Here is a 90,284-nt window from a genome sequence, read left to right as displayed (position 1 = left end):
CACGATCTGTATGTTGCTTTTTCCACTTTTGATCAAAATGTTGTTTGCCAAGTTGTTTGGCTTCTACTGCATTGGGGGCAACAACGAGTACATAACGATGCAACTCCCCAAATTCACGTGTGTCATAGCCACCTAAATTTATGAGCCACAATTTTTCATCTGTGACTTGAGGCTGAGCATCACTAAACTGTATTTGGTATTTTTTCCCCGCACTTTCAACACCATTTAGCCGTGCCCAAGCATCTATATGTAAGCCTTTTTGTTCACCAAACCATGCATGTTTAAGTTGCGGGTAACTGTCTTCTAAACTGTCAGCGACAGCAAACACAACATCATGGACTTCGGTATTGGCACGTGCATGACGACCACCAAGCATGACCATAAATAGGTTGGGCATTTTCTTTCCTCTATTCAATAGTTTCACTTACATCACAAAATGATTCATCATTTACGAGGCAGAAAACATACTTTTTCTGCAAAAGTATTCAACTAAATGATACACGCCAAACTCATCAGCAACTGTTCGAGTCAGGCTAAAATTAAATAAATCATGTTTCTGCGAGGTATAAATCACATGATGATATTCGACGAGTTTTGCTGATGAATCATATTTTGGTTACTTTTTTAAAAGTAACGTGACGAACTCCTACAATGACATAAATAAACGGTAAGACTCCACCATGATGCAAATAATAATTGATTGTTTAATTACATGATAATGCTATGCAAAGTAAGATATTTCCTACGCGAACCCATAACAATTCATCACTTAAAATGAGGGCGTACATTTATAAATTTTCCCTCTTTTAAGTGAGCTAAGCGATTTTCATTAAAGTAAATAAAAATCGTGCTGAGCTTTCACCCAACACGATTCTTTAAATCTAATATTTAAAGCTTCCCCTCAATAGGAAGGCTTTAAAGAAGTCATTACATCTCAACCATTTCCACGCCATCAATACGTGCCACAGTCATCAAATCTTTATCCCCACGACCAGAAACCGTCGCAATGATAATTTGATCCTTAGACATGGTTGGCGCAAGTTTAGTGACATAAGCCATCGCATGAGAACTTTCCAAGGCAGGAATAATTCCTTCAATATGAGTCAAATCACGGAAACCTTGTAAAGCTTCATTGTCATTGATTGGCACATATTCAACACGATGCATATCTTTCAGGAAACTATGTTCAGGACCCACACCTGGATAATCCAAACCTGCTGAAATTGAATGCGTTTCAATGATTTGACCTTGTTCATCCGACATCAAATAAGTACGGTTACCATGTAAAACACCGACATGACCAGCATTCAATGGTGCAGAGTGTTTACCTGTTTCAATGCCATAACCCGCAGCTTCAACGCCGTACATTTTCACATCAGCATCGTTTAAGAATGGGTAGAACAAGCCCATTGCATTTGAACCGCCACCTACACATGCCACTAAAGCATCAGGTAAACGCCCTGCTTGCTCTTGAATTTGTTTACGCGCTTCACGGCCAATAATTGACTGGAAGTCACGAACTAACTGTGGATATGGGTGTGGGCCTGCAACCGTACCAATCACATAATAGGTTGAGTCGACATTGGTCACCCAGTCACGCATCGCTTCGTTCATCGCATCTTTCAATGTTTTTGAGCCACTTTCGACAGGCACAACAGTTGCACCAAGTAAACGCATACGGTAGACATTCATGGCTTGACGCTTTACGTCCTCTGCACCCATGAATACCACACACTCCAGACCTAAACGCGCAGCGATGGTTGCCGTTGCGACACCATGTTGACCTGCACCCGTTTCAGCAATAATGCGTTTTTTACCTGACAGTTTTGCCAGTAAAGCCTGACCAATGGTGTTGTTCACTTTATGCGAACCTGTATGATTGAGGTCTTCACGTTTTAAGTAAATTTGCGCACCACCCAACTCTTTCGACCATCGCTCAGCATAATATAAAGGACTAGGACGACCTACATAGTAGGCGAGGTCACGGTCGAATTCTGCCAGAAACTGCTCATCATCCTTCATACGGAAATAGAGCTTTTCTAAGTCTTCTAATGCTGCCATTAGAGTTTCTGACACAAAACGTCCGCCATGGATACCGAAATGCCCACGTTCATCTGGGTATTGGGTATAGTCAATCACATTACTTTGCTGATCCACGATGGACTCCTTGCATGAAGTTTTCTATAAGTTGTTGGTCTTTTATACCTTTAGCGGATTCGACGCCTCCGCTGACATCTACAGCATAAGCCCCAGTCGTCTTTATAGCGTCTTCAACATTAGCTGGGGTTAAGCCACCCGCTAAAATTAAAGGAATATCAAGCGTAGGGAATTGTGACCAGTCAAAACTGTGTCCTGTTCCCCCTTTGAGTTCAGGATGCCATGCATCTAAGAGCACTGCACTTGCCCCTGCTTGTTGGAAACGTTGAACTTCTGCCACCACATCCAATTCAGGTTTGACTTGAATCGCTTTATACCAGCGTCTTCCTACTTGTGTCGCAATCACCTGACAGTCTTCTGGTGCTTCATCACCATGAAACTGGATGATATCCAGTGCCACTTGTTTTAACACATCCGCAATATCATCCGCCGTAGCATTCACAAAAAGTCCAACAGTTTGCACATAGGCAGGCACATGTTGAATCAATTCTTTAGCTTGAGCTGCACTGACATGGCGTGGACTAGGCGGGAAAAATACAAAACCAATTGCATCAGCCCCGGCTTTGACCACAGCTTGAATATCTTGGCTACGAGTAATTCCACAAATTTTGGCACGGGTTCGCATAGATTATGACTCTGGCTCAACCCTATTTATAGCTGATCTATAAATAACAGGGCGAATCATTGTAATGCAATTTTTTCGCCTTGCGTAAAGTTCATCCTGAAAAATCTTTACATAGATTGTTTAATTCGCATACAAACCTTATACTTCGCCCAAATGCAATAAGTCTGAGCACTATGCTTTAGGGAAGTTGGTGAGAGTCCAACACTGCCCCCGCAACGGTAAAACGAAACGTATATCTTTATAAGTGTTTGCACTTACATCACTGCACTCGTGTGGGAAGATGGATATACCAATATTGTTCGCAATATTTATATTTAAGTCCGGAGACCTGCTTATTGCGCCATTTAACTCAATCATTCACGGGGGGTGAATGTATGGAGCCAGCATGCCAAATTTATTTCAGCCTACAGCTTTAGTGGGCGCAATCGCTATTGCGATGGGTTTCTCCGCAACAGCATCTGCACAAGACAATACGAATGTTGTTAATGCTTCTTTAGACACACTCGTTGTAACTGCAACACGTTCTGAAGAAAAGATTAAAGACGTTCCTGCCCGTATTGCTGTGATTTCAAAAAGTGACATCGAAAAAAATCCAGCTCTCAATTTATCTGATTTAATCCAACAAGACCCTTCTGTTTATGTGAAACAAAGTGGCGGTATGGGACAAATTTCTGAAATTGGATTGCGTGGAACAAAAGCTGTCCATACTTTAGTTTTAAAAGATGGCGCGCGTTTAAATAGTCAAAATGAACTTGGTCCACTTTATCCTGCTTTTTTAGATACTTCAGATGTTCAACAAATTGAAATCTTGAAAGGCCCCGCTTCCGTCCAATATGGTAGTGATGCAATCGGTGGTGTCGTTCAACTTATTTCAAAAAAACCTGTGAAGTCTGGTGCAGAATTAACTGGTATCTATGGTGAAAACAATACATATAAAACCATCGCAAAAGCAGATTTAGTCACAGATCAAGGTTTCTATGCTCAAGTAGGTGGCCAACGCTTAGAAAGTGACGGCACTCGTATTTTTGAAAGCCAGGATAAAAGTGATAAGGCCAGCTATGACCAAAAAGGCTATAATGCAAAAGTTGGATATTTCCGCGAAAATCAAATTGATGCTTCTGCTTCGATTAGTGAAAATAAAGGAACAAGTATTTTCAGTAATGACTACATTACCAATACAGCTCCTCGTAATTTTGTAAATCGTGTTATTAATGCGAAAGTTGATTACAACATTCTGCAAAATCTAATTTTAGGTGCACATTTTGCAAACGTTCAAGACAAGCAAGATGTTCCATCATATTTCACACAGTACAACACTGAAAACAACCAAAGTGATTTAAACCTAAAATGGAAATTCACACCAAATCAAAATATTTTAGTTGGTGCAACTTATAATGACGCCAACTACAAAACAAGTTCAATCAAAAACCAAGATCAAAGCGTTAATAGCACTGGTTATTATCTACAACACCAATTTAAAAATGACCTGTTCGATACCCAAGTTGGTCTGCGTGTAGAAGACAATGAGCTTTTTGGAAGCCACACAGTAGGTCAAGGTGCTGTTCGTTATCATTTCCTGCCTAATGCAAGTGTTTATGCCAATATTGGCAGTGCATTCCGTGCTCCGACCCTGAATGAACTCTATTCACAGTGGGGCGGTAATGAGAATTTAGCACCAGAAGAAAGCATCTCTTATGAACTCGGTTTAGATTACGGTATTACCAACAATTTAATCGCAAACCTTTCTGTTTATCGTACTAATGTTGATAATCTAATTGTCTATAGCAATAGCATGAATCAAAATGTTGATGAGGCACACTTCACAGGTGGTGAGGCTGCACTAAAATGGAAAAAAGATGATTTATTCCTAACAACTGGGTACGCATATGTTAAAACAGAAAATGAGGCAACTGGTTTAGAGATTGCTTATCGACCTAAACAGACATTCACATTAACCACTGGATTAGAAAATCCAGTCTATGGCATCAGTACGTCATTAATTGCACGTTCGCACTCAAATGCAAGTAATAGCGCAAATAGTGTAAAAGTTCCAGGTTATGCAACCGTCGACTTCAATGCTTATTGGAATATTAACCCAACGGTTAAAGTCTTTACTAACATTCAGAACATTGGCGATGTGCAATATCGAGAAGTCTATAAAGCTGCAAGCTCTTGGGACAACTCACCAGAAGATTGGTACATCAATGGCGGTCGTTTTGCCTCAGCAGGAGTCACTTTCCGTTATTAATTTAGCGTAAAGACTCAAAAAAACAATTTAAAACAGCGCAGTTTATGGATAATGTTTTGACCGACATTATCCTTTTTTTCATTCTTTAGGCAGGACAAATTATGGGCCACCGTTTAAGTAAAATTTATACCCGTACTGGCGACTCAGGCACCACAGGTCTGGGCGATGGATCACGTGTCACTAAAGATGACCTAAGAATTACCGCACTGGGTGATGTGGATGAACTCAACTCAACAATTGGCGTACTTCGTGCCCAAATTAGTGCAAGCCAAATCACAGACAAAGCAACATGGGATAAAAGCTTAAGCCTCATCCAGCACTGGCTTTTCGACTTAGGCGGTGAAGTGTGTATTCCCAACTATCATTTGCTCCAACCAGTTTGTATTGAGTTTCTTGAACAAGAAATTGACCGTATGAATGAAGACTTACCAATGCTGAAAGAATTTATTCTCCCTTCAGGTTCTTTAGCATGTAGCTATGCACACCAAGCGCGAGCGGTATGTCGCCGAGCTGAACGTAGCTTAATGTCGGTACACACGCGTGATCAAAATATTCAAAGCACCGCGCTACAGTTGCTCAACCGTTTATCAGACTGGCTTTTTGTTGCATCCCGTGCCTTACAACGAGCTGAAGGTGGCTCAGAAGTGCTTTGGCAAAAAAATATCAATGAAACCATTTAAACCGTTCTAAGTTTTTAGAGCAAAATGGATTCCTTATGAGTCTTTTAGATAAGTTCACTGGAAGGCTTTCTAAGATTACTTTTCTTTCGGGAAAAGTAATCAAAACCATTTACCCATCGTAAAACTCTTCGGACTGCATTGCTTATTGCCAATATCGCAGAGGCATTACACTCAAACTCAATCCGACCTCTAACTATTACACACGGCATTGACGTATATCTGATATTTCCACCTTAGAATCTATCCCCCAATCCGATGCTTTAGCGCTACAATCAATCAAAAGACGTATAAATCAGGTTCAATATGAGAATCATCGGACATCGTGGTGCACGTGGCGAAGCCCCAGAAAATACCCTCGGCGGTTTTCAATATATTCATGATCTAGGCATCCGTGCGGTCGAATTTGATGTTCGTCAGCTCAAAGACCATGAGCTGATCATTATGCATGATGACAACATGCTCCGGACCACAGGTATCGACCAAGCACTCTACCCATTAAACAGCACAGAACTTGATACCTATAATCAAGCACATATTTGGTTAGACTGGGAAAAGCAAGGCACTCCAACTCTGCAACAAGCACTCCAGATTATGCAGAACTTCGAACATCTTGAGGTTGAAGTCAAAGCTGTAGCAACACAAGTAGAAGCGGAGCGACTGACACAACATCTCACACAGCAACTGAGAGACTTTGAGCAGAGTGCAGTCATCACCAGTTTTGATCTTAAAATCCTACAAGCACTCCAAGATCTACATTCCCCACTGAAACGGGGCTTATTAATTGAAGAAAATATTCAACATCTTGCAATTGAACAAGCGCACAAATACGGCTGTTGCCAAATCGGCTGGATGAACCAACTGGCAACCGATGACCTGTTAAAAGCCACACAACAAGCGAATTTGGCGATTAGTGTTTGGACAGTAAATGACATCGAGCGCGCTAAACATTTACGTGACTGTGGCATTGATGGATTAATTACCGATTTTCCTAAAATGATGCTACAACATTTGGCAGATGTTCATTGAACAAGCCAAAAATTGACTTGAATTTTACATGCGCAGTGGGACCTAAAATGTTCACTTTTCCTATTGATCGCTCTACTACTATAGTGCCTAAAAATGCTTCGATAATTTCGATATCTAAACATTCTTATTCTGTTACTGTTTAGTACAATACATCTGTACAATAATGCTAGTGAATCACGGTTCGCTCATGCTAATATGCTGTAGCTTAATCCATGCAAAAAGTAATGGATTGACCTTCCATTTATACCTCCCAAGGTTTCAGGAGTGCTGTTGGAGATGAATGCTCCCCTACCCAAAGCCCCATTTAACTGGGTTGCAATTTTTGCATTGGTTTTTCTTCCCATTGTGGCTGTCATTGCAATTCCGTTATATGCCTACCATCATGATTTCAGCTTAGCCGCTTGGATCAGTATGTTTGTATTACTGGGTGTTAGTAGTTTAGGTATTACCGCTGGCTATCACCGTCTATGGGCACACCGTGCTTATGAAGCAAGCTTGCCTTTAAAAATCATTTTGATGATTATGGGTACATTTGCAGTACAAAACAGTATTTTATATTGGGGTTCAGGTCACCGTACCCACCACCGCCATGTCGATGATATCGAGAAAGATCCATACTCGATTAACAATGGTTTTTGGTATGCACACATGGGTTGGATGCTTCGTGACTATCCATCAGCAGAACCTGACTTTAAAAATGCACCCGATTTACTCAATGATAAATTGGTGATGTTCCAACACAAATACTATGTGCCCTTAGTGATCATCGTCCACACGGGTATTTTATTACCAATTGGTTGGGCCGTAGGTGACTTATGGGGCGTGTTATTGTTGGGCGGATTAATGCGTTTAATCCTCAGCCACCACGTTACGTTCTTCATTAACTCTTTATGTCATATGTGGGGCAAACGTCCATATACAGATGAAAATACCGCACGTGACAACTTCTGGTTAGCTATTGCGACTTGGGGTGAGGGTTATCATAACTACCACCACATTTTCCAATATGACTACCGTAATGGTGTGAAATGGTGGCAATATGACCCAACCAAATGGTTGATTTGGTCATGCTCAAAACTGGGTTTAGCTAAAAACTTACGTCGTATTCCGAGCTTTAATATCAAAAAAGCTGAACTTGCGATGAAGTTTAAGTATGCTGAGCAAGACTTAGAAGTTCATGGTCTGAATGTCAGTGATGACATCAGCTCAGCAAAAGCTCGTATTGCACAAGAGTATGATGCGTTCACTCAGACCTTAAATGACTGGGCAAAATTGAAAGAACAAGAAATTCAAGCCAAGAAAACGGCTGTGGCTGAAAAAATTCATCAAATGGATGAAAAGCTTAAAATTGAATTTCAATTGGTTGAACAGCGTTTAGGTCATCATCGTCAAACCTTAACCACGCTGATGCGTAGCATTAAAAAAGCGCCTGTTTCACAATAATTGATTTCTAATAATTGTTTCAAAAGAAAGCTCCGCAAGGGGCTTTTTTTAGCAGTTCATAAAGGATAACAACATGGATATTAAGAACATCCCATTCGGTATCACCAACTGGGCCGAGATACCCACCACACGCCATACAGGTGATCAAGGTTATGCCCTATGGCGTACTCAGCAATTTGACGCGATTCGCGTGCGTATGGTGGAGTATTCGGAGAACTATTTGGCCGACCATTGGTGTTCTAAAGGACATATCCTGTTGTGCTTAGAAGGCGAACTCCACACCGAACTCGATGATGGTCGTAGCTTTACCCTTACGGCTGGCATGAGTTACCAAGTTGCGGATCAAGCTGAAGCCCATCGCTCATCCACCTCAAAGGGTGCCAGGCTATTTATAGTTGACTAAAACAGTTGGATATATGTCTTAACACTAAAACTTTGCTATATTGATGGGATCATGGCTTATCCCTTGTGATCTTTCACTATGCAGTTCAACTCACGCTATTCGCTCCTTCCTTCAAAGCTTTATCACCATCAACAGCCTCTTCCACTAAAAGGGGCAAAAGCAGGTCATTTCAATGCAGCCTTAGCAGAACAGTTGCAATGGTCTGAAGCTGACAAACAGTCTTGGGTAGAGATTTGTAGCGGACAGAAAACCTTTAGTGAATTTGAACCTTTGGCAATGGTCTATGCTGGACATCAATTTGGTCAGTGGGCGGGACAGCTCGGTGATGGTCGGGGTTTATTGATCGCGCAAATTCTTGATCAACATGGTCAAACCATTGACCTGCATTTAAAGGGTGCAGGTTCTACCCCTTACTCACGTATGGGAGATGGTCGTGCGGTACTTCGCTCCGTCATTCGTGAGTACTTGGCTGGACATGCACTGAATAGTTTAGGCGTAGCATCAAGTAACGCTGTCGGCTTTACCTCGTCGGCTCAAGGGGTACAGCGGGAGAAATTGGAACTCGGTGCAATGATGTTACGTACATCAGACTGCCATATTCGCTTGGGACATTTTGAGTGGATCAATCAGTATCAACCTGATTTACTTGGCGAATTTACGCAAAAATGCATCGCATGGCATTACCCCGAATGTTTAGAAGCAGAACAACCTATTTTGGCATTTGCAACCCAAGTGATTCAACGGACTGCGGTTATGATTGCCAAATGGCAACTGGTCGGCTTCGCACACGGAGTGATGAATACCGATAATTTAAACATTACGGGTTCAACCCTCGATTTTGGCCCCTATGGTTTTATGGAACGCTTCCGCCCGAATTGGATTAACAATCACTCCGACTACCAAGGCCGCTATACCTATCAGCAACAACCGAGCATTGGACACTGGAACTTATGGACATGGCTGAATAACCTCATTCCGCTTTGTCCGCAAAACTATGACAAAGAACAATGGAAGCAAGACCTTGCCGATTGCCTAGAGCACTATGAACCCACGTTCTTGGAGCACTACAAACTGGGTTTAAGTCAGAAAATGGGCTTACCTCATTTCCACAACGAGAGTTTTGACTGTGCCATGACCTTCTTACGGATTCTACAAACCGAACAGCTCGACTACACACAAAGCTTTACTCGTTTGCAGAATAAACAATATGAAATGATTAAAGATGACTGCCTTGACCGCCGTCAGTTTGAAAGTTTCCTCGCGCAATATGAACAGATTCGTGCCAATCAAGACACTGTAGCACTCGATGCAGCCATGCAACAAGCCAACCCTGTTTATATCCTACGCAATCACATGGCGCAAAAAGCGATTGAACTGGCTGAACGGAATGATTTCTCAGAAGTCGAACGCTTATTTGACCTCCTCAGCCACCCGTTTGAGCGGAATGTAGCCCTAGAGAAAGTTGAGGATGTAGCACCTTTATCAACAGATGTTCCAGAGGTGATGGTGAGTTGTTCCTCTTAAGCGTTTGGCTTAAACTGTGGATAAATTAAACAATATCCACAGGGCTTCGCCCATTGAGTGATGATCACCATGTCCTTACACCTTATTGCTGCAAAAGCTGCACTTGCCCTGCCAGAAGTGACATGTACTCAGCCCTTTGGTGAAGGTTGTGATGTCTATAAAGTCATGGATAAAATGTTTTTGCTCAATTCATCTTTAAAGAGTATGGCTTTAAGTAACTTAAAAGTCACGCCTGACCACAGCGCGATGCTACGTGATATTTATCCATATATTCATGCAGGTTGGCATATGAATAAAAAACATTGGATTTCAATTTATGAGGATGAAGACTTAGATTCAGATTTAGTTATTGATCTAGTACAGAGTTCTTATGAGCTCGTGGTATCCAAACTGAATAAACGACAAAGACAGCGAATCGCTGCACTTCAAGCCATCACCTAAATATGTATTGAATAAACAGAATTTAATTACTCCTTTTACATTTTCTAAAGCTCAACCCTATCACTGCATCAAGCAGATACATAGGTTTGAACGCATATTGTCTCTGCTGCACAGCTTTACTACATTTTCTAGTATTGCCCACTTTGGAAGCAAAATTCGAAACGAAAAATGAAATGAGACATTTATAGATCATAAAAAAAGCCCGACATCCTGTCGGGCTTTTTTCGTATCACTTAGCTAGGTATAACTCCTGTCGTACCTCACATCCTCGTGCTGAACTTATTATTTTTGTTTTATGTTTTGGAACTTCCTGTTCTCTATGACTGCATCATATAAAACATTTTAGGGCTGACCTAGACGCAATCCGCTTGAATAGTTGTAAGCCAAAACGTACATAAAAAATGATCTAAATGGGACTTACCCCCAAAATTATCCGCAGAAATTGTGGATAGTTTTCAGTATGGCCGCAGCTGAACCTTACTCATTCAATTTAGTTTTTGAGTACTTTAAAAGCAACTTAATAACCCACTGCTTCAATCTGTTGGAAATACAACCACTCTTTTCTCAATTTTGCCTATTTAATTATCTATACATATCAATCCGAAAAAACTGAGTATAAGCATCGCTCACTCGCCACTCAAGTTAATCCAAAAGCTATGGTGAACCTCATACGAAGACCCTCTGAAATTGAATGAAATCTAGGTCATTTAGCTGCTCAGTTGCTTATTTGAATGTATTGTTGGAGAGTTGGGCCCGCATTTTTACCGCCAAGCCATGAATGACACACATGACTCGTGGAATGCATCGCTGATTTGAATACAGACTCATCGACTTTGTCTAAAACAAACGTAAAAGTAAAAAGACACACTAAAACATTATTCAAAATGCTTAAATTTAGTAATCAATCAGAATCCTAAACGATCAAAAGCCCAATAAAAAAGGACTCATATTGAGTCCTTTTCAACATCGTTACCTACGCTTTAGCTTTTCTTCGGCTTCAATGTTTTAAATAAAACAAAGAGCACGAGGATCCAGACAGGAAGCATTAATACTGAAAGCATAAAGCCTTGATTCCACATGATATATAAAATCATCAGCATAAAGGCTAAAACAAAATAATTGCTAAACGGTGCAAACAATGCTGGAAACTTAGTTTGAATGCCCTGTTTTTTCATACTCTGTCTAAATTTAAGATGGATCAAACTAATCATCATCCAATTCAGCACCGCAGCACTGACCACAATATAAATCAGATAACTGAGTGCTTTTTCAGGCAAAAAGTAATTCAACAGTACGCAACCGAAAATCAATAATGCTGAAAATAAAACCGCCGCAATTGGTGTCCCTTGTCGATTCACCTGCTTAAAAACTTGTGGAGCATTGCCCTGTTCTGCCAGACCTAATAGCATGCGACTATTGGCATACATGCCACTATTAGAAACAGAAACCGATGCAGTCAGAATAATAAAATTGAGTAAATGCGCAGCCCAATCAATGCCCATTTGCTTAAAAATAAGCACAAATGGACTTTTATCTAGCCCACCCAAATCCAATTGATTCCAAGGCACCAGAGACAAAAGAATCGCCAGCGAGCAAATATAGAACAGGAAAACCCGAATCACCGTTTGATTGACGGCTTTTGGAATGTTCTTTTCAGGATCTTCGGTTTCCGCAGCCGCCATACTAATCAGCTCAATGCCGCCAAAGGCAAACATCATAAAGGCCAACATATAAAACAAGCCTTCAAAGCCATGTGGGAAAAACCCGCCATGTACCCATAAGTTCGTGATGGAGGCAGTGGAACCGACATCAGCCGTCAATAACAGATAAACCCCGAAGATGATCATGGCAATAATCGCCACAACCTTAATTATCGACAGCCAGAACTCAGACTCCGCATATAGTTTGACATTGGCAAGATTGGCCAGTGTGATCACCACAAAAAACACCAGCACCGAGACCCACGCAGGAATATGTGGCCACCAGTAATTCACATACTTGCCAATCGCGGTCAGCTCAGTCATCACCACCAAGATATACAGTACCCAGTAGTTCCAGCCTGTTAAAAAGCCTGAAAACCGCCCCCAATACTTAAAGGCAAAGTAGCTGAATGAGCCCGTCACTGGCTCATGTACAATCATTTCACCGAGCTGACGCATAATTAAAAATGCAATCAAACCGCCAATCATATAACCCAAAATAATGGATGGGCCAGCAGATTCAATAATATGTGCTGAACCTAAGAACAAACCTGTACCAATTGCGCCACCCATGGCGATCAATTGAATATGGCGGTTCTTTAAACGGCGCTGAAGTTTAGGCGTCTCGCTGCTCAAAACACATGCTCATCTGATAAAAAAATGAATTGTACCGCTTGCACAGGCGATCAACCAGTCTTGCCCTTTAAAATCGCCGATTGTCCCGTCTCGCTTTAGCAATTTCGCATTCAAACTGACTGTCATTTTTGCTTACTCCCTCCCCTGAATGCATAAAAAAGCGGATAAGCCTAAGACTTATCCGCTTTTTTATTGTTTAGACAACTGAATTAATCTTCAGGATATTCAAAACGGTAACCTACACCATATACTGCCTGAACCCATTCATGACGGTTGCCTGTTTCAGCTGCATCCGAAATCTTACGACGTAAGTTCTTAATATGACTATCAATCACACGGTCAGCCACTTCAAAGCTGTCTGGATTAATATGATCCAGCAACTGTGCACGTGAATAGACTTGCCCCACATGCTCTAAAAACAACTCCAGTAAACGAAACTCGGTCGGTGTTAAGTTTAAAGGCTTTTGTTGATACCAAATGCGTTGCTGCGCTTTATCCATACGGAATAAAGACTGATCTTCAGGCTCAGCCTTGCGCTCTAAACGGCGTAACACGGCTTGGACACGCGCCACTAATTCTTTCGGGCTAAATGGTTTACACACATAGTCGTCTGCCCCCATGTTCAAGCCAAGCACGCGGTCAATTTCTTCGGTACGTGCGGTAACCATAATGATCGGTAAATCCGACTGTTCGCGGACTTTACGGCAAATGGTTAAACCATCCATACGCGGCACCATCAAGTCTAAAATCATGAGACTCGGTTTACGCTGCGTAAAGCTATCAAATGCGTCCTGACCATCGTGAAACATACTGACTTCAAAGCCCGCTGCTTCAAGATAATCGCGGACCAATTGTGCAAGTTCTACTTCATCTTCAACCAGCATAATATGTTTCATACATACTTCCTTTTGTGTTTCATTTTTTTGGGAACGTTAACTTGCAACGTAAACCACCCAAAGGCGAATGATCAAAGCTCAATTCGCCACCTAAAGCTTGCGCCAGTTTAGCAGATAAAGCCAAACCTAAACCCGTACCACCTGTGCTCCGCGTCCGCGAGTCATCTACACGGTAAAAACGCTCACCGAGTCGTGCCAACTGTTCGTCACTTAAACCATAAGGGCTGTCATCAACGTAGACTGTCCAATCTGTTGCAGATTGTTCAGTATGAATACGAACCTGTCCACCGGCTTCAGTATAACGAATACTATTGCCCAACAAATTGACCATGATTTGCTTAAAGCGGTCAATATCAAGTTGTAACTCAGCCCCCTCACCTTCAACACTGATGCTTAAATGAGCTTGTTCAAATTTGGGCTTAAAGTTTTCCACTTCTTGCTCAATCACCGCCCATGGATTTACGCTTGCAAAATAACAGTTTAATTGCTGCGCTTCAGCTTGTGCTAAGTCTGCCAAATCATGAGTCAGCTTTTTCAAACTGGTCACTTGACGTAACATCGAGGCAAAATGCTCAGGCGTTGGTTTTCGGATACCGTCTTGCATCGCTTCAATCTGCGCTTGTAACACTGCCAACGGTGTTTTCAACTCATGCGAAGTATCCGACACCCATTGACGACGTGAAATTTCATGCTGATCTAAAATCACCGCCAATTGGTTGAGCTCATTGGATAAATCACCCAGCTCATCGTTTCGATTCACTTTAACTTGATGCTGAAAATTACCTTTCGTCAGTTCACGTGTACCATTTAAAAGTCGCTGAATCGGTTGTTTAAAATACGTTGCCAATAATAATGAAACAATCAAACTGGCAAAAACAGTTAAACCATAAGCCAATAATAAATAACGTTTCTGATTGCTAAAAAAGTTAATACTCAGTGCATCATCTTGATCAAGCACGGGTTTTAGGCCCAAATACCCGACTATTTTTTCATCCACAATTATGGGGCGATATGAAACTTGGTCTGAAGATGGCTCACCAACAACGAATTGTTGTTTGGCGTCATATAAAGATAAACGTGAGCTCAAACCTAAACGGTCTGGCATTGAGATAAATTGCTTTTTCTGATTTTCCTTTGGTGGTGCTTTGCCGTCTTTGCGTTCAGGGGGGCGAAATGCATTTTCATTCGACCTCAATGGAAATTTAAGCCCTTCAAAAGGTTGATATTCTGACGGTAAATTAAGCTCTAACCATTTCAATTCATCTTGATCAAGTAATGGTTTTCCTTGATCAGCTTTAGCCAAAGTTGGCGGGAGATTCGCAAAAGTATGTTCTTCAAAATAACGCTGCTGTAACGCAATATCATATTGCCGTCTTAACCACCAATGCGAGAGCCGGTCATAATCGTCAGGATCCGCTTTACCTTCAATCTGTAAAATCTGTGCTTGAATGGCATTGCCCCAATCATGATAAGTGCTATACACACCTGCCAAGTTGTCAATCAAATGATCAAGCTTTTGCATTTCCACATCTGCAACGTATTTAGCAAAACTCTTTTGCATCGTCCAATGTAACACGCCCAAACTCACCGTGGTAATCACCAACGTGGTCAGCAAGACGGTCAGGAATAAGCGTAAGGCAATCGGTACGCGACGAATTTTCAAAACACATATCTCAGTTTTTTCTTCTCATTTCGTATTGTATAGAACACTGTGCTAAAAAACTCTCCATTGTTTCTACATCATTATTACTTAATCTTTAATCATCAAAAATCACCTGCTCTTTATTGGGGAATTACACATGAATAAGATGACAAAAATTGCTTTAGCCACTGCCAGTATTTTATCTGTAGGCGCATTGACTGCCTGTCAATCAACCCAGCCTCCAAAAGATATGGACCAACCTCAACGCATGCATGGTCATGACAAGAACGACCGTCGAATGTCCCCTGAACAACGCGAGCAATTTAAAGAAATGCGCGCTGAACATAAACAAGTCATGCAAGACATGAAAAAAGCCTGCGATGGCAAGGCAGTAGGTACAGCGGTACAAATTAAAGCAGGTGAACAAAACTTAGATGGTACCTGCGCCATTTCATTTAAACCAAACCGTGATGAAATGAAACGTGGCGAACGTCCACCAATGGAAGATGATCATGCTGGACAGGCACCTATGCAAGGTGATCGTGGTGAGTTCCGTGGCATGCATATGCAACACGGTGAGCCATTAACCGATGCAAAACGTGCTGAACTGACCAAACAATATGCTCAGCGTTTAGCTGAACGTCAAGCGCGCCAAGAAGCTATGGCTAAAGCTTGCCAAGGCCAATCAGATGGTAAATCTGTTCAAATAAAAGTTGGTACGCAGACCGTGGATGGTAAATGTATGGTTCACTTCCAACCAAAACCACCCGTTCCAGCTCCAAATCAAGCATCTTAAAAAGATAGTTTCAGTTCAAAGGCGCATTCTGCGCCTTTTTTCTTGGACATAACTTTTTACGCTTTTTGACTATTTATGTCATGCTAGAACAGCCAAAACTGTTTACACTCAACCCACTTAGCGATTTTAAATAATATTTGTTTGACTTTACAGTCACCAAGAAAAGCCCCTGAAACGCTTGTACCAAATTAGAAGATGTTGCACGATTGAACCATTCCAACACGTGTCAATGAAGACACGTTTTTATGTTTATTAGGATTATAAGCTGGTTAAACCAGTATTGAGGAAAACGAGATGCCACAATACAAAGCGCCCTTACGTGATATGCAATTCGTACTGCATGAGTTACTCAACGCAGAAGAACATTATTCTAAACTGCCTGCATTTCAGGAAACCGTAAGCCGTGAATTGATTGACCAATACTTAGACGCAGCTGCAGATTTCTGTGAAAACGAATTATCTCCAATCAACCAAAGCGGTGACCGTGAAGGTTGTACATGGAACGATGGCGTTGTTACCACACCAACAGGCTTTAAAGAAGCGTATCAGAAATATATCGAATTAGGCTTCCCATCTCTTTCTGCTGAAGAGCAATATGGCGGTCAAGGTCTACCAGTTTCTTTAGGTAACGTGATTTCTGAAATGGTCGGTACTGCGAACTGGGCTTGGGGTATGTACCCTGGTCTTTCTCATGGTGCAGTACGTACTTTAGAACACCACGGTTCAGCTGAGCAAAAAGATGCGTACTTACCAAACCTTGTTTCAGGTGTTTGGACAGGTACCATGTGCTTAACTGAATCCCATGCAGGTTCTGACTTGGGTATTATCCGTACCAAGGCTGAACCACAGGCAGATGGTAGCTATGCAATCACAGGCGAGAAAATCTTTATCTCTGCAGGTGAGCACGACATGGCGGAGAACATTGTTCACATCGTCCTTGCTCGTCTTCCTGGTGCGCCTAAAGGTACCAAAGGTATTTCGTTATTCATCGTACCGAAGTTCAATCTAAATGCAGACGGTTCTGTCGGTGAACGTAACGCAGTACGTTGTGGTTCAATCGAACACAAAATGGGGATCCATGGTAACTCAACTTGCGTGATCAACTTTGATAACGCAAAAGGCTTCCTGATTGGACCTGAAAACCGTGGCTTAAACTGCATGTTTACCTTCATGAACACTGCTCGTATTGGTACAGCAGTTCAAGGTTTATCGGCATCTGAAGGTTCATTCCAAGGTGCGCTTGCTTATGCAAAAGACCGTTTAGCAATGCGTTCACTGACTGGCCCTAAAGCCCCAGAAAAAGAAGCAGACCCTATCATTGTTCACCCTGCTGTACGTAACATGCTTTTAACACAAAAAGCATTTGCTGAAGGTGGTCGTGCACTGGTTTACTTATTGTCTCTACATGCAGACGTGGTTGAGCAAGGTGCGACAGAAGAAGAGCGTAAATACTCTGACAACATCTTGTCTCTACTGACTCCAATTGCAAAAGCATTCTTAACTGAAACAGGTTCAGAGTCTGCAAAACACGGTGTTCAAGTGTTTGGTGGTCACGGCTTTATTTCAGAGCATGGCATGGAACAAATCGTTCGTGATACACGTATTGCGTGTCTATACGAAGGAACAACAGAAATCCAAGCATTAGACTTATTAGGTCGTAAAGTTTTGGGTACTCAAGGTGCAATGTTGAAAGACTTCACTAAGATTGTTCACAAATTCTGCGAAGCGAACAAAGACAATGCTGCAATGCAAGAATTTGTTGAACCACTTGCTGCGCTGAACAAAGAGTGGGGTGACCTCACAATGCAAATTGGTATGAAAGCAATGCAAAACCCAAATGAAGTGGGTGCTGCAGCAGTCGATTACCTCTACTTCTCTGGTTATGTCACCCTTGCTTACCTATGGGCACGTATGGCACTTGTGGCTCAAGAAACACTTGCTGCTGGGACAACTGAAGTTGACTTCTATAACGCAAAAGTTACTACAGCTCGCTTCTACTTCAAGAAGATTCTTCCACGTGTTCGCTCACACGTTGACGTGATTGCTGGTGGTGTAGAACCGTTACTCGCATTAGATGCAGAACATTTTGCATTCTAAGCTGAATATCTCAATTGATATTTGAAATGTTGTACTCTTGAGTACAGAAATAGAGAAAGGACGGTCATAGCTTTGACGGTCCTTTTTCTTTATAAATAGAGCGTTATTTCGCTTGGGTCATCTGACAACATCCACCGTTGTCCATTAAGCTGTCCTAAGTCTACAGAGATTCAAACAATAAACAGGTGAACGAACATGCCAATTTATAATGCCCCACTTGCGGATATGAAGTTTATCCTCAATGACGTTTTCAATGCTGAACAGTTCTGGCAGTCTAATGAAAATCTTGCTCATGTAGACAGCGCAACGGCTGAAGCGATCCTCGAAGAAATGGCTAAATTTGCGCAGAACGTTACCCTGCCTTTAAACCGTACAGGTGATGAAGAAGGTGCAACTTATAGCAATGGTGCAGTCACCACACCTGCTGGTTTTAAAGAAGCATTTAAGCAATATGCTGAAGGCGGTTGGATTGGCTTAGCAGCTGATGAAGAATGGGGCGGTCAAGGCATGCCTAAAATGCTGACCGTTCTTGCAGATGAAATGCTGTTCGCAACCAACCCATCATTCATGCTCTATCCGCTACTTTCTGTTGGTGCTGGTATGGCACTGAACAGCTATGCCTCTCAAGAGCAAAAAGAAACGTATTTACCTAAAATTTACTCAGGTGAATGGTCTGGAACAATGTGCTTAACGGAGCCACATGCAGGTACAGATCTAGGCATTATCAAAACTAAAGCTGAACGTAACGAAGACGGCACCTATAACATTACAGGGACTAAAATCTTTATTACTGGCGGTGACCACGACTTAGCTGAAAACATCATTCACTTGGTTCTAGCGAAAACACCAGATGCACCTGCGGGTTCACGTGGTATTTCATTATTCATCGTACCTAAATTCTTGGTGAATGCAGATGGTTCTGTCGGTGAACGTAATGCAGCAGGCCCAGGTTCAATTGAACATAAAATGGGGATCAAAGCGTCTGCGACTTGTGTGATGAACTTTGACGGTGCCAAGGGTTTCTTGGTCGGTAAAGAAAATGAAGGCCTTGCGGCGATGTTCGTGATGATGAACTACGAACGTTTGTCGATGGGTATCCAAGGTTTAGGTGCATCTGAATTTGCTTACCAAAATGCTGCACAGTACGCAACAGACCGCCTACAAGGTCGTAGTGCATCAGGTATTCAATCACCTGCTAAGCCTGCAGACAGCATTCTTGTGCATGGTGACGTTCGTCGTATGTTGCTAAATGCACGTGCGAACAACGAAGCATCGCGTGCCTTTGCTGTCTATGTCGGTCAACAACTTGATATCACCAAGTTCTCAACAGACCCTGAAGCTGTGAAAGCAGCCAATGACCGTGTGGCACTGCTAACTCCAATTGCAAAAGCCTATTTAACCGATACTGCTTTTAATGCAGTGATTGATTCACAAATGGTCTTCGGTGGTCATGGTTATATTCGTGAATGGGGCATGGAGCAATGTGTACGTGACTTACGTATTGCACAAATCTACGAAGGTACGAATGGCGTTCAGTCTCAAGATTTAATTGGTCGTAAAACCATTAAATGTGGTGGTGCATTTATCGCAGACTACATTTCTGAAATCCGTGACTTTGCTAACAGCTTAGACGCTGACCTAAACTTCATTAAAGATGCAACACTCGATGCAGCAACTGAAGTAGAAGAAGTAACCAAGTATATTCTTGAACGTGCTGCTGAAAGTGCAGAGTTTCCAAATGCTGCAGCAGTGGATTACTTGCATGCAGTCGGCTTACTTAGCTTTGCTTATATGTTTGCAAAAATTGCCAATGCGGCCAAAGCCAAAGATGGTGATTTCTATCAAAACAAATTGGCGCTTGCGGCTTACTTTACACAGCGTATTTTGCCTGAAATCGACTTACGTATTGCAAAAGTAAAAGCCGGTGCAGAAGTTATCATGAACTTCTCTGAAGACTACTTCACCAACCAAGCTTAATTAGTTTAAACACCATAAAAAACGCCTGACCAGTCAGGCGTTTTTTTTAACGTCAGCTTTTTATAATCAACTTCTCGTCATTTGCATGAAATTTGCATATGATTCAATATAATATCCGCAAAGTATGAGGAGGCTAGCATGACCAACCGTGATCCTAAAATAGAGAAAATTGAAACCCTCCTCGATAAACTAGGCAATACTGCAGTAGAAAGTTTTCACTATGTGGCTTTATTTATTATTGGCTGTATGGTGATTTGGTCGGCTGGTCATACTGTTTATGAGATCCTAACCGTTAAACAGTACGCCTCGATTGATGATATTTTACTGTTATTCATCTACTTAGAGCTGGGTGCAATGGTCGGTATATACTTTAAAACCAACCACATGCCTGTTCGTTTCTTAATTTATATTGCGATCACTGCCCTCACTCGGCTACTCATTTCGGACATCCAACACGACCACAAAGCCGATATGGATTTAGTCATTATCACAGGCTCAATATTAATTATGGCTCTTGCCATTCTGGTGGTTCGTTATGCGTCATGGAATTATCCTTCGGTGATTCGGGATAAACATGCCGACAAACCCTTAGCTGAAGGCAAAACACCACGTCCACAAGATGATGAACTCGCTTAATTTTTATTGACCACTAAAAAACCCTCCGTCTAAACAACGGAGGGTTTTCTGTATCAATCAAAGATTCATTTATTTTGAATCTGGCTCTAAAGCGTAGCGTCCATTTTCAAAAATCCAGTGCATGCCTTCAGGTGGGTCTGGCAGTCCTAAACGTCGCCAATCGGTAATCAATACATAATCACGGCTTTCAATGCTGGAATCGCCATCCCCATACACATAGCTATTGGTTTCCTGACTATAAGTTGAATAACTAGGTGCTCGATAAATAATACTCACACCTGGTCGCATCGGATACCCGCCATGAGGAGGATGGTGCGGAGGTGGTCTGTGCTGAGGAGGCTCAATTGGAGGCGGTGATGTAGGTCGCGTGGTTAAACCCTGATAAGGCCCCGCATAAGTTGGAAAACGTTGCGTTTGCGAAGTCAGCGGTTTTCCATAATAACGCGTCACTGGTTGAGCAAAACTCAGTGCAGGAAATAAGCTGAGTAAACTTATTCCATAGATTATTTTTAAATATTTCATCATCTTCCTCCACTGAGGTTAATATTATTATTTTAAACCAATTTAATGGATAAAAAATGTACAAACTGTCGATTTTAGATCATTGCTGGTTATCGTCGCTATAAGGTGACAAACTGGATTTCTTTGAAAATCAAAAATCACAGGAGTTTTCAGTTTATACTTAGCCTTAGTTTATAATTGTATTGGATGATCACGCCGTGGCTGAATTAAGTTTTGATCGACTCTATGAATATTTTTGCAAAGTTCCCAGTATTCAAAAAAATCTGATTGATGCTTATGGTACAGATGGAAAAAGTGCGTGGTGGTTTAAGTTCCAAATTGATGTAGATCATCCTTTGGCATGGCAAACCGTGCAAGAACTTGGGCATGTGTTGAACTATATTTCTAAAAATGAGCGCCTCCCGACACAGTTTTTACCTGTCTCGCCTCCACCGTACATGAATGGTGAAGCCAAGCAATTCTTAGCATGGGTCATTCAGTGTAACCACGCTGACTTTCCACCCGATGTCATTTGTGACTGGTTAGAAGCACGTCTGCCAAGTCCAGTAGAAGATGCTGAAAAATGGAAAATCAAAACCGATCTACATGAACTCGATAAGATGACCGATAAAGATTTGGATCAAATTATCCCGCCCAATCCTGAGCAATAAAATCTTAAAAATTAAATCTCCCTCAATCCCTCTTTAAAAAGAGGGATTTTTCATCTTGCACAATAGGAGAAGTACCGCTTTTCATGAAACGGCAAGAAATGGAAAAAGGAATTCGAAATTAAAACGTCGACAAACCACTCCACTCCATAAAGCGGTATAGCCCATATTTGAGTTTTGACTCATCTTTATATTGCTCATAGCCCACACTCATTTGACGACCATTTAAGTTCGACCATGCCCCATCAAAATATTGCTGAGCATCTGTAAACACCGCTGCTTTAGATTGACCAATCACACGTAAATTAGTCTCCAAGTTATAATTTTTCAAATTACGTGCAGTAAAATTCGCTGAACCCAAAATAAGCTCTGCTTCTTGCGCATGGCGTTTTAAAACCATTTTGCTATGACACTGTTCTCCTTGAGTATTACACCAACGCACTGTAATACCGGCATCGTTAAGCTCAGACGCAACTTGGCGGTTGGGGATTCCATTCTTTTGACGACCAAATGCATCTTTATTGGGGTCGAGTAAAATCCGAAGTTTAACGCCACGGTTCTGTGCATCTTTTAAAGCATTGATAATTTGACGCTCAGACAAATAGAACATCGCCAAATCAATCTGATCATTGGCTTTTGCACTATTCAACAAGTTGAGTGTTGCATCTAGAATTGCTTTTTCAGTCAGCACTTGAACTTGAGGCTGGGATGGACTGGCTTCAAACTCCCCCATAATCACCATCGGTACATCGCCCTGAGACATGTGAGCCACAGTTTGCTCTGTTTTCAAGACATCAATTGCGGTATTGCCTGTCACCAACAGCGCCACATTGGAATGTCGCGAACTGCCATCATGCGGATTCGCAGATGTCACCAATGTCTTCCAACCTTGTGCGGTATCGACCACTAAAGTTTTGCGATGATTGGCTTTAAAATTAAATAGGTTTAAATAGCTGCGTAGCGTAATTTTCCCATCCCCAAACGGATTGTCTAACCAACCACCATCGGGATTATTGCCTGCATTTTGACAACAGATATACCAAAAACCTGACCAAACAGGGTTAGAAGCACGGAGCGGACGTAAATCAGTTTCGATCACATCCACACCCGCCTGACGCAGTTTACGGTAATGCTCAGGTAAGAGCCCGCCATAGACTGAGTTAATCGGGTCAGTGATGACTTTGATTTCAATATTCGGATGCAAGCTACGCTTGACAATCAATGCATCGGTCAACTGACGAGTCAACGCCCGTTGTGATACTTGAGATGTGCCCACTTCATCATTAAACAAGAACATATCCAGCACAATCGTGGTTTGTGCATCTTCAATCAACTTAAACACTTCGTTGAAAATATGGTGATCTTGTTGCTGTTTACCTTGTGCATCAATATAGGTTTGATCTGCAATAAATTTGACATCGGCATGACGTAACTTGCCAGTATAGTCCAACCCATCAGGCAGTGGTTTAACAGTATGATAAACCGCTGAGCTTAAGTAAGTTAGAGCCAGCAAGCCCACCACGACACCAACGTAACGAGTCGCAGTCCAGTTGAGCTTTTGATGTAATTTTCGAAAGATACGCATAACAAAAAACCTAGTCCAATATGCTCAGACTAGGTTTTATTGTTTGATTTTTCAAGAGGATTTCTGTTGTCGATGTTTTGGCAACCTCTCCACAAAGGAGAGGAAGCACCTCTTCTTTACGGAAAAGGTTGGGTTGAAGCTTGAAGTAGCATTTTAGAAACTAAAGTCGAGCCCAACTGTGAAGTTACGCCCCACTTGTGGAATGGTCGATAGGAATGAAGCATGCGAATAAACCGTCTCATCCAAGAGGTTATTGGCTTTGAAATACACACGATAATCATTGCCCTGCATATATTGACCATTATACGCCAAGCCAAGATTTACCATGTTATAGCCCGCAGTTTCCGTTTCATAGCTTGCAATTCGATCTTGCTCAAATACATGGTAATACTCTGCCGTACCCGACCACGTATCACTAAAGTTTGCATTCACTTTGGTGCCTAAACGACCAGCAGGCACTCGCGGAGCATTTTCATTGTCAATTTTGCCACGTACATAGTCACCAAACACGCTCATCTTATACACATCATTGATGGCATAAGACGCTTCTGCTTCAGTCCCATAAAAACGCGCTTTGTCTTGGGTGTAGTCTACTAGACGGAAGTTTTCATAACGGTCAGTGGTTTGTGCATAAATATAGTTGTCATACCAGTTGTGGTAGACATGCACGTGATAATCAACTTTATCCGTGTCGTAATGGAAACCTAACTCCAAGTTATTGGATTTTTCAACATCGAGATTTTCATTACCACGTTCATAGGTATTGGTCGCTAGGTGGTTACCATCAGCATAAAGCTCTTGCGCTAAAGGTAAACGCTCTTGATGAGATCCAACCAAAGATAGTTTATAGTTGGGTGCAAACATCCAATTCACAGCACCCGAATAAGATACGCCATAATCATCATAGTCTTTTCGATCAGACTCAATATCAATGGTCTGCTGATCGACACGCGCACCGAATTCAAAATGGAAGTCTTTCCACTGCTTATGTTCTAAACCAAATACGCTCCATTTTTGCGTCTTGGTTGGGTCTAAAATGGACTCTTCACCAGTGATATCTAATTTTTGTTGATTGTACTGTACGCCAACCACACCTTCCCAATCTGCAATTGACTGATGCACCAACTCTAAACGCGCATCATAACCCTTACTTTTAAAGGTGGTTGCAACACTATCGCCTTCAATTTCATCATGTTGATAGTCAGTATAACTGGCATGCGCACGTAGTTTATCGAACCCTACAAACGGATTTAAGACTTCTGTACGAAAATCATAACGTTCTGACTTTAAGTCAACCCAAGGCCCTGCCTCGTGTTCTTCATGATCATGGTCATGCCCATCCGCACCACAATGTAAATGGTCATCGTGCGGATGACAGCTTTCATATTCATGATTATGCCCCGGTAGACCATATTGATCTTGACGATTGGTATAGGCGATACCCGCAAAACCGCGCTCCCCAATCCATGAACCCCCTATACTGACAGTTTCACCTTTGGCAAAGGTATTTCCAACACGGCGTTCTTTTTCGAGTTCACCCTCATGCTCATGGTAGTAGTTCGGGGCAATATAGTCATTTGCTTCACGCTTTGAACCCTCAACCCGTAGAGCAAACTGACTTCCCAACGCAACAGTCGCCCCAGCACTTGCCAATTTTTCGTCGCTACCCGTGTTGTAACGTAACCCTGCCATACCTTCGATACCCTTTTCAGGCATGCTTGTTGGAATTTTTTGGTCGGTCACATTAACCAAACCACCCACGGTGCCTGCACTATACAATAGGGTTGAAGGACCACGAATGATTTCAACTTGTTTCGCCAAAATCGGATCAACCGTCACGGCATGGTCCGGCGATAAAGCCGAGACATCAGCGGTTTCTGAGGCGTGTTGTAAGACCTTCACTCGTGGGCCATCTTGACCACGAATCACTGGTCGGCTTGAACCTGAACCATATTGATTTGAATACACCCCCAACTCATCTGCCAAAGCATCTCCAATGGTCGGTGCACGTTCTTTTAATGTTTTTTGCTCAATCACCTGATCGGCGACTGCAAAGTCTGCCGCTGTTTGTACCAAAGGATGGGCTTGACTGGTCAACGTTTCTAGTTGTGTTGTTGCTTCCTCTGCAAAAACCCCTGGTGCGACGACAGTAAAAATAGAAAGCGTAATCAAATTTTTATGAAAAGACATGGAACTGACTCAAGTTACAAGTTTTGAATATTGTTATAATATAACATTCCATTTTTATTGCAATAAAAAACATTTCTATTTTAAAAAGCAGTTAAACTGAATCATAAATTTTAAGTCTATGTAATTTAAGACATAACAATGCCCTTTACCATTTCACATGCTGTTCTCGCACCTCCCTTAGCCAAACTCAGTGGTGACCGATTGCCAGTTGCGGCGATTGCCATTGGTTGCATGACTCCCGATTTGTATCGACTGTTTACGCAGACCAGTTCAAATATCACCCACTATTGGACGTCACTGATTCACCCTGATCTTTGGATTGGACTCAGTTTTTGTATTTTATGGTATGTGCTATTACGGCCCTGTTTTTATCGTTTTGTGGGCATTCAGCATGAGCTTAGGCTCAACAGTGCAATGCGTATTTTTAAATTTTTAACAGGCACCATTCTGGCAGTACTTCTCGGTACGGCCACGCATTTATTCTGGGATGGACTCACTCATGCTGACTTCCGAACCTTATTTTTTCAGGACTTTTTAAGCCAGAATGTTGCTCTGCTAGGACACCCATTCCCACTACACCGTATTTTACAAATTGGGACATCGGCGTTGGCTCTGCCTTTGTTGGCATGGATGAGTTGGCGTTATTACCAAACATACCAGCAGCATTTTCCTGTCAGTTTAAAAATCAGGCGCTTTGCCATTGGGCTGTTCATATTCAGCCTTTTGGGTGGTCTAGTGAGTGTTTGGGACTATGCGCGTTATATCCCTACGCAAGTTTGGCAGTCAGACCTATATTATTTTACTGGGCGGAGTATCAATGAATTTAGCCAAGTCGCTTTACTGATATTGATCTTTGGCTGCATTCTGTTTTTATTTTTAGATCGTGATCACCGTTTAGGCTAAGTTTGCAGCAAGACTGGCAAGCAATTTTATACCTTTTTTAAGCTATACCTTGAGACTAGGTGTCCAAAGAGGCATAATCCTACCTTTATTTCTGGCGGTACGCTGTTTACGTATTCGCTACCTTTAGCCATATAGTTGGATTTTTAACGCCATGATGCGAACTCATTACTGCGGTTCTTTAACCGAAGCTCAAATTGATGAAACAGTAACCCTCTGCGGTTGGGTACACCGTCGCCGTGACCACGGTGGTGTCATCTTCCTTGATATGCGTGACCGTGACGGTCTTGTGCAAGTGGTTATTGACCCTGACACTCCTGAAGCATTCGCAACTGCGGACAAAGTACGTTCAGAATTCGTATTAAAAATTACAGGCCGTGTGCGTCGCCGTTATGCAGGCACAGAAAATGCCAATATGGTGAGCGGTCAAATCGAAGTTTTGGGCAAAGAAATCGAAGTTCTTGCGGCATCTGAAACACCTCCATTCCCATTGAATGATGACAACACCAATATTTCTGAAGAAATTCGTTTAAAATACCGTTTCTTGGACATCCGTCGTCCTGAAATGTTAGATCGTTTACGTTTCCGTTCTAAACTAACCAACCTCATTCGTAACTATTTCGAAGACAATGGTTTCTTAGACGTTGAAACCCCGATTTTAACCCGTGCAACACCTGAAGGTGCACGTGACTACTTAGTGCCAAGCCGTGTATCTAACGGTAGCTTCTATGCACTTCCACAGTCACCACAATTATTCAAACAATTGTTAATGGTGGGTGGTATTGACCGTTACTACCAGATCGCAAAATGTTTCCGTGATGAAGACTTACGTGCAGACCGTCAGCCTGAATTCACCCAAATCGACGTTGAAACATCGTTCATGAGTGACGATGACATCATGGATTTAATGGAAACGTTGACGGTTAAGATGTTCAAAGAACTGCTTGATGTTCAATTCGATAAATTCCCACGCATGACCTATACAGATGCTATGCGTGACTATGCATCGGACAAACCAGACCTACGTATTCCGTTGAAATTGGTTGACGTTGCAGACCTGATGCAAGAAGTTGAATTTAAAGTATTCGCAGGTCCTGCTAAAGATCCTAAAGGCCGTATCGTTGCATTACGTGTTCCGGGTGCAGGTTCTTTACCACGTAGCCAAATTGATGAATACACGAAATTTGTCGGCATCTACGGTGCGAAAGGTTTAGCCTACATTAAAGTAAACGAGCTTGAAAAAGGCATCGAAGGTTTACAATCTCCAATCGTGAAATTCATCGAGCCGATCGTGCTTGATTTATTGAAACGTGTAGGTGCAGAAAATGGCGATATCGTGTTCTTCGGTGCAGACAAAGCTAAAGTTGTCAACGATGCCATGGGTGCTTTACGTATTAAAGTCGGTCATGACTTGAAGATGTCAACTTGCGAGTGGGCACCGCTTTGGGTGGTTGACTTCCCAATGTTTGAAGAAACCGATGATGGCAAATGGACCTCTGTTCACCACCCATTCACACTGCCTAAATCAAGCGTTGAAGATGTGAAGAACAACCCAGGTGCTGCGCTTTCTGTGGCTTATGACATGGTGTTAAACGGTACTGAAATTGGTGGTGGTTCACTACGTATTCATAACCTAGAAATGCAAAAAGCAATCTTTGAAGCTTTGGGCATTGGTGAAGAAGAAGCCGAAGAGAAATTCAGTTTCTTACTCAACGCATTACGTTACGGTGCTCCTCCGCATGGTGGTTTGGCATTCGGTCTAGACCGTTTAGTCATGCTCATGACAGGTGGTGCTTCTATTCGTGATGTGATTGCATTCCCGAAAACAAAAACTGCTGAATGTCCATTAACGCAAGCGCCTGCACCAGTTGAATCAAACCAACTACGTGATTTGGGTATTCGTTTACGTGAAAAACCAAAAGCTGAAGAAACTAAATAATCTTTAGATTATGATTAAAAAAACCCTGCCATGTGCAGGGTTTTTTATTTAAGACAAGGCAGTCTCCTCCCCCCCTAGATCCGATTTTTCGCTTCAAATTTTCCAAAATTTCCTTTGAACTTTTGATCTATCGCACTTACAGTGGGTCACGATAGTCTATATTTTATTGCAGCAGTTCTGGCACTAAAGCATTCTGTTGATTTATTCATTTATTTTGTTCTTAAGACGCTCATCTTTTTTTGATTTTATCTATCTTAGATTTTTAAGTTTCTTTGCAAAATTTTCTCTCATCACATCTTTTGCATAAGATCTCTGAGTTTAAATATGGCTATGTATTATTTACTTAAAAGCATTTCAATTTTGCCATTACCCTTTCTACAATACATCGCTCGCGGAATTGCACACCTTCTTTATTATAGTGATTCTTCAATCAAACGTATTACTAGCATCAATCTGCAATTGGCCTACCCTAAACTCGCCCCAACAACACTCCAAAAACGCGTTCATCTCAGCATTCAAAGCCAATGTCAGACCTATATTGAATTTTTAAAATGCTGGGGCATGTCACCCCAATACAGTCTAAATTTACTCAAAAATATTCACGGAGAATCTGTCCTCACAGAGGCTTTAGCCAATAAAAAAGGCGTGATTGTGGTTGTTCCGCATTTCGGCTGTTGGGAACTGTTAAATGCATGGTTAAACGTCTATACACAACCCATGATCATGTATAAACCCTATAAAACGAAGGGAGTGAACCGCTATATTTTAGAAGCACGCCAGAAGTTTAATGCGACTCTTGTGCCTACTGATGAAACAGGGATCCGCAGTATCTTCAAACACTTAAAACAAGGTGGCCTCACCGTAATCTTACCCGATCATCTGCCAAAACCGAGTGGCGGTATTTATTCATATTTTTTCCAACAACATACATTATCCGCAACTCTTGTCTCAAAAATGGCAGCCAAAACGCAATGTAATGTGATTGGATTAAGTTGTATTCGTAATACGGATGCAACGGGTTTTAATGTGTACTGTACTAAGTTATCTCAAGAGATTTTATCGAAAGACCTACAGCAGTCTGTGGACTGTTTAAACCTTGCCATGCAAGACATGATTAACCAAGCACCTGAACAATACATTTGGTCCTATAGACGTTTTAGAAATTGTGCAGGCAAGATCAATGCGTATAAAAAGTTGCCACCCGTATAAATGCTATAGAGCAAAACATGATTCAGACAGGACGATAAGATAAAATCAAAATTATTTAGTTTAGGCTTGATTGGCATACTTTTATTTATTTGAGATCAATTCTCAGCAATGGCATAATAGCGTCCTGTTTTATATCAGTTGTGAGCAAGCAAATGGCTATGCGTCCTGAAGTCCGTCGTCGCGGTATTGTGCTAATTGTTTTTGCTATCGCGCAATGGTTGTTCATGCGTTACATACTAGACAATCAATTGTTTAATTTAACAACCTATAATCGGATTGTCTTTTTCTGTGTAAGTAGTCTTGCGGGTGCTTTTGTGATTTTTGTCGGCCTAATTTATATGGTCTTGAAAGGCAATGCGGATAAACCAGAGTAATCATATTACGACTCTAAATACACTTTTTGTTGATGATCAAGCTAGCAATTATGTATAGCAACAGTGCCGCTAAGGCGGTACCTATTGCTTTTTTTGCAGCATAAAAAACATGTATTCGCAAACCAAAAAAACTTTAATTTACCTGTAGATCTTGGTTTAATTAAATCACCTATTACCCAATCATGGCTGATTATGCTTATTACACATAAACTGATCACAAGAAAATACTCCCAAGCATGATCTTATTTAGTCAGATTCTCAGTTAAATTTAGAGTACAGCCTAGAGAAATATCCAATAAATATAAACTGTTTTAGGAAGCGTTGCCCCCTTAGCCGTCGTATAAATAGGCCTAAAAATAGATTGAGACCCGTATGAGACAGACATCATGACCAACAAAATAATCTTAGTGATGCCCAGCCATAGTAATTTTGCGACAGCTATTCAGAAAAATTTAGAATTCCATAACTTTGAAGTCAAATTCATTAATAGCTCACCTGAAAATATCCAAAAAATTAAACTTTCACGATGGATGAATATCTACACGCTTTTCCGAAAATTATTCTTGGCTGATTTTTCATATAAGGATAAAGCAAAAGATGCCATCAAACAGCGAATCATTGCCGAAGAAATTTCCAAGGCTTTACAGAATAATACCTTTGATTATGTACTCGTCATACGTCCAGACTTAATTGATAATCAACATTTAGAATTATTAAAAGCAGGTTCAAATCACCATTTTATTGGCTACCAATGGAATGGCATAGAACGCTTCCCTAAAACATTATTATCTGTTGATTTATTTGACCATTTTTTTGTATTTGACCCAGAAGATTTATCAAATCCAAACTACAGTAGTTACAAATTTCAAGGTTGTACCAATTTCTATTTTGATGTGTACCCTCCAAAACCCAACTTACACACAGGTACTGTTGCCTACTTTGTAGGTCTACATTTTGACGACCGCTCTCAACCAATTGATCATTGTGCAAAAGCGCTTATTGAGCATGGTATTACTTTAGATTTCAATATTAAATTTCGCCATGGTGATCAAGCAGATGCGCAAACGCAATATCACACTTCAGAAATAAAATTTATCAACCAAAATATTGACTATGAGGATAACCTTCAACATATTAATCAAGCAGATATATTGGTAGATGTAGTCAATCCAGTGCATAAAGGATTATCTTTCCGCACCTTTGAAGCACTGTATTATCAAAAAAAATTAATCACCAACAATGCGCAAATACGCAATTATGATTTTTACCATCCCAACAACATTCTGATTTGGGATGGCAAAAATTTAGATACATTGAAAGACTTTTTAGACAGTCCTTATGTCGCTGTAGATCCACAAATTCTTGAGAAATACAGCTTTGGCAACTGGATCAGGTATATTTTAAAAAAGGCTCCCTACCAGCAGATCCAACTCCCTCTACAGCAGCCCTCAACACCATTTACATGAGGTCTTGAAGTTCAAGCTGTATATCAATTCCCAATTGCTTTGCCCGTGCGTTAACAACCGCGTGACGCGTCAAAATTTTTCGTGTGCTTTTTGCTAAAGTGGTTGAGCGCATAAACCAACGGTAGAACGCATTTCTACGCTGATATTTTTGCACCCAACGCATGTCTCTACTCGCCTGTAATTGTTCGATAATCGGTTCAACCGTATCCCCGTATGCTTTACGTGATGTGTCAAAAATAAAGTTATACTCGGGCGGTAGCTTTTTGAGTGTAACGCGTTTTTCTTCGACCCATGCATCCAGTAATTCCTGCAATACAACCTGATCCCAACGATCAGGCTCAGCCAACTGTCTTTTTTCCCATTCATCAACCAATAGACGTGCATTTGGGGTATCGTTGATAAACAGCGTGGCACTAATTAAACGATTATTATGAATATAGTGCACCGCAATATCTTCTGTGATTGATTCAAAATAAGGTCGAATATCTTCGAGAATAATCGCATCGGCATCTATATACAAAATCGGCCCTTGTAGCTCATGCCGAACTTTTGCAATATAACATGGTTTAAAAGCAATAATTTTTTGCCAATCATCTTTGGAAAAGCTTTGAAAATGTACATCTATACCAAATTTATTTGCCGAGCATTTTAAAATATTCGCATGCTTCGTATATAACTTATCGTTCGTATGGAAACCAAAAACTGTTAACATTACCGATCCTGTAAAACCTGAAAAACACTCAAGGCTATTTTATATTTAATTACAAATACTTAAATCTATAAATCATCGAACACTTATACTTAAAATTTAACGTATAAATGCAAAAATTACAGAGAAAGTACTTCTATTCTCACTCAAAATATTCCGCCAAAATCATAAAATACAATGATGACCAAACTCAATCTAAGGAAGATCTCTAACTCATATCCAATATATTAGTTGAACCCACCAAACTCATCAATTTAAAGCGACCAATTACATCATATATCTCTAGCGGCACCGCATTCAGCAAGACACTATTTGCAAAAAACTACTACGCAGAACTAGCTTTTAGCACTTATAATCCTATTATAGTTATAGCGATGACTTTGTATTAAAATCTAATTATATAAAACGGTGTGTAAGATGACTCAAACAATTCAAGTATTTGTAGGTTGTGATCCCAATAATTGTGACTTAGAACAAATGATGGTTCTTGAATATAGTCTTCGTAAGCACACTTCGCATCCGGTAAATATTACTTGGATGCAACTGAGTCATGACACAAATAGTCCTTGGTACACCAATCAGGAGACTGGTGAGGGATGGCGTACTGAAAAATGGGCTACTCCTTTTTCTGGTTTCCGTTGGGCCATTCCTGAATCGTGTAACTTCGAAGGTCGCGCAATTTACATGGATGCCGACGTCATTGTACTTTGTGATATTGCAGAGCTTTGGTCTCATTCAATGCAGGACGATGCCATTGTTATCGCTAAGGGCGGCAAAAGCTCAGCACGTCTATGTACTTGTGTATGGGATTGCGAAAAAGCCAAACAATATCTTCCTGCATTGAAAGACATTCAAGCCAATCCAGATGCACATAAGAATTTAATGCGCCTTCTAAAAGAAAAACCAAATCTCGTACAACCTTATCAAGATTCTTACAATAATATTGATGGCGAAGGGATGTCGATTGAACAGATCAAAATTCTACATTACTCAGATATGGGCACGCAGTTCAGTCATAAGTATTCATTACCTCGTCTTGAAGCAACAGGCCAAAAGCACTGGTTTGATGGTGAAATCATGCCTCACCCTAGGACAGATTTAATAGCACTTTTTGATCAATATTATGACGAAGCGCTAGCTGCTGGATACAAACCAGAACAATATATGATTGAACCTTTTGGCGCTTTTACCAAAGCAACTCAAGCCAACTATCACGGCAATAAAATTACACGCCCAGGGCAGAAAGAATCTTGGTTCACTCAAAAGCTCAATAAATTAAAGTCTAAACTCAGTGGCAACAAATTTAGACTAGATGACTAAAGCTTAAAGTGACTGCTTTAGTCACAACTTAGCCTATTTTTTAAAATGTTCAACCTGAATGATTTGTTTATGATTCCTAAAAAGCTACAGACCTTACAATTATTTTTTTCAAACTTGTGTTTTAGAAATATTTATAAAGTCGTTTACAAACTGAGTCATTCAAATCAATACAAACATAATCGCCGTTTTTGGCCGTATTATCAGGTTGAACGTGATACTGAAAATGGTTTACAAAAACTTTTTTTCAAACAGAAGTTGGTCGTCGATAATACACAAGCTGTTTGTACAGAAAACAAACTATGCATGATGATTGCAACTGGGCCATCAGTCCAACAAATCCCTCCCGAAGCTTTTACCCGCTCCGATATAGATTATGTTGGATTAAATGGCGCAATTTCGATGCCTAATGTTGTGTTTAAGCATTATGTCATTATTGACCATAATTTCGTTGAGAGCCGTTTTGATTTAGTGTTGAAAGTTCTCAATAGCAATTGTACGTTTTACACTACACCACGTTGCTTAGATCTGATTTTACGAAAAGTTTTATTTCAGGATATCCAATGTAACATTAGAGTTGTAGAACCTATTACTCGCGGTGAAATTGAACCAATCTTACAGCCTAAAAAAGCTGTCGACATGCAAAAAAATTATTTCTATACCAACAATCAATTGGGTTTTTCAACTCAAATATATACCGCGATCTTTGATTATTTTACTGTAGCCTACGTTGCACTACAGATTATTCACTCACTCCGCTATCAAGAGATTTACTTAGCTGGGTTAGACATGAATAATTTTACCCAACCCCGTTTCTATGAGAGTGCTGAAAATAAACAACCAACGCTTTTAGACAGATCATTGGATTTCACATTACCAGCCTTCGACTTAGCAGCACAGTTCTTTAAGGCTCAAGGAATTACCGTATATAACCTTTCTGAACATAGCGCTGTGGAAGCATTTCCAAAAATAAATGCAAAGGACTTATTTAAATCCCAATAAAATGCATCCGATTCAAGGTTATTTTTTCGAGTGCTGACTAAAAATCTAAGAGTGAGTGCTTGAAATATTGTCCTCGCACAAAATGCTTATCCAATATCTGACGCTCTTTCCCCGCAAGTTTTATGAGATTCGGATACTCATCTGGTGACTCATGAATAGCTAAATCAATGAGGGTCTTTTCTTTAACCCATTTATTTTTAACTTGATAGAAAAACGCATTTTTATCACAATTGATTAATACCATACTCGGTGCTAAATCTCGCATCACCTTCTGACACGCAACATAAGCCACAAGATACTCTAACCGACCAATACGCTGAAAATAGTCTTGAGAATTATCATAGTTGGCTTGGATATATTGGATATATTGCTTTGGTCCGAGATCAATCGCCTTAAAAAGTTCATCAAACCATAATTGATAAAATGGATTCTTTTCTACACTCGCCAGTAACCAATTTTCAATCACGGGAAAATCAGCCAGCGTCGTATTTTTTTTCCGATAATAGGCAAAGCTTTGTGTTCCTGTTTGCTGGATGAGCTTTTCAATCCAATCTAATTTTTTATAAACAATAATACTTGCATCCAACCAAATCCCACCATAATGATAAATCAAGTCAAAACGGATTAAATCTGCGCGTTGCTGGGATGTTGCTTTTTGCAAAATAGGTGAGGTTAGGTCAAAACTAATAAAATCTGCGACATTATTTGGATTTAACAGATTCACAGTATAGTCAGGATGTAATTTCTGAATATGATCAATACAATGCCGAACCAAAGCTGGCATGTTCCCTTCCCAATAGATCCATATCTTTTTAGGTAATTGAACGCTTTGATTCTCTGGCTTAGCCTGTAAAACGATCTGATCTGCATAGTTATCTATGGCATCACATTTATTTCGTTGTTTTAAATTAAGCAGCGTATAAAACTTTAAAATATAAAATAACTTTTTAAAAATTTTCATTTTAGTCGATCATTTAGCCTTGTATCAAAACACCTTAGGACAATTACAAATACTTATGCTTCACCGCATAAAATTTGTCACGCCACATTCGTTTTTGCTTTTTAACCCCATAAGAAAAACTTCGACCTTCTTTTTCTTTACGAGAAATTCCTTCTGCAGCTACAGTCCCCAAAATATCACTGTCCAGACCCGCTGGTTTGACCAATGCAGGCCATACTCCTAAACCTTTCCCATTTTTACTGAGCCAAGTTTGAAAGAAAATATCAACAGGCATGGTCATTGATTTTCCTGCATGTATAAATGCTTCAGCACCTTTGCGTGACCAAACTAAACCGAGACCGCGAATAGGGAAATAAAAAGCGTGCCATAAGCTCATACCATCAATATTCGTAACATCTTTGCTTAGTTTTTTCTTTTTTGCTGCAATATTGATCAAATACCAATCTAATTCTTTATGCTGATTTAGATAGGTAAGTACGCCATCAAGCTTGTCTTTAAACTCTTGATTAATCTTCATATCATCTTCAAGCACAACTAAATAATCAGCATCTGTCGTTAGAAACTTCTCCGCGCAACCGTAGTGACTCAAATAACACCCCAACTCTGAATTCATCAAACTACGACCCAGTGCTTGATTCGCACCATGATCATCATAGTTTGTAAACTCAGTGAGTGCTTTGCCTCGACCATCGACCGCAGAAAAGCGCTCAAAAGGCCAATTAACTTGATCCAACTGCTGTGTTGCTCGCTCAAGTCGTTCCTGACTGCCGTCCAAATTAATTAAATAAGTAACAACTTTCATCATGAACCTTTAAACCAAAACGGAATGGGGTAAATAGCCTGCTAATTTTTCTTGCATTGCATCACTGATCTGCTTTGCAGCATCGCTACTCAACTGATCCAAACTTTGAATACAACCATATTTAATTTCGGGATTTTGAAGCGCTTGTATAAAACTATTCAAACTGTCCTGATTTTTAAGATACGCTAGTTCAAGATCAGGCTTCAACTCCGCCTGCTGTTTTTGAATCTTAATATGGTTCATCAGTGAAATTGGATTCAGCTGCTCTACACTTCGAAATTTAAACTTAATCTGTGTTTCTAAACGCTGCGGATGCGCAAGCAAATAGTCCTTTAATGCATCACGATCTACAATATGAGGATAATGATGAATTTCAAAGAACTTATTGAAGCCTAAAATATCCGCACCAAGCATCTGCGCAATCATATGCTTAGGCTGTATAGGTTGACCCAATTGACGACTCATAAACTGGCGATATTTCAGCTTGGCTTTAAGCGCAAAGCTACTTTGCCAGTGACCATAGACCACCAAATGATCATCTTTTAAGAAGTCTTCAATTTTTGCTGGCGAATTAAAAAAGAAATCATCATTCAGGTAGATAAAATAATCCGACAACCCCTCAATATTCCAAAGCATCGTTTCAATAGAACGTGTATTGAATGTGGGCAAGTGCTGTTCAAAACCTTTGAAAATTTCGCGGTGATCGACCACCCGAATTTTATCCTTAGCACATAGGCCCTGCGCGACAAACTCATCAATAAATTCAGGACGTTGATTGTCCGCCACAACATAAATATTACGACAAAAAGGAACATATTTTAAAATTGAAGCAATGTTGTAATAAATTTCATTATTGCTGGCGAAACGCGTATCACTGATCGCATCAGAGGCATCTTCACCCGTCAAATATTTATGGCGCTTTTTTTTCAGTTCAATGTCATTACCATCTACCCAGGCAATCACAACATCAATATTTTGCATTCGCTTGATCACTTCAAAACATGAGTCTACTTAGTGGCAATTATTGCCACGCATCCTTAATCCACTGCGATGGCAATACATAGCGATACCATTTCCCACCGCCACCATGAATCGCGTCAGGTGGATTGATCTCACCATGGAAAATAATGATTTTAACGCCTTCAGGTTTCACAGGCGGCTTGAAATACGCCAAAGGAATCTTTTGTAGGCAGTGATATTTATAGCTCTTACACCAACTATCTGGCCAGTAAGACAACTTTTTCTCTTGATCGACATACCATGACAAATAGGCTTGCTCATTACGAAACTTCTGACGAATTTCATTAAAATGTTCACGGAAATAAGGCATTAATCCCGGGAAAGCGCCCAATTTAAAACGGTAAACCGAGCTATTACCTGTAATACGCCACGGGCGTTTCCAATCATGAATAATCAGAAAATCCCCTGGGTGGGTAAAGAAACTGTCAATATTGTCAACAATCACCACATCCAAATCTAGAAATAATGCATTCCCCTTTAAACCATACAAATCTGGTTCAAATGTAGACAGCTTATTCCACCCTCGTTCAGGACTCCCCGGTGGTAATGCCAATGGTGGAATCGGAAAACATTCAACTGCAGGGTCAATTCCTTCAGAACGATCTGTTAGGCAGACCATTTTGAAATCAACCGTGGTATGACGTTTCACCATATTATATAAACGATTGACGTACTCGGCCCCATATTTGGTGCCCCATTTCATGCACAACACAACATTTTGTTCTGCTTGGGTATCAGCCTGTTTTAACAGCGCATCGTTCACGTTTTCCTGCATGTTCTATCATCCACCAGCATTCTGTTTCATATCATAACATCTCTGACAAGAAGTTAGTGTATGGCTTTTTCAAAGCCTTCATAATACTCAAAATAGTTTGTGCTATGATACGAAGTCGCTTTTTACAAATCAGAAATGGTTTGAATCCAAGCTCCCATATGAAGAATATAGAATCAGGTTGATATGAAAATAGCAGTTGCAGGCACCGGTTACGTCGGCCTTTCTAATGCCATGATCTTCTCACAACATCATGAAGTTATTGCACTGGATATCATCGACACAAAAGTCGACATGTTGAATAAAAAAATATCTCCGATTCAGGACGCAGATATATCGACATTTTTAAGCGAGAAACCGCTTAATTTTCGTGCTACAACTGACAAATATGAGGCTTATCGAGGCGCTGATTTTGTCATTATTGCGACACCTACCGACTACGACACAAAAACCAACTATTTCAATACTCAAAGTGTCGAAAGCGTAATCCAAGATGTAGTTGGAATTAATCCTCAAGCAACCATGGTTATTAAATCCACGGTGCCCGTAGGATTTACTCAGAAAGTAAAAGCACAATACAACACCGAGAACATTATTTTTTCTCCAGAGTTTTTACGTGAAGGTAAGGCTTTACATGACAATCTTTATCCTTCACGTATTATTGTCGGTGAAAAATCAGAACGTGCTCAATTGTTTGCAGACATGTTGATTGAAGGTGCCATTAAAAAAGATAGTCCAGTATTATTTACAGACTCTACAGAAGCTGAAGCAATTAAATTATTTGCCAACACTTACCTTGCAATGCGCGTCGCTTATTTTAATGAACTCGATACCTATGCCCAGTCCTTCGGTCTGGATACCCGTCAAATTATTGAAGGCGTATGTTTAGATCAACGTATTGGCAACCATTACAATAACCCATCCTTTGGCTATGGTGGCTATTGTCTACCTAAGGACACCAAGCAACTTCTTGCCAATTACAATCAAGTGCCAAGCAACCTAATTCAAGCGATTGTCGATTCCAACAGTACACGTAAAGACTTTATTGCAGATTCCATTATTGCCAAAAACCCAAACACTGTTGGCATCTACCGTTTAGTGATGAAAAGTGGCTCAGATAACTTTAGGGCTTCAGCTATCCAAGGCATTATGAAACGCATTAAAGCCAAAGGGATTAATGTGATTGTCTATGAACCAACTTTAAATGAAGAAGAATTCTTTAAATCAAAAGTAGTCAATAATTTAGATCAATTTAAGCAGCAAAGTGATGTCATCATTGCCAATCGCAAGTCTCAGGACTTAAGTGATGTTGAAGATAAAATTTATACTCGTGATATTTTTGGAGGTGATGAATGAAAGTTTTAGTCACAGGTGCAGCAGGTTTTATTGGTTTTCATGTTGCTAAAAAGTTGCTTGAACGTGGTGATAGCGTTGTCGGCTTTGACAACATGAATGATTATTATGATCCTACGCTCAAACAAGCACGTGTTGATTTATTAAATCAAACAGCCACCCAAAATGCAGGACAATTCGAGTTCATTCTAGCCAATCTTGCCGATAAAATAGCAGTTGATCAATGCTTTCAACAGCATCAGTTTGATCGCGTCATTCACTTGGCCGCACAAGCAGGCGTGCGCTACTCACTTGAAAACCCAATGAGTTATGTCGAAAGCAATATTATTGGCTTTACCAATATTATTGAAGCATGCCGTTATGCGAAAACACCGCATCTCACTTATGCCAGCACAAGTAGCGTCTACGGTGCCAATACCACCATGCCATTTAGTGAAAAACATGGGGTCAACCATCCTGTGCAATTTTACGCTGCCACCAAACGTGCGAATGAGTTAATGGCTCATAGTTATAGTCATTTATTCCAACTGCCAACCACTGGCTTACGTTTCTTTACGGTCTATGGCCCGTGGGGTCGCCCAGACATGGCTTTATTCAAATTCACTAAAAATATCATTGAAAACAAGCCAATTCCTGTGTTCAATCATGGTAACCATACCCGTGATTTTACGTTTATTGCAGATATTGTCGAAGGTGTGATTCGCTCAAGCGATCAAATTGCACAAGCCAATCCAAACTGGGATAGCAACCATCCAGATCCATCGACCAGCAATGCGCCTTTCCGTATCTTTAATATCGGCAATAATAATCCTGTTAAATTGATTGAATATATTCATGCAATTGAAAAAGCATTAGATAAAGAAGCCATTTTGGACTTATTACCTTTACAAGCAGGCGATGTACCCGACACTTTTGCTGACAGTACAGCCTTGGAACAAAGTGTAGGCTATAAGCCTTCAGTTTCAGTTGAAGACGGCGTCCAACAGTTTGTACAGTGGTATCGAAATTTCTACCAAGTTTAAAGGCGAATGTGGTCATTAAGCTGTACAAAATAAAACCCCTAATTTTTTATGATTAGGGGTTTTATTTTCCATGATATTTAAATCGACAATCTTAGATATAATCAATTTTAATTGTCAGATTTTTTAATCATTAAAGAGCATCTGCACAGTATTCAAATAATATCCTATTTCAGAATATCGAATAATCAAATATTTTTTTAAATTAATCCAATAATACTCTGTAGGCCACATTAAGAGCGCCATAAGGCTCCCAGTTTGATATCCCACTCAGCAGGAGAAATAACCATACGCCCTGCGTTTGGTGTTAATGTAATTTCGCTAAACAGTATTGCATCTTGCGACAATAAAAAATCTATTCGGCTATAGCCATATTCCAAACAAAGTTTTTCAGATAACTCCATCATCTTCTTCATCCTGCAAGGCTCAATAACTGGTTGCGGTGTATTTTCTTTCAAGTCAACGGTGAACGGCTGTAATGACCAAGAAGTATCATAAATATTTGAATATTCAGTACCATCATGCCCACGAACATCAACCTCAACATACATCGGTTGCCCTTCAAAACAGTGAACTCGGCAGGTCGTAATAGTCGCAAGTGTTTCAGCATCACGATATAAATCAACATAATGCTCCGCCAAAATAAGTGGCGAAATATTTTTATAGTGCCACTCGCGTTTGCGGTAGTACATATTCATCTTTAAACTATTTTTGAGCTTAATTTCTGTCCGATTAAAATCAAATGAATCTTTATCATGACAAATCGTAGCACTTCCACTATCGTGCGTGCATTTTAAAACAAACCTGTTTGGAAATTGATCAAAATCAATATCATTAAAATCACAATATGTCCCAATCAATGGAACCATATATTCTTCACCAATTCGATCTATCACCAGCTCTCTGACAGCGAATTTATCTGCTAATTTAGTGTGTAGTGCGCTTCTTTCAAAAATCATTCGTGCAGTCACTTTCTTATTAAAACTTTCTGGTTGATTAAAATTTGGAGTATATCCCAATTTATTAATAAACCTTTTTGTTAGATATTTTTCATCCGAAACAAACATCGTTCTAATTACTTTTGCTTGATATATAAGATTGTTAATCATTGGTTAAATTTTAAATACATCTCATTTTTACCAAATGATAACAAATTTATTCAATTGTGTATGCTTTGTGAATATTATATTTTTTCAGAAACTAATAGATAATGTTGTATTGATCATTTTAAAATCAAAATTAGTCAATAAAAATAAAATAGAGAAAATAAAAAAGGGCTCCGAAGAGCCCTTTTCACATCAAATTACTTATTTTACATAAGTCAACCAATGTGCATATTTCGGATCTTTACCTTTAACCGCATTAAAGAATGTGGTTTGAATTTGTTCAGTAATTGGGCCACGCGTACCTGAACCGATTTCACGGTCATCATATTCACGAATTGGCGTCACTTCAGCAGCCGTTCCTGTAAAGAATGCTTCATCTGCAATATAGAACTCATCACGGGTAATACGACGCTCAACCACGTCATATCCTAAATCTTTTGCAATGGTAATAATGGTTTGACGGGTAATACCATCCAGTGCACCACCTGCGATGTCTGGCGTATGTAACACACCATCTTTGACCAAGAATACGTTTTCACCAGAACCTTGACATACATAACCTTGTGGGTCGAGCAACATTGCTTCGTCATAACCAGAATGTGCCACTTCTTGGTGAGCCAAAATCGACAAAGTGTAATTACCTGACGCTTTTGCTTTACACATCGTCACGTTTGGATGATGGTGAGTAAACGATGAAGTTTTCACACGAATACCTTTCGCCATCGCTTCATCACCGAGGTAGGCACCCCAACTCCACGCAGCAACAACAGCATGAATAGTATTATCTGTGGCAGCAATACCCAGCTTTTCCGAACCAATAAAGATAATTGGACGCAAGTAACAAGATGCTAATTTATTTTCACGAACCACATCAATTTGAGCTTGCTCTAGTGCTGCTTGATCAAATGGAACTTTCATTTGATAAATTTTTGCAGAGTTCAATAAACGCTTAGTGTGTTCTTTTAAACGGAAAATAGCCGTGCCATTCGGTGTTTCATAGGCACGGACACCTTCAAACACACCCATGCTATAATGCAAGGTATGTGTTAAGACGTGAGTTTTCGCTTCACGCCAGTCAACCAATTGTCCATCTTGCCAAATAAAACCATCACGATCAGCCAAATTCATGACACACACTCCAAATTTATATACACAGTCATGTTACCCAATGCTCACAATTGAGCTTGGATCAATTAATCTTTGCCATAATTTGCAAACGATCACTCGGGTATCGCGCCAGTCCGCAGCATTTACTTGCATGGATTGATTCGCAAGGGCTAAGCGGTGGCTCTCGGCTCGTTCACTGAGATAAGCTTGAATCAATGCGGTCGCATCGTCGCTGGATAAGCAACTGGCTTTTGCGGCGTCTTCAAGGATTCGTACATTGTCGGAATAATGGGCAAGATCTGGATGAGACCCACTCCACGCCAACACAGCATACTGTGCCATAAATTCGATATCGACGATACCACCTGCGTCTTGTTTTAAATGAAAAATTCCATCTTTTTGTTGTTCTTTAGAAGAACCCAAATGGTCTTTCATTTTCTGACGCATGTTCAACACTTCTGCACGTACATTTTCTTCATCACGCGGTTGCGTCAAAATTTGGCAACGCAGTGCTTCAAACTTATCACGTAGGCTGGCCTCACCTGCAATCGAACGAGCACGCACCAATGCTTGATGCTCCCACATCCATGCACTTTTCAATTGATATTGCTCAAAAGCCTTTAAACTCGTCACCAATACCCCAGCTTCCCCTGATGGACGTAAGCGGGTATCAATTTCATAAACCCGACCATCAAGCGTTTGAGTCGTCATTAGTGACATAAATTTCTGAGCTACCCGCATGGCAAATTCAAATCCACTGATGGCCTTTAACCCATCAGTATCAGCCTGCTCATCCATATAATGAATAAAGACCAAATCTAAGTCTGAGCCATAACCCAGCTCAATCCCGCCAACTTTACCGTAGCCCACGACTGCAAATGCCAAATGATCAATCGAACAACGTTGACCGTCCGTATCAAGCGGATAACCATGTTTCTTTGCGGTGATTTGGTAAGCCAAATTCAAAGTTGTACTGACCGAAACCTCTGCAATATCCGTCAAAGCATCAGATACTTTCATCAATGGGCTTTCTGCCAAGACATCGCTAGCCGCGACTGCCAACACATTGGATTTTTTGAATAGGCGCAGTACACGCATCAAGTCTTCAACATCATCCAGCTCAATGCGGAGTAACTGTTGACGTAGCGAATCTTCCAAATCTTGACGGCGAGGCAGCTCAAAATCCATTGACAAGAATTCATCCAACAAAACTGGATAGTGGGTTAATTCTTCACAAATCCATGGGCTCACCGTTGCCATTTTGACTAAGCGTTGTAAAGCCCCTTTACTCTCAATCAACATGACCAAATATACGGTGCGTCGCATCACTGACTCCACCAAGGGCATGAGACGTAGCAATGCGGCTTGTGGTTTATCTGACTGTAAAATCGCTTCAATCAAATGTGGCCAAAACATCTTTAAACGTTGTACCGCTTTGGCAGGCAATTTTTTTAACGCATGACCATGCCAAAACTCGTGTATAAGATTTTTCGCCCCCTCATCCAAGACTTCATTTAAACGCGTCTCAAGTTGACTAAAACTTTCCACAAAAGGGTCATGTTCTTTTTCTTTAATTAAATGCTCAAACTGGTAAATGACTTTGGCGCGCTTTTGGTTTAAATACTCAATAAATGTATCCCAACTTGCGAAGCCCAAAGTATCAATCATACGCTGACGCAGTTCAGGTTCTGTTGGTAAAGACTGGGTTTGTTGATCATTCAAGGCTTGAATCGCATGCTCTACACGGCGCAAAAACAAATAAGCATCTTCTAGCTCATTGACTGCTTGCCCATCCAGTAGACCCACTTCACCCAAATGATGCAAGCTGACTAAACATTGACGGTCTTGTAACTCTAATTTTGCCCCGCCATAAATTAATTGGAACACTTGTACAATAAATTCGACTTCACGAATACCGCCCGCACCTAACTTAATATCGTCTTCAATATTACGGCGTAGCACCTCACGCTCAATCATGGCTTTCATTTCGCGCATGGCTTCAAAAGCAGTGTAATCGACATACTTACGGAATACGAAAGGACGAGTCATGCCCAATAACGCATTCCCCTCTTTTCCACCCGTAACAATTCGCGCCTTGATCCACGCATAGCGCTCCCACTCGCGCCCATGCTGACTTAAATATTTTTCCAGAGCGGCATGACTAATCGCCAGTGCTGAACCGTCACCCCAAGGACGCAAACGCATATCTACACGGAAAACAAAACCATCCGCAGTGATGTGGTCCAGCAAATAAATCAGCTTCTGTCCCCACAAAATACAAAACTGTTGTACATCAATACACTTGCGCCCATCTGTTTCACCCTGCTCGTCAAAGGCAAAAATCAGATCAATATCACTGGACAAATTCAGCTCTTGTGCACCGAGTTTCCCCATCGCAACCACGATTAAATCTTGAAGTTTATGGTTATAGCCTACAGGTTGCCCATATTTAGCAATCAAGGGTACTAATGCAAATTCTTTAGCAACGCATATCGCCGCATCAGCAAAATCAGAGAGCTCGCGCGTCAAGGTCATCACATCAATCAACTGATTGGCATCTTGCCAAATCCAACGAAACATGAGGCGTGCCCGTAAAACACGGAGTGCGCGCATCCATGTATTTTCATCACTTATATCTTGTAAAGTCTGCTGAACTACAGCAAAAATTTGTTCGGTCGTCAGTGGCTGAGAAAATTGATCAATAGCATAATCTTTTTCGATATCAATATGATGTATAGATAGGACTTGTTCAGCATATTGACTTGCGCGCAATGTCTTTTGCAATTGCTCAGCATTCATGATCGACCCTTTCACATTATTTTGGTTATTTATAACAGCAGATCATGATATTAAGCGAATTATTTTTATAAAGAAAACATGATTATTCAATAAATTCTTGTTGGGGCGAAACCAAAGACAAAGCTTGGTGTGCGCTGTTTGAACGCGGTAAGCTGACGATGAAGGTTGACCCAACGCCCTCTTTAGACGTTACAGAAATTTCGCCTTTATTTAAGTCAACGAAACGTTTGCAGAGTACTAATCCTAGACCCGTGCCTTTTTCCCCCGCTGTACCTTTAAAGCTAATCGTCAACTTCGGTTCAAATAATGATTCAATTTGCCCATGCGTCATGCCTAAACCTGTGTCTTGAATATAAATATCAATAAAGTCATCGCGCTGTTTGGCATCAATCGTTACCACACCATTGCCATGCATATGGGTGAATTTGAGTGCATTTGAGACCAAGTTCTGAATGACAGAAGTCACCATATTGATATCGGCAAAAATTCTTAAATCATCAGGGACACGGTCGATCAGTTGAATATTTTTATTGACCGCTAGACCATTTAGTACATCAAAGACAATTTGTGAAGACTGTTTAAGTTTATAATGAATCGGATGGTAGAAAGAACGCCCTCCCTCCGCCATAGCCCAATTCAGCAAACTTTCTAACAAGCTATAAGTCGATTGGGCAGTATCATGTAAATAGTCTGCAATACTTTGTATACCCAACTCATCCAAACTCTCACGCTCATCTGCCAAAACTTCTGAGAAACCGATTAAACCATGAAATGGTGCCCTTAAATCATGTGCAATAATTTGAAAGAATTTGGTTTTACTGACATTCATTGCAACTTGCTGCTCATATAACTCCTTAAGTTCTGCATTTTCCATACGCAAATACAGAATATTAAGAAAACTCATTGCAAGCTCTTTCACACTGTCAATCGCATCTCGATCAAAAGCATCCTGTTGCTCATCAAACAAAATCAACTGACCAATCGACTTTGCATCCTCTTTTAAGTCTATTGCGACCATTCGATGATGCACAAAGCCCAAATCGGAGAGAGATTGCGACATTTTTTTATAATTTGGATGTTGTACATCTATAAAGAAATGGTCATCAAAATAAACTGAAAAATTGCTTTCAGCGGGTCGATGAACAGCATTAAAGGAATTTTGAGCAACATACCAAATATAAGGCTCATCTATAAATGTTAAAATCGCTGTTCTTGCTCGCAAAATTTTTCTTGCAAACTTAAGGAAGCTTTGAATTTTGTTATCTTGAGTATTTACACCCAATAATAAAGATAAGTGACAAGCACTTAATTGTTCTGTATCAGACCCAATTTCCAGTAATTGAATACCCATTTCTGCCTCATCTTTTGTGATTTTATCGGCACAAACCCATTATTTATTCTATGTATTAGCAAACTTTCACTATTAAAACAATATAAAAATACAACAATACGATGATGGCATTTAACAAAAAAATCAACTATGGCGAGACTTTATCTTTGGATTTATTTTACTATTTGAAAAAACATGATTTATCTGTACTTTTATAACTTCAAGTCATCAACAGCCTCAGCCATAAATTTCGGGCAATAAAAAACCCCAAGACTGAATATGCTTGGGGTTTTTAATATCTTGGTCCCGAGGGTCGGACTCGAACCGACACGTCATCTCTGACAGCGGATTTTGAGTCCGCCGCGTCTACCAATTTCACCACCTCGGGAAGGTGTTGATGCGTATATTAAACTTTTTGAAAAACTTGTCAACGTAAGTTGATGACAATTGTCTATTTTTAAGTCACATGTGCTTTTTTAGCTTTATATTTGTGCAATATCAGCGTTCATGTCCAAAAAAGCATATACTAGCGCCAATTTTATATCCTCTATTTTGACGCTGCTTTTCCATCATGCAACTTTCTGATTTTAATTTTGACCTCCCCGATGAACTCATTGCTCGTTATCCTTTAAACACGCGCAGTGCTTCTCGTCTTTTACACCTCGATGCACAAGGTCGATACCACGACCACCAATTTACCGATATTCTCGAATTACTCAATGAAGGCGATTTATTGGTGCTCAATGACACCAAAGTGATGAAAGCACGTCTCAAAGGTAAGCGTGCTAGTGGTGGTGCAGTCGAAGTTCTGGTCGAACGCATGCAAGATGCATTTATTGCACACTGTCACATAAAAGCCAGCAACACACCCAAAGCGGGAGCTGAACTTTTTATTGGCCCAGATGCTGTTAAAGTCACGGTGCTAGGTCGTCATGAAAATTTATTTATTGTGGAGTTTTCGCAGCCAATTCTCAATGTTTTGGATTTATACGGCCAACTACCCATTCCGCCGTACTTTAACCGCGAAGCCGAAGCGATTGATACCGAGCGCTATCAAACAGTATTTAATGATCCAACCAAGTTAGCCAGTGTCGCGGCACCGACCGCAAGTCTACACTTCGATCAAAAACTGTTAGATCAGCTTGCAGCTAAAGGCATTCAAAAAACGTTTGTCACTTTACACGTGGGTGCAGGCACCTTTCTGCCTGTACGTACCGATGACATTGCCAATCACATTATGCATAGTGAATGGTGTGATGTTCCTGAGCATTCAGTTGAGCTTATTCGTCAAACCAAAGCGCGTGGTAATAAAGTCATTTCTATCGGAACGACAGCGACACGTGCGGTTGAAAGTGCAGCGCAGGCACATGATGGTGAACTGAAAGCTTGGACTGGAGATACCCAAATTTTTATCTACCCAGGTTATGAGTTCAAAGTGGTGGATCGTCTTATCACCAACTTCCATCTGCCTGAATCGACTCTCTTGATGTTGGTTTCAGCGCTGTCAAATCGTGATAATATTTTGATGGCTTATCAACATGCAGTTGCAAACCAGTACCGCTTCTTTAGTTATGGCGATGCCATGTTAGTCGACCAACTTCAACCCAAATAAGAAGAACCATGCCTCTCGATACGATCAAACATTCTATTCATATTCGACGTAAAAAGAATCAGGTCGTGTTTGATAATATCGACAGGCTTTGGGACATTGCTCGGAGTGCGGACACTGCCCAAGAAATCTTGGATCGGTTGCATCCATGGAAAGCACCGATTACCCTTAAATTTGAAAATGTGTTGCCCATTCTACTGGGAATAATCGGCATTTTTTTTATTGTGCCTGTGTTTTTTGCAGGACAACATATTTGGACATTATTTAGCTTTTTATTTGGCTTAGCTTGCTTGCTTTGGGCCTATTTAAGCTATGAACAGGATGATGCCCTTGAGGAAGTCATAGACCACCTCGAAAAGCAAATTATTCATAAAAAATATCAGCTCAATGAGTTCGCACCACCGCAGTACATTGGTGTTCCGCTACAACCTGCGTATTTTATCCCACAACTCAAACAATTGTTTCCGATCTTTAACCAAGGAACCATCAGTAATGATATTCCCTACTATGCCAGCACGATTTGGCAGGATGAGGACGGACAACAACATCAGGTCTTATTATTTCAATATCACTTTGTCGATGAAATTCGGGTGCGAGACAAAGATGGCAATGAAATGAAAGTCAAAGAAGTGCACAAAGACTTCTGGGGATGTTTTGTGTTTGATGTACCGACTCAAGGGATTGCCATCACAGCATACAATAAAAAATTTTATTATCCTTATAGCTTTCCGTGGCATAGCAGTGACATTCAAATCAACCAAAGGCTCAAATTTTTTGGTGCCGACCAAATGCACATGGCTAAACTGCTATCACCTGCTTTTGTATTACGTGTCGCTGACTTCTTCCAATCACGTGAAGGTGATTTACTCTTTCATCCTGAAAAAAATATTTTGTGCTATATCAGCCCGCAAGACCTGTTTGAAATATCCAGTAAAGCAAAAAAAATCAATGACATTTCGACATTGCGTGGACACTTACGTACTTTTAAATTACCTTATCTAGAGCGTTTAGAATCCGATCTAACGCAATTTTTAAAATAATGATATTTTGCCGTTAGAGGGTCGTATGGGGCTATTGATTTTCTTCTTGATTATTATTGCAATCGTGTTTGGCGTGATTGTCATTCGTAATAATATTGTCAGACACCACAATGCAACCATTCGCGCATGGTCAGATGTAGCTACTTATGAACGTCAAAAGATCAAAATTTTGGATGGGCTAGAACCTTTAGTCGAACAATATTCCAGTTTTGAAAAAGGCACCTTGGAAAAAGTCACTGAACTCCGTCAGAACATTCTTAACCTGAACTTGAACAATACGGATGTCAATCAATTACAGCGTATTGAAGCTTTAAACCAAGAACTAATGCGTAGCCTTAATGTCGTGGTCGAAAATTATCCTGAGCTCAAAGCCAATGATATTTATCTCAAAATGATGAATGAAATTGAGGAACAAAACGAAAATGTCAGTGCTGCGATCAGCATCTTTAACCGCAATGTCGAGCTGTTTAACAATCATATTCAAATTTTTCCAAACAACATTGTTAACACCATGACTGTCGGCAAAAAAGCGGTCCGTCCGTTCCGCGACTCAGTTGCGCTACAAAATTTTGATTACCGCCCAAACTTTAATTAGCAGGGTGATTACACCGATATTTGCTTAAAGGCACTTTAAATGAGTGCCTTTTTTAACTTCTACGCTGACTGCACTGCTGACAACCACCACTTGATACAATCTATCTCCACCCCGACAACACATTCAAATTAAAACCGTTGTCACCGCATACTATTTCGTACAGAAAAGCTTTGCTTTAAAAGTGTTACAACACTGGTGTTTATTTGCATAATCAAGGAAAATAGCCTCCTTTTAGCGGCGAACTGTTTTTTCGCTCTTGCACTGCAAGTCAAGCGGTGCTTTGCTCTTGTTTAGGATTTTTTATGAAGTTTGAAAAATTAGGTCAGTCGGGTCGCGCCCGTCGTGGTCGTTTAACTTTAGAGCATGGTGTGGTGGAAACCCCTGTGTTCATGCCTGTCGGTACTTATGGTACAGTCAAAGGCATGCTCCCACGTGACATTGAAGACATCAAAGCGCAAATTATTTTAGGCAACACCTTCCACCTTTACCTGCGCCCTGGCCTTGAAGTGATTAAAGAACACGGCGGTCTGCATCAATTTATGAAGTGGGATAAACCCATTTTGACCGATTCAGGCGGCTTCCAAGTTTTCAGCCTCGGTGCAATGCGTAAAATTAAAGAAGACGGTGTGACTTTCCGCTCTCCAATTGATGGCTCTAAAGTGTTTTTGTCTCCTGAAATCTCAATGGACATCCAACACACACTGAACTCAGACATCGTAATGATTTTTGACGAGTGCACCCCATATCCTGCAACGCATGAAGAAGCACAAAAGTCGCTACAACTGTCATTGCGTTGGGCAAAGCGTTGTAAGACTCAACATCATGATGTGCTTGAAAATAAAAATGCGCTGTTTGGTATCATTCAAGGTGGCATGTATGAAGACTTACGTGATGAGTCATTAAAAGGCTTACTTGAAGTTGGTTTTGACGGCTATGCCATTGGTGGCCTATCTGTCGGTGAACCAAAAGAAGAAATGATCAAAGTACTGGATTATCTTCCTGCGAAAATGCCAGCAGACAAACCGCGCTACCTGATGGGTGTCGGTAAACCTGAAGACATCGTGGAAGGCATCCGCCGTGGTGTCGACATGTTTGACTGTGTCATGCCTACCCGTAATGCCCGAAATGGACATTATTTTGTGACCGACGGTTTAGTCCGTATCCGTAACAGTAAATACCGTCATGATCAAAGTCCGCTAGATCCACACTGTGACTGTTATACCTGTACCAACTTTACCCGTGCTTATTTATTCCATTTGGAAAAATGTGGTGAGATGCTAGGTTCAATGCTGGGTACTATTCACAACTTACGTTATTACCAACGTTTCACTCAAGACATTCGTGACGCCTTGGATAATGATCGCTTTGATGCCTTTGTTGAAGATTTTTATGCACGTCGTGGTTTAGAAGTTCCACCTTGCCCCCAAGATTAATTGTTGTGAGCATTTGCGCTTGGTAAAAAGACAAGGTAAATTGCAGAACAAGTCTATTTATGATCAATTCGTTGATCACCGTTTTTTTAGTTTAGGAATTTGAAATGAGCCTTTTTATTTCTACAGCTCACGCAGCGGGTGAAGCTGCACAACAACCAAGTATGGTCGCAAACTTGTTGATGATTGCTGTTTTTATTGCCATCTTCTACTTTTTAATTTGGCGCCCTCAAGCTAAACGTGCAAAAGAGCACCGTTCTTTGGTTGAAAGTCTTGGTGTAGGCAGTGAAGTTGTTTTTGCTGGTGGCCTCATGGGTAAAATCACTAAACTCGAAGGCGACTTCGCTGTGGTTGAACTGAGCCGTGGTGTAGACGTAAAAATCCAACGCGCAAGTGTGATTTCAGTTCTTCCTGAAGGCACATTAAATAACCTTTAATCAAAAAAATTAGTCGTGCATCCGCACGACTTTTTTCATTTTAAGAAGAAAACGAATGCGTTACCCAGCATGGAAATATCTACTGATTATCGTGGTTTTGATTATCAGTACATTATATGCCCTGCCTAGTTTGTATCCGGATGAACCTGCGGTTCAAATTTCTGGTGCCAAAGCTGGTACCCAAATTGACCAAAGCATCGTACAAAAAGCAGAGCAGATTTTAAAATCTGAAAGTATCTCAAGCCATGACAACAGCTTTAGTAATAATGCTGCACTGTTACGACTTGACTCTAGCGAAGCACAATTAAAAGCCAAAGAGGCGCTACGTCGTGGGCTTGGTGATGACTATGTTGTCGCACTAAACTTGGCACCAACAACACCAGAGTGGCTACAAAAAATTGGTGCAAAACCAATGAAGCTCGGTCTGGATTTACGTGGTGGTGTTCACTTCTTGTTAGAAGTGGATATGGATAAAGCAATTTCTCAGCGCATGGAAACCTCTGCGACAGACTTACGTCGACAGTTCCGTGACAACAAGATTAAATTTAACAGTCTTGGATTAAACAACAACACGATTACCATTCAGTTTGCGAACAACGATGATCGTACGACTGCTCAAGACTACTTACGTAGCAATGGTAATGAGTTTAATCAGCAAGCGGTCGCAACTGCGACAGGTTCAACCTTACGTTTAACCTATACCGACGTTCGTCGCCAAGAAATTCAGTCTTATGCGGTAAACCAGAACTTAACCACCTTACGTAACCGTATTAATGAGTTAGGTGTGGCAGAAGCCTTGGTACAAACCCAAGGCAATAACCGCATCGTGGTTGAACTCCCGGGTGTACAAGACACAGCCGAAGCAAAACGTGTTTTAGGGCGTACTGCAAACCTAGAGTTCCGTTTGGTCTCTGACCAGAATGATCAAGTCATTGACCAATATACTGGCAAGAGTAATGGGCAACCGCTTCCACCAGGCACTGAACTTTTTGCCTATCAGTCTTTGGACAGCGGACGTGAATTACTGTTAAACCGCAACCGTATTTTAACGGGTGAACGCGTTCAAAATGCATCAAGTGGCTTTAGCCAAGACACGGGCGGTGCCGAGGTAAACATTACCTTAGACACAGCTGGTGGCAAACTGATGTCCGATGCAACCCGTAATGCGGTAGGTAAGCGTATGGCCGTGTTGTTCATTGAAAATAAACAACGTATTAGCTATATCACCGATCCTGCGACTGGTGCTCAAACCGAAGTCCGTACACCTTATGCAGAGTCTGTCGTGATTAACGCTGCAACCATTCAAGCGGTACTCGGCTCTCAATTCCGCATCACGGGTATAGATTCACCTCAAGAAGCGTCTGAACTTGCACTAATGCTACGTGCTGGTGCACTTGCTGCGCCAATGTACTTTGTTGAAGAACGTGTCGTTGGTCCAAGCCTCGGTCAAGAAAACATTGATAAAGGTGTTTTATCAACGCAAATCGGTTTCTTACTGGTCGCGATTTGGATGGTGGTCTTCTTCCGTCTATTTGGTTTAATTGCAAACTTTGCTTTGGTCTTCAACTTAGCCATGATTTTAACCGTCATGTCCTGGATTGGCGCTTCTCTTACCCTACCGGGTATTGCAGGTATCGTGATTACCATTGGTATGGCCGTCGATGCCAACGTCCTCATCTGTGAGCGAATACGTGAAGAAATGAAATGGGGAGCATCGCCCAAACAAGCTATTGTGGCGGGTTATGATCGTGCCTATAACACCATTCTCGACTCAAACTTAACCACATTCTTGGTTGCGTTTATCTTATTTGCTATCGGCACAGGCCCAATTAAAGGCTTCGCTGTAACCTTAATGATCGGTATTGTCTGCTCAATGTTTACTGCAATCACAGTAACACGTGCAATTGTACAGCTCATCTATGGCAAAAAACGAAACTTGAAAAAGTTGAGCATATAAGGAGATCGACGATGACTGATGTGACTCAACAAACTTCAAAAAAATACGGCCGTCCTGATGACGATCGCGTGATTAATTTTATGAAGATTGCGCTGCCTGCAGCCGTTCTTTCTATTATTTTAACGATTGGCAGCCTATTTTTCATTTTCACCAAGGGTCTTAACTTAGGTTTGGACTTTACTGGTGGTATTTCAGCCGAATTGAACTATAGTAAGGCAGTAAAGTCAGCCGATGTCTCTGCTGCACTAACCAAAGCTGGCTTTCATGATCCCGTGGTACAAACCATTGGTTCGGATCGTGACTTAATTGTACGTATGCCTGTACAAGAAGATACAGCAGCAGAAGACTTAACCAAAACCATTACCCAAGCGGTACAGCTTCCAGGTAACTCGGCTTCTGTCAACAAAGTTGATGTCGTCGGTGGGCAAGTGGGTAATGAGCTCTATATTCGCTCAGCAGGTGCTGTGGGTTTAGCTCTATTACTGATGCTGGTTTATGTCACCATTCGCTTTGAGTTCAAACTGGCAATGGGTGCAGTACTATCATTGTTCCATGACGTTGTAGTAACCATCGGTATTTTTGCCATGATGCAATGGCCGTTTGACTTAACGGTTTTAGCTGCTGTTTTGGCCCTGATTGGCTTCTCGCTGAATGACAACATTGTTGTATCGGATCGTATTCGTGAAAACTTCCGTAAGATTCGTGGTGCAACGCCTTTAGAAATCGTTAACATTGCATTGACTGAAACATTACGTCGTACCATTCACACCTCAATGACTTTATTACTGGTGGTGATCTCGATGATGTTACTCGGTGGTGATGGTCTGAAATGGTTCTCTGTAGCGATGTTTGTCGGGGTTTTTGTGGGTACCTATTCTTCAATCTATATCGGTACAGCCTTTGCCTTATGGCGTGGTCTAAACCGTCAAGACTTTATTGTACAAGTGAAGCCTGAGTTTGAAGAAGAAAATGAAATTCCATAAACTCATATAGCTACGTTAAAAGAAAAGCCTCTCAATCGAGAGGCTTTTTTATATCGGTATGAAGCTGTTGTATCAACTCAATCTGAGGCAACGCATAGCCACGGCAGGACTGCTCTGCCCGCCATGCCACAGTCAACATCACATCTCCCAACTCAAAATTTTGATAGGCGAAACTACCAATGAGCGGATGATTACACATGCCACCATTATGCATTGGATGTGCTTGGGTATTCAGTTCATTTAAGTTTAAACGAATACCCAAACCTGATGCTTTAAGCACCGCTTCTTTGGTGGTCCAAACTTTAAACCAGTAGGATTTTTCCTGCTCAACCTGTTGCCATAGCTCAAGTTCATCGACATGAAAAGCATGTTGGGCCAAAGCGCCAAAACGTACTTTGCGACTTAACTCTTCAACATCCACGCCCAAATCAGCCACTTTTTCACTCATGGCTAAAGCATAGTAATTTTGACTGTGACTATGATTGAAATGAAAAGAAGGCTGACCAACCCAATAGGGTTTGCCTGTCTCGCTCAGTGCAATGGCATGATCATCGACGATCATCTGTCGTTGTTCAGATAAGGATTGATTGCGATATTGATAAATGGCTTGTTTTCGCTGCGCAATTTGCTCGACACGTGACAGATTGTAATCCACCTGTACAATGTCCTTAATCTTTTTCAGCTCAACACGTATTGTCCTTGCCACGTTGCCTTCCTATCATCATTTCATGCATCATAAAATAAAAAAGCCCAAAGATCACTTTGGGCTTTTCAGCATCAGAACCTTAATGCCTGATTAACGTTTGAATTTCTTCTCTGCTTTCTTAAACTTCTGAACATAACGACGCTTACGCGCTGCTGTACGCTCATCCACTTGCGACTTACGTCCTTCAAATGGGTTTTCAGAGGTTTTAAACTCAATACGCACTGGCGTACCCTCAAGCTTATACACTTTACGGAATACGTTTTCCAAATAACGACGGTAGTCATGTGGAGTTTTGTCGACTTTGTTGCCGTGAATCACGATGGTTGGTGGATTTTGTCCACCCATATGTGCATAACGCATCTTGATACGACGACCTTGTACCATAGGTGGTTGATGCGCATCGGTTGCATCATTTAAAATTTGTGTAATTTTCGCAGGCGAGACTTTCAAATGCGATGAGTCATAAGCACGGTGAATTGATGGATACATTTCACCAACACCCGTACCATGCAAAGCAGAAATCAGGTGGATCTTCGCCCAAGGAATAAAGTCAAAACGGCGCTCTACATCCAACTTACATTGCTTACGATCATACTCGGACATATTGTCCCATTTGTTAATCGCAATCACCATCGCTCGGCCTGCTTCAAGCGCATAGCCAATTAAGTGTAAGTCTTGTTCTACAATACCTTCACGCGCATCAACCACTATGACCACCACATGGGCATCTTTCATGGCTTGTAAGGTTTTCACGATTGAGAATTTCTCAATCATTTCATCAACCTTACCTTTACGACGAACACCTGCTGTGTCAATTAAGGTGTACTGACGGCCATCACGCTCAAACGGAATATAGATTGAATCACGGGTGGTTCCCGGTTGGTCAAATGCCACCACACGCTCTTCACCCAATAAACGGTTGACTAACGTTGATTTACCCACATTCGGACGACCAATAATCGCTAAGCGTAAACCTGTGTGCTTATCATGCTCATCTGGGTTTTCATCTTCAGGCACATCATGTAGAACCTCTTCCAGCATTTGCTGAACACCGCGACCATGGCTTGCTGCCACTTGCAGAGGTTCACCCATACCGAGTTTGTAAAACTCAACCAAAGCTGCTTCAGCGTGTACACCATCGACTTTATTGGCAACCAAGAAAACTTTTTTACCTAATGTACGCAGTTCGCGAGCAATTTGTTCATCTGAGGCTAACAAACCTGCGCGAGCATCGACCACAAAAACAATAATATCAGCCTCATTAATGGCTGTTTTAGACTGTTCTGCCATGTAAGAGTCGATACCCCCTTCATTTTCGCCGATACCGCCTGTATCAACCACAATGAAAGACTTATTTTGATATACAGCGTCACCATATTTACGGTCACGCGTCAGGCCAGCAAAGTCAGCAACAAGCGCGTCACGACTCTTGGTGATCTGATTGAATAGCGTTGATTTTCCGACGTTCGGACGGCCAATGAGCGCAATTACGGGTTTCATAGATTAACCTTTATTCAAGATCAGCCAGTAAGACTGGTCTGAACATCAGAAACTGGAAGAAAAATAAGGTGAAAAACCTGAATAAAAACTCGGGGTCTTGTCTAAACAAATACCCCGAGGAAATTTAAAAATACGAATTTCGACTAGTTTAACATAAGTCGAACAGAATTAACGATTCTGCCAAATGCTTAATGCACCCTTTCGTGTTGCAACATAAAGTTGATCATCAATCACACGTAAAGTACGCACTTCACCAGAAGTCTTAGCACGACCAATCAATTCACCTGTTGCAGGGTTAATCATGTGCAATACACCATCTAGATCACCCACAATCAGGTCTTGACCTAACATCACAGGATTACTCAATTGGCGATTCAGCAGACTGTCATTTTCCCACAGTTTTTGACCCGTCGTAATTTCATAAGCCACTAATTTACCATCGGCCTGTGCAACAAACACGCCATTGCCAACCACTTCAGGGCGTTGTGTACTACTCGAATCTTCACTCCATACCACTTGCTGTGAAGCCAAATCCGTCATAGTGACTTGACCTTGATAACTGGTGGTAATCAAATACTGACCTGCAACTACTGGGTCACCGTCGATATCATTTAAACGCTGAATATCCGAACGACCATCCGACACAGCTACACGACGCTGCATTCGTGGCACACCCGTAACTACATCTAAAGCATAAACATAGGCATTTGCAGTAGAAATGAGTACTGTGCGCGAATCAACAGGCACTGGTGCCGCATTACCACGAAGGCTAAGTTGAACATTTGGTAAGTTATAGGTCCACACTTGTTGACCTGTCGCCAAATCATGTGCAAAAACGGTTCCATCATTACTGACAGAAATCACACGCCCCGCTTGAACCAACGATGGCGCAAGTAGTGCCCCTGTTAATTGTGCTGTCCATTTTTGCTCGCCTGTCGCTTGGTCTAAAGCAAACAATTGGCCTTTAGCATTACCCACAATGACATAACCATCAGCCGCTTCCACACCTGAGCTTAAGCCAGCCTTAGACACTTCTTTCTGCCAAAGTTTTTGTTTGCCTTTATAAGCCGTCACTTCACCTTTTGGATCAAGCGCAAAAACCACACCATTGTCTGCATCTAGACGTAACCGTAAAGGGTCCGCTGTCGAAGTTGAAGACACACTTTGAGAAAATACAGGGGTCAGCGTTTTCGCTTGAGTCAGTTTTGGAAGTGGATTCGGCTTAACTTCTTCTACTTTGCCACTACTTGCACAACCCGCAAGAGCCAAAGTCAATACGGTTAATGCGCACGAAATTTTGTATTTTCTATTCATTAAGATTCTTCCGCAACGGTTTCTATGATTGGACGTTCGATTTCAGGATCATCAACTAAAATACCAACACTTTCGAGTTTAATTTGTAAAATTTGGCGTTCTTGTTTACGTTCAACCAACTGATCCCATGCACTTTGGTAGGCTTTTTTGGCATTGTCGATATCATTTTTAGCCACATAGACATCACCCAAAGCTTCATCAGCCGTTGCTTTAAAAGCAGGATCAGTCACTTGCGCTAATGTTTTAATTGAATCATCAAATTTCTTTTGTGCCAATTGAGCATACGCCAAGCGTAGTTTTACAATTTGCACTAAACCATCGTCATCGACTTTCGAGTTTTCAACTTTTTTCAACGCTTTTTCAGCACTTGCATAATCTGCTTTGTCATAAGCTAATTTTGCCATCAACAATTGCGTTTGAATGGCCTGAGCCGAATCTGGTGCATCTTTTACGATTTTATCCGCAGTTGCTGACAAGGCAGTAAATGCATCACCTTGTGTTGCACGTGCTTCATCCATCAATTGCTGAACTTTAGCCGTGTTCATCTGGTTCTCAGCCAAAGTCTTCTTCTGCCAGTATTGCCATCCAAAAAAGGCAATCAGCGCAATTAAAATCCCACTAATAATGGCTGAACCATATTTCTTAGTGAAAGACTTTAAACTATCAAGTTGTTCTTCATCACTTAATGCGCTCATGTGACTACCCTTTCCTTATATTTTGGCTTATTTTGAAGAAAATTTTTCAATCATAAATGGCACGATGTCATCCACCGCAACCAAAGTTTGTTCAGCTGTTGCCAACTCTTTTACGGCAAACTGCGCAGCTTCCACTTCACGCTCACCCAAAATAAGGGCAAACAATGCGCCAGACTGATCGGCTTTTTTCATCTGTGACTTCATTGAACCCTGAGAGCCTACTTTCAAACGAATCGTGCTCGATGCTGCATCCAACTGATTGCGAATTTGCTCTGCAAGGACTAAAGCTTTGCCTTGAGACGCTGGATCTGCCAACAAAAACATTTCGCAGTCACGTACAGGTGTAGCATCTTCAACTTGTTCAAGAAGCAATAATAAACGCTCTATACCCATTGCAAAACCAACGGCTGGCACAGACTGATCTGCTTTGCCTTTGAGCTGTCCAACTAGACCATCATAACGACCACCGGCACAGACCGTGCCTTGTGAACCCAAATGCGTAGTGGTCCATTCAAAAACGGTTTTGTTGTAATAATCCAAGCCACGCACCAATTTCTGGTTAATGACAAAGCTTACACCTGCATCCGTTAAATATTGCTGCAAGGTTGCAAAGTGATTCAACGTTTCCTCACCCATAAAGTCATGCAACTTCGGTGCATTTTCCAAAATGGCTTGAGTTTTTGCATCTTTAGAGTCAAGAATGCGCAGTGGATTGGTGGTTAAACGACGCTGTGAGTCTTCATCCAAATCACCCTTGTGTGATTCTAAGAACTCAACCAATGCCGCACGATAAGCAGCACGCTCATCAGACTCACCTAAAGTATTCAATTCAAGTTGAACTTTATCTGCCACACCCATGCGTTTCCACAGACGTGCGGTCATCAAAATCAGCTCAGCATCCATATCTGGGGTTGCTACACCAAAGGTTTCCACGCCAAATTGGTGGAACTGACGGTAACGACCCTTTTGTGGCTTTTCATAACGAAACATCGGGCCAATATACCAAACCCGAGGAGTGGCACCACGAAGCAAGTTATGCTCAAGCATGGCGCGTACACAGCCTGCTGTTCCTTCAGGACGCAAAGTCAAAGACTCAGGCGGATTACCTTTATCCAAGAAGGTGTACATTTCTTTTTCAACGATATCCGTTGCATCCCCAATTGAACGTTTGAACAAATTGGTCTGTTCAACAATAGGTAAACGAATTTGTTGGTAGCCATAAGCATCCATCAATGATGCGAGATGCTGTTCAAGACGTCTCCATGCAGAGGTTTGCGTAGGAAGAATGTCATTAAAACCTTTGATTGCGACTATTGAACTCATGATCTACTCAGAAAAACTTGTGCGAATAATCTCTTTAGCTTTAGCGTCTTCAAGATCGCTAACACGTTGACGAACCATCGCTTCGATTTCGTCAACCAACTGATTTGTGTCAATTAAATGGCTCTTTTCGCCATTACGATACACCAGTGAACGTGGACTTGCACCAACTACACCAATATCGGCTTCTTTGGCTTCACCCGGACCATTCACTTTACACCCAATCACCGACACATCCATTGGGGTACGAATATCTTCTAAACGTTCTTCTAAAGCCTGCATCACTGAAATCACGTTAAACTCTTGACGTGAACAGCTCGGACAAGCAATAAAGTTAATGCCATTTGAGCGAAGACTAAGTGATTTTAAAATATCAAAGCCAATCTTAATCTCTTCTTCAGGTTCCGCTGCCAAGGAAATACGCATGGTGTCACCAATGCCATCCAACAGCAAACCGCCCAATGCAATCGCAGACTTCACCGAACCTGTTCGATAAATCCCCGCTTCTGTTACACCAAGGTGTAAAGGATTATCAATTTGCTGTGAAAGTAGGCGATAAGCGTCCATGGTTAAAAACACATTGGATGCTTTCACTGAAACTTTGAACTCGTGGAAATCTAAACGATCCAGAATATCAATATGGCGCATCGCCGACTCTAGCAATGCCTGACCAGTCGGCTCACCATATTTCTTTTGAATATCTTTCTCTAGTGAACCTGCATTCACCCCAATACGCATAGAAATATCGTTATGACGCGCCGCGGCTACCACTTCACGGATTTTGGCTTCAGAGCCAATATTTCCTGGGTTAATGCGCAAACAGTCCGCTCCCAAGTCTGCAACACGCAGTGCAATCTTGTAATCAAAGTGAATGTCTGCAACCAAAGGCACCGATGAACGCTTACGAATCTCACCAAAAGCTTCTGCCGCTTCCATCGTTGGCACAGAAACACGCATAATGTCTGCACCTACATCTGCACAACGCTGAATTTGTGCCAATGTTGCCTCAACATCACAAGTTTCGGTATTGGTCATACTTTGAATGCTGATCGGTGCATCACCACCGACATAGACTGAACCCACACGAATTTTGCGAGTAGGCTTGCGTTTAATTGGATTTACAATCATGGCTTTTCCTTGATCCCATTAACGTGACAAGCGGAAATCTGCTTTTCCACCGACGGTATATGGTGACAATGAAATACTTTCATTATTTAAGCTGAGTGACACAGCAGCCGCATCATCAATACGAATTTGAAAAGGGGTCTCTCCAGACAACTCAAGTGTTGAAGCCTGACGACCTGTTGCCAAAACTTTACCTGTTGAATCAACAATATGCACAGATGTTGGGCGATTGAACTCAAGTTTCAACTGATCCCCTGTGGTTGCAGCAGCACCATTCATATTAATAATTTGAACATCTGATTCTGCTTGTTGAGCTGTCGTCTCATCAGCACCACCTGACCAATTTTGAATGACACCAAATAATGCTGCCAAAATGGCAATAACAACAATTGCAACTAGTCCGCGTTTCAACCACTTACGATTGCGGTCGCGATTAGAACCTGGCAATTTGCCCATAATTTTAATTGGCGAATTATTCAAAGCATGATTCGGCAGAAGTCCCGTATCATTGGCATAGATGTCATCGAAACGTTGGATAATCGTAGTTGCATCCACTTTCAGGTACTTCGCATAGGTACGATAGTAACCTTTAATAAACGTAGCTTCTGGAAGTGCCGTATATTCGTCCTGCTCAAGTGCAGTTAATGTCTTGAGTGGAATATTGAGCTCTTTCGAAACGTCGCTTAATTCACGTTTTTGTGCAATACGAATTTGACGAAGATAATCACCTGGACGCTGGATATTTCCTAAAGCATTGCTAGAACCATTCGATTGTGGTGAATTAGGATTTACTTCCATACGGCCTCAGTAGTGTACTGTAATTGCAAATAACGTTTGTATTCTTGACTATCTGGGTACAAGGCACGTAGCTGATTGACCAGTACTTGCGACCCCAAAGTGTCATGGTTTGCACGTGCAATTCGGATACCGATCCAAAGCGCACGCGCATCTAAGTTTTTCTCGCCAACGGCTCGCACAAATTGTTCATAATATTGTGTCGCTTCAGCGTATTGTTGGCGTAAATATAAAATTTCCGCCATTTCGATCATGGCAAGATAGGCATTTGAACTCACCTGTAGGGCTTGTTTAAAAGCAGCTTCTGCTTCGGCTACTCGACCTACCTGAATATACGCACGACCTAAATTTTCGAATGCTCGATAACGTTGATCATAGCCCAAAGTTGAAGCAGCAACTTGAAGTTGATCAATCGCGTCATTATAACGCCCAATTTGATATAAATACGTACCGTAGTTGTTACGAGCCTGTGCATTTTTTGGCTCAGTCGCAATGGCATGCTTGAAATAGCGCTCAGCTTTTGCCACATTTTGCGGACTACCTTCGCGTTGTAACAGCACACCCATCATCATATTTGCAGATGCATCACGTGAGTCGATGTCTAAGGCCTGATCTAATGTACGTTTCGCCGTATCATAATCGTTTGACTTAATATATTCAGCTGCCAACTGAGTTCTAACTTGTACTGCTTTCGTCGGATCACCTTTCGTATTCACGGTTTGGCAACCCACTAAGTACCACACAGACACACCCAATGTCAGTGCAAGGTAAAGTTTAGAAACGGGTTTTTTCAATTGGCATCCCCTTATATTATCCTTGTGAACGTAGAATTTCGTTTTTCTCTGCTACTTTCTTTTTCCACTGCTCTGCACGACGAGTTCGATCCGCTACTTGGCCCACCAACTGTCCGCAGGCAGCATCAATATCATCGCCACGCGTTTGACGAATCGTACACACAAATCCTGCATCAGACAAAGTTTTTTGGAAAGAAATAATGCGGTTGCGACTTGAACGACCATAAGGCGCATGTGGAAATGGATTAAACGGAATCAAATTAATTTTACTTGGTAAGTTCTTCAACAATTTAATCATCTGCTGCGCATGCTCAGGATGATCATTCACCCCATCCAACATCACATATTCAATCGTGACATGCTTACGTGCACTTTCATTGCCATCTTTGGCGATATACCGCTGACATGCTGCAATCAGTTGTGCCAATGGATATTTTTTATTGATTGGAACCAACTCATTCCGCAGTTCGTCATTTGGCGCGTGTAAGGAGATTGCCAATGCAACATCAATATCTTGTGCCAATTGATCAATTTTCGGGACCACACCTGAAGTCGATAAGGTCACACGGCGTTTAGACATACCATAAGCAAAATCGTCTAGCATGATACGCATTGAGCTCAATACGGCATCATAGTTCAGTAGTGGCTCGCCCATCCCCATCATCACCACGTTGGTTACCGAACGCTCACGCTCAGCTACAGGCACATCTTCCATATAAGAATAGTTTGCAACCCACAACTGACCAATAATTTCATCTGGGTTTAAGTCGCGCTGGAAACCTTGTTTACCCGTTGAACAGAATGAACAATCCAGTGCACAGCCGACTTGAGATGAAATACATAAAGTACGGCGTAAACCACTACGATGTTCAGCAGGAATCAATACGGTTTCAACCAAAGAGCCTTCGCCCTCACCGACACGAAAAACCCATTTACGGGTACCATCTTTAGAATAATTCTTATGCACCACTTCAGGTGCTTTAATTTCACACAACTTTTCAAGTTTTTCACGTAATTTACCTGAGATATTGGTCATCTCAGCAAAATCAGTCACAAAAAATTGGTGAATCCATTTCATCACCTGTCCTGCGCGAAACTTTTTCTCTCCCATATCTTCGAAGAATTTTTCAAGCTGCGGACGTGACATGCCAAGTAAGTTCACTTTCGCAACAGAATTTTGCTGTGCAGGAGCGGATGGAGATTGTTGCTGTTCAGCCGAAACTGTAGAGACAGCGACCACTTCAGTACTCATGTGTATTACCTAAACCATGTCTAACGATGAAAGGAGAAGCTCAATAAACGAGCAGAAATATATTCAGGGAATAAAAAAACCAGATAAGTATAATAACACTTATCTGGTTTGAATACTTCGAATTAACGAGTACGCGGAGCAATCTCAGTTTGAGCGAAGAAGTAGTTCACTTCACGATCAGCAGATGCTACAGAGTCAGAACCGTGAGCAGCGTTTTCGTCGATGCTTACAGCGAAGTCAGCGCGGATAGTGCCTGGAGCTGCTTCTTTAGGATTCGTTGCGCCAAGGATTTCGCGGTGAGCAAGAACTGCGTTTTCGCCTTCAAGCACTGAAACAACAACTGGACCAGAAGTCATGAACGCAACTAGGTCAGCAAAGAAACCACGTTCTTTGTGCTCTGCGTAGAAACCTTCAGCTTCAGTTTGAGTCAAGTGTTTCATTTTAGTTGCAACGATTTGAAGACCAGCTTTTTCAAAACGAGCAAAAATGTCACCGATGTGGTTTTTAGCAACTGCGTCTGGTTTTACGATAGATAAAGTACGTTCAATAGCCATGATTGGCTCCTTAAGTCAATGTAGACATGAAAATTTTGGCGCATTATACCGAGATAATGCACAATTATCTGCTTTTACTCTGTAAAAAGTTGCTTTTTTCGATGCACGGATTATCGTGCTTCGTCAATCCATGCCATCTGAATTGCCTCAAGCAACCCTTCAGTTGACTTGTTAGGATCATCACTAAAGTCTGGTAAGGCACACACCCACGCATGTAAATCTGTAAAACGAATCCACTGCGGATCGACATCTGGATGAGCTTCATAGAGCTCAATAGCAATATCAATAGTGTCCGACCAACGTAAGCCCATAGTGGCGTCTCATCACAATATAGAAGATGCTGCACTGTAGCAAACTCTGAAATTTAAGCGTTAGTCTGTTTTGTGCAAAACTGCACTTTTTTACAACACGATATTTAAAAGTGGTGCACTACAAATTAAAGCCACTGCTACAACCGCGCCAATTGCAGCCCCGACCAAAACATCACTTGGATAATGTAGCCCCAAAATCATCCGAGATGCAGCGACCAAAACAGTAAAAGGCAACATAAGGATCAATAAAATTGGCTGTACGAAACCTAGCAATGTACTCACCATCACCGCATGTAAGGTATGACCTGAAGGGAAACTAAAATGATCAAGCGGTCGCTCACCCATTCGAATCACCTGATGCACTTGATAAGGTCGTGGACGAATCGTTTTTATTTTTAGAACCTTATAAATCAAAGTACCGCATAGTGAACCCAAAACCAAATACACAATTTGCAGACTGTAGACTAGACCTTGCAACAGCCAAGTTAAAGCCAACATGGTGTACCAAAAAACACCATCGCCCAATCGGCTGATTCGTTTGAAAAAATTGGCTACTGTCTGTGAATGGGAAAAATGATTAAGATAAACACAGCCCTTTAGATCTAAATCTAATATTCTTATTTTTGCAGTTTTAAGATTCATACCACTTCTCCTTAACAACAACGTTGAAAGTTCAGCTGGAAAATCATTGTTATGCCGACGATTTTAGCCCGTCTAAGGGATTTTATTACGCTTCATTTTAAAGGATATTTTTGACAGTTTGATGATCTTCACTAAACTCATCCATAAATACCCGCACTCATTTACAATTTTAACCACGAAGTGATGATGCTTTTAGACTCGCCACCTGATATAAAGCTTGCTCAAACTGTTTCACAGGATATTGCCAACCAACACTTTCAATATCTTGACGCGCTTGAGCACCCATGGTTTTAAGTACAGTTTGCGCTGGCAACTGTATAATCGTTTGCATAAAATGTGCCACCTGTCCAAAAGGACTCAGCCAACCTGTTTTTCCATGTTGGACATATCGCTGCGGGCTTGCATAATTATACGCCACCACAGGTAAACCACTTGCCATCGCTTCAAGTACCACATTGCCAAAAGTTTCTATTTGACTAGCAAAAACAAAAACATCCGCACTGGCATAGGCTTGAGCGAGTGACTGTCCTGTTAAGCTGCCTGTAAAAATCACATCTGAACCATTGGCCATCTCCGTTAAACGCTTACGATCTGGCCCACCCCCCACAATCACCATTTTAAATTTGCGTGATGACTGCTTCTTGATATTCAAATAACTTTGAATGAGCACATCCACCTCTTTTTCAGGAGATAAACGCCCTACATATAAAAGCACAGTGGTATTTGCATCTGCTTGCCAATACAGACGCATTTGTTCCGAGCGATGTTCTGGCTGAAAACGTATGGTATCTACCCCTCGTCCAACCTCAACCAAAGGACAGGTCACTCCAAAATCCTGAAGTTGATTTAACGTGGTTTGACTCGGCACACAAGTGAGTACCGTATGGTTATGAAACCAACGAAGATAGCTTTCAATCGGCTTTACCAGCAAAGCTAAATCAAAAAAGCGACTAAAATCATGAAAAGTTGAATGAAAGCCACTAGATACTGGAATTTGATGTGCTTGAGCGGCATACAGTGCAGTCAATCCCAAAGGGCCTTCCGTTACAATATGCACGACATCTGGACTGAAACGCTCAATCGCCTTGCTGACTTTGACATACTGAGGCATGCCAAATTGCATCTCCGTATATTTTGGAATACTTTTCGCCCAGACCAAACACTCCTGTTCGGCCTGAAACTCTGTGCATATATTTTTTTGTATTGGGCGAATCAACTGAATGCGATGCCCCTGTTTTTGCAAGCCTTTACATAATTGTAACAGTGAATTTGCGACACCATTGATTTCTGGTGACCATGTTTCAGTCACGATAGTAATTTTTAATTTAGGCTTAAGAGTTTCTTGAAGCAGGGAAAGCTCTTGCTGAAAATTTTGTTGATGTTGTTGTTTTAAATAAAACCGCTGTGGTTCGGGGAAATTGTGCTGTTTGAATAATTTTGTTGTCATTGAACCGATCATACTACACCAAACTTTTCTTATTTTAAGTAAAGCTTAACTGAACTATTTGACAGTTTGATGATTGAATGATGAAACTAATTTAACACTCCCCACGCAAAAAGATAGGCCACTTGGCCATATCTTTTATATATGAAGCATTACACTTCGTTTAAAACATTAAGTTAATATAAAGGTTATCTCGATAAACTCCAGCCGGCGTCAATGCCGTTGGTCGCTCCATCAATTGCACCAATACCACAAACTTACTTTGTGCAGTTGCAGGTTGTGAGATAGGACTATTCCAACGCGAAGCACTCGCACCCGAAATATTCATTTGCGTTCTTAGTTTATGATTTTTCTCATTCACTAAATAACTGCTACCCGTTGCATTCATTAAATTACGAGAATTAAACTTAATCGCATAATTACTATCGCATGCGACTGAAAAAGAAGTCGCAGCCTGACTTAGATAGGAAGAACTCAAATTCAGCTGGCTTGAGGTTAAGCGCTCAATTTGACACTGTTTTGCATAGGTCAAAGCTGATGCTCCTACACAAAACACGAATAAAACAACTCTCAGTTTCATGGCACTACTACTCCATCTATTTACAATGAAGATCCATTGCTGGTTGATTCTCTTCATTTACTGTATCTGTAATATTGAGTTCTGCTGAACAACTGCGCGCATCTTTGGTTTTAATCTGTATATTATATGTACCAGGAATCAAACCATAAAGCATGACACTACCATCAGTAGAAATCGGATAAACTTCCCCTTCACCATTATTATTAATATAAAGTTCAGAGCCTGGTGCAAAAGTATTATTATTACTGTCTAATGGTCTTATATTGACTTGTTTTGCATGAAAAACAGGAAAATCTATAATATAACCACGTTGGTTCAATGCTGTTAATTGTTTATTTGAATATTGTATTTTATCTTCCACAGGTAATTGATTTTGATCAAATGCAATATCATATTTTACATATGGAATAATATCATGAATAAACGCATAGCCTTTTTTATTGGTTTTATCAACATAAGTCAGTGACCTCAAAATATCAATATCCTGATAATCACCCACTTTAACCAATGTAAATGCATTGTCGACCATTTTAGTGAAACTGAGTTTATTACCTAACCAGACTACTGCACCTCGGTAGTTTAGCTGTGTTTCGCGATCATCACGACCTTGAATATGATAGAAGTCCAAATCACCCACGTCAGTTTTTACTACACCATTTGCATTAAACATCGTTTCATCATTACGACGATTGACCCCAACTGAATAATCGAAACCAACCTGATTAGAGTCATATTTAACCAATTGAAGGTTGGTATTCTGATCTGCTGACTGACTAAAATAAACCGACTTATCATCAAAACTATAACTAAGTGACAAAATCCCCCCAGAATCCTTACGATCACCAAAAGCATTGAAATAACTTAAACCAAAGGAGACTCTACGTCCGAAATTTCGATTAAAGCCAATATTAATGACTTTCTGATCACTATTCGGAAAATCGGGGTCATCATAATATTTTTGTTCGGCATAATTAATATTAACATTCTGTAAATACGGCACATTACTCATACCAAAGTAAGCAAGATTTTCAAATTTTGGGTAATTAGAAGAAATCCCTAATTCGTCTCCAAGAAATTTAAAATTCCTCTCTGTATATTTAGAACTTGCTCCCATTGAGAAACGGCCAAAGTCTTTACTTGCAGATAATCCATAAGAATAATTAAACTGGTTATCATCATCATGAGATGCAAGGACTACACTATCCAAAACGAAAATATTGCTAACAGCCTGTGTCCACATAAAGCCTACATTTTGTATATCTTTACTGTATGACAAGTTTGTTCCAAGCGTTGTAGAGTTTGTCAGTCCTTTTCGATAATAAGTATTTACAAAGAAATCACGATAATCACTACTGTCCATATTATAGTTATAACGTAATTTACCAACAGCAATACTATATTCATTCAAGCCTGAGCGTAGCAGCCGATTGGTTACCATGATCGGAAAACTCTGCACACTTCGATTTCCGAGTACATCTTCAACGACAATTTGAGCATTACCTGCTTGTTGAATTTGCGCACCCATTAATAAATTATAATCACCAGGACTGACTTTCTGGCTGTATATATTTACTCCATTGATATACAAATCAACTGTGGAAGGAACCCGCGCACTGCCTTGTAAACTTGGCATATTCCAATAAATAAAGTTTGGTCTCTCGGTATAATTTGTTCCCCAATTCAATCCCGCAAAGCGTAGAGAATTAATCAAGGGATTATAGGTTGTAGTGGTATCACCGATGGTTAACCGAGTCATATTTTTGGGAAATTCAAAATCAACACTACTACTGAGTCGCACCACCCGTTCATCTGTAGGGGTGTTCTGGTATAGCATGGAGTTTTTCATGATCCAGTAATCTTTAAAAACCCCTAACTCCATCAAGCCACTATAAGAGTCATTATTATTGCTATTGGCATATACGAAATCATAATTAATAAAGCCACCAAAACTGGCCTTTTCAGGAATGATGTTATTGTTTAATGCATTAAAGTCCGTTTCAAAAAGTTCTGTTGGAATCGTGAGCTTAATGGATTGCGATGAATCATCAAAAGTTGACTGAACACCACTTGATGACACCAAGCAGAATTCTGGTCGCGAAGCTAAGGTTTTTAATTGCGCAGTTGAAATTTGACGTTCTGCCAGTACCTGACATTCAAGATAATATTGATCGCCCTGCTTTAATAAGGCGACATCTGTATGATGATCTAGATCATTAATCCAAAGGTTCGCAATATTTTCTTCCAGCACACCCTCACTGGCATTTACATTGAGTGCTAAAAAAAAATGAATAACGATCAGTATTTTTATTTTCGTATTCATTACACCCCCCACCTTGGACTAATCCGAGAATTTGAGTTCCACCATTTTATCGTTCTTATCTGTAAACAATTGAACGTAATAATTTTTAGGGTTTGTTATTCGTGTATTGTTTAGATCATAAGACATACTTTTATTTGCAAGCAAATAATTCATGGTTTCCGTTTTAAAAACTTCTTTTTTATTTGCATCTACAATTTTCAAATTTGCGATTTGAATATGCGATTTTGCATTATTTTTAACAATCAACTTATTATTTTCAACGTTGAAATTTAGTTTAACATCTTCCTGCTTACCAACAAAGAGGGGTAAATTAAAGCTGACCAGAAAATTTACTGAAGATTCTTTTACAGCCTGTGGAATTTCATCAACAATCACACGCCATGTCCCTTCTTGTTGCCCTTCTAAAACCGACTCTACCGGACGATTAAAACCGACGCGAATGGTTTGCTTGCCATTGGCTTGTAAAATAAAATTCTTAGGGTTAATAATTAAACTATTGTCAGGTTCGAGCACATTTTCGCCATTGTCTTTTTGAGTCCACTTAAATGCTTTAACTTCAAAAATTCGCTTTTCTGTCTCATCTTTAGATTCTAGGGTTAATGTTGTTGTTCTTTGCTTTGCGGGATTTTGAATATACATTTGGACTGGGTCAACTGAAACACCAGCATGTGTTCCCGACATATACAGCATCGAAGACACCAGAATTGCTATTATTCTTTTCATGTTACACCCCTTATTATAATTTTAAAAAACCTAACCTGATACTGTGATCAAGTTAGGCTTAGTTTGACCAGATTAGTAGTAAACTTTAATTTTATAAGTATCGTTGTATGTACCCGCACGTTGGAAGGCACTTACTGCTGCATTTGTAACAGATACAGAGTATACATCATCAGCTAGACCATTGTGATTTGAGTTACCAAATGGAATCACACCACCGCCTGTTTTATTTGTAACAATTGTTGTTGGTACACGAACACTACCATCATCTTCATGTTTCACATAAGTGCTGGCACTTGTACCAGTGTTTGCTGTTTGAATGTTAAGCGTATAGTGGGTATTACTACGCACAGTGTAGGTTGAACTCTGAGTTCCGCCATTTTTATTCAACGTAATGGCACTACCACCGAGCACTTCACATTTTTTAGGAATTTCCAATTTAATTGGAATATCTTTTTCACAACCAAGTGAAGTACAGTTACCCCAATTATATCCGCCACCACCACGTGCTGCTTCGCCACCTTCATCATCAGCAAAAACTGCTGTTGAGCCAAGACCTAATGCAACTGCCATTAAAGATGTTTGAACTAACTTATTCATAGCCATTCTCCGGGACGTTTATTTTTAAAACCTGATTAATTGTTATGGTTACCCTTAATCAAAACTGGGCCTTTCTTGGCTACCAAGCTTTTTGTTAAGCGTGTTTTAATTGTAGTTATTCTGAACAAAAAACCACCTATACGCCCCTTTTCACTCAAAAAGACAACAAGTACGCATTTTTAAAAAAAGTAAATTTAAATAACTATTTTTATTTATGTTTTTATATATCCTATATTTTTTAAGTCCCAAAAAATAGTTACACAACTTTCAGGGATGCACTTTTTTTGTGCGTTTTAATATTTAAAATAGTTCCCTGTTTTATATTGAAAATTTATGACATTTTAGTTTTACATTTCATTACATCTTCGATTGAATAATTTCTTATTTTGCTGAAAATTTCATTTTTCATTCTTTTTTTAGTTGAATTTTCAACTATTTTATACATTTATACCGATTACTTCATGAAAACCGAAAGTTTATTCACATCCTATTTACCCAGTTCTAGGGATTGAATAAGATGACCAAAACCTCACTTTCAAACTTAAAAATTACATGAATGTGCGTTTTAGAAAACTTAAACCGACACTTCAAACCTAAATGTAATCTCAAGTACTCTTTTCTAGGATTTTCTTTATGAAAAAATAAAATCCACAAAAACATTATTAATCCAATAATTTTATATAGCTTTTAGTGGCATCAATACAATTTAGTTTTTAGATTGGCATTATTGGAAGCTGCGTATACATCACACTATAAATAAATCAAAATTCTTTTGATTTATTTATACCAGTATTATTAGATTGGTAGCACTTTAGCTAAAAAATTTAAGGCACTTATTCTCTCCCTCATAATACTATCTGAAACTAGATACAACATTTACGATATATCATTTGATTTCTTGTTTCATGAGCAACCAACGCTCTACATCTACGCCAACACGATAGAGAGAAATACTTTTTCGTTGACATGTAGCCTTTAGTCTTTCAATTGGATCTGACAATTCTACATCCTGTTGTGCTTTATTTTTCTGCTTCCTCATCTGGTCTCTATAACAATTCTCACCAATATAAATTTCCATAAAAGCTTCTTCTGGTATGTCGCGCAAATAGATTGGCCTTGTTTCTAATTGCAATCTCTTCCAAACCAGACCATCTATTATTTCTTCTTTTTTACTCGAATAGTGATATGCAAAATTTGCACTGCTGATATTTTTAACAATACGCACTTCTTCCTCATAAGCCCAACATACAGACTTATATAGAAAAGCATGTTTTAAAAAACGTTCATGCTTTTTCCAACTCATAACTGAAGAATCCCCTATCGCCATTAAATCCTCATCATTGATATTATTTGTAGCTTTGGGTGCCGTATTTACATATATAATTTCTCCCCGATGTGCTGGAATAATGTATTGCTCATCATTTTCAAAACCTGCTTTGACCGTATCTATTCCAATCACCATTCCTTTATAACAATCTCCATAATGAGACCACATTAGAGGATTTAGTGGTGCACGAGTAAGCGAAAGAACGGCATATTTTCTTGATAGGCGATTTCGGCATGCCCCAAAGCGAACAGCTTGAGAAATACTGCCCTCCGTCAGACCTAATGCAGTAGCCTCAAATGGATCATTAAAATCCTCTAAATGCGAAAAACCTAAAGCACACGTTTCCAGAATCTTTAAGCCAGCTTCAAAACTCACATATTTATACAAAATCATTGTGCTTATCCAAACAAAAATCTGCCAAAGCCAATTTTTTATAGCATATAAATCAGCTAGACTAAAAACTTAGTCATCTCTTTATCTACGAGTTTGTTCCTTGAATCCAAGGTACAAAAAAAGATAAAAGCACTGCTTTTATCTTGTTGAGGTACCTAAGCTTAAACATAAAAAAACCCACTCAAATAGAGTGGGTCTTCGCATTCAAATCAATTGATTCAAGAAATTAGTTCTTTTCTTTATCTACGATTTTGTTTGCTTGAATCCAAGGCATCATCGCACGTAACTTACCACCAGTTACTTCAATACCATGTGCTGCATTTTGACGACGACGAGCAGTCATAGATGGGTAGTTCAACGCACCTTCTTGAATGAACATCTTCGCATATTCACCAGATTGGATACGTTTAAGTGCATTACGCATCGCTTCACGAGACTGTTCGTTGATCACTTCAACACCAGTTACGTATTCGCCATATTCAGCATTGTTCGATACTGAATAGTTCATGTCTGCAATACCACCTTCGAACATCAAGTCAACAATCAACTTAAGTTCGTGTAAGCATTCGAAGTAAGCCATTTCAGGTGCATAACCTGCTTCAACTAAAGTTTCGAAGCCCATTTTAACAAGCTCTACTGCACCACCACAAAGAACTGCTTGCTCACCAAATAGGTCAGTTTCAGTTTCTTCACGGAATGAAGTTTCGATGATACCTGTACGACCACCACCTACGCCTGAAGCATAAGAAAGTGCTACGTTGCGTGCATTACCAGATGCATCTTGGTGAATCGCGATTAAGTCAGGAACACCTGAACCACGTTGGTATTCAGAACGTACTGTATGACCTGGTGCTTTTGGCGCAACCATGATCACGTCTAAATCAGCACGTGGAACAACTTGGTTATAAAGAACAGAGAAACCATGAGCAAATGCTAATGTTGCACCTTCTTTGATATTTGGCTCGATCACGTCACGATAAAGTTGTGATTGGAACTCATCTGGAGTCAAGATCATCACTACATCAGCTTGCGCTACAGCAGCAGGAACTTCAGCAACTTTAAGACCTGAATTTTCAGCTTTTTTCCAAGAAGTAGAACCAGCGCGTAAACCTACAGTTACGTCTACACCAGAATCTTTAAGGTTAAGCGCATGCGCGTGACCTTGCGAACCGTAACCAATGATCGCTACTTTCTTAGATTGGATGATAGATAAGTCGCAGTCTTTATCGTAAAAAATTTGCATTGCTGTCTCCGCTAAAATGCTTTGTATTCTGTAATTTCACCAAGAGTTTATTTTTTGATGAAATCCTCCTTTTGATCAAAAGGAGGTTGAATCGTGTTAATTAATTAAATGGTTAAAACTTTTTCGCCACGCGCGATGCCTGAAACACCAGAACGTACAACTTCAAGAATGGTATTCTCTGCTAATGCATCAATAAAACCATCAATTTTTTCAGTCGTACCCGCGATTTGAATGGTATAAGTCGTTGGGGTAACATCCACGATTTGCGCACGGAAAATGTCCGCAGTTCGTTTAATTTCAGCACGTGCCGAGCCAAGTGATTTGACCTTAATCAGCATCAATTCACGCTCAATATGCGCACCTTCAGACAGATCAACCACTTTTACAACTTCAACCAATTTGTTGAGTTGCTTCGTGATTTGTTCAATTTTATGGTCATCACCATAAGTCGTTAGAGTCAAACGAGATAAAGTCGGATCTTCGGTTGGCGCAACGTTTAAGGTCTCAATGTTATAACCACGTTGAGAAAATAAACCCACCAAACGAGAAAGCGCACCAGCTTCGTTTTCTACAAGTACAGAGATAATGTGTCTCATGACGTGCGCTCCCCTTTACCTAACCACATATCTTGCATTGACTGACCTGCGATAAGCATTGGATAAACATGCTCGGTACGGTCAACCATAACGTTGATGAATACACATTTATCGTTGATTGCCATTGCTTCTGCAAGCTTAGACTCAAGCTCATCGGCATGGTTAATCTGAATACCTACATGACCATACGCTTCCATCAATTTAGGGAAGTCAGGCAATGAATCTACATAAGAACTCGAATGACGTCCTTCATAGTTCATATCTTGCCACTGCTTTACCATCCCTAAAGCTTGGTTATTCAAGCAGAGGATTTTTACGTTAAGGTCATATTGCTTACACGTCGAAAGCTCTTGGATACACATCTGGATGGATGCTTCACCTGTGATACATACTACTTGTTGGTCTGGGAAAGCTAATTTCGCAGCCATCGCGTAAGGTAAGCCCACACCCATGGTGCCAAGACCACCTGAATTAATCCATTGACGTGGACGCTTATACTTGTAGTAGTTTGCACCAAACATTTGGTGCTGACCTACGTCAGAAGTAATGATTGCTTCACCATTGGTGATTTTATCCAACGCTTCGACCACTTGCTGTGGCTTCATTGAACCATCAGTCGGTTTGTCATATTTCAAACCATGAACTTTACGCCATTCATTGATTTGTGCCCACCACGCGGCAATGTCTTCAGGATTTGGTTTAGACACATTCATCTGCTTGAGCTGTGTCAACATTTCTTGAAGAACAGGTTCTACCGCACCCACGATTGGGATATGCGCCATGATGGTTTTTGAAATCGTCGCAGGGTCGATATCAATATGAATCACTTTTGCATTTGGACAGAATTTTGCAGGATTGTTGGTTACACGGTCATCGAAACGCGCGCCAATACACAAAATCACATCGGCATTGTGCATGGTCATATTGGCTTCATACGTACCATGCATACCCAACATACCAATGAACTGTGGATCATTGCCTGAAAAGGCACCCAGACCCATCAAAGTATTGGTCACTGGGTAGCCTAGAATATGCGCCAACTCAGTCAACTGTTCTGATGCATTACCTTGTACAACACCACCACCTGTATAAATTACAGGGCGTTTTGCGTGAATTAGCTCTTCAATGGCTTTACGAATTTGACCTGAGTGACCACGATGCGGTGGTTGATACGAACGCATCTTCACTTTTTCTGGGTATTCGTAAGCAAACTTTTCAGCAGGATTAGTTGCATCTTTAGGAATATCAACCACCACAGGACCTGGACGACCTGAAGATGCGATATAAAAAGCCTTCTTAATAATCGAAGGAATTTCGCTGGCATGGCGCACTTGGAAACTATGTTTTACGATCGGGCGAGAAATACCGACCATATCTGTTTCTTGGAATGCATCTTCACCAATTAAATGTGACGCAACCTGACCTGACAAAATCACCATTGGGATTGAGTCCATATAAGCCGTTGCAATTGGAGTCACAGTATTGGTTGCACCCGGACCTGAAGTCACGAGCACCACACCCGTCTTACCTGTTACGCGCGAGTAAGCATCGGCCATATGACCAGCAGCTTGTTCATGGCGCACGAGGTAATGATTGATTTTGTCTTGTTGAAAGAACGCGTCGTAGATATGTAAAACTGCGCCGCCTGGGTATCCAAATACATGTTCAACGCCTTCGTCCGCCAATGCGCGAACGAGCATTTCACCACCAGATAAAAGTTCCAACGTGATTCACCCTAATCTTTATCACTGCAATGGTGGGAGGCACCAGCAGTGTTTCATTCATTGATTGTCTGCACTGTTATAGCACACATATTTCTTAGTTTTCATAGCAATAGGAAAAAATTCTGATCTGTATGCTGTTTGAGCACTATGAGATCTAAAATGTGTTGGGATAAACACATTTTTTTACTTTGTTCACGGTCTCGGCTAGAAAGCGTGTCCATTGCATGAAATGACACTTTATCGAAGGGTGATCGAGTAAAGGCATATAAAACTAAAGACAGCATTTTTAGGAGTTTCGTGACTAATGTCAAGTTTAAAAATTAGCTTTTTTTTGTTTATTTACAGACCGTTTATTTTTTATGCACCTTGATCAAAGAAACGAGGAAAGTTTTTCTTTATTTTTTAAAGTTCAAACCCATGATTTTCTATTGCTCTGAATTTATTAATAAAAAAAGATCATGAAACCCATAAATAAGTTTAATAATACCTTTCCTTTGCTTTAAAACTATTTCGGCACTTTGCATATTAAGTTTTTAGGCTTAAACCCATTTTTATATACAGATTTTTATAAGTTTATTCTTCTTTCTAACTGTGCCAGAAGACATATATTGTGATGTCAATTGAGTATTACACCTAAAAAACACAAAAAAACTTAGATGAAAAGACAGGCCAAACAATTTTTATTGTTCAAAAATAAGCATAAAATAGCCATAACGATAAACCCAATCAAATCGAATGATTAGGGATATAAAAAGGACAATCGCAGATGAGTTTTCCGTTTACAAAAATGCTTCTAGGTTTGGCTTGCATGGGGCTAACCCTGGTGACTACACAAAGCTTTGCCAAAACCTATTATAAGTGGGTGGACAGCCAAGGCTCGACACATTACACCACCACGCCACCACCCAAAACAGCAAAGAAGCAAGGTAAAATAGATACTTATGGTTGGAAGAACTCGCCTCAACAGACGACAACAGAAGCACCGTCCCCAAGCAATGTCCCGAGTCCTACACCAGCAATACCAGATGTTGTACCCACTGTAACCCCCGCAGCACCCGTGGAATTGGAAAACCAACAACGCGACGCCAATAAAGCATTACAAAAAGGGCAACGGGCTCAACCTGCGATTTAAACAACTCATACAGTTTCAGCTATATTTTCAACTTCTTTAATTTCCTGCACAAATCATGGTGCAAAATTCACTTTTAGGTGCATTTTGCGCTATGCTGTGCAACAAACTTTTTTTAATCATTGTTCTTAACATACGTATATGACTACTCACATTGACCCCGAATATCAAGCGAGCGCGATTGAACCTACCGTCCAACAAGACTGGGAAGCTCGTAAAGCCTTTAAAGTTGCAGACACTGTAGAAGGTCCACGTCGTTATATCCTCTCGATGTTCCCTTACCCAAGTGGCAAACTGCATATGGGTCATGTGCGTAACTATACCATTGGCGATGTGATTAGCCGTTTCCACCGTCTCAAAGGGGAAACTGTCCTGCAACCTATGGGTTGGGATGCATTTGGTCTACCTGCTGAAAACGCTGCGATTGCCCATCAAGTTGCACCAGCAAAATGGACTTTTGAAAACATCGCATATATGCGTGATCAGTTAAAAAAATTGGGGCTTTCTGTCGATTGGGATCGTGAGTTTGCGACCTGTACCCCTGAATATTACCGCTGGGAACAGTGGTTGTTCGTACAACTGTACAAAAAAGGCTTGATCTATCGTAAGCTTTCAACAGTAAACTGGGACCCTGTAGACCAGACAGTTTTAGCCAATGAACAAGTTGAAAATGGTCGTGGTTGGCGTTCAGGTGCATTGGTTGAAAAACGTGATATTCCGATGTACTACTTCCGCATCACTGACTATGCACAAGAATTATTAGACGATTTAGATACCTTAAAAGATGGTTGGCCACAACAAGTCTTGACCATGCAACGCAACTGGATCGGCCGTTCGACAGGGATGGAAATTACTTTCCCTTCTGCGAACACTGAAGTCTATGCAGATGGTTTAACCGTTTATACCACGCGTGCTGATACCTTAATGGGTGTGACTTATGTTGCTGTTGCAGCAGAACACCCTATGGCACTGAAAGCGGCTGCCGTCCAATCAGAAGCGGGCAATCCTGAACTTGCTGCATTTATTGAAGAATGCCGTATGGGTTCAGTCGCAGAAGCTGATTTAGCCACTGCTGAAAAGAAAGGGATGGCAACAGGTCTGTCTGTGAAGCATCCTGTGACAGGTGAAGACTTACCTGTTTGGATTGCCAATTATGTATTGATGTCATACGGCTCAGGTGCTGTGATGGCAGTGCCTGCACATGACGAACGCGACTTTGAATTTGCCAATAAATTTAACTTGCCAATCAAGCAAGTGATTGATGCCAAAGGCGCTGATGATGCTGAATACTCAGCAACTGAATGGCAAGAATGGTACGGTTCTAAAGATGGCAAATTGGTGAATTCTGGCGAGTTTGATGGTTTGGAATTCCAAGCTGCGTTTGATGCTTTCCTTGCAAAATTAGAACCACAAACTTTAGCAAATGCTAAGGTTCAATTCCGTTTACGTGACTGGGGTGTTTCTCGTCAACGTTACTGGGGCTGTCCAATTCCAATGATCAACTGTAACAGCTGTGGTCAAGTCACAGTTCCAGAAGATCAATTGCCAGTGGTATTACCAACTGACGTCGTACCAGATGGTTCAGGTAATCCATTGAACAAGATGCCTGAATTCTATGAAACCAAATGCCCAAGTTGTGGTGGCGATGCGCGTCGTGAAACCGATACTTTGGATACGTTTGTAGAATCATCTTGGTACTATGCACGTTATGCATCTCCAGACTTTACTGGCGGTATGGTTGATCCTGCTGCGGGTCAAACATGGCTTCCTGTAAACCAATATATCGGTGGTGTTGAACACGCGATTCTGCACTTACTTTATGCACGCTTCTTCCACAAATTGATGCGTGATGAAGGCGTAGTACAAGGCAATGAACCATTTACCAACTTGCTCACCCAAGGTATGGTCTTGGCAGATACTTACTACCGTGAAGCGGAATCAGGCAAGAAAACATGGTTTAACCCTGCGGATATCGACCTTGAGCGTGATGAAAAAGGTCGTATTCTGTCTGCGAAATACCAAGGTGACGGTCAAGAAGTCATTGTTGGTGGCCAAGAGAAAATGTCGAAATCGAAAAATAACGGTATCGACCCACAAGCCATTATTGATCAGTACGGTGCAGATACAGCACGTGTCTTCATGATGTTCGCCGCTCCACCAGATCAATCATTAGAATGGTCAGATGCAGGTGTGGAAGGTGCAAACCGTTTCTTGAAACGTGTCTGGCGTTTGGTTGCAAACTTCCTTGAGAAAGACAATACAGCATCTAGCATTGATACAACGCAATTATCTACCGAAGCCCAAGATTTACGTCGTAAAACGCATGAAACCATCCAAAAAGTGGGTGATGACATTGAACGCCGCCATGCCTTTAACACAGCCATTGCAGCAATGATGGAACTGTTAAATGCCAACAACAAGTTTGAAGCGAAAACTGATAACGATGTTGCTGTTGCACGTGAATCAATCACGACTCTATTAACCTTACTTGCGCCATTTGCACCGCACTTGAGTCAAACGCTATTAGCTGAATTCGGGTTGGATTTAACCACTGTATTATTCCCGACTGCAGATGAATCTGCACTGGTACGAAATACACAAACGATCGTGGTTCAGGTCAACGGTAAACTTCGTGGTAAATTAGAAGTGTCTGTCGATGTATCGAAAGATGATTTGCTTGCTTTAGCTAAAGCCTTGCCAGAAGTTCAACAATTCTTGACGGGTCCAACCAAGAAAGAAATTGTGGTACCCAATAAATTAGTAAATTTGGTGGTTTAAAGCCTTTGAGCCTCCCTTTTATAAAGGGAGGTTTGGTGGGATTTTATTAGAAAATCTCCCTTGCGAAGCATTGCTTCTCACCTCTTTCAAAAAGAGGCGGAAATGAAAAGGAATAAACAATTCCCAAACAAAGCCCGTTGCCAGTCAACGGGCTTTGCACATACAATCACGACATATTATTTTTCTTTTATCAAAAAGAGCAAAACAGAGGACAACACATGCATTTAGGCAAACGTTTGGCAGCCATTGTTTTAACTTGTGGCCTAGGTGCAAGCTTAGTCGGTTGTGGCTTTCATTTAAAAGGAACCAACCCGAGTACAACACCGATTGCTTATTCAAAAATAAATCTAGTTCTGCCAAAAGACACTGATGAGTTACATGAAAAATTAGCCATCTACCTTGGTGCATCTGGGGTTCAGTTGAGCAATGGTTCAGATGCCTATGTACTCCATGTTTTAGACTATAAACCACAGCGTTTAGAACTCAATGGTAAACTGATTGAAGTCATTTTACGACTAAACGTCACCTTCCGTATTGAAGATGCGCAAGGTCGCCCGATTACGGAGCCACGAACAGTTGTCGCGACACGTACATACCAATATAACGTTGAAACCGTCAACACCGATGATCAAGAAAAGACTTACTTGAACCAAGTCATCGTCGATGATATTGCTCAACAAATTGTTCGTCAGATTTCTTTGAATCGTTTACCCCCTGCCCAACAATAAGGTTATTGAATGAAACTTGACTATCTGCAAGCCTTAAAACGTGTCGATGAAGCCCGTGGTGCGTGGGTGATGCAAGGTCAAGAGCCATTACTTGAACAAAACTTACTAGATGCATTTCGGATCAGCTGGCAAAAACAAGAGATCGAACGGCAACGTCATGACATTAATAATGTTAATGATTGGAAAAATGTCTTTAATGCACTCAACAGCTTATCCTTATTTTCCAGCCAGTTAGCCATTGAAGTTCATGGCAATATTAAGCCTGATGCCAACGGCCTTAAGCTGCTAAAAAGTTATATCCAAAACAATGAACAGAATTTGCTTTTGGTCGTGATGCCCAAGCAAGACAGTGCCAGCCTAAAAACTGGCTTTTTTCAAACTGTTGAAGCCAATGGTGTGCATGTGGCCCTGACCGCGAATTATCCGCGGGATCGTCAGCAGATTTTAGGCATTGAAGCAGATAAACTGGGGATAAAACTCAGTCAGGATGCATGGCAATGGTTAGAACAGCATCATGAACATAACCTACTTGCAGCAAAAAACAGCTTGATGCGTGTCAGCGATACTTTTTCCGAAGTTGAACTGATTCAAATTGATCACTTACAAGCTTGTTTGCAAGACCAGTCCCGTTATAGCACCTTCGATTTAAGCGATGCCCTACTCGAAGGGAATTTAGCGCAATCCATTAAAATTTATCAATATCTGATTGCTTCAGGCGAACCTCTCAGTCTGATTTTGTGGAGTATCAGCAAAGAAATGCGTTTATTGATGCAACTATTTGAACAACCACAAAATGCGCTACAACTCGGCATTTGGAAAAATAAAGTTAGCGTCTATCAACACGCTTTACGTCGACTAAATCCGCACTGTTTTTTGACATGGCCCCATTTATTACTACGGATTGATGCTTCAATTAAGGGTTTACAACATGAAAATGCAGAACATGTCGTGATGCAAGCGATTGCCTCACTCTGTGGAAAATCACTTTTTCCAGCTTAAATTCACGGTATTTTCATTTTTAAAATAATAATCATTTCTATTTGTTCAAAAAATTCACGATTTATCCGTATTTCGCTTCTATAATGTTCCTAATTTTGTTTACTCCCTGATTCCAATGCAAAAAATAAAAGCTTTTAAAATGATCATAGCAGTACTCTGTATTGCTGTAGTTGCTTATGTCGCATGGACATACTTCAAGCCAAAACAAGAACAACCTCAATATATTACCGAAAGTGTTAGTCGTGGCGACCTTGAAAACACGGTATTAGCTACAGGTACTTTAGATGCGACCAAACTGGTAAGTGTCGGTGCACAGGTATCAGGCCAAGTACAAAAAATGTATGTGCAATTAGGGGACGAAGTCAAACAAGGACAATTAATCGCTCAAATTGATTCAACGACCCAAGAAAATAGCTTTAAAACAGCAGAAGCAAATATTAAGAATCTAGAAGCGCAGCGCCTACAACAAGAAGCCAACTTAAATGAAATGCAGTTGGCCTATAAACGTCAACAACAAATGTATGCCCAAGATGCAACATCTAAAGCAGAATTAGAATCTGCCGAAGCAAGCTATAAAACAGCCCAAGCCCAAATAAAAGCGATTGATGCACAAATCGAATCTGCAAAAGTGACCAAATCAACAGCTCAAACCAATATTGGTTATACCCGTATTGTGGCACCAACTGACGGTACCGTTGTTGCGATTGTGACTGAAGAAGGTCAAACGGTGAATGCTAATCAAAGTACACCAACCATTGTCAAAATTGCAAAGCTACAAAATATGACCATTAAGGCACAGGTCAGTGAAGCAGACATTATGAAAGTGCAAAAAGGACAAGCTGTGTACTTTACAACTTTAGGGGATGACAGCAAACGTTATGCAAGTTTGCGTCAGGTTGAGCCTGCACCAGACTCAATTACAGATGATGACACCAGTACCAGTACATCTACAAGTACAGCTATTTATTATAATGCGCTATTTGATGTGCCAAATCACGATGGCAAACTTCGTATTGATATGACAGCACAAGTATATATCGTACTTGACTCTGCAAAAAATGCCTTGCTTGTCCCTTCTTCTGCGCTTTCTACCCGCACTACAAATGCAAATCGTAGTAGTAACTCTAATACAGAGGCTGCATCTTCTGCACAAAATAAATCTGATGCAGATCATCCACAAGCTCCTCGCTTAGAGCGTCTCAAATTAAATGCTGCACAGCAACAATTGGTCAAAGACGGCAAAGCAACGGTGAGTGTCGTTCGTGTTTTACAGGCAGATGGTTCTGCTCAACCTAAACAAGTCTTGGTTGGTATTAATAACCGTGTCAATGCACAAGTTATTGCAGGCTTAAAAGAAGGTGATCAAGTGGTCATTGCTGACAGCTCTGATACTGCTGCTGCAACCGCAAACAGCAGCAACCGTCGTCGTAACGGCCCACCGATGGGAATGTAAGCATGACAAAAAGAGCCTTGCTTGAAGTCAGCAATTTGGTGCGAGAGTTTCCAGCTGGCGAAAGTACTGTACAAATTCTCAAAGGGATTGATCTGACCATTTATGAGGGTGAACTGGTTGCCATTGTCGGGCAATCGGGTTCAGGTAAATCGACCCTCATGAATATCTTAGGTTGTCTTGATCGACCAACTTCAGGTAGTTATCAGGTCAATGGACGAGAAACTGGCAAACTTGAACCAGACCAACTGGCTGAGTTGCGTCGTGAGTATTTTGGTTTCATTTTCCAGCGTTATCATCTCTTGGGTGATCTCTCAGCCGAGGGAAATGTCGAAGTTCCTGCCGTTTATGCTGGAGTGAGCCCTTATCAAAGAAAGCAGAGAGCCACTGCGCTACTGACGGAACTAGGTTTAGGTAACAAAACTCAAAACCGTCCAAGTCAACTTTCTGGGGGTCAACAACAACGTGTCTCAATTGCACGTGCGCTAATGAATGGTGGAGATGTTATTCTCGCTGATGAACCAACAGGCGCATTAGACTCGCATAGCGGTATCGAAGTAATGCGAATTTTACGCGAACTGAATGCCGCAGGCCATACCATTATTTTGGTCACTCATGACATGCAAGTGGCAAAAAATGCCTCGCGTATTATTGAAATCAGTGATGGTCTAATCATTGCCGACCGAGTTAATCAACCCGAATACGACACAGAACTACATACAGATCCAGATGCAGAAACTGCGATTTCTGCCCAGCAAGAAAAAAATAAAAGCGTCTCAGCATGGCGCTCCTTGCTCGACCGTCTAGGTGAAGCTTTCCGCATGGCACTGTTGTCCATGAATGCTCACCGCATGCGAACTTTTTTGACCATGCTCGGTATTATTATCGGGATTGCGTCTGTCGTAACTGTAGTGGCATTAGGAAATGGCTCGCAGAAGCAGATTTTGAATAATATTAGTAGCCTAGGAACCAATACCATTACCGTATTTCAGGGACGTGGCTTCGGTGACAACTCTAAAACGGCTAATTTCAAAACGCTTGTTCCAGGCGATGCCGACGCTTTAGCAACTCAACCCTATGTGAGTGCTGTCAGCCCCATGGTGAGTTCATCCAAAACGATTCGTTATCAAGAAAATGAAGCCAGTGCCACGATCAATGGAATTGGTGCCGACTACTTTACAGTCAAAGGTCTCACCTTTAAAAGTGGACAAACCTTTGATCAGCGTAGTGTACGTGATCGTACCCAAGACGTAATCATTGATACCAACACCCAAAAACAATTCTTTAGTGACGGATCTGATCCTGTCGGTCAAGTGGTCTTACTTGGCAGCGTGCCTGCGCGCATTATTGGAATCGTGGAACCACAAAACAGTGCTATGGGCTCTGATGATACATTAAATGTCTATATGCCTTACACGACAGTAATGAGCCGTATGCTCGGTCAGAGCAATGTGCGCAATATTATTGTGCAAATCAATGATAAATATTCAACCAGTGCTGCTGAAAATGCGATTGTAAACTTACTCACCCTACGTCATGGTCAACAAGACGTATTTACCATGAACAGTGACAGTATTCGCCAAACCATTGAAAAAACCACCAGTACCATGACCCTATTGGTTTCTGCTATTGCGGTGATTTCATTGGTAGTTGGTGGTATTGGCGTGATGAATATTATGCTGGTATCGGTCACAGAACGGACACAAGAAATTGGCGTTCGGATGGCCGTAGGTGCACGTCAGAGTGATATTTTACAGCAGTTCTTGATTGAAGCCATTCTAGTCTGCCTAATTGGTGGCGTTTTGGGTGTATTACTCTCCCTTGGACTAGGGCAAATCATTGAGAAGTTTGCAGGGGATAATTTTGCTGTTGCTTATTCCACCACGTCCATTATTGCCGCATTTGTCTGTTCAACTTTAATTGGTGTGGTGTTTGGTTTCTTACCTGCAAAAAATGCAGCCAAACTTGATCCTGTTGCAGCACTCGCTCGAGAATAAGGAAAAAATATGCCTTTTTTATTTACACGCCTTTGTACTGCAATGCTGCTTGGGAGCACATTGGTTGGTTGTGCAGCCGTGGTTAAAACCCCTTATCAAACGCCAGTCGTAGAAACGCCGACTCAGTTTCAGTATGACAAAGCGACTGCACAACAACGCCAACAAGCGATTTATACCGACCAATGGTGGACGTTGTTTGGCGATACACAGCTTAATCAACTGGTCGATGCCGTGCTCGCAAAAAATGCCGATCTGGCCGTTGCAGGGATGACCTTAAAGCAAGCACGCTTACAAGCAGAACTTGCAGAAAATCAGCAAAAAATTAGAGTGAGTTCAAGTACAGGTTTATCTACTGGACATAGTTTTAATTTAAATGATGGAAATGATACATCAAGCGGATTATCTGCCAAAACAGGACTCAGTTATGAAGTCGATTTATTTGGTAAATTGGCCCGTCAAACTGAAGCAAAAAGATGGGAAGCTCTTGCCACCGAGCAAGATTTACAAGCCACTGCTCAAAGCTTAATTGGCACCACGGCGAAGCTATATTGGCAATTGGCCTATTATAATGAAAGCCGTATAACAGCTGAGCAAAGCCTTGCCACCTCACAAAAACTCTATGACTTGGTTAAAGTTCAGTATCAAGCTGGGGCTGTATCAGGACTGGACTTAACCCAAGCGGAACAGTCCGTACAAAGTCAAAAAGCCAGTCTAAGTCAAATTCAGCAAAGTTTGGTCGAGACCCGTACCGCAATTGCAGTGTTACTGCATATACCTGTGCAGCAGTTAAGTGTTGATGAACCACAGCGTTTACCACGTTTAGCTTTGCCAAGTATTGCAGCGGGCTTACCTGCCGACATTTTGTCACGCCGTCCAGACTTAAAAGCGGCTGAGTTACGTTTACGTGAGAGTTTAGCCACTAAAGATGCTACCACGGCGAGCTATTATCCTTCGATCAGTTTGACAGGGAAACTAGAATCAACGAGCACTTCACTCACGCAACTGCTCAAGAACCCTGCACTAACATTAGGCGCAAGTTTAAGTCTACCGTTCTTGCAATATAACGATATGAAACGCGACCTTGCGATTAGTCAATTGGACTATGAAAAAGCCATCGTGCAATATCGTCAGACCTTGTACCAAGCCTTTGCCGATGTGGAAAATGCACTGTCTGCACGAACGGAGTTGAGTCAACAAGTACAATTACAACAGCGGAATTTAGAACTGGCTGAAAAAGTGGAACGTTTGACCCAAGTGCGTTATCGCTATGGTGCCGTGGCTTTAAAAACCTTGTTGGATCAACAAGAAACCACGCGTACTGCGCGCTTAACCTTGGTCAATACCAAACAAAGCCAATACAACGCTTACGTGACCTTGATGCAAGCACTCGGCGGAAGTCCTATAAAAGAACTACCAAAACAATAGTCCGAGCACTATTGTTTTGTTTTCTTATTCTTTCACCAGATCTGGATTATTCTGGATCTGGTGAATACGCTTAATATTGTCCTGATCATCAAAAACAACTTCATACGAAAGTTGCTGATCATCGAAATACATCTCGGCTGGAGAACCAATCACTTCCCATAGTCCAATCGTGGCAATATCCGCAGTCGTGTGCCATAACGTACGGCTGATTCTGGCTGCTTTTAAGTAGCCCTGCTGGAAAGTATAAATCTCTTTACGATCTCCATTGACTGTTTCTGAGGTAACTGGTGCACCCAATTCAGAAATCACATAATTTCGATGTTTTCCAACCTCTAAAACCGTCAAATTCTTTTTATGTGTTGGTTACTCGCCATCACCGCGGCACAACCTTGAAGTGAAAAGAAGAGTGACTAATCCAAAAACAACAGTTATTTTCTTCACGCTTTTACCTACCCCGAAAGCCCCAAATTATATGTTTATTGACTTTATCTTTAGAGTTTTAATTCAACAAAAACTAGGACTAATTAACATATAAAATATTAGATGGCAAATGATGAGTTAGACTTGTTGATGTCTTTTCAACTCATAGATAATTACTGAATTGAGTATCACATTAAAGTTTTTAGCTATAATTTTCTGTATAATCGCAGTAATATATGCATAAATAAAAAAGCACCTCATAAGGTGCTTTAATTTATTGCTTAATTATGTTTATAGTGTCTCGTTTGATATTCGAGAAGTTCTCGAACTTGTTGTTTCAGGTCTTCTGCTAACCCCCAGTTTTGAGCCAACTTATCACAATTTTTGACTTTAACTGGTGTGAAACTAAACTTTTCTTTAAGTGTTGTCAGTACATTTCGTAGTTTTGCTTTAAGCTCTTGAGAAACACAATTAAAGCGCATTAATTTATCTACTATATAGCCAGCAGCTTTCGCAGAGAATTCAGATAAATGTTTCACTTGAGGTACGAAATCTTCATGCCACATAGCTAAAGCAACAGTCTTAACATCTTCAAAAGATACTAAACTGAACTCACTACTGACCAATCTGTCAAAAACTTCTTGTGTACGTTTCATTGTTACAAACCTGCGATGATTAATCACACTGCCTCTAAACAATTTATAGCATAGTCTACGTTCTTTTGCAAACTATCTGGCGTAGGACTATAATCCACAGCATCTCTTGCTACACGTTGAAAGTCTTCTAAACTAAAACGCTCCGCCTTATAAAGTGAAATAATATCTTTTAAATCATCTTCCGCCAATCTAGAAAGCTTAGATACAGCAATATCAACCGCACTCACTAAGAAGATATGTAATACGCTGTCCTCACTTACTAAAGGTATAGCATTTTCTTTGTAGTCAGGGCCTAATGATGGCAAACCAATATTAAAATTTATATCAAAATCTAGGCTCGACTCACCTGCCTCTGGGTCATCAAAATAGACAGGATCAAGCTCTAAAATTATGCTGTTGATATCAAGTTTGTTTGCAGCAATTAATTCTGCATCTAAATCATTACTTCCACGTGCATTTGTATACAAGTGAACTGCACAACCGCCAAATATATAAGCAGTTATTGAACCAGCAACTAAGTCTCTGTGATTGTCTTTGATTAATTGAGCCAAATCATTGAATAGTTCAAAAATAGCCTTTGCTAAAGGTGTTTCAGTGTGTAGAGTGACCATGTGTTATCTCTATATAAAATATATAAGTTGACATTTTTCTTGTAAACTCAATCAAATTTTAGATCTTTTGAAAATGATTATCAATGTTCCAACTCTTAAGCTTTAATAAATTTTTATTTTATAAAACAACAAATTAAATTAACTTTGGAACAGTAATATTAAGAACTTAACATATTGCTATAATTTTTAGAGTTTCGCTACCATCTTCAAAAACAAAGCCGCTATAAAAGCGGCTTTATTAAATGATTTTAATCAATCTAATTATTCATCAAGCATCAAGTCTGGGCTCATCCCCACAGTGTTGAAACCTGCATCGACATACATGATTTCACCGGTAATACCATTTGCCCAAGGTGAGCAAAGGAATAATGCAGCATTACCGACATCTTCAATGGTCACATTACGTTTAAGTGGTGAAATTTTTTCGTTTACATCTAACATTTTGCGGAACGACTTAATCCCTGATGCCGCCAAAGTACGGATTGGCCCTGCTGAAATCGCATTCACACGAATCCCTTCTGCACCCAAGCTTGATGCCAAGTAACGTACGCCCGCTTCTAATGATGCTTTCGCCATACCCATCACATTGTAGTTTGGCATTACACGTTCAGAACCTTGGTAAGTCAAAGTCAATAAACAACCTTGACGAACTAAAAGTAACGGCTTCGCAGCACGCGCCATCGCAATAAAGCTATATGCACTAATGTCATGTGCCACTTTAAAACCATTACGATCCGTTACATCGGTAAAGTCACCATCCAATGTATGCGCAGGCGCAAAACTAATCGAATGTACTACACCGTCTAACCCGTCCCAGTGTTTTGCCAATTCAACAAAAGTCTGTTCAATTTCAGCGTCGACAGCCACATCACATGGTAGAACAATCGTTGAGCCAAATTGTGCTGCAAATTCATCTACACGTTTTTTCAGTTTTTCATTTGGATAAGTAAATGCAAGTTCCGCGCCTTCACGGTGAAGCGCTTGAGCAATACCAAATGCAATTGATAATTTACTTGCAATACCTGCGAT

77 protein-coding genes, 1 tRNA gene, 1 pseudogene and 1 riboswitch are annotated in these 90,284 nt (G+C 40.8%); of the genes and pseudogenes, 35 read left to right on the top strand and 44 right to left on the bottom strand.

Annotation, left to right across the window (positions count from 1 at the left end; translation table 11 throughout):
• The 3 genes from DPG01_RS07705 to DPG01_RS07695 all read right to left on the bottom strand — a co-directional run.
• On the bottom strand, positions 1-397 hold a 397-nt coding region (locus DPG01_RS07705), incomplete at its 3' end, for a DUF1543 domain-containing protein (protein WP_110974685.1).
• A 530-nt stretch (positions 398-927) separates the two neighbouring features.
• A complete protein-coding gene (gene trpB / locus DPG01_RS07700; RefSeq protein ID WP_086210407.1) occupies positions 928-2,157 on the bottom strand; it encodes a tryptophan synthase subunit beta in 1,230 nt (409 codons plus the stop codon).
• Complete coding sequence (locus DPG01_RS07695) at positions 2,141-2,782, bottom strand: phosphoribosylanthranilate isomerase (RefSeq protein WP_110974684.1); 642 nt, start codon at positions 2,780-2,782, stop codon at positions 2,141-2,143. Before DPG01_RS07695 ends, trpB begins: the two co-directional genes overlap by 17 nt.
• Before the next feature lie 143 nt (positions 2,783-2,925).
• Positions 2,926-3,133, top strand: a riboswitch (cobalamin riboswitch).
• Between the two features lie 34 nt (positions 3,134-3,167).
• Between DPG01_RS07695 and DPG01_RS07690 the strand changes: the two genes are divergently transcribed.
• The 7 genes from DPG01_RS07690 to DPG01_RS07660 all read left to right on the top strand — a co-directional run bounded on the left by DPG01_RS07690 (position 3,168) and on the right by DPG01_RS07660 (position 10,547).
• Positions 3,168-5,030 (top strand): TonB-dependent receptor plug domain-containing protein, encoded by a 1,863-nt coding sequence (locus tag DPG01_RS07690; protein WP_110974683.1) that lies wholly within the window; start codon positions 3,168-3,170, stop codon positions 5,028-5,030.
• Between the two features lie 101 nt (positions 5,031-5,131).
• Positions 5,132-5,710, top strand: a complete 579-nt coding sequence (locus tag DPG01_RS07685) for a cob(I)yrinic acid a,c-diamide adenosyltransferase (RefSeq protein ID WP_110974682.1) — start codon at positions 5,132-5,134, stop codon at positions 5,708-5,710.
• Positions 5,711-6,013: 303 nt separating this feature from the next.
• Positions 6,014-6,736, top strand: a complete 723-nt coding sequence (locus DPG01_RS07680; protein WP_110974681.1) for a glycerophosphodiester phosphodiesterase — start codon at positions 6,014-6,016, stop codon at positions 6,734-6,736.
• A gap of 276 nt (positions 6,737-7,012) precedes the next feature.
• Entirely contained in the window at positions 7,013-8,179 is a 1,167-nt protein-coding gene (locus tag DPG01_RS07675; protein ID WP_086210412.1) for an acyl-CoA desaturase, read from the top strand.
• A gap of 73 nt (positions 8,180-8,252) precedes the next feature.
• Positions 8,253-8,582: a DHCW motif cupin fold protein gene (locus DPG01_RS07670; protein ID WP_110974680.1), complete on the top strand. Its 330-nt coding sequence runs from the start codon at positions 8,253-8,255 to the stop codon at positions 8,580-8,582.
• 78 nt (positions 8,583-8,660) lie between these two features.
• Positions 8,661-10,106, top strand: a complete 1,446-nt coding sequence (locus DPG01_RS07665; protein WP_110974679.1) for a protein adenylyltransferase SelO — start codon at positions 8,661-8,663, stop codon at positions 10,104-10,106.
• A gap of 69 nt (positions 10,107-10,175) precedes the next feature.
• Positions 10,176-10,547, top strand: a complete 372-nt coding sequence (locus DPG01_RS07660) for an MmcQ/YjbR family DNA-binding protein (RefSeq protein WP_110974690.1) — start codon at positions 10,176-10,178, stop codon at positions 10,545-10,547.
• A 980-nt stretch (positions 10,548-11,527) separates the two neighbouring features.
• Here the strand turns inward: DPG01_RS07660 and DPG01_RS07655 are convergent.
• The 3 genes from DPG01_RS07655 to baeS all read right to left on the bottom strand — a co-directional run bounded on the left by DPG01_RS07655 (position 11,528) and on the right by baeS (position 15,442).
• Entirely contained in the window at positions 11,528-12,883 is a 1,356-nt protein-coding gene (locus DPG01_RS07655) for an amino acid permease (protein WP_110974678.1), read from the bottom strand.
• Between the two features lie 209 nt (positions 12,884-13,092).
• The gene (locus DPG01_RS07650; RefSeq protein ID WP_004983596.1) at positions 13,093-13,779 is read right to left on the bottom strand and encodes a response regulator; all 687 of its coding nucleotides are present in this window, start codon (positions 13,777-13,779) and stop codon (positions 13,093-13,095) included.
• 19 nt (positions 13,780-13,798) lie between these two features.
• Positions 13,799-15,442: a sensor histidine kinase efflux regulator BaeS gene (baeS, locus tag DPG01_RS07645; RefSeq protein ID WP_110974677.1), complete on the bottom strand. Its 1,644-nt coding sequence runs from the start codon at positions 15,440-15,442 to the stop codon at positions 13,799-13,801.
• 136 nt (positions 15,443-15,578) lie between these two features.
• Here baeS and DPG01_RS07640 point away from each other — a divergent pair, with 136 nt between their 5' ends.
• The 4 genes from DPG01_RS07640 to DPG01_RS07625 all read left to right on the top strand — a co-directional run bounded on the left by DPG01_RS07640 (position 15,579) and on the right by DPG01_RS07625 (position 20,927).
• On the top strand, positions 15,579-16,217 hold the full coding sequence (locus DPG01_RS07640) for a hypothetical protein (protein WP_110974676.1): 639 nt from the start codon (positions 15,579-15,581) through the stop codon (positions 16,215-16,217).
• A 294-nt stretch (positions 16,218-16,511) separates the two neighbouring features.
• On the top strand, positions 16,512-18,314 hold the full coding sequence (locus DPG01_RS07635) for an acyl-CoA dehydrogenase C-terminal domain-containing protein (protein ID WP_110974675.1): 1,803 nt from the start codon (positions 16,512-16,514) through the stop codon (positions 18,312-18,314).
• Positions 18,315-18,509: 195 nt separating this feature from the next.
• Complete coding sequence (locus DPG01_RS07630) at positions 18,510-20,291, top strand: acyl-CoA dehydrogenase C-terminal domain-containing protein (RefSeq protein ID WP_110974674.1); 1,782 nt, start codon at positions 18,510-18,512, stop codon at positions 20,289-20,291.
• Between the two features lie 138 nt (positions 20,292-20,429).
• Positions 20,430-20,927 carry a phosphate-starvation-inducible protein PsiE gene (locus DPG01_RS07625; RefSeq protein WP_110974673.1) on the top strand — a complete coding sequence of 166 codons (498 nt, stop codon included), beginning with the start codon at positions 20,430-20,432 and terminating at the stop codon, positions 20,925-20,927.
• A gap of 69 nt (positions 20,928-20,996) precedes the next feature.
• Here the strand turns inward: DPG01_RS07625 and DPG01_RS07620 are convergent, their stop codons facing one another.
• Positions 20,997-21,452, bottom strand: coding sequence for an RcnB family protein (locus tag DPG01_RS07620; protein WP_228156976.1), 456 nt, complete (start codon positions 21,450-21,452; stop codon positions 20,997-20,999).
• 194 nt (positions 21,453-21,646) lie between these two features.
• Here DPG01_RS07620 and DPG01_RS07615 point away from each other — a divergent pair, with 194 nt between their 5' ends.
• Complete coding sequence (locus DPG01_RS07615) at positions 21,647-22,099, top strand: hypothetical protein (RefSeq protein ID WP_110974671.1); 453 nt, start codon at positions 21,647-21,649, stop codon at positions 22,097-22,099.
• A 118-nt stretch (positions 22,100-22,217) separates the two neighbouring features.
• On the opposite strand, the gene DPG01_RS07610 is transcribed toward DPG01_RS07615, so the two are convergent.
• Positions 22,218-23,681, bottom strand: a complete 1,464-nt coding sequence (locus tag DPG01_RS07610; protein WP_110974670.1) for a phospholipase D family protein — start codon at positions 23,679-23,681, stop codon at positions 22,218-22,220.
• A 153-nt stretch (positions 23,682-23,834) separates the two neighbouring features.
• Positions 23,835-25,871, bottom strand: coding sequence for a zinc piracy TonB-dependent receptor ZnuD (gene znuD / locus DPG01_RS07605; RefSeq protein ID WP_110974669.1), 2,037 nt, complete (start codon positions 25,869-25,871; stop codon positions 23,835-23,837).
• Positions 25,872-26,009: 138 nt separating this feature from the next.
• On the opposite strand from znuD, the gene DPG01_RS07600 reads away from it, so the two are divergent.
• The 5 genes from DPG01_RS07600 (at position 26,010) to DPG01_RS07580 (ending at position 31,759) form a co-directional block, all read left to right on the top strand.
• Positions 26,010-26,774, top strand: coding sequence for a DUF4184 family protein (locus DPG01_RS07600; RefSeq protein WP_086210426.1), 765 nt, complete (start codon positions 26,010-26,012; stop codon positions 26,772-26,774).
• 151 nt (positions 26,775-26,925) lie between these two features.
• Positions 26,926-28,710 carry an aspartate--tRNA ligase gene (gene aspS, locus DPG01_RS07595; protein WP_005401682.1) on the top strand — a complete coding sequence of 595 codons (1,785 nt, stop codon included), beginning with the start codon at positions 26,926-26,928 and terminating at the stop codon, positions 28,708-28,710.
• A gap of 324 nt (positions 28,711-29,034) precedes the next feature.
• A complete protein-coding gene (locus DPG01_RS07590) occupies positions 29,035-29,919 on the top strand; it encodes a lysophospholipid acyltransferase family protein (RefSeq protein ID WP_110974668.1) in 885 nt (294 codons plus the stop codon).
• Positions 29,920-30,071: 152 nt separating this feature from the next.
• On the top strand, positions 30,072-30,293 hold the full coding sequence (locus tag DPG01_RS07585) for a hypothetical protein (RefSeq protein WP_086210429.1): 222 nt from the start codon (positions 30,072-30,074) through the stop codon (positions 30,291-30,293).
• A 386-nt stretch (positions 30,294-30,679) separates the two neighbouring features.
• A complete protein-coding gene (locus DPG01_RS07580) occupies positions 30,680-31,759 on the top strand; it encodes a hypothetical protein (protein WP_228156975.1) in 1,080 nt (359 codons plus the stop codon).
• Here DPG01_RS07580 and DPG01_RS07575 read toward each other — a convergent pair.
• Positions 31,752-32,471, bottom strand: coding sequence for a putative nucleotide-diphospho-sugar transferase (locus DPG01_RS07575; protein WP_086210431.1), 720 nt, complete (start codon positions 32,469-32,471; stop codon positions 31,752-31,754). The two genes, DPG01_RS07580 and DPG01_RS07575, sit on opposite strands and share 8 nt — an antisense overlap.
• A 414-nt stretch (positions 32,472-32,885) precedes the next feature.
• Between DPG01_RS07575 and DPG01_RS07570 the strand changes: the two genes are divergently transcribed.
• Complete coding sequence (locus tag DPG01_RS07570; RefSeq protein WP_110974666.1) at positions 32,886-33,788, top strand: glycosyl transferase; 903 nt, start codon at positions 32,886-32,888, stop codon at positions 33,786-33,788.
• Positions 33,789-33,857: 69 nt separating this feature from the next.
• Positions 33,858-34,787: a lipopolysaccharide biosynthesis protein gene (locus DPG01_RS07565; protein ID WP_110974665.1), complete on the top strand. Its 930-nt coding sequence runs from the start codon at positions 33,858-33,860 to the stop codon at positions 34,785-34,787.
• A gap of 37 nt (positions 34,788-34,824) precedes the next feature.
• Here the strand turns inward: DPG01_RS07565 and DPG01_RS07560 are convergent, their stop codons facing one another.
• From DPG01_RS07560 to DPG01_RS07545, 4 genes are read right to left on the bottom strand one after another with little or no spacing between them, the layout of a single operon-like run.
• Complete coding sequence (locus tag DPG01_RS07560) at positions 34,825-35,748, bottom strand: glycosyltransferase family 32 protein (protein ID WP_110974664.1); 924 nt, start codon at positions 35,746-35,748, stop codon at positions 34,825-34,827.
• A gap of 43 nt (positions 35,749-35,791) precedes the next feature.
• Positions 35,792-36,550, bottom strand: coding sequence for a glycosyltransferase family 25 protein (locus DPG01_RS07555; RefSeq protein ID WP_110974689.1), 759 nt, complete (start codon positions 36,548-36,550; stop codon positions 35,792-35,794).
• 9 nt (positions 36,551-36,559) lie between these two features.
• Complete coding sequence (locus tag DPG01_RS07550) at positions 36,560-37,531, bottom strand: stealth family protein (RefSeq protein ID WP_110974663.1); 972 nt, start codon at positions 37,529-37,531, stop codon at positions 36,560-36,562.
• Between the two features lie 40 nt (positions 37,532-37,571).
• Positions 37,572-38,345: a glycosyltransferase gene (locus DPG01_RS07545; protein WP_110974662.1), complete on the bottom strand. Its 774-nt coding sequence runs from the start codon at positions 38,343-38,345 to the stop codon at positions 37,572-37,574.
• A gap of 183 nt (positions 38,346-38,528) precedes the next feature.
• Here DPG01_RS07545 and DPG01_RS07540 point away from each other — a divergent pair, with 183 nt between their 5' ends.
• Together DPG01_RS07540 and DPG01_RS07535 are read left to right on the top strand one after the other, a co-directional pair.
• Positions 38,529-39,698 carry a nucleotide sugar dehydrogenase gene (locus DPG01_RS07540; RefSeq protein ID WP_086210437.1) on the top strand — a complete coding sequence of 390 codons (1,170 nt, stop codon included), beginning with the start codon at positions 38,529-38,531 and terminating at the stop codon, positions 39,696-39,698.
• A complete protein-coding gene (locus DPG01_RS07535) occupies positions 39,695-40,717 on the top strand; it encodes an NAD-dependent epimerase (RefSeq protein WP_110974661.1) in 1,023 nt (340 codons plus the stop codon). Before DPG01_RS07540 ends, DPG01_RS07535 begins: the two co-directional genes overlap by 4 nt.
• 230 nt (positions 40,718-40,947) lie before the next feature.
• On the opposite strand, the gene DPG01_RS07530 is transcribed toward DPG01_RS07535, so the two are convergent.
• From DPG01_RS07530 to DPG01_RS07510, 5 genes are all read right to left on the bottom strand, one after another.
• The gene (locus DPG01_RS07530) at positions 40,948-41,823 is read right to left on the bottom strand and encodes an ATP-grasp fold amidoligase family protein (protein ID WP_110974660.1); all 876 of its coding nucleotides are present in this window, start codon (positions 41,821-41,823) and stop codon (positions 40,948-40,950) included.
• 198 nt (positions 41,824-42,021) lie between these two features.
• Positions 42,022-42,948 (bottom strand): branched-chain amino acid transaminase, encoded by a 927-nt coding sequence (locus DPG01_RS07525; protein WP_086210440.1) that lies wholly within the window; start codon positions 42,946-42,948, stop codon positions 42,022-42,024.
• 33 nt (positions 42,949-42,981) lie between these two features.
• Complete coding sequence (gene glnE, locus DPG01_RS07520; protein WP_086210441.1) at positions 42,982-45,726, bottom strand: bifunctional [glutamate--ammonia ligase]-adenylyl-L-tyrosine phosphorylase/[glutamate--ammonia-ligase] adenylyltransferase; 2,745 nt, start codon at positions 45,724-45,726, stop codon at positions 42,982-42,984.
• Between the two features lie 82 nt (positions 45,727-45,808).
• A complete protein-coding gene (locus tag DPG01_RS07515) occupies positions 45,809-47,077 on the bottom strand; it encodes a sensor histidine kinase (RefSeq protein WP_110974659.1) in 1,269 nt (422 codons plus the stop codon).
• 280 nt (positions 47,078-47,357) lie between these two features.
• Positions 47,358-47,444: transfer RNA gene (locus DPG01_RS07510), tRNA-Leu, on the bottom strand.
• Positions 47,445-47,627: 183 nt separating this feature from the next.
• Here DPG01_RS07510 and queA point away from each other — a divergent pair.
• The 7 genes from queA to secF all read left to right on the top strand — a co-directional run bounded on the left by queA (position 47,628) and on the right by secF (position 55,107).
• Positions 47,628-48,668 carry a tRNA preQ1(34) S-adenosylmethionine ribosyltransferase-isomerase QueA gene (gene queA / locus DPG01_RS07505; protein ID WP_110974658.1) on the top strand — a complete coding sequence of 347 codons (1,041 nt, stop codon included), beginning with the start codon at positions 47,628-47,630 and terminating at the stop codon, positions 48,666-48,668.
• 8 nt (positions 48,669-48,676) lie between these two features.
• Positions 48,677-49,705 (top strand): hypothetical protein, encoded by a 1,029-nt coding sequence (locus DPG01_RS07500; protein ID WP_110974657.1) that lies wholly within the window; start codon positions 48,677-48,679, stop codon positions 49,703-49,705.
• Between the two features lie 25 nt (positions 49,706-49,730).
• A complete protein-coding gene (locus DPG01_RS07495; protein WP_110974656.1) occupies positions 49,731-50,300 on the top strand; it encodes a LemA family protein in 570 nt (189 codons plus the stop codon).
• A gap of 302 nt (positions 50,301-50,602) precedes the next feature.
• Positions 50,603-51,733 (top strand): tRNA guanosine(34) transglycosylase Tgt, encoded by a 1,131-nt coding sequence (gene tgt, locus DPG01_RS07490; RefSeq protein WP_086210446.1) that lies wholly within the window; start codon positions 50,603-50,605, stop codon positions 51,731-51,733.
• 104 nt (positions 51,734-51,837) lie between these two features.
• A complete protein-coding gene (yajC, locus tag DPG01_RS07485) occupies positions 51,838-52,167 on the top strand; it encodes a preprotein translocase subunit YajC (RefSeq protein ID WP_004697692.1) in 330 nt (109 codons plus the stop codon).
• Between the two features lie 55 nt (positions 52,168-52,222).
• On the top strand, positions 52,223-54,124 hold the full coding sequence (gene secD / locus DPG01_RS07480) for a protein translocase subunit SecD (protein ID WP_110974655.1): 1,902 nt from the start codon (positions 52,223-52,225) through the stop codon (positions 54,122-54,124).
• 11 nt (positions 54,125-54,135) lie between these two features.
• A complete protein-coding gene (secF, locus tag DPG01_RS07475; RefSeq protein ID WP_110974654.1) occupies positions 54,136-55,107 on the top strand; it encodes a protein translocase subunit SecF in 972 nt (323 codons plus the stop codon).
• 31 nt (positions 55,108-55,138) lie between these two features.
• Here the strand turns inward: secF and DPG01_RS07470 are convergent, their stop codons facing one another.
• The 21 genes from DPG01_RS07470 to DPG01_RS07370 all read right to left on the bottom strand — a co-directional run bounded on the left by DPG01_RS07470 (position 55,139) and on the right by DPG01_RS07370 (position 77,062).
• Entirely contained in the window at positions 55,139-55,813 is a 675-nt protein-coding gene (locus DPG01_RS07470; protein WP_171327372.1) for a 4'-phosphopantetheinyl transferase family protein, read from the bottom strand.
• 90 nt (positions 55,814-55,903) lie between these two features.
• A complete protein-coding gene (gene der, locus DPG01_RS07465; protein ID WP_110974653.1) occupies positions 55,904-57,313 on the bottom strand; it encodes a ribosome biogenesis GTPase Der in 1,410 nt (469 codons plus the stop codon).
• 168 nt (positions 57,314-57,481) lie between these two features.
• Positions 57,482-58,627, bottom strand: a complete 1,146-nt coding sequence (gene bamB / locus DPG01_RS07460; RefSeq protein ID WP_086210450.1) for an outer membrane protein assembly factor BamB — start codon at positions 58,625-58,627, stop codon at positions 57,482-57,484.
• Positions 58,627-59,322, bottom strand: coding sequence for a YfgM family protein (locus DPG01_RS07455; protein WP_086210451.1), 696 nt, complete (start codon positions 59,320-59,322; stop codon positions 58,627-58,629). Before DPG01_RS07455 ends, bamB begins: the two co-directional genes overlap by 1 nt.
• A gap of 27 nt (positions 59,323-59,349) precedes the next feature.
• Positions 59,350-60,645 (bottom strand): histidine--tRNA ligase, encoded by a 1,296-nt coding sequence (gene hisS, locus DPG01_RS07450; protein ID WP_086210452.1) that lies wholly within the window; start codon positions 60,643-60,645, stop codon positions 59,350-59,352.
• 3 nt (positions 60,646-60,648) lie between these two features.
• Positions 60,649-61,770, bottom strand: coding sequence for a flavodoxin-dependent (E)-4-hydroxy-3-methylbut-2-enyl-diphosphate synthase (ispG, locus tag DPG01_RS07445; protein ID WP_086210453.1), 1,122 nt, complete (start codon positions 61,768-61,770; stop codon positions 60,649-60,651).
• An 18-nt stretch (positions 61,771-61,788) separates the two neighbouring features.
• Positions 61,789-62,565 carry a helix-turn-helix domain-containing protein gene (locus tag DPG01_RS07440; RefSeq protein WP_086210454.1) on the bottom strand — a complete coding sequence of 259 codons (777 nt, stop codon included), beginning with the start codon at positions 62,563-62,565 and terminating at the stop codon, positions 61,789-61,791.
• Positions 62,556-63,356 (bottom strand): type IV pilus biogenesis/stability protein PilW, encoded by an 801-nt coding sequence (gene pilW, locus DPG01_RS07435; protein ID WP_086210455.1) that lies wholly within the window; start codon positions 63,354-63,356, stop codon positions 62,556-62,558. Before pilW ends, DPG01_RS07440 begins: the two co-directional genes overlap by 10 nt.
• 16 nt (positions 63,357-63,372) lie before the next feature.
• The gene (rlmN, locus tag DPG01_RS07430; protein ID WP_004697671.1) at positions 63,373-64,608 is read right to left on the bottom strand and encodes a 23S rRNA (adenine(2503)-C(2))-methyltransferase RlmN; all 1,236 of its coding nucleotides are present in this window, start codon (positions 64,606-64,608) and stop codon (positions 63,373-63,375) included.
• A gap of 122 nt (positions 64,609-64,730) precedes the next feature.
• Complete coding sequence (ndk, locus tag DPG01_RS07425) at positions 64,731-65,162, bottom strand: nucleoside-diphosphate kinase (protein ID WP_004983508.1); 432 nt, start codon at positions 65,160-65,162, stop codon at positions 64,731-64,733.
• Positions 65,163-65,272: 110 nt separating this feature from the next.
• Complete coding sequence (gene iscX / locus DPG01_RS07420; protein ID WP_086210456.1) at positions 65,273-65,473, bottom strand: Fe-S cluster assembly protein IscX; 201 nt, start codon at positions 65,471-65,473, stop codon at positions 65,273-65,275.
• Positions 65,474-65,563: 90 nt separating this feature from the next.
• Positions 65,564-66,115: a phosphatase PAP2 family protein gene (locus DPG01_RS07415; RefSeq protein WP_086210457.1), complete on the bottom strand. Its 552-nt coding sequence runs from the start codon at positions 66,113-66,115 to the stop codon at positions 65,564-65,566.
• A gap of 169 nt (positions 66,116-66,284) precedes the next feature.
• Positions 66,285-67,574, bottom strand: a complete 1,290-nt coding sequence (locus DPG01_RS07410) for a glycosyltransferase family 4 protein (protein ID WP_110974652.1) — start codon at positions 67,572-67,574, stop codon at positions 66,285-66,287.
• A 148-nt stretch (positions 67,575-67,722) separates the two neighbouring features.
• On the bottom strand, positions 67,723-68,139 hold the full coding sequence (locus tag DPG01_RS07405; protein ID WP_086210459.1) for a hypothetical protein: 417 nt from the start codon (positions 68,137-68,139) through the stop codon (positions 67,723-67,725).
• A gap of 16 nt (positions 68,140-68,155) precedes the next feature.
• Positions 68,156-70,459 (bottom strand): fimbria/pilus outer membrane usher protein, encoded by a 2,304-nt coding sequence (locus DPG01_RS07400; RefSeq protein WP_086210460.1) that lies wholly within the window; start codon positions 70,457-70,459, stop codon positions 68,156-68,158.
• Positions 70,460-70,477: 18 nt separating this feature from the next.
• Positions 70,478-71,182 carry a molecular chaperone gene (locus DPG01_RS07395; protein ID WP_086210461.1) on the bottom strand — a complete coding sequence of 235 codons (705 nt, stop codon included), beginning with the start codon at positions 71,180-71,182 and terminating at the stop codon, positions 70,478-70,480.
• 72 nt (positions 71,183-71,254) lie between these two features.
• Complete coding sequence (locus DPG01_RS07390; protein WP_086210462.1) at positions 71,255-71,779, bottom strand: hypothetical protein; 525 nt, start codon at positions 71,777-71,779, stop codon at positions 71,255-71,257.
• Between the two features lie 886 nt (positions 71,780-72,665).
• Positions 72,666-73,499 carry a DUF2971 domain-containing protein gene (locus DPG01_RS07385; protein WP_228156974.1) on the bottom strand — a complete coding sequence of 278 codons (834 nt, stop codon included), beginning with the start codon at positions 73,497-73,499 and terminating at the stop codon, positions 72,666-72,668.
• A 226-nt stretch (positions 73,500-73,725) separates the two neighbouring features.
• Positions 73,726-74,742 (bottom strand): ketol-acid reductoisomerase, encoded by a 1,017-nt coding sequence (ilvC, locus tag DPG01_RS07380; protein WP_086210463.1) that lies wholly within the window; start codon positions 74,740-74,742, stop codon positions 73,726-73,728.
• A gap of 104 nt (positions 74,743-74,846) precedes the next feature.
• The gene (gene ilvN, locus DPG01_RS07375) at positions 74,847-75,338 is read right to left on the bottom strand and encodes an acetolactate synthase small subunit (RefSeq protein ID WP_004697653.1); all 492 of its coding nucleotides are present in this window, start codon (positions 75,336-75,338) and stop codon (positions 74,847-74,849) included.
• On the bottom strand, positions 75,335-77,062 hold the full coding sequence (locus DPG01_RS07370; RefSeq protein ID WP_110974651.1) for an acetolactate synthase 3 large subunit: 1,728 nt from the start codon (positions 77,060-77,062) through the stop codon (positions 75,335-75,337). The genes ilvN and DPG01_RS07370 overlap by 4 nt, the downstream gene beginning before the upstream one ends.
• Positions 77,063-77,849: 787 nt before the next feature.
• On the opposite strand from DPG01_RS07370, the gene DPG01_RS07365 reads away from it, so the two are divergent.
• The 7 genes from DPG01_RS07365 to DPG01_RS07335 all read left to right on the top strand — a co-directional run bounded on the left by DPG01_RS07365 (position 77,850) and on the right by DPG01_RS07335 (position 87,568).
• Positions 77,850-78,194 (top strand): DUF4124 domain-containing protein, encoded by a 345-nt coding sequence (locus tag DPG01_RS07365; RefSeq protein ID WP_404814588.1) that lies wholly within the window; start codon positions 77,850-77,852, stop codon positions 78,192-78,194.
• Positions 78,195-78,332: 138 nt separating this feature from the next.
• Positions 78,333-80,969: a leucine--tRNA ligase gene (gene leuS / locus DPG01_RS07360; protein ID WP_110974649.1), complete on the top strand. Its 2,637-nt coding sequence runs from the start codon at positions 78,333-78,335 to the stop codon at positions 80,967-80,969.
• Positions 80,970-81,187: 218 nt separating this feature from the next.
• Positions 81,188-81,697 carry an LPS assembly lipoprotein LptE gene (gene lptE, locus DPG01_RS07355; protein ID WP_086210466.1) on the top strand — a complete coding sequence of 170 codons (510 nt, stop codon included), beginning with the start codon at positions 81,188-81,190 and terminating at the stop codon, positions 81,695-81,697.
• Between the two features lie 9 nt (positions 81,698-81,706).
• Positions 81,707-82,696, top strand: a complete 990-nt coding sequence (holA, locus tag DPG01_RS07350; RefSeq protein ID WP_110974648.1) for a DNA polymerase III subunit delta — start codon at positions 81,707-81,709, stop codon at positions 82,694-82,696.
• A 115-nt stretch (positions 82,697-82,811) separates the two neighbouring features.
• On the top strand, positions 82,812-84,149 hold the full coding sequence (locus DPG01_RS07345) for a MacA family efflux pump subunit (protein ID WP_086210468.1): 1,338 nt from the start codon (positions 82,812-82,814) through the stop codon (positions 84,147-84,149).
• 2 nt (positions 84,150-84,151) lie between these two features.
• Complete coding sequence (locus DPG01_RS07340) at positions 84,152-86,143, top strand: MacB family efflux pump subunit (RefSeq protein WP_110974647.1); 1,992 nt, start codon at positions 84,152-84,154, stop codon at positions 86,141-86,143.
• A 9-nt stretch (positions 86,144-86,152) separates the two neighbouring features.
• Positions 86,153-87,568, top strand: coding sequence for an efflux transporter outer membrane subunit (locus DPG01_RS07335; RefSeq protein ID WP_110974646.1), 1,416 nt, complete (start codon positions 86,153-86,155; stop codon positions 87,566-87,568).
• A gap of 24 nt (positions 87,569-87,592) precedes the next feature.
• On the opposite strand, the pseudogene DPG01_RS07330 reads toward DPG01_RS07335, so the two are convergent.
• From DPG01_RS07330 to DPG01_RS07315, 4 genes and pseudogenes are all read right to left on the bottom strand, one after another.
• Positions 87,593-88,009 (bottom strand): annotated as a pseudogene (locus tag DPG01_RS07330) (hypothetical protein).
• Between the two features lie 260 nt (positions 88,010-88,269).
• A complete protein-coding gene (locus tag DPG01_RS07325; protein ID WP_213065995.1) occupies positions 88,270-88,644 on the bottom strand; it encodes a hypothetical protein in 375 nt (124 codons plus the stop codon).
• Positions 88,645-88,667: 23 nt separating this feature from the next.
• A complete protein-coding gene (locus DPG01_RS07320; RefSeq protein WP_110974645.1) occupies positions 88,668-89,255 on the bottom strand; it encodes a DUF6036 family nucleotidyltransferase in 588 nt (195 codons plus the stop codon).
• Between the two features lie 261 nt (positions 89,256-89,516).
• A partial coding sequence (locus DPG01_RS07315; protein WP_110974644.1) for an enoyl-ACP reductase FabI occupies positions 89,517-90,284 on the bottom strand: 768 nt, incomplete at its 5' end.

Origin of the sequence: Acinetobacter sp. WCHAc060042, from assembly GCF_003231195.1 — a bacterium.
Classification (GTDB): domain Bacteria; phylum Pseudomonadota; class Gammaproteobacteria; order Pseudomonadales; family Moraxellaceae; genus Acinetobacter.
Note: the sequence above shows the minus strand (reverse complement) of the source record. Positions and strands in the feature narration are given on the sequence as shown.

Excerpts from the sequence above, each read along its gene's own strand:
- DPG01_RS07695 (WP_110974684.1), bottom strand. The coding sequence starts at position 2,782 with ATGCGAACCCGTGCCAAAATTTGTGGAATTACTCGTAGCCAAGATATT.
- DPG01_RS07690 (WP_110974683.1), top strand. The coding sequence starts at position 3,168 with ATGCCAAATTTATTTCAGCCTACAGCTTTAGTGGGCGCAATCGCTATT.
- DPG01_RS07685 (WP_110974682.1), top strand. The coding sequence starts at position 5,132 with ATGGGCCACCGTTTAAGTAAAATTTATACCCGTACTGGCGACTCAGGC.
- DPG01_RS07680 (WP_110974681.1), top strand. The coding sequence starts at position 6,014 with ATGAGAATCATCGGACATCGTGGTGCACGTGGCGAAGCCCCAGAAAAT.
- DPG01_RS07675 (WP_086210412.1), top strand. The coding sequence starts at position 7,013 with ATGAATGCTCCCCTACCCAAAGCCCCATTTAACTGGGTTGCAATTTTT.
- DPG01_RS07670 (WP_110974680.1), top strand. The coding sequence starts at position 8,253 with ATGGATATTAAGAACATCCCATTCGGTATCACCAACTGGGCCGAGATA.
- DPG01_RS07665 (WP_110974679.1), top strand. The coding sequence starts at position 8,661 with ATGCAGTTCAACTCACGCTATTCGCTCCTTCCTTCAAAGCTTTATCAC.
- DPG01_RS07660 (WP_110974690.1), top strand. The coding sequence starts at position 10,176 with ATGTCCTTACACCTTATTGCTGCAAAAGCTGCACTTGCCCTGCCAGAA.
- DPG01_RS07650 (WP_004983596.1), bottom strand. The coding sequence starts at position 13,779 with ATGAAACATATTATGCTGGTTGAAGATGAAGTAGAACTTGCACAATTG.
- DPG01_RS07640 (WP_110974676.1), top strand. The coding sequence starts at position 15,579 with ATGAATAAGATGACAAAAATTGCTTTAGCCACTGCCAGTATTTTATCT.
- DPG01_RS07635 (WP_110974675.1), top strand. The coding sequence starts at position 16,512 with ATGCCACAATACAAAGCGCCCTTACGTGATATGCAATTCGTACTGCAT.
- DPG01_RS07630 (WP_110974674.1), top strand. The coding sequence starts at position 18,510 with ATGCCAATTTATAATGCCCCACTTGCGGATATGAAGTTTATCCTCAAT.
- DPG01_RS07625 (WP_110974673.1), top strand. The coding sequence starts at position 20,430 with ATGACCAACCGTGATCCTAAAATAGAGAAAATTGAAACCCTCCTCGAT.
- DPG01_RS07620 (WP_228156976.1), bottom strand. The coding sequence starts at position 21,452 with ATGATGAAATATTTAAAAATAATCTATGGAATAAGTTTACTCAGCTTA.
- DPG01_RS07610 (WP_110974670.1), bottom strand. The coding sequence starts at position 23,681 with ATGCGTATCTTTCGAAAATTACATCAAAAGCTCAACTGGACTGCGACT.
- znuD (WP_110974669.1), bottom strand. The coding sequence starts at position 25,871 with ATGTCTTTTCATAAAAATTTGATTACGCTTTCTATTTTTACTGTCGTC.
- DPG01_RS07600 (WP_086210426.1), top strand. The coding sequence starts at position 26,010 with ATGCCCTTTACCATTTCACATGCTGTTCTCGCACCTCCCTTAGCCAAA.
- aspS (WP_005401682.1), top strand. The coding sequence starts at position 26,926 with ATGATGCGAACTCATTACTGCGGTTCTTTAACCGAAGCTCAAATTGAT.
- DPG01_RS07590 (WP_110974668.1), top strand. The coding sequence starts at position 29,035 with ATGGCTATGTATTATTTACTTAAAAGCATTTCAATTTTGCCATTACCC.
- DPG01_RS07585 (WP_086210429.1), top strand. The coding sequence starts at position 30,072 with ATGGCTATGCGTCCTGAAGTCCGTCGTCGCGGTATTGTGCTAATTGTT.
- DPG01_RS07580 (WP_228156975.1), top strand. The coding sequence starts at position 30,680 with ATGACCAACAAAATAATCTTAGTGATGCCCAGCCATAGTAATTTTGCG.
- DPG01_RS07575 (WP_086210431.1), bottom strand. The coding sequence starts at position 32,471 with ATGTTAACAGTTTTTGGTTTCCATACGAACGATAAGTTATATACGAAG.
- DPG01_RS07570 (WP_110974666.1), top strand. The coding sequence starts at position 32,886 with ATGACTCAAACAATTCAAGTATTTGTAGGTTGTGATCCCAATAATTGT.
- DPG01_RS07565 (WP_110974665.1), top strand. The coding sequence starts at position 33,858 with ATGATTCCTAAAAAGCTACAGACCTTACAATTATTTTTTTCAAACTTG.
- DPG01_RS07560 (WP_110974664.1), bottom strand. The coding sequence starts at position 35,748 with ATGAAAATTTTTAAAAAGTTATTTTATATTTTAAAGTTTTATACGCTG.
- DPG01_RS07555 (WP_110974689.1), bottom strand. The coding sequence starts at position 36,550 with ATGAAAGTTGTTACTTATTTAATTAATTTGGACGGCAGTCAGGAACGA.
- DPG01_RS07550 (WP_110974663.1), bottom strand. The coding sequence starts at position 37,531 with ATGCAAAATATTGATGTTGTGATTGCCTGGGTAGATGGTAATGACATT.
- DPG01_RS07545 (WP_110974662.1), bottom strand. The coding sequence starts at position 38,345 with ATGCAGGAAAACGTGAACGATGCGCTGTTAAAACAGGCTGATACCCAA.
- DPG01_RS07540 (WP_086210437.1), top strand. The coding sequence starts at position 38,529 with ATGAAAATAGCAGTTGCAGGCACCGGTTACGTCGGCCTTTCTAATGCC.
- DPG01_RS07535 (WP_110974661.1), top strand. The coding sequence starts at position 39,695 with ATGAAAGTTTTAGTCACAGGTGCAGCAGGTTTTATTGGTTTTCATGTT.
- DPG01_RS07530 (WP_110974660.1), bottom strand. The coding sequence starts at position 41,823 with ATGATTAACAATCTTATATATCAAGCAAAAGTAATTAGAACGATGTTT.
- DPG01_RS07525 (WP_086210440.1), bottom strand. The coding sequence starts at position 42,948 with ATGAATTTGGCTGATCGTGATGGTTTTATTTGGCAAGATGGACAATTG.
- glnE (WP_086210441.1), bottom strand. The coding sequence starts at position 45,726 with ATGAATGCTGAGCAATTGCAAAAGACATTGCGCGCAAGTCAATATGCT.
- DPG01_RS07515 (WP_110974659.1), bottom strand. The coding sequence starts at position 47,077 with ATGGGTATTCAATTACTGGAAATTGGGTCTGATACAGAACAATTAAGT.
- queA (WP_110974658.1), top strand. The coding sequence starts at position 47,628 with ATGCAACTTTCTGATTTTAATTTTGACCTCCCCGATGAACTCATTGCT.
- DPG01_RS07500 (WP_110974657.1), top strand. The coding sequence starts at position 48,677 with ATGCCTCTCGATACGATCAAACATTCTATTCATATTCGACGTAAAAAG.
- DPG01_RS07495 (WP_110974656.1), top strand. The coding sequence starts at position 49,731 with ATGGGGCTATTGATTTTCTTCTTGATTATTATTGCAATCGTGTTTGGC.
- tgt (WP_086210446.1), top strand. The coding sequence starts at position 50,603 with ATGAAGTTTGAAAAATTAGGTCAGTCGGGTCGCGCCCGTCGTGGTCGT.
- yajC (WP_004697692.1), top strand. The coding sequence starts at position 51,838 with ATGAGCCTTTTTATTTCTACAGCTCACGCAGCGGGTGAAGCTGCACAA.
- secD (WP_110974655.1), top strand. The coding sequence starts at position 52,223 with ATGCGTTACCCAGCATGGAAATATCTACTGATTATCGTGGTTTTGATT.
- secF (WP_110974654.1), top strand. The coding sequence starts at position 54,136 with ATGACTGATGTGACTCAACAAACTTCAAAAAAATACGGCCGTCCTGAT.
- der (WP_110974653.1), bottom strand. The coding sequence starts at position 57,313 with ATGAAACCCGTAATTGCGCTCATTGGCCGTCCGAACGTCGGAAAATCA.
- bamB (WP_086210450.1), bottom strand. The coding sequence starts at position 58,627 with ATGAATAGAAAATACAAAATTTCGTGCGCATTAACCGTATTGACTTTG.
- DPG01_RS07455 (WP_086210451.1), bottom strand. The coding sequence starts at position 59,322 with ATGAGCGCATTAAGTGATGAAGAACAACTTGATAGTTTAAAGTCTTTC.
- hisS (WP_086210452.1), bottom strand. The coding sequence starts at position 60,645 with ATGAGTTCAATAGTCGCAATCAAAGGTTTTAATGACATTCTTCCTACG.
- ispG (WP_086210453.1), bottom strand. The coding sequence starts at position 61,770 with ATGATTGTAAATCCAATTAAACGCAAGCCTACTCGCAAAATTCGTGTG.
- DPG01_RS07440 (WP_086210454.1), bottom strand. The coding sequence starts at position 62,565 with ATGGAAGTAAATCCTAATTCACCACAATCGAATGGTTCTAGCAATGCT.
- rlmN (WP_004697671.1), bottom strand. The coding sequence starts at position 64,608 with ATGAGTACTGAAGTGGTCGCTGTCTCTACAGTTTCGGCTGAACAGCAA.
- ndk (WP_004983508.1), bottom strand. The coding sequence starts at position 65,162 with ATGGCTATTGAACGTACTTTATCTATCGTAAAACCAGACGCAGTTGCT.
- iscX (WP_086210456.1), bottom strand. The coding sequence starts at position 65,473 with ATGGGCTTACGTTGGTCGGACACTATTGATATTGCTATTGAGCTCTAT.
- DPG01_RS07415 (WP_086210457.1), bottom strand. The coding sequence starts at position 66,115 with ATGAATCTTAAAACTGCAAAAATAAGAATATTAGATTTAGATCTAAAG.
- DPG01_RS07410 (WP_110974652.1), bottom strand. The coding sequence starts at position 67,574 with ATGATCGGTTCAATGACAACAAAATTATTCAAACAGCACAATTTCCCC.
- DPG01_RS07405 (WP_086210459.1), bottom strand. The coding sequence starts at position 68,139 with ATGAAACTGAGAGTTGTTTTATTCGTGTTTTGTGTAGGAGCATCAGCT.
- DPG01_RS07400 (WP_086210460.1), bottom strand. The coding sequence starts at position 70,459 with ATGAATACGAAAATAAAAATACTGATCGTTATTCATTTTTTTTTAGCA.
- DPG01_RS07395 (WP_086210461.1), bottom strand. The coding sequence starts at position 71,182 with ATGAAAAGAATAATAGCAATTCTGGTGTCTTCGATGCTGTATATGTCG.
- DPG01_RS07390 (WP_086210462.1), bottom strand. The coding sequence starts at position 71,779 with ATGAATAAGTTAGTTCAAACATCTTTAATGGCAGTTGCATTAGGTCTT.
- DPG01_RS07385 (WP_228156974.1), bottom strand. The coding sequence starts at position 73,499 with ATGATTTTGTATAAATATGTGAGTTTTGAAGCTGGCTTAAAGATTCTG.
- ilvC (WP_086210463.1), bottom strand. The coding sequence starts at position 74,742 with ATGCAAATTTTTTACGATAAAGACTGCGACTTATCTATCATCCAATCT.
- ilvN (WP_004697653.1), bottom strand. The coding sequence starts at position 75,338 with ATGAGACACATTATCTCTGTACTTGTAGAAAACGAAGCTGGTGCGCTT.
- DPG01_RS07365 (WP_404814588.1), top strand. The coding sequence starts at position 77,850 with ATGCTTCTAGGTTTGGCTTGCATGGGGCTAACCCTGGTGACTACACAA.
- leuS (WP_110974649.1), top strand. The coding sequence starts at position 78,333 with ATGACTACTCACATTGACCCCGAATATCAAGCGAGCGCGATTGAACCT.
- lptE (WP_086210466.1), top strand. The coding sequence starts at position 81,188 with ATGCATTTAGGCAAACGTTTGGCAGCCATTGTTTTAACTTGTGGCCTA.
- holA (WP_110974648.1), top strand. The coding sequence starts at position 81,707 with ATGAAACTTGACTATCTGCAAGCCTTAAAACGTGTCGATGAAGCCCGT.
- DPG01_RS07345 (WP_086210468.1), top strand. The coding sequence starts at position 82,812 with ATGCAAAAAATAAAAGCTTTTAAAATGATCATAGCAGTACTCTGTATT.
- DPG01_RS07340 (WP_110974647.1), top strand. The coding sequence starts at position 84,152 with ATGACAAAAAGAGCCTTGCTTGAAGTCAGCAATTTGGTGCGAGAGTTT.
- DPG01_RS07335 (WP_110974646.1), top strand. The coding sequence starts at position 86,153 with ATGCCTTTTTTATTTACACGCCTTTGTACTGCAATGCTGCTTGGGAGC.
- DPG01_RS07325 (WP_213065995.1), bottom strand. The coding sequence starts at position 88,644 with ATGAAACGTACACAAGAAGTTTTTGACAGATTGGTCAGTAGTGAGTTC.
- DPG01_RS07320 (WP_110974645.1), bottom strand. The coding sequence starts at position 89,255 with ATGGTCACTCTACACACTGAAACACCTTTAGCAAAGGCTATTTTTGAA.